The 115,343-nt window shown below is 41.3% G+C and carries 116 protein-coding genes, 3 rRNA genes and 6 pseudogenes (1 of these 125 only partly in view); 40 read left to right on the forward strand and 85 right to left on the reverse strand.

Annotated features, from left to right (window positions below):
- Window positions 1-24 precede the first annotated feature (24 nt).
- Window positions 25-1,149 (reverse strand): DUF5610 domain-containing protein, encoded by a 1,125-nt coding sequence (locus tag BG00_RS02890; RefSeq protein ID WP_036980425.1) that lies wholly within the window; start codon window positions 1,147-1,149, stop codon window positions 25-27.
- Between the two features lie 164 nt (window positions 1,150-1,313).
- On the opposite strand from BG00_RS02890, the gene trmA reads away from it, so the two are divergent.
- Window positions 1,314-2,411, forward strand: coding sequence for a tRNA (uridine(54)-C5)-methyltransferase TrmA (gene trmA, locus BG00_RS02895; RefSeq protein ID WP_036980426.1), 1,098 nt, complete (start codon window positions 1,314-1,316; stop codon window positions 2,409-2,411).
- Between the two features lie 72 nt (window positions 2,412-2,483).
- Here the strand turns inward: trmA and BG00_RS02900 are convergent, their stop codons facing one another.
- From BG00_RS02900 to ccoG, 4 genes are all read right to left on the reverse strand, one after another.
- Window positions 2,484-3,122 carry a thiol:disulfide interchange protein DsbA/DsbL gene (locus BG00_RS02900; RefSeq protein WP_008113400.1) on the reverse strand — a complete coding sequence of 213 codons (639 nt, stop codon included), beginning with the start codon at window positions 3,120-3,122 and terminating at the stop codon, window positions 2,484-2,486.
- Window positions 3,123-3,141: 19 nt separating this feature from the next.
- Window positions 3,142-3,765: a thiol:disulfide interchange protein DsbA/DsbL gene (locus BG00_RS02905; protein ID WP_036980428.1), complete on the reverse strand. Its 624-nt coding sequence runs from the start codon at window positions 3,763-3,765 to the stop codon at window positions 3,142-3,144.
- A 35-nt stretch (window positions 3,766-3,800) separates the two neighbouring features.
- The gene (locus BG00_RS02910) at window positions 3,801-4,775 is read right to left on the reverse strand and encodes a serine/threonine protein kinase (protein WP_013464263.1); all 975 of its coding nucleotides are present in this window, start codon (window positions 4,773-4,775) and stop codon (window positions 3,801-3,803) included.
- An 81-nt stretch (window positions 4,776-4,856) separates the two neighbouring features.
- Window positions 4,857-6,287, reverse strand: coding sequence for a cytochrome c oxidase accessory protein CcoG (gene ccoG, locus BG00_RS02915; RefSeq protein ID WP_036980430.1), 1,431 nt, complete (start codon window positions 6,285-6,287; stop codon window positions 4,857-4,859).
- Between the two features lie 282 nt (window positions 6,288-6,569).
- On the opposite strand from ccoG, the gene BG00_RS02920 reads away from it, so the two are divergent.
- On the forward strand, window positions 6,570-6,929 hold the full coding sequence (locus tag BG00_RS02920) for a hypothetical protein (RefSeq protein ID WP_036980432.1): 360 nt from the start codon (window positions 6,570-6,572) through the stop codon (window positions 6,927-6,929).
- Window positions 6,929-7,135: a hypothetical protein gene (locus tag BG00_RS02925; RefSeq protein ID WP_036980433.1), complete on the forward strand. Its 207-nt coding sequence runs from the start codon at window positions 6,929-6,931 to the stop codon at window positions 7,133-7,135. The genes BG00_RS02920 and BG00_RS02925 overlap by 1 nt, the downstream gene beginning before the upstream one ends.
- 12 nt (window positions 7,136-7,147) lie before the next feature.
- Here the strand turns inward: BG00_RS02925 and BG00_RS02930 are convergent, their stop codons facing one another.
- The 13 genes from BG00_RS02930 to gspC form a co-directional block, all read right to left on the reverse strand.
- Entirely contained in the window at window positions 7,148-7,735 is a 588-nt protein-coding gene (locus BG00_RS02930; RefSeq protein WP_024601509.1) for a UPF0149 family protein, read from the reverse strand.
- Between the two features lie 22 nt (window positions 7,736-7,757).
- Window positions 7,758-8,516, reverse strand: a complete 759-nt coding sequence (locus BG00_RS02935) for a type II secretion system protein N (protein ID WP_036980435.1) — start codon at window positions 8,514-8,516, stop codon at window positions 7,758-7,760.
- Window positions 8,517-8,519: 3 nt separating this feature from the next.
- The gene (gene gspM, locus BG00_RS02940) at window positions 8,520-8,993 is read right to left on the reverse strand and encodes a type II secretion system protein GspM (protein WP_013464257.1); all 474 of its coding nucleotides are present in this window, start codon (window positions 8,991-8,993) and stop codon (window positions 8,520-8,522) included.
- Window positions 8,990-10,198, reverse strand: coding sequence for a type II secretion system protein GspL (gene gspL, locus BG00_RS02945; protein ID WP_036980437.1), 1,209 nt, complete (start codon window positions 10,196-10,198; stop codon window positions 8,990-8,992). Before gspL ends, gspM begins: the two co-directional genes overlap by 4 nt.
- Entirely contained in the window at window positions 10,195-11,181 is a 987-nt protein-coding gene (gene gspK / locus BG00_RS02950) for a type II secretion system minor pseudopilin GspK (RefSeq protein WP_028834991.1), read from the reverse strand. The genes gspL and gspK overlap by 4 nt, the downstream gene beginning before the upstream one ends.
- Complete coding sequence (gene gspJ / locus BG00_RS02955) at window positions 11,181-11,846, reverse strand: type II secretion system minor pseudopilin GspJ (RefSeq protein WP_036980439.1); 666 nt, start codon at window positions 11,844-11,846, stop codon at window positions 11,181-11,183. The genes gspK and gspJ overlap by 1 nt, the downstream gene beginning before the upstream one ends.
- Window positions 11,847-12,221: a type II secretion system minor pseudopilin GspI gene (gspI, locus tag BG00_RS02960; protein WP_016900327.1), complete on the reverse strand. Its 375-nt coding sequence runs from the start codon at window positions 12,219-12,221 to the stop codon at window positions 11,847-11,849.
- On the reverse strand, window positions 12,221-12,808 hold the full coding sequence (locus BG00_RS02965) for a prepilin-type N-terminal cleavage/methylation domain-containing protein (RefSeq protein WP_013464252.1): 588 nt from the start codon (window positions 12,806-12,808) through the stop codon (window positions 12,221-12,223). Before BG00_RS02965 ends, gspI begins: the two co-directional genes overlap by 1 nt.
- Window positions 12,809-12,857: 49 nt before the next feature.
- Window positions 12,858-13,280, reverse strand: a complete 423-nt coding sequence (gspG, locus tag BG00_RS02970) for a type II secretion system major pseudopilin GspG (RefSeq protein WP_016900325.1) — start codon at window positions 13,278-13,280, stop codon at window positions 12,858-12,860.
- A 69-nt stretch (window positions 13,281-13,349) separates the two neighbouring features.
- Window positions 13,350-14,585 (reverse strand): type II secretion system inner membrane protein GspF, encoded by a 1,236-nt coding sequence (gspF, locus tag BG00_RS02975; RefSeq protein ID WP_036980442.1) that lies wholly within the window; start codon window positions 14,583-14,585, stop codon window positions 13,350-13,352.
- Window positions 14,586-14,587: 2 nt separating this feature from the next.
- Window positions 14,588-16,153: a type II secretion system ATPase GspE gene (gspE, locus tag BG00_RS02980; protein ID WP_036980444.1), complete on the reverse strand. Its 1,566-nt coding sequence runs from the start codon at window positions 16,151-16,153 to the stop codon at window positions 14,588-14,590.
- A complete protein-coding gene (gene gspD, locus BG00_RS02985) occupies window positions 16,146-18,209 on the reverse strand; it encodes a type II secretion system secretin GspD (protein WP_036980446.1) in 2,064 nt (687 codons plus the stop codon). The genes gspE and gspD overlap by 8 nt, the downstream gene beginning before the upstream one ends.
- A 23-nt stretch (window positions 18,210-18,232) precedes the next feature.
- Window positions 18,233-19,177, reverse strand: coding sequence for a type II secretion system protein GspC (gspC, locus tag BG00_RS02990; protein ID WP_036980448.1), 945 nt, complete (start codon window positions 19,175-19,177; stop codon window positions 18,233-18,235).
- 196 nt (window positions 19,178-19,373) lie between these two features.
- Here gspC and hslR point away from each other — a divergent pair, with 196 nt between their 5' ends.
- The 3 genes from hslR to BG00_RS03005 all read left to right on the forward strand — a co-directional run bounded on the left by hslR (window position 19,374) and on the right by BG00_RS03005 (window position 22,455).
- Window positions 19,374-19,796, forward strand: coding sequence for a ribosome-associated heat shock protein Hsp15 (hslR, locus tag BG00_RS02995; protein ID WP_036980450.1), 423 nt, complete (start codon window positions 19,374-19,376; stop codon window positions 19,794-19,796).
- A 12-nt stretch (window positions 19,797-19,808) separates the two neighbouring features.
- Window positions 19,809-20,654 (forward strand): Hsp33 family molecular chaperone HslO, encoded by an 846-nt coding sequence (gene hslO / locus BG00_RS03000; protein ID WP_013464245.1) that lies wholly within the window; start codon window positions 19,809-19,811, stop codon window positions 20,652-20,654.
- 262 nt (window positions 20,655-20,916) lie between these two features.
- Entirely contained in the window at window positions 20,917-22,455 is a 1,539-nt protein-coding gene (locus BG00_RS03005) for a phosphoenolpyruvate carboxykinase (protein WP_036980452.1), read from the forward strand.
- A 976-nt stretch (window positions 22,456-23,431) separates the two neighbouring features.
- Here BG00_RS03005 and rrf read toward each other — a convergent pair.
- The 21 genes from rrf to BG00_RS03105 all read right to left on the reverse strand — a co-directional run bounded on the left by rrf (window position 23,432) and on the right by BG00_RS03105 (window position 40,318).
- Window positions 23,432-23,546: ribosomal RNA gene (gene rrf, locus BG00_RS03010) — 5S ribosomal RNA — on the reverse strand.
- 131 nt (window positions 23,547-23,677) lie between these two features.
- Window positions 23,678-26,564, reverse strand: a 23S ribosomal RNA gene (locus BG00_RS03015).
- Between the two features lie 483 nt (window positions 26,565-27,047).
- A 16S ribosomal RNA gene (locus tag BG00_RS03020) occupies window positions 27,048-28,581 on the reverse strand.
- Together the 16S, 23S and 5S rRNA genes form the textbook arrangement of a ribosomal RNA operon.
- 1,012 nt (window positions 28,582-29,593) lie before the next feature.
- A complete protein-coding gene (gene rplQ / locus BG00_RS03025; RefSeq protein ID WP_013466072.1) occupies window positions 29,594-29,995 on the reverse strand; it encodes a 50S ribosomal protein L17 in 402 nt (133 codons plus the stop codon).
- 39 nt (window positions 29,996-30,034) lie between these two features.
- Window positions 30,035-31,021, reverse strand: a complete 987-nt coding sequence (locus tag BG00_RS03030) for a DNA-directed RNA polymerase subunit alpha (RefSeq protein WP_008115371.1) — start codon at window positions 31,019-31,021, stop codon at window positions 30,035-30,037.
- A 24-nt stretch (window positions 31,022-31,045) separates the two neighbouring features.
- A complete protein-coding gene (gene rpsD / locus BG00_RS03035) occupies window positions 31,046-31,666 on the reverse strand; it encodes a 30S ribosomal protein S4 (protein WP_002959461.1) in 621 nt (206 codons plus the stop codon).
- 21 nt (window positions 31,667-31,687) lie between these two features.
- Complete coding sequence (gene rpsK, locus BG00_RS03040) at window positions 31,688-32,074, reverse strand: 30S ribosomal protein S11 (protein ID WP_002959471.1); 387 nt, start codon at window positions 32,072-32,074, stop codon at window positions 31,688-31,690.
- 12 nt (window positions 32,075-32,086) lie between these two features.
- A complete protein-coding gene (rpsM, locus tag BG00_RS03045) occupies window positions 32,087-32,443 on the reverse strand; it encodes a 30S ribosomal protein S13 (protein ID WP_008115377.1) in 357 nt (118 codons plus the stop codon).
- Window positions 32,444-32,568: 125 nt separating this feature from the next.
- Complete coding sequence (rpmJ, locus tag BG00_RS17265; RefSeq protein WP_002959476.1) at window positions 32,569-32,682, reverse strand: 50S ribosomal protein L36; 114 nt, start codon at window positions 32,680-32,682, stop codon at window positions 32,569-32,571.
- A 22-nt stretch (window positions 32,683-32,704) separates the two neighbouring features.
- A complete protein-coding gene (gene secY / locus BG00_RS03050; RefSeq protein WP_008115380.1) occupies window positions 32,705-34,033 on the reverse strand; it encodes a preprotein translocase subunit SecY in 1,329 nt (442 codons plus the stop codon).
- Window positions 34,034-34,043: 10 nt separating this feature from the next.
- Window positions 34,044-34,478, reverse strand: coding sequence for a 50S ribosomal protein L15 (rplO, locus tag BG00_RS03055; protein ID WP_013466073.1), 435 nt, complete (start codon window positions 34,476-34,478; stop codon window positions 34,044-34,046).
- 4 nt (window positions 34,479-34,482) lie between these two features.
- Window positions 34,483-34,665: a 50S ribosomal protein L30 gene (rpmD, locus tag BG00_RS03060; protein ID WP_008115384.1), complete on the reverse strand. Its 183-nt coding sequence runs from the start codon at window positions 34,663-34,665 to the stop codon at window positions 34,483-34,485.
- A gap of 3 nt (window positions 34,666-34,668) precedes the next feature.
- Window positions 34,669-35,175: a 30S ribosomal protein S5 gene (rpsE, locus tag BG00_RS03065; RefSeq protein WP_008115387.1), complete on the reverse strand. Its 507-nt coding sequence runs from the start codon at window positions 35,173-35,175 to the stop codon at window positions 34,669-34,671.
- A 9-nt stretch (window positions 35,176-35,184) separates the two neighbouring features.
- Window positions 35,185-35,535 carry a 50S ribosomal protein L18 gene (gene rplR / locus BG00_RS03070; RefSeq protein ID WP_036980454.1) on the reverse strand — a complete coding sequence of 117 codons (351 nt, stop codon included), beginning with the start codon at window positions 35,533-35,535 and terminating at the stop codon, window positions 35,185-35,187.
- A gap of 9 nt (window positions 35,536-35,544) precedes the next feature.
- The gene (rplF, locus tag BG00_RS03075) at window positions 35,545-36,078 is read right to left on the reverse strand and encodes a 50S ribosomal protein L6 (RefSeq protein ID WP_006794247.1); all 534 of its coding nucleotides are present in this window, start codon (window positions 36,076-36,078) and stop codon (window positions 35,545-35,547) included.
- A gap of 13 nt (window positions 36,079-36,091) precedes the next feature.
- Window positions 36,092-36,484 carry a 30S ribosomal protein S8 gene (gene rpsH, locus BG00_RS03080; protein ID WP_016899320.1) on the reverse strand — a complete coding sequence of 131 codons (393 nt, stop codon included), beginning with the start codon at window positions 36,482-36,484 and terminating at the stop codon, window positions 36,092-36,094.
- A 21-nt stretch (window positions 36,485-36,505) separates the two neighbouring features.
- Entirely contained in the window at window positions 36,506-36,811 is a 306-nt protein-coding gene (gene rpsN, locus BG00_RS03085) for a 30S ribosomal protein S14 (protein WP_006794245.1), read from the reverse strand.
- 10 nt (window positions 36,812-36,821) lie between these two features.
- Entirely contained in the window at window positions 36,822-37,361 is a 540-nt protein-coding gene (gene rplE / locus BG00_RS03090) for a 50S ribosomal protein L5 (protein ID WP_010392500.1), read from the reverse strand.
- A gap of 16 nt (window positions 37,362-37,377) precedes the next feature.
- Entirely contained in the window at window positions 37,378-37,692 is a 315-nt protein-coding gene (rplX, locus tag BG00_RS03095) for a 50S ribosomal protein L24 (RefSeq protein ID WP_004589210.1), read from the reverse strand.
- 10 nt (window positions 37,693-37,702) lie between these two features.
- Entirely contained in the window at window positions 37,703-38,071 is a 369-nt protein-coding gene (rplN, locus tag BG00_RS03100) for a 50S ribosomal protein L14 (RefSeq protein ID WP_008115397.1), read from the reverse strand.
- 276 nt (window positions 38,072-38,347) lie between these two features.
- Entirely contained in the window at window positions 38,348-40,318 is a 1,971-nt protein-coding gene (locus tag BG00_RS03105) for an AsmA family protein (RefSeq protein WP_036980456.1), read from the reverse strand.
- A 182-nt stretch (window positions 40,319-40,500) separates the two neighbouring features.
- Here BG00_RS03105 and BG00_RS03110 point away from each other — a divergent pair, with 182 nt between their 5' ends.
- The 5 genes from BG00_RS03110 to BG00_RS03135 all read left to right on the forward strand — a co-directional run bounded on the left by BG00_RS03110 (window position 40,501) and on the right by BG00_RS03135 (window position 44,890).
- Window positions 40,501-40,920 (forward strand): hypothetical protein, encoded by a 420-nt coding sequence (locus BG00_RS03110; RefSeq protein WP_036980458.1) that lies wholly within the window; start codon window positions 40,501-40,503, stop codon window positions 40,918-40,920.
- Between the two features lie 8 nt (window positions 40,921-40,928).
- Window positions 40,929-41,129, forward strand: a complete 201-nt coding sequence (locus tag BG00_RS03115) for a helix-turn-helix transcriptional regulator (protein WP_036980460.1) — start codon at window positions 40,929-40,931, stop codon at window positions 41,127-41,129.
- Between the two features lie 145 nt (window positions 41,130-41,274).
- Window positions 41,275-42,438, forward strand: a complete 1,164-nt coding sequence (locus tag BG00_RS03120; RefSeq protein WP_036980462.1) for a hypothetical protein — start codon at window positions 41,275-41,277, stop codon at window positions 42,436-42,438.
- A 373-nt stretch (window positions 42,439-42,811) separates the two neighbouring features.
- Window positions 42,812-43,489, forward strand: a complete 678-nt coding sequence (locus tag BG00_RS03130; protein WP_036980467.1) for a TorF family putative porin — start codon at window positions 42,812-42,814, stop codon at window positions 43,487-43,489.
- A 333-nt stretch (window positions 43,490-43,822) separates the two neighbouring features.
- Entirely contained in the window at window positions 43,823-44,890 is a 1,068-nt protein-coding gene (locus BG00_RS03135; RefSeq protein ID WP_036980468.1) for a hypothetical protein, read from the forward strand.
- Window positions 44,891-44,942: 52 nt separating this feature from the next.
- Here BG00_RS03135 and BG00_RS03140 read toward each other — a convergent pair.
- A pseudogene (locus tag BG00_RS03140) lies at window positions 44,943-45,836 on the reverse strand (aldo/keto reductase).
- A 165-nt stretch (window positions 45,837-46,001) separates the two neighbouring features.
- On the opposite strand from BG00_RS03140, the gene BG00_RS03145 reads away from it, so the two are divergent.
- The 5 genes and pseudogenes from BG00_RS03145 to BG00_RS03165 all read left to right on the forward strand — a co-directional run bounded on the left by BG00_RS03145 (window position 46,002) and on the right by BG00_RS03165 (window position 50,755).
- A complete protein-coding gene (locus BG00_RS03145) occupies window positions 46,002-46,712 on the forward strand; it encodes a YIP1 family protein (RefSeq protein ID WP_036980470.1) in 711 nt (236 codons plus the stop codon).
- A 48-nt stretch (window positions 46,713-46,760) separates the two neighbouring features.
- A complete protein-coding gene (locus tag BG00_RS03150; RefSeq protein WP_036980473.1) occupies window positions 46,761-47,927 on the forward strand; it encodes an efflux RND transporter periplasmic adaptor subunit in 1,167 nt (388 codons plus the stop codon).
- Window positions 47,927-48,634: an ABC transporter ATP-binding protein gene (locus BG00_RS03155; protein ID WP_008467268.1), complete on the forward strand. Its 708-nt coding sequence runs from the start codon at window positions 47,927-47,929 to the stop codon at window positions 48,632-48,634. The genes BG00_RS03150 and BG00_RS03155 overlap by 1 nt, the downstream gene beginning before the upstream one ends.
- A complete protein-coding gene (locus BG00_RS03160) occupies window positions 48,627-49,865 on the forward strand; it encodes an ABC transporter permease (RefSeq protein ID WP_036980475.1) in 1,239 nt (412 codons plus the stop codon). The genes BG00_RS03155 and BG00_RS03160 overlap by 8 nt, the downstream gene beginning before the upstream one ends.
- Before the next feature lie 212 nt (window positions 49,866-50,077).
- Window positions 50,078-50,755 (forward strand): annotated as a pseudogene (locus BG00_RS03165) (nitroreductase family protein).
- Here the strand turns inward: BG00_RS03165 and BG00_RS03170 are convergent.
- From BG00_RS03170 to BG00_RS03180, 3 genes are read right to left on the reverse strand one after another with little or no spacing between them, the layout of a single operon-like run.
- Complete coding sequence (locus BG00_RS03170; protein WP_036980477.1) at window positions 50,752-51,822, reverse strand: efflux RND transporter periplasmic adaptor subunit; 1,071 nt, start codon at window positions 51,820-51,822, stop codon at window positions 50,752-50,754. The pseudogene BG00_RS03165 and the gene BG00_RS03170 overlap by 4 nt on opposite strands.
- A complete protein-coding gene (locus tag BG00_RS03175; RefSeq protein WP_036980479.1) occupies window positions 51,812-55,087 on the reverse strand; it encodes an efflux RND transporter permease subunit in 3,276 nt (1,091 codons plus the stop codon). Before BG00_RS03175 ends, BG00_RS03170 begins: the two co-directional genes overlap by 11 nt.
- A gap of 5 nt (window positions 55,088-55,092) precedes the next feature.
- Entirely contained in the window at window positions 55,093-55,395 is a 303-nt protein-coding gene (locus BG00_RS03180; protein WP_010392476.1) for an ArsR/SmtB family transcription factor, read from the reverse strand.
- Between the two features lie 129 nt (window positions 55,396-55,524).
- Between BG00_RS03180 and BG00_RS03185 the strand changes: the two genes are divergently transcribed.
- The 3 genes from BG00_RS03185 (at window position 55,525) to BG00_RS03195 (ending at window position 57,119) form a co-directional block, all read left to right on the forward strand.
- Window positions 55,525-55,713: a YgaP family membrane protein gene (locus tag BG00_RS03185; RefSeq protein ID WP_010392474.1), complete on the forward strand. Its 189-nt coding sequence runs from the start codon at window positions 55,525-55,527 to the stop codon at window positions 55,711-55,713.
- Window positions 55,714-55,718: 5 nt separating this feature from the next.
- Complete coding sequence (locus BG00_RS03190) at window positions 55,719-56,063, forward strand: rhodanese-like domain-containing protein (RefSeq protein ID WP_008115421.1); 345 nt, start codon at window positions 55,719-55,721, stop codon at window positions 56,061-56,063.
- Window positions 56,064-56,219: 156 nt separating this feature from the next.
- The gene (locus tag BG00_RS03195) at window positions 56,220-57,119 is read left to right on the forward strand and encodes a hypothetical protein (protein WP_036980481.1); all 900 of its coding nucleotides are present in this window, start codon (window positions 56,220-56,222) and stop codon (window positions 57,117-57,119) included.
- 100 nt (window positions 57,120-57,219) lie between these two features.
- On the opposite strand, the gene BG00_RS03200 is transcribed toward BG00_RS03195, so the two are convergent.
- From BG00_RS03200 to BG00_RS03215, 4 genes are all read right to left on the reverse strand, one after another.
- Window positions 57,220-57,762, reverse strand: coding sequence for a PH domain-containing protein (locus BG00_RS03200; protein WP_036980483.1), 543 nt, complete (start codon window positions 57,760-57,762; stop codon window positions 57,220-57,222).
- A 76-nt stretch (window positions 57,763-57,838) separates the two neighbouring features.
- Window positions 57,839-58,456, reverse strand: coding sequence for a LysE family translocator (locus BG00_RS03205; RefSeq protein WP_036980484.1), 618 nt, complete (start codon window positions 58,454-58,456; stop codon window positions 57,839-57,841).
- A 9-nt stretch (window positions 58,457-58,465) separates the two neighbouring features.
- A complete protein-coding gene (locus BG00_RS03210) occupies window positions 58,466-58,648 on the reverse strand; it encodes a hypothetical protein (protein WP_008109493.1) in 183 nt (60 codons plus the stop codon).
- Between the two features lie 17 nt (window positions 58,649-58,665).
- On the reverse strand, window positions 58,666-59,064 hold the full coding sequence (locus BG00_RS03215) for a DUF3224 domain-containing protein (protein WP_036980485.1): 399 nt from the start codon (window positions 59,062-59,064) through the stop codon (window positions 58,666-58,668).
- Window positions 59,065-59,152: 88 nt separating this feature from the next.
- Between BG00_RS03215 and BG00_RS03220 the strand changes: the two genes are divergently transcribed.
- On the forward strand, window positions 59,153-60,931 hold the full coding sequence (locus tag BG00_RS03220; RefSeq protein WP_036980486.1) for an ABC transporter transmembrane domain-containing protein: 1,779 nt from the start codon (window positions 59,153-59,155) through the stop codon (window positions 60,929-60,931).
- A gap of 14 nt (window positions 60,932-60,945) precedes the next feature.
- Here the strand turns inward: BG00_RS03220 and BG00_RS03225 are convergent, their stop codons facing one another.
- Window positions 60,946-61,611, reverse strand: a complete 666-nt coding sequence (locus BG00_RS03225) for a hypothetical protein (protein ID WP_036980488.1) — start codon at window positions 61,609-61,611, stop codon at window positions 60,946-60,948.
- 104 nt (window positions 61,612-61,715) lie between these two features.
- Window positions 61,716-62,348, reverse strand: a complete 633-nt coding sequence (locus BG00_RS03230; RefSeq protein ID WP_013466091.1) for a YiaD family glycine zipper/OmpA-like lipoprotein — start codon at window positions 62,346-62,348, stop codon at window positions 61,716-61,718.
- Window positions 62,349-62,532: 184 nt separating this feature from the next.
- Between BG00_RS03230 and chrA the strand changes: the two genes are divergently transcribed.
- The gene (chrA, locus tag BG00_RS03235; protein WP_036980490.1) at window positions 62,533-63,684 is read left to right on the forward strand and encodes a chromate efflux transporter; all 1,152 of its coding nucleotides are present in this window, start codon (window positions 62,533-62,535) and stop codon (window positions 63,682-63,684) included.
- Here chrA and BG00_RS03240 read toward each other — a convergent pair.
- The 4 genes from BG00_RS03240 to speA are packed head-to-tail and all read right to left on the reverse strand — an operon-like array spanning window position 63,644 to window position 68,652.
- The gene (locus BG00_RS03240) at window positions 63,644-64,903 is read right to left on the reverse strand and encodes a mechanosensitive ion channel family protein (protein ID WP_036980491.1); all 1,260 of its coding nucleotides are present in this window, start codon (window positions 64,901-64,903) and stop codon (window positions 63,644-63,646) included. The two genes, chrA and BG00_RS03240, sit on opposite strands and share 41 nt — an antisense overlap.
- Window positions 64,900-65,820: an acetyltransferase gene (locus BG00_RS03245; protein WP_036980492.1), complete on the reverse strand. Its 921-nt coding sequence runs from the start codon at window positions 65,818-65,820 to the stop codon at window positions 64,900-64,902. The genes BG00_RS03240 and BG00_RS03245 overlap by 4 nt, the downstream gene beginning before the upstream one ends.
- Before the next feature lie 18 nt (window positions 65,821-65,838).
- Window positions 65,839-66,711, reverse strand: a complete 873-nt coding sequence (locus BG00_RS03250; RefSeq protein WP_036980493.1) for an acyltransferase — start codon at window positions 66,709-66,711, stop codon at window positions 65,839-65,841.
- A 60-nt stretch (window positions 66,712-66,771) separates the two neighbouring features.
- Window positions 66,772-68,652, reverse strand: a complete 1,881-nt coding sequence (gene speA / locus BG00_RS03255; protein WP_036980494.1) for a biosynthetic arginine decarboxylase — start codon at window positions 68,650-68,652, stop codon at window positions 66,772-66,774.
- 199 nt (window positions 68,653-68,851) lie between these two features.
- Between speA and speE the strand changes: the two genes are divergently transcribed.
- Window positions 68,852-69,715 (forward strand): polyamine aminopropyltransferase, encoded by an 864-nt coding sequence (speE, locus tag BG00_RS03260; RefSeq protein WP_036980495.1) that lies wholly within the window; start codon window positions 68,852-68,854, stop codon window positions 69,713-69,715.
- Between the two features lie 75 nt (window positions 69,716-69,790).
- Here speE and BG00_RS18525 read toward each other — a convergent pair.
- Window positions 69,791-70,451, reverse strand: a pseudogene (locus BG00_RS18525) (IS982 family transposase); the annotation flags it as partial.
- A 219-nt stretch (window positions 70,452-70,670) separates the two neighbouring features.
- Here BG00_RS18525 and BG00_RS03270 point away from each other — a divergent pair.
- The gene (locus tag BG00_RS03270; protein WP_036980496.1) at window positions 70,671-72,713 is read left to right on the forward strand and encodes a glycoside hydrolase family 97 protein; all 2,043 of its coding nucleotides are present in this window, start codon (window positions 70,671-70,673) and stop codon (window positions 72,711-72,713) included.
- A gap of 41 nt (window positions 72,714-72,754) precedes the next feature.
- Here the strand turns inward: BG00_RS03270 and envZ are convergent, their stop codons facing one another.
- Window positions 72,755-74,068 carry a two-component system sensor histidine kinase EnvZ gene (envZ, locus tag BG00_RS03275; protein ID WP_036980497.1) on the reverse strand — a complete coding sequence of 438 codons (1,314 nt, stop codon included), beginning with the start codon at window positions 74,066-74,068 and terminating at the stop codon, window positions 72,755-72,757.
- A gap of 5 nt (window positions 74,069-74,073) precedes the next feature.
- Window positions 74,074-74,793 (reverse strand): osmolarity response regulator transcription factor OmpR, encoded by a 720-nt coding sequence (gene ompR, locus BG00_RS03280; protein WP_036980498.1) that lies wholly within the window; start codon window positions 74,791-74,793, stop codon window positions 74,074-74,076.
- A gap of 183 nt (window positions 74,794-74,976) precedes the next feature.
- Between ompR and greB the strand changes: the two genes are divergently transcribed.
- The 4 genes from greB (at window position 74,977) to BG00_RS03300 (ending at window position 78,998) form a co-directional block, all read left to right on the forward strand.
- Window positions 74,977-75,450 (forward strand): transcription elongation factor GreB, encoded by a 474-nt coding sequence (gene greB / locus BG00_RS03285; protein ID WP_036983331.1) that lies wholly within the window; start codon window positions 74,977-74,979, stop codon window positions 75,448-75,450.
- A 124-nt stretch (window positions 75,451-75,574) separates the two neighbouring features.
- On the forward strand, window positions 75,575-75,880 hold the full coding sequence (locus BG00_RS03290) for a hypothetical protein (protein ID WP_024602195.1): 306 nt from the start codon (window positions 75,575-75,577) through the stop codon (window positions 75,878-75,880).
- Window positions 75,881-75,935: 55 nt separating this feature from the next.
- A complete protein-coding gene (locus BG00_RS03295; protein WP_036980500.1) occupies window positions 75,936-76,514 on the forward strand; it encodes a CBS domain-containing protein in 579 nt (192 codons plus the stop codon).
- A 168-nt stretch (window positions 76,515-76,682) separates the two neighbouring features.
- Complete coding sequence (locus BG00_RS03300; RefSeq protein ID WP_036980503.1) at window positions 76,683-78,998, forward strand: Tex family protein; 2,316 nt, start codon at window positions 76,683-76,685, stop codon at window positions 78,996-78,998.
- A gap of 65 nt (window positions 78,999-79,063) precedes the next feature.
- Here BG00_RS03300 and BG00_RS03305 read toward each other — a convergent pair whose 3' ends face one another.
- The 3 genes from BG00_RS03305 to bioH all read right to left on the reverse strand — a co-directional run bounded on the left by BG00_RS03305 (window position 79,064) and on the right by bioH (window position 81,066).
- Window positions 79,064-79,921: a putative metalloprotease CJM1_0395 family protein gene (locus BG00_RS03305; protein ID WP_036980505.1), complete on the reverse strand. Its 858-nt coding sequence runs from the start codon at window positions 79,919-79,921 to the stop codon at window positions 79,064-79,066.
- 6 nt (window positions 79,922-79,927) lie between these two features.
- On the reverse strand, window positions 79,928-80,236 hold the full coding sequence (locus BG00_RS03310; RefSeq protein ID WP_036980507.1) for a hypothetical protein: 309 nt from the start codon (window positions 80,234-80,236) through the stop codon (window positions 79,928-79,930).
- Window positions 80,237-80,328: 92 nt separating this feature from the next.
- The gene (gene bioH, locus BG00_RS03315) at window positions 80,329-81,066 is read right to left on the reverse strand and encodes a pimeloyl-ACP methyl ester esterase BioH (protein ID WP_036980508.1); all 738 of its coding nucleotides are present in this window, start codon (window positions 81,064-81,066) and stop codon (window positions 80,329-80,331) included.
- A gap of 74 nt (window positions 81,067-81,140) precedes the next feature.
- Here bioH and BG00_RS03320 point away from each other — a divergent pair, with 74 nt between their 5' ends.
- On the forward strand, window positions 81,141-81,818 hold the full coding sequence (locus BG00_RS03320; protein WP_036980510.1) for a ComF family protein: 678 nt from the start codon (window positions 81,141-81,143) through the stop codon (window positions 81,816-81,818).
- 2 nt (window positions 81,819-81,820) lie between these two features.
- Here the strand turns inward: BG00_RS03320 and BG00_RS03325 are convergent, their stop codons facing one another.
- A complete protein-coding gene (locus BG00_RS03325; RefSeq protein ID WP_190276259.1) occupies window positions 81,821-84,370 on the reverse strand; it encodes a M14 metallopeptidase family protein in 2,550 nt (849 codons plus the stop codon).
- 146 nt (window positions 84,371-84,516) lie between these two features.
- Between BG00_RS03325 and nfuA the strand changes: the two genes are divergently transcribed.
- Both nfuA and BG00_RS03335 read left to right on the forward strand, forming a co-directional pair.
- A complete protein-coding gene (gene nfuA / locus BG00_RS03330; protein WP_036980513.1) occupies window positions 84,517-85,092 on the forward strand; it encodes a Fe-S biogenesis protein NfuA in 576 nt (191 codons plus the stop codon).
- Between the two features lie 13 nt (window positions 85,093-85,105).
- The gene (locus tag BG00_RS03335; RefSeq protein ID WP_036980514.1) at window positions 85,106-85,375 is read left to right on the forward strand and encodes a hypothetical protein; all 270 of its coding nucleotides are present in this window, start codon (window positions 85,106-85,108) and stop codon (window positions 85,373-85,375) included.
- A gap of 4 nt (window positions 85,376-85,379) precedes the next feature.
- Here BG00_RS03335 and BG00_RS03340 read toward each other — a convergent pair whose 3' ends face one another.
- A complete protein-coding gene (locus tag BG00_RS03340; RefSeq protein ID WP_036983333.1) occupies window positions 85,380-86,651 on the reverse strand; it encodes an MATE family efflux transporter in 1,272 nt (423 codons plus the stop codon).
- Between the two features lie 42 nt (window positions 86,652-86,693).
- Between BG00_RS03340 and BG00_RS03345 the strand changes: the two genes are divergently transcribed.
- On the forward strand, window positions 86,694-87,719 hold the full coding sequence (locus BG00_RS03345) for a polysaccharide deacetylase family protein (protein WP_036983334.1): 1,026 nt from the start codon (window positions 86,694-86,696) through the stop codon (window positions 87,717-87,719).
- Between the two features lie 3 nt (window positions 87,720-87,722).
- On the opposite strand, the pseudogene BG00_RS03350 reads toward BG00_RS03345, so the two are convergent.
- From BG00_RS03350 to BG00_RS03385, 9 genes and pseudogenes are all read right to left on the reverse strand, one after another.
- Window positions 87,723-88,238, reverse strand: a pseudogene (locus BG00_RS03350) (chemotaxis protein CheB).
- A gap of 8 nt (window positions 88,239-88,246) precedes the next feature.
- Window positions 88,247-88,863, reverse strand: a pseudogene (locus BG00_RS03355) (chemoreceptor glutamine deamidase CheD).
- Window positions 88,847-89,676 (reverse strand): annotated as a pseudogene (locus BG00_RS03360) (CheR family methyltransferase). The pseudogenes BG00_RS03355 and BG00_RS03360 overlap by 17 nt, the downstream one beginning before the upstream one ends.
- 69 nt (window positions 89,677-89,745) lie before the next feature.
- The gene (locus BG00_RS18405) at window positions 89,746-89,871 is read right to left on the reverse strand and encodes a hypothetical protein (RefSeq protein ID WP_284692562.1); all 126 of its coding nucleotides are present in this window, start codon (window positions 89,869-89,871) and stop codon (window positions 89,746-89,748) included.
- Between the two features lie 70 nt (window positions 89,872-89,941).
- Window positions 89,942-90,559, reverse strand: a complete 618-nt coding sequence (locus tag BG00_RS03365; protein WP_036980517.1) for an SCO family protein — start codon at window positions 90,557-90,559, stop codon at window positions 89,942-89,944.
- Entirely contained in the window at window positions 90,556-91,485 is a 930-nt protein-coding gene (gene cyoE / locus BG00_RS03370) for a heme o synthase (RefSeq protein WP_036980519.1), read from the reverse strand. The genes BG00_RS03365 and cyoE overlap by 4 nt, the downstream gene beginning before the upstream one ends.
- A 12-nt stretch (window positions 91,486-91,497) precedes the next feature.
- Complete coding sequence (locus BG00_RS03375; RefSeq protein WP_036980520.1) at window positions 91,498-92,487, reverse strand: COX15/CtaA family protein; 990 nt, start codon at window positions 92,485-92,487, stop codon at window positions 91,498-91,500.
- Between the two features lie 12 nt (window positions 92,488-92,499).
- Window positions 92,500-92,994, reverse strand: a complete 495-nt coding sequence (locus tag BG00_RS03380) for a hypothetical protein (protein WP_036980522.1) — start codon at window positions 92,992-92,994, stop codon at window positions 92,500-92,502.
- Complete coding sequence (locus BG00_RS03385) at window positions 92,984-93,724, reverse strand: SURF1 family protein (protein WP_036980523.1); 741 nt, start codon at window positions 93,722-93,724, stop codon at window positions 92,984-92,986. The genes BG00_RS03380 and BG00_RS03385 overlap by 11 nt, the downstream gene beginning before the upstream one ends.
- Before the next feature lie 14 nt (window positions 93,725-93,738).
- On the opposite strand from BG00_RS03385, the gene BG00_RS18465 reads away from it, so the two are divergent.
- Entirely contained in the window at window positions 93,739-94,047 is a 309-nt protein-coding gene (locus BG00_RS18465) for a DUF2909 family protein (protein WP_081485455.1), read from the forward strand.
- Here BG00_RS18465 and BG00_RS03390 read toward each other — a convergent pair.
- From BG00_RS03390 to lexA, 5 genes are all read right to left on the reverse strand, one after another.
- Window positions 93,950-94,825, reverse strand: a complete 876-nt coding sequence (locus tag BG00_RS03390; RefSeq protein ID WP_036980525.1) for a cytochrome c oxidase subunit 3 — start codon at window positions 94,823-94,825, stop codon at window positions 93,950-93,952. The two genes, BG00_RS18465 and BG00_RS03390, sit on opposite strands and share 98 nt — an antisense overlap.
- Window positions 94,826-94,860: 35 nt before the next feature.
- A complete protein-coding gene (locus tag BG00_RS03395) occupies window positions 94,861-95,391 on the reverse strand; it encodes a cytochrome c oxidase assembly protein (protein WP_013466139.1) in 531 nt (176 codons plus the stop codon).
- Entirely contained in the window at window positions 95,391-96,983 is a 1,593-nt protein-coding gene (gene ctaD, locus BG00_RS03400) for a cytochrome c oxidase subunit I (protein ID WP_028834828.1), read from the reverse strand. Before ctaD ends, BG00_RS03395 begins: the two co-directional genes overlap by 1 nt.
- Window positions 96,983-98,125 (reverse strand): cytochrome c oxidase subunit II, encoded by a 1,143-nt coding sequence (coxB, locus tag BG00_RS03405; protein WP_036980527.1) that lies wholly within the window; start codon window positions 98,123-98,125, stop codon window positions 96,983-96,985. The genes ctaD and coxB overlap by 1 nt, the downstream gene beginning before the upstream one ends.
- 493 nt (window positions 98,126-98,618) lie before the next feature.
- Window positions 98,619-99,236, reverse strand: a complete 618-nt coding sequence (gene lexA / locus BG00_RS03410) for a transcriptional repressor LexA (RefSeq protein WP_008114166.1) — start codon at window positions 99,234-99,236, stop codon at window positions 98,619-98,621.
- 198 nt (window positions 99,237-99,434) lie between these two features.
- Between lexA and BG00_RS03415 the strand changes: the two genes are divergently transcribed.
- Complete coding sequence (locus tag BG00_RS03415; RefSeq protein WP_013466144.1) at window positions 99,435-99,878, forward strand: PaaI family thioesterase; 444 nt, start codon at window positions 99,435-99,437, stop codon at window positions 99,876-99,878.
- Between the two features lie 29 nt (window positions 99,879-99,907).
- Here the strand turns inward: BG00_RS03415 and BG00_RS03420 are convergent, their stop codons facing one another.
- Complete coding sequence (locus BG00_RS03420) at window positions 99,908-100,288, reverse strand: hypothetical protein (RefSeq protein WP_036983336.1); 381 nt, start codon at window positions 100,286-100,288, stop codon at window positions 99,908-99,910.
- A 252-nt stretch (window positions 100,289-100,540) separates the two neighbouring features.
- On the opposite strand from BG00_RS03420, the gene BG00_RS03425 reads away from it, so the two are divergent.
- A complete protein-coding gene (locus tag BG00_RS03425; protein WP_028834827.1) occupies window positions 100,541-101,194 on the forward strand; it encodes an endonuclease in 654 nt (217 codons plus the stop codon).
- A 39-nt stretch (window positions 101,195-101,233) separates the two neighbouring features.
- Here BG00_RS03425 and hmpA read toward each other — a convergent pair whose 3' ends face one another.
- Complete coding sequence (gene hmpA, locus BG00_RS03430) at window positions 101,234-102,415, reverse strand: NO-inducible flavohemoprotein (protein WP_036980530.1); 1,182 nt, start codon at window positions 102,413-102,415, stop codon at window positions 101,234-101,236.
- Window positions 102,416-102,575: 160 nt separating this feature from the next.
- Between hmpA and norR the strand changes: the two genes are divergently transcribed.
- A complete protein-coding gene (gene norR / locus BG00_RS03435; RefSeq protein ID WP_445322851.1) occupies window positions 102,576-104,132 on the forward strand; it encodes a nitric oxide reductase transcriptional regulator NorR in 1,557 nt (518 codons plus the stop codon).
- Here the strand turns inward: norR and BG00_RS03440 are convergent.
- A complete protein-coding gene (locus BG00_RS03440) occupies window positions 104,129-105,025 on the reverse strand; it encodes a LysR family transcriptional regulator (protein ID WP_028834824.1) in 897 nt (298 codons plus the stop codon). The two genes, norR and BG00_RS03440, sit on opposite strands and share 4 nt — an antisense overlap.
- 116 nt (window positions 105,026-105,141) lie before the next feature.
- On the opposite strand from BG00_RS03440, the gene BG00_RS03445 reads away from it, so the two are divergent.
- Window positions 105,142-105,708 (forward strand): NADPH-dependent FMN reductase, encoded by a 567-nt coding sequence (locus BG00_RS03445; RefSeq protein ID WP_036980537.1) that lies wholly within the window; start codon window positions 105,142-105,144, stop codon window positions 105,706-105,708.
- Between the two features lie 7 nt (window positions 105,709-105,715).
- On the opposite strand, the gene BG00_RS03450 is transcribed toward BG00_RS03445, so the two are convergent.
- Window positions 105,716-106,159: a tellurite resistance TerB family protein gene (locus BG00_RS03450; protein WP_036980539.1), complete on the reverse strand. Its 444-nt coding sequence runs from the start codon at window positions 106,157-106,159 to the stop codon at window positions 105,716-105,718.
- 95 nt (window positions 106,160-106,254) lie between these two features.
- Between BG00_RS03450 and BG00_RS03455 the strand changes: the two genes are divergently transcribed.
- A complete protein-coding gene (locus BG00_RS03455) occupies window positions 106,255-106,635 on the forward strand; it encodes a hypothetical protein (protein WP_036980542.1) in 381 nt (126 codons plus the stop codon).
- Between the two features lie 75 nt (window positions 106,636-106,710).
- Here BG00_RS03455 and BG00_RS03460 read toward each other — a convergent pair whose 3' ends face one another.
- Window positions 106,711-107,307, reverse strand: a complete 597-nt coding sequence (locus tag BG00_RS03460; RefSeq protein WP_036980546.1) for a hypothetical protein — start codon at window positions 107,305-107,307, stop codon at window positions 106,711-106,713.
- A 221-nt stretch (window positions 107,308-107,528) separates the two neighbouring features.
- On the opposite strand from BG00_RS03460, the gene BG00_RS03465 reads away from it, so the two are divergent.
- Window positions 107,529-107,735, forward strand: a complete 207-nt coding sequence (locus BG00_RS03465; protein ID WP_253861350.1) for a hypothetical protein — start codon at window positions 107,529-107,531, stop codon at window positions 107,733-107,735.
- Window positions 107,736-107,872: 137 nt separating this feature from the next.
- On the opposite strand, the gene leuD is transcribed toward BG00_RS03465, so the two are convergent.
- From leuD to fabR, 5 genes are all read right to left on the reverse strand, one after another.
- On the reverse strand, window positions 107,873-108,472 hold the full coding sequence (leuD, locus tag BG00_RS03470) for a 3-isopropylmalate dehydratase small subunit (RefSeq protein WP_036980548.1): 600 nt from the start codon (window positions 108,470-108,472) through the stop codon (window positions 107,873-107,875).
- Window positions 108,472-109,872 carry a 3-isopropylmalate dehydratase large subunit gene (gene leuC, locus BG00_RS03475; RefSeq protein WP_036980551.1) on the reverse strand — a complete coding sequence of 467 codons (1,401 nt, stop codon included), beginning with the start codon at window positions 109,870-109,872 and terminating at the stop codon, window positions 108,472-108,474. The genes leuD and leuC overlap by 1 nt, the downstream gene beginning before the upstream one ends.
- A gap of 56 nt (window positions 109,873-109,928) precedes the next feature.
- Window positions 109,929-111,005 (reverse strand): 3-isopropylmalate dehydrogenase, encoded by a 1,077-nt coding sequence (leuB, locus tag BG00_RS03480; RefSeq protein ID WP_013466156.1) that lies wholly within the window; start codon window positions 111,003-111,005, stop codon window positions 109,929-109,931.
- Window positions 111,002-112,555 carry a 2-isopropylmalate synthase gene (gene leuA, locus BG00_RS03485; RefSeq protein WP_013466157.1) on the reverse strand — a complete coding sequence of 518 codons (1,554 nt, stop codon included), beginning with the start codon at window positions 112,553-112,555 and terminating at the stop codon, window positions 111,002-111,004. Before leuA ends, leuB begins: the two co-directional genes overlap by 4 nt.
- Window positions 112,556-112,950: 395 nt before the next feature.
- Entirely contained in the window at window positions 112,951-113,568 is a 618-nt protein-coding gene (fabR, locus tag BG00_RS03490; RefSeq protein ID WP_013466159.1) for an HTH-type transcriptional repressor FabR, read from the reverse strand.
- A gap of 129 nt (window positions 113,569-113,697) precedes the next feature.
- Between fabR and BG00_RS03495 the strand changes: the two genes are divergently transcribed.
- Complete coding sequence (locus tag BG00_RS03495; protein ID WP_024602170.1) at window positions 113,698-114,831, forward strand: acyl-CoA desaturase; 1,134 nt, start codon at window positions 113,698-113,700, stop codon at window positions 114,829-114,831.
- A 13-nt stretch (window positions 114,832-114,844) separates the two neighbouring features.
- Window positions 114,845-115,343, forward strand: the 5' end (the start) of a protein-coding gene (gene sthA / locus BG00_RS03500) for a Si-specific NAD(P)(+) transhydrogenase (protein ID WP_016900074.1). 932 nt of this gene lie beyond the right edge of the window; 499 of the gene's 1,431 nt are visible here — the first part of the coding sequence; it begins with the start codon at window positions 114,845-114,847; the stop codon falls past the right edge of the window.

A 115,343-nucleotide genomic window follows, 5' to 3' on the forward strand; every position in this document is an offset into this window, starting at 1 on the left:
TGGCTTTTGTAAAAGAAAGTAGTTTTACTCAGTGCCTAGCTTTGCAGTAGCGGCGCTTAATTTATCTAAGTTTTCAAACATGGTGTTAGTGTAATCAACCAGTTTATCTATTTCTTGTTGATCTTGATTTAGCCATTGAATGATACCTGATAGCTGGCTTTCTAATCCTAGGGTGTGCGCTTTAGAGTAAGCCGATTTTAGATCATCATTAAAAGGGGCAACACTTTCGGCAATGGCTTTTTCTGATGTTGGCTTAATTTGTTCATACTCTTTAATGGCAGCAACGGTTTTGCTTTGACGTAAGTCCATTGAGAATGCCACCAGCTGTTCATTCCCTAAACTGAGTTCTTGGGCTTGTTCAAATGCTTTGTCTAAATCGCCACTGAAAAAGGTTTTACTGACATCTTGTAACTCTGCCATTAAATCATTTATGGCTTGCTGCTCGTCTTCATTAAGCTCACCATTTACTGACATCGAGAAAGAGAGCTCACGGGATTCAGAAAATTGCGTACTAAATGATTGTGAATCATCTGTTTGTTGATAGCGACTAGATGATTGCGATTGATAAGCATCTGCAAAGCTAATACTCACCTCATCACCTTCTGCTGTGGTGAATGTGTAATCAGCACTATTGCTTAAACTTACATATTGCGCCTGACTTACAGTTACGCTTGCAGGTTGTGGGTTAAATAAGTTCTGCTCAAATTTATCGAGGCCACTAAAGATACCCTCTTTAGATTTATCAATACCCTCTTCAAGTTCTTGATTAAATACGCCCATGCCTTTTAGTTCATCCACAGCCTCATCAACACCCGTTTGCACTCCTTTACGTGCCTGATTTAGCATATCTTGCAGTTTGTCGTTATCGGCACCATTGGCTTTGGCTTTTTTTACCGAGCTTGTAACAAAGTCTAAAACATTTTTTACGACTTCATTAAAATCAAACAGTGGTTTGTCTTTTTTCGCTTCAGCAACCGGCAAACCTAATTCTTTTGCCATTTTGTCACCCAATACGGCAGCAGCCAGTTCTTTTCCTCGTTGCTGATAACTAGTTGGTGGCGAGTCTATTTTAGGCTGTGGCATTGCTTGTTTAGTATTGTATTTATTGGCATTGCTGTTTGGAACAAAACTAAAGTTACCTATTTTCATGAGAGGACTCCTATTTAGACTTACTCTTATATCGGCCAAGAAAGCCTATGCTGTAGTAAAATGCTCAAAAAAAGCTCACTATATTTGATCAAAACTAGACAAATACGCTTCGCCCCCTACAATAGCGCCGATAAACAGATCTCAACGATAAGGTTATACCGTTAATGGCAGTTATAAATATAGATACCACGCAATACGATGTACAATTAAATGAAAAAGAGCAGCGTATTACAGAGCAATTCCAACGTTTTGGTGTAAAACAGTTAGAAGTATTTAGCTCTGAGCCCATTAACTACCGCCAACGTGCAGAATTTAGAGTATGGCACGATGGTGACGATCTGTTTCATATTATGTTTGATCAACAAACAAAAGATAAAATACGTGTTGATACCTTTGACCCTGCAGCTCCTTTAGTAGGTGAAGTTATGCAGGTGATGATTGAAAATTTAAAAGGCTGCGAAGTACTGCGTCGTAAATTATTTCAAATAGATTATTTATCAACCCTCAGTGGTGAAATTTTAGTGAGCTTGCTATATCACAAGCCACTTGATGAACACTGGTTAACTGAGATCAATGCCTTAAAAGAAAAACTAAGTAGCCAGTACAAAATTGACTTTATTGGCCGTGCACGTAAGCAAAAAGAAAAATTGGGCGATGACTTTGTTACTGAGCGCTTAATGGTGAATGGCCAAGAGCTAATCTATCAGCAGGTAGAAAATAGCTTTACTCAGCCTAATGCGAAGGTGAATATTAAAATGTTAGAGTGGGCACAAGAGTTATGTAAACCACTAAACAATGATTTACTAGAGCTGTATTGTGGTAACGGAAACTTTTCAATTGCACTTGCAGGCTCATTTAATAAAGTGCTGGCAACAGAAATATCAAAATCGTCTGTGCATTCAGCGCAATATAATATTGCTCAAAACAAAGTAACTAACTTAGATATTATTCGCATGTCGAGCGAAGAGTTTACTCAGGCAATGAAAGGCGAGCGTACTTTCTCTCGCCTAGATGGCATTGACTTGAGTAGTTACAACTGCCAAACCATCTTAGTCGACCCGCCTAGAGCAGGCATGGACACGCTTACGTGTGACTTAGTTGCTAACTATGAGAATATTATTTATATATCATGTAACCCAGACACATTAGAGCGCGACCTTGATCACTTAACGCAAACCCACGAGGTTAAGCGCTTTGCAATATTTGATCAGTTCCCTTATACACACCACATTGAATCTGGTGTGTTTTTACAACGTAAATAAAAAAGCATTAAACAGCGCACGTTGTAAAAATAAAAAAGCTCCTTAAGGAGCTTTTTTATTTAACCAAACTACTTATTTATTTGCTAAGTAATTAATGAGTGCGCTTACATCTTCTGGCGATGAAATGCCTGACTCACCACCTAGGTTAAGCTTGTATTTACCATTAACGATAAACGTAGGAACGCCACGAAGCGCCCCTTTGCCTTTAAAGTAATCTTGGTCACGTTTCATTTTAGAGCTAAGTGTACGTACCGAGAAGCTTTCAAATAATTTATCAAACTTGTCGCCATCTACGCCTTGCGCTAAGAATACGTCTTTTACATCTGCCAACTCATTAAATCGTGCACGCTTTGCATGGATATGATCAAACATCGCTGAAATAATTTTATCTTTTTGAGGTAGTACTTCAGCTGTAGCTAATGCTTGGCTGATCATGGTTTGATGTTCTGGGTCACGTACACCCACAAAATCTACATGGCTTTTCTTAAACTTTACGTTTTTATCTAGCTTAGGTTTGATCTCGGCCAGCAGTGGTTCCATGTTATTACATGCAGGACAGTAAAAAGAGAAAAACTCTTTTACTTCTGGTTTTCTGGTTGCACGATCAGAGACGACATCGTAATGCACGCCCTCTTCGTAAGTGGCAGCAAAACTGGTTGCAGCTAAAGGGAGTAATACAGCAAGTAACCCTGCTTTAACTAATTTGATCATTATTATGGTGCTCCAAAAATTATAGTTTTAGTAAAAAGCTAATTAACTCATCAAGTTCTTGTTGGCTCTTGATTGTATTAATATTGATTTTATATTTGTCATTTACGATAAATGTAGGTACGCCAGTTAATGCGCCAAGCTCAGAATATTTATTCTGCTTATCTTGCATGGCACGTTCAGCTGCTATGATAGGCAAACTAGCAATATCATTATCAAATGTACTGTTATCAATTGCGTTAAGCTCTAATAACTTCTTAACGTCTTTAATTTCTGTTAATGGTGCACGCTGAATATGGATGCTTTTAAAAATTTGCGCTGTTACTGCTTCGGCTTGACCATGCTTTTTTGCGATTAAGTAAGCAAAGCTTAAATTACTTTGCGCTTGTGGTGAAACGCCTCCCAAAAAGTTGACATGATTTTTTACAAATTCAGCCCCTTCAGGTAAGTTTTCTGCAATCCCTTTGGCTACCGGCTCAAATTTAAAACAATGTGGGCAATAGAAAGAGAAAAACTCGGTTACATTCGGGGTTTTACTTTTTTCAACATCAATTACAGTGTATTGATTACCCGCTTCAAAGTTAGCAGCTAATGCTGCAAAAGGTAAACATAGGATCAGTAAACTTAGTTTTAATTTTTTAAGCATGAATATCTCGTTATACTTCTTTTAAAATAAAAATATTATGGCAATAATTTTAACGGAGCTTCTTGCAAAGCTGCAAACTGCTCTTTAAGCGCTAAAATTTGTTGCTCCCAGTATTTGTCATCTGCAAACCATGAAAAGTTCCGTACAAAAGCAGGATCACTCCAACGTTTTGCAACCCACCCCATGTAATGAATCATACGCATAGCGCGAAGCGGTTCGATCAGCTTAAGTTGTGAGTGATCAAAATCGCAAAACTCTTCATATGCATTCACTAAAGTGTCTAACTGTAACAGCTGTGTTTGTCGATCGCCACTGAGCATCATCCATAAATCTTGAATTGCAGGACCTTGACGGCTATCGTCTAAGTCAACAAACATTAATGCATCTCCTGCCCATAGGATATTACCAGCATGGCAGTCACCATGTAAGCGAATGCCTTCTACATTTTTATATTGCTGTTGAGTTTGAGCAATGACTAAATCTAAAATAGTGTAAAAGGAAGTCTCTAATCCCATAGGGACTAACTTACTTTTTTGTAAATGAACTTTAGCTGTATCTAAATATTCATCACAGGTAACGGTCGGTCTTTGGGTAAAGGGTTTCGTTTTGGCTACTTGATGCATACGACCGATTAAACGCCCGAGCACATCGAGTTGATCTAAATTGTCCACCTCAAATAAACGCCCGCCTACACTTGGGAACAAAGTAAATAAATACCCTTGATGTTCAAACAAGCTTTGCCCATTGTGTTTTATTGGCGCCACCACCGGTACTTCAGCGGCGGCTAGTTCAAAAGCAAAGTCATGCTCTTCTTGAATTTGCGCTTTGCTCCAGCGCTCAGGGCGATAAAACTTAACGACGTAACGCTTTGCACCCTCGGCCACAAATTGATACACCCGATTCTCGTAGCTATTTAGCGCTAACAACCCTGACTCAGCATAAATATCCACGCTTTCTATGGCATCCAAAATAAGATCTGGGGTTAAGTCAATAAAGCTAAATTTACTCATATACTTCTTATATAAAAAGAAAAGCGGGAATATCCCGCTTTTTCGTTAATAACAGTACTCGTTTGCCTTTAATAAAGCGACTTATCGTGCTTTAAAAAAGTTGCTTGGCTGCGATATTTTATTATCGGGCTCGTTTATTGGCGACAACACAAAGTTAAACTCGGTCATTGGCGCTTTTAAATCATAAGGGTCCATTACCAGTGATAGCGGTACATTATGCGATTCACCAGCGTTTACTGTAAAGGTAGTATCACCTAAGTATTTATAATTATCTAACCCGGTTACATCAATAGAGAATGTTTGCTCGTATTGTGCTTTGTTAATTACTTTTAAGGTGTAGGTGTTTTCAACTAAACCATTAAAATCGACACGATACAACTGATTGCGGTCGCGAATAATATCAAAGTCCATGGTTTTACGCATGGCGATATTAGCAACCAGCGCACCGGTAAGTAAGATTAAAATAACACTGTAACCAATCAGCTTTGGACGCAGCGGATGGGTTTTATTCTCTGGTGTTTCTAAATTACGCTCGGTGGTGTAAGAGATAAGGCCCCGAGGGTAATTCATTTTATCCATTACGCCGTCACAGGCATCAATACAAGCACCACAATTTATACACTCATATTGCAGACCATTACGAATATCGATCCCGGTTGGGCAAACCTGCACACACAAGTTACAGTCAATACAGTCACCTAAACCCAACTCTTTTGGGTCTTGTTTACGCGAACGTGGCCCGCGGTTTTCACCACGCGCTTCATCGTAGCTTACAGTAAAGGTGTCTTTATCAAACATTGCTGACTGAAAACGTGAGTATGGGCATATATGTAAACACATAATTTCGCGCATCCAACCCGCATTACCATAAGTACAAATAGTAAATACAATAATACTAACTAAGGCATAACCGCCCACATTAAAGGTAACAAATTCAGGCAGTAGTTCGCGAATAGGCGTGAAGTAACCAACAAACGTTAACGCAGTATATAAAGAAAATAATACCCAACTAGTGTGCTTAGCTGTTTTACGCCAGAACTTGTCAAAATCCATCGGCCGTTGATCTAACTTTTTACGTTGGTTAGCGCTGCCCTCAAACTTTTCTTCAAACCAAATAAAAATGAAGGTCCATACTGTTTGCGGACATGTATAGCCACACCACACTCGACCATAAAATGTGGTAACCAGAAATAAGGCAAACGCTGCTAGCATAAATATAAATGCAAGAATGGTGAAATCTTGTGGCCACAGGGTTAAGCCAAAAATATTAAATTTTTGCTCCATTAGCTCAAATAAAACAGCTTGTTGACCGTTAAAGTTGATCCATGGCAATAACATAAACGCCAGCATGCCTAAAAAGCCAATACGTTGTCTTAGTAATTGATGGAGCCCTGAAACAGCACGCACATAAATACGGTTGCGTGGGTTAAATCTATCTTCTTGTCGGCTCAGATCGGGTTTTTGGATCTTAACCTCTGTTGGTATGTTTTTTACTTTAATTTGCTTATCCATTGAAGTTCCTCAACGCCGCTAGGAAATAAAAATTCAGCAATCTTTTTGTACTTTTCGCCTAAGTGTAGCAACTTACATGCTAAACATAATACGCTTTAGGTCGCACTTGTATACTTTCAGATATTTCAGAAATATCTAATTACTCCCCTTATTATACGCATATTGGCTAAAATTACTGACTAGATTGCTAATAATTTATTCAACTTGTGACTTGCTTTTAAGGTGTATTTTATTACACTTGCCGGCTACTAACGTGTTGTTTGGATCAAGGTTTGTGTATTTATGAAGAAATTTTTTATACTAGTGGTTGTGATCCTAGCATTTTTTACCATTGATCACCCCTTGGTAAAAGAGCCTCGTGAGCGCTTACTCGGTGATGGTATAGACTTGTTAAGCAGCACAACTAAAGTTGATCGTTTTCCTGTCGCAACCATGACAAGAAACAAAATCAATAAACAGTTAGCACTTTCAAGATCCGAAGAAGACTATATTAATAAAACGTTTACCAATGATGAGTCAGTAAAGTTGTTTGAACTACGCTATTGTCGTCAAGGCGATCTAAACCTTTACTTTTATTCAGAACGTTTAACAACGGTATGTCGCATTATCAAAGAGTCATTAGCGCAATCGAGAGTGAAATAATGGATTTTTCTGGATTAAATAAAAAAGCAAGTAACTCATTTCACAAACATCGCACTATGCTTAAGCAGTTGGCACAAGGTAAAACAATTAAATGTGAGCATTGCCAGGGTGTATTAACGTTAAATTTAGCCACCAGCGAACCTGGTAAGGGAGTAATACAGTGCAAACAAGGTTGCACTGATATTGAATTAGAGATTGGCGCTTAAGGCTTTACCTACTTATTCATCCCACCCTTCATCGGTATACAAACCACTATTAAGCGCGACAATTTCTATAAGTTCAGCAAAACCTAACGCAAAGTCGCCCATTAATTCATACTGCTGCGCACACAAATGTAATTCATCGATATTATTTTGCTGTGCAATCTGTGCAATCGTTGGTTTATCTAATGCAAAAAAGCTAAGAGTCGCCTGTGCACTTTCAAGCGCTTGCTTGTATTGAATATCTAGTTGCTCACTCTGAAGTAACTTATGAGTATACGTTTGGCTTGCAGTTAAAAAACCTGCAGACCACTGCTGACAAAACTCAAGGTCAAACTCAGCGGGTAACTTATAACCAAGTTCAAATACTTGTTCACTTACTTGGTGATGTAATGCCATAAACAAAAACAACATGTCTTCATCAAGGTCATTCGCGGTATTAGGTAGAATTTGCTCTAACCATTGATGTACTTCTAATGGCTCAGGTGAACAAATAGTGCCAAATAAGTAACCTTGGCTTTGAATAAGGCTCATAGCGCCAGGCTGGGTAGTTAAAAACTCGCTGAGCAGCTTGGCGTGCTGCTCAGTAAACTGAGGTATTTGCATTAAAACTCTTTTTTGTAAAATATTAAAATTTAAGTGGATACCGACCTTGGTTATCTGGTCTACCTAAAAACTTCACCGCGTCATGGACTTCTTTCGGTAAAGTGAGATCAGGTTTAACATATCCCGCTACTTTAAAATCAAAATTGGCTTTTAGTGTAGCATCAGCCTCTAACCCTAATCTATTATTTGGCTCGATAAGTATGGCTACATCGCCCGACTTACAACTTAGTTTACCGCTTAAATCGCCTATATTAAACCAGCCAGCTAGTCCTTGCACATCAATATCAGGGCTGGCTATTTCACCTTGTAATGATTGGCAATAAGGAGCGCCTGAAACATACTCATCGAGCTCTAAAATAACGCGTCCTTTAGCAGTAACCGGTAACGGTAAATCAATGCGCTGCATAGCGCGCTCAACCGTTGAACGCACTACAGTATCAGTTATTCTAAGTTCATCATTTGTAAGAGAATAACTAATATCTGCATACCCAGAAATGTCATCACGTTCGCGAGGATTACCAAAACGTAAGTTAGTATTCACTTGAGCTTTAAAGATTGACCAGCCTGATATATCCCAACGTACATTATTCAACTGTTCACCTTGAAAGCGAAGCTGCATTATTTGACCTTGCCATAGCGTACCAAAAGTTTGCCCTACCTCTAACTGCGCAGGTAAGTAAGGTTTAGCAAAATTTAAAGCCACTGCAGCGGGCAATTTTATAACGCTAAAAACAAGAAAGCTAATTACAAAAACGATGGATAAAATTATTATTTTTTTCATTAACTACTTCTCTAATACTAAACGGCTAACGCGTACATAACCGGATTTGTCATCTTGGCTTAAATCTAAATTTTCTACGCTTAAACCATGCTGATTAACCAGCTCGTCAATCCATTGGATTAATTGATTAAACTCCACTGAGTCGAGTGTTAAACGAAGTGAATTATCATTTGGCTGCATTTTACTAATATTAATGCTGTAACGACCGCGCGTATTATTCACTATTTGGCTGAGGTTTTGATTGCTCACCGCTTGCGCTTTTCCTGCTGCTTTAAGTTTAACGATACTGTCGTCTACCCATGCTAGCAATTCTTGTTGTTTTATTTGTGATTGTTGCGCATTTTCTATTGCCGTATTTAAGGGTCTAAATATACCCATTACCAAAACAAAAATAATAAATACACCACCCGCAACCATTATTAACTGCTGCTCTTGTTCTTTTAATGAACCCCAATATTTCATGAACTGTTGCTTCATTGTGCACCTCGCAGTCTAATTTCGCCGACGATATAATCACCATCATTATTTAACGACCCCTGCTCAACAGTCACACCTTGCTGCTCAAGAATGGCTTTAACCTTACCAAAGGTTTGAAAGTCTTTTGCACGAGCACGAATACGTAATTCATTACGGCGCTTATCAAAACGTAAGGTTTGCGGTGTAAATTCGCTCACTTGTGAAAATACACTCACCAGCTTGCTGGTTAAATCTAAAAAGCCAGCATCGCTCGTACCTTGTACTTTATCCAGTGCTCCCTGTATTTGATTTTTAATTAAGTGAGGGCGCACCCGCGTGCCTGGAAAGGCTTTTTGAAATCGCTCTACTACTTGTGATTTAGCTACCTCAAGCTGCGAATTAAGCTGATGTAATTCAACCGCTTTAATAGCCACACTCGATAGCAAAGCAATAACACTAATTATGGTGGCACTTTTCCAGTAACCCCACCATAAAGCCGTTTTCTTTTTAATCGTGTATGGCCCTTGACGCAAATTAAATTTAAGCTGATCTAACTGCTTAGCAAATAATGCTAACGGCAGCTCATAGTCACTGGTTTGCGGATGCAAGGTAAGCGTTTCGGGAAATTGCTCTGCAGGGCTGTAATGTTTTATATCAGGGTTACCTAAAGCCGTTAGATACTCCTTTAACCAGCTGCTTTCAACCGCACCGATATGCCAGTCACCTTTTTTAAATAGCCATTGCTTGTTGAGCTCAATTGCCGCTACACAAGGCTCTTCTGCACTGGGCAATAACAAGCCATCCGGCACTATTTTATGAGCACTGAGCTGGTGTTGCTCAAACACCTCTAACCAGTGCTCAAACCAATCGCGATTCATTAGCGCAACCCTAATTGCATGCTGCTCCTCAACCATCGTTGGCTCCCCAAGCGCAATATAGATGTCGTCTATATCACAGGCAATATCCTCTTCGAGCATATAAGGGAGTGCTTGCTCTAGTTTACGGTTCCATTTAGTTGGCAGTATCACCGTTTTTAATTGCACTTGGTCGCATGGTAAAAGTACCACGAGCTCTCGGGTTGATGCTTTTTCAGTTAACTCACTTAACTGGCTGGCATTTTGTAACTCGCCACTGGCTATTATTTCTTGTTCTTGTGGTGAGTATATTAACCAGTTAAGTAAGTCTTGTTCGGTTTGACCCGTGCGGATCAACAGTATCTCTGTCACTGTACGCCTCCAAATTTTCGCGCCAGTATCGTTACCTCGCCATTGCTGGCATACAGTAATGTGGTCATCGAAAAACGCAAATCAACAAATTTTGCCTGCGTTTGTAATTTAAAATATTCACTTTTCACACTAAAAAGTTTTTCTACTGCTTTGATGTTTTTACCACCTTGTTGTAATACAGATTCAAAAAACTCTTCAATATTATCAAAACCATTTTCAGGACGCGCTGCAATTACCGCTTGAGCGCCTGAAACACTAAGTTCATCTATTAAGCCACTGAGTAATAATGCTTGCTCTTCAGTGATTGTATTAACATTGATTGAAAGTAATGTGCTACCTGGGATCACACAGACAAAAGGCAGCACTTTTTCCATAACCAAAGGATTAAACCCTTTAATTAAACGCAGTTCAGACACCGATGCAAATAAGCTATTAGCCGTCATATATGGAAACTGACGCGATAAATACTCGCCTTCTTCAGCTCCTGAGCGATAGGTTATACTGTTCTCATCAAGCCAATCAAACACACTGTCGGCCATCCCTTCTTCTGATTCATCACTGGGTAAATCATCTATATTTTCTAAAATAGCAAACAACGCTTTATGTGCAGGGTTCGTTTTATTACCGCTATTTGGGTCTGGCTCAACCCCAAGCGCGTTTAAATTTAAACACGCTTGTAAATCAGTCAACTGGCCGCTTAACGTGCCGTTCTCAACAGGGTACTTTACATCACCTTGCTTTGCCCACGGCTGCGCTAAGGTGGTTTTTTCTGGATCGTCTTTTTTACTTTGAATTAAGCCTTTAATAGCTAATTCTTCAGCACCATAGGCATACCATTTCGCTTGTTGCTGACTTTGTAAGTTAGTACTTCTTTGTACTTGCACCATTAAATTAGCACTCATTTCAACGGCTAAAATAGCTGCAAGCGCTACAATAAATAATACAATAACCAAAGCCGCGCCGCGCGAAGATTGTTGGTTCATCAAGGCGTACCTCGGCCATTAGGTTGCGACGGGTTAGTCCCCTCTGTTACTGGTTTAGGTAGCTCTTTACCGAGTCCTGGCACTAAAAACACACGCCTAATTGGTTCTGCGTTCATTTGCTTTAACGTTACAGCTACCGCTTTAGGTAACGCCTTGATTTGCCAGTTTTCTTGCCACTCTGCGTTACCATCTAAAAACTCAAATTTAAGCTCTTCTACGTCAGCTAAAACAACTTGGCTACGAGGCTCCATATTATCGAGTTGATCAACATAAATGCGATATACGCGTTCTAACTTGTCATCAATGACGCGATAACCAACAGCTTGTAACTCTGAGCGAGGAAGTAAGTTAATGGGATTCATCCAACCATCACGTACAAAGGCAATACCATCAAGCTGGCTTTCTATAATGTAGCGTCCAGCAAGTAAGTATCCCTCTTGAAAATCTCCAGCTTCATTACGTACTTGGCGTTTAGTCATTTGGCTAAAGTCTTGATCCATCAATCTAAATGCAGTTTGTAAGCTATTTAGTTCAGCAATTTTTTCATCTGATGCTTGTTTAGCTCGCGTTGTGGTATCAAGTATTTGGTGGGTGGCCATAATCACAAACGCCAACACACCCAGTGCCACCATCACTTCTAATAATGTAAAACCGCGCTGCTTCACTTAAGGCTTACCTTTATTTAAGTAAGTGCTTAACTCATAAATTGAATTTTCATACTTATCATCCGTAAACACATTAATAGTGACTTTTACAAAGCTCTTGTCGGCAGTGGGCACAACATCTTGGCGCCAAAACCATTCAATACCCGCCATCATCTCACTGCCGCGGGTACCATTTTTACCTTGCCATTTTTCGCCTTTCGTTCGTTGTTCTACCAATACATTCTCAGCGACCCATGAGCCATACGTTTGTTCTTCAATACTTGATAAGTGATGAATATGCTCACCGGTTGCTTGCATTGCCGCAATACCAGCCATGGCACAAATACTCAGTGCAACTAAGACTTCTAATAATGTAAACCCGTGGTATTTTTTCATTATTGGGGCTCTCGACGAAAATCGACTGGGGCTGCAAATTTACCTTCAATAAAGTACACCGGCTCTGGCTGATCTTTTAATTCAAGCATGAGCTGAAACGCACTTACATCGGCAGAGGATAAAATAAGTACTTGCGGTACTTTTAACTTTTTAAGCTCTAATAAACTATCTTCATTGTTACCACTCATTAGCTCACGCCAATTTGACTGCTCTAGTAAGTTATCTTGTGCCCAAGGTAGGTCTTCAAGATTAAGTGTTAATTTAAATTGGGGTTCGATCTCAATTGGCTTAAATAAAGCTTCACGATCAAAGCTAATCCATTTTTCGCCATCAAAAACTAAAAATTCAAGCGTATTTTGCTCAACTAAAAGGCCTAATTCTATTTGATTAAGCACCGCAAATTCCGATGCGGCATTAATGGTGGTATGCAGCCTATTTGCTTGCTTGTCTAACGCTTCTTCAGCGCCGCCATCTAAGCTGTATACCACCATTTTGGTGGCAAAGGCGATGATCACCAATACCACTAAAATTTCTATTAAACTAAAACCATAATGCTTTGCACTCAGGTGCTTAGGGCTTACCTGCATGGCAAGCCCCAATGTATTATGTTTAAGTGCATGGTAAAGTTATTGGTCATTACTGCTTATCTTCATCCCAATTACCAATGTCATCTTCGGTGGCTGGTTCGCCATCTGGACCCATCGAAAAGATATCAAATTTACCTATTTCTCCAGGACTGATTAATTGGTAATTATTACCCCATGGATCTTCTGGTAACTTGCTAATAAAGCCACCATCAGGAAAACGCTTAGGAATGGGCTCAATACTGGTTTTAGTAACTAATGCCTCTAAACCTTGCTCTGTACTTGGGTAGCTTTTATTTTTAAGCTTGTACAAACTCATAGCATCTTCTAACTGCTGAATATCTAAATGCGCTTTATCAATAGCCGCTTCTTCTTGCTGGCCCATAATATTAGGTGCCACAATCGACATGATCATCCCGATGATAACCAGTACCACCATGACTTCTAATAAAGAAAAACCTGATTGTTTATTCACGTTATTACCTCGTTATTCTAAAAACACTAAGCAAAAATGATTTGTTTAAATCATTAATATAAAAAATACTTAAAGACCTACGGCCTTGTTCATTGCCATAATTGGCTGCAAAATTGCCATTACTATGAACAGCACAATCACTGCCATAGACGCAATCATTGCCGGTTCCAATAATTTTAATGACACATTAACCATACTTTCAAACTCGCGATCTTGATTGTTAGCAGCACGCTCTAACATTTGCTCAAGTTCACCGGACTTTTCACCACTGGCTATCATATGTAGCATCATTGGTGGAAACAACTTAGTTTGCTGTAGTGAAGCACGAAGACTCGCCCCTTCACTAACTCTTTCTGCGGCATCAGCCACTGCTTGCTTTATTTTTTCGTTAACCAACACCCCGCCTGAAATACGCATTCCTTCAAGTAGCGGCACTGAGCTTGACGATAAAATACTTAATGTACGGGCAAAGCGCGCCGTGTTAATCCCTCTGGCAACCTTACCTATGCCTGGCATATGTAATACTTTTGCATCCCACCAAAACCGTACTTTAGGCTTTTTAAGTGCATATTTAATTCCAATAGCAATCGCTGTGATCGCTAATAAACTAACAAACCAATAGTTTTGTACAAAATGACTACCCGCCATGACCCATTCGGTTGTCCAAGGTAATACTTGTTTGGTTTTTTCAAACGTTTTTAGTATTTTAGGCACCACAGTACCTAATAATACTGAAACAATACCAATAGCGAACACGACCAAAATAATGGGATACACCATCGCTTGCGTAATTTGGCTACGCATGTGTTGGCGTTGCTCGGTGTAATCAGCCAATCTGTTAAGTACTTGATCTAAGTGACCTGACTTTTCACCTGCGGCCACCATTGCACGGTATAAATCGTCAAATACATGCGGAAATTCACTCATCCCATCAGCAAGCGTATACCCTTCCACCACTTTAGAGCGCACAGACATTAACATACGTTTTAGCCGTGGTTTTTCACACTGCTCAGCAACCGCCATCACGGCACCCTCAACGGGTAAGGCTGACTGAATTAGGGTTGCAAGTTGACGTGTAATCAAAGCAAGATCTGACGTTGATATTGTCGGCTTAAATAAAGAGCCTAATAATGGCGCTTTTTGACCTCGAACTTGTTTATCATCTTGCGCAGCTGGCAGCACCTCGAGGGGGGTTAGCTTTTGATCGCGTAAAAGTTGGCGAACTTGCTTTGCTGTATCCGCTTCTAAAATTCCTTTTTTTTCTTTTCCCCGGCCATCTAATGCACGGTATTCAAACGCCGCCATTGTTAGCCTTCCTCACGGGTTACGCGTAATACTTCTTCAAGCGTTGTTTTACCCGCAAGTACGCGGCTGCAGCCATCTTGACGAATACTTGGGCTGCGTTTACGAATATATTTCTCTACGCTTTGCTCACCTTTACCGCTGTGGATCATTTCACGAATGGTTTCGTCGACAACTAATAATTCGTGAATACCTGTACGACCACGATAACCGTTAAAGTTACACTTTTCACACCCTACCGCGCGGTAAATCGTCGGAGCATTGTCAAACGGTACGCCGAGTAATTCACATTCACGCTCATCTGCAATATGCCCTTCTTTACAGCTATTGCATAAGGTACGTACTAAGCGCTGTGACAATACGCCGAGTAATGATGACGACAATAAGAATGGCTCAACACCCATATCTTCCATACGGGTAATTGCACCTGAGGCGGTATTAGTATGCAATGTAGACATAACTAAGTGACCAGTCAGCGATGCTTGTACACCAATTTGAGCGGTTTCTAAGTCACGTATTTCACCAACCATAACCACATCAGGATCTTGACGTAAAATAGCGCGTAGGCCACGGGCAAAAGTCATATCAACCTTGGTATTAACCTGTGTTTGGCCAATACCTGGAATTTCATACTCAATGGGATCTTCAACCGTTAAAATATTGCGATCCCGCGAGTTAATTTGGCTCATACCCGCATATAAAGTAGTACTTTTACCAGAGCCTGTAGGGCCTGTAACTAAGATTATACCGTGAGGCTTACTAATTAAATCAGCAAATAGCTCTCGGTTTTTCGCGGTCATGCCTAAATCTTCAAGGTTTAAACGCGCATTGTTTTTATCAAGCAAACGCAATACGACTCGCTCACCAAAGCTCGATGGCATGGTCGACACACGCACATCTACAGCGCGCCCTGCAATACGTAAACTAATACGGCCATCTTGCGGTATGCGTTTTTCTGCAATATCGAGTTTGGCCATTACTTTAATACGCGATACCAGCAAAGAGGCTAATTTACGATTAGGTTTTAAAACTTCTTTGAGTACGCCATCCACTCGAAAACGAATAACCAGTTCTTGTTCAAACGTTTCAATGTGGATATCAGAGGCACCTTCTTTAATGGCCTCACTCAACATGGCATTAATGAGTTTGATAATAGGCGCATCGTCATCACCAGCAAGTAAGTCTTCAGTTTGAGGAAGCTCATCAGCTAGTGAGAATAAATCAACCTCATTACCAATGTCTTCCATCATTTGCTGAGTTTCTGAGCTATCACGTTGATACGATGCTTCTAATAATAGCTCAAACTTATCATCTTCTAGTTGCTCAAGTGTAAAGCCATGTCCTGCAATACGGCGCACTTCTAATAATACATCAATATCCAACTCGCCACGGTAGTAAACAACTCGGTTATCCTTATGTTTACTAAGTAACGCACCTACTCGTCTGGCATATGAAAACGGCAAACGCTTTGCTGGCAGCTCAATTAAGTCATCTTGAGCAAGCTGTTCATCATCACTGTGAGTAATTGGATGAACAACATCTTGATTAATATCTTCTATCGCATTAGTCATCATTACGCTCTTGTGCATTTTGTTTGCGTAAATGCTCTTCGTACGTAGGAGGTAGCACTAGTTCGTCATTCCACTCAGGTAAAATAGGCGTGTCTGACTTTGGCATCAAATTAATACCATCTTCACGTTTTTTAAATTGCTCGCCGCGAATAAAGTTATATTTATTAAAGCTAAGTTTATTCATGTTAACGCCATCGCGAATAATGGTCGGTCTTATAAATACAATAAGATTACGCTTACGCTTTGTTGTATTAGTTGACTTAAATAAGTGCCCTAAAATAGGGATGTCGCCGAGTAATGGTACTTTTGACACGCTTTCTTGTACATCTTCATCTATCAAGCCGCCTAATACCACCATGCCGCCATCATCTGCCATTACGGTTGTTTTAATTGCGCGCTTATTAACTGAAATATCAACTGCCGTTGCACCACTTACACTAGAAACTTCTTGCTCAATGGTTAATTGCACTGCAGAACCATCATTAATTTGCGGTGTCACTTTAAGCTTTATACCCACTTCTTGGCGCTCAACCGTCTGGAATGGGTTCGTATTATTACTACCTGTTTGCGAGCCAGTAATAATTGGCACTTCTTGGCCAACTAAAATAGACGCTTCTTCGTTATCCATAGTGGTAATAGAGGGAGTCGCTAGAATATTAGAATTAGTATCAGTTGAAACCGCTTGTACGATTGCGCCCCAATCGTTTTTAATCACTCCCATGGCTAAACCATTAATACCACCAAGTAATGATGCAAGCGGGCCGTAGTCGCCTTCAGTTGTTTCATCATATTCGGTAACAGTACCTGACTCAGTACCAATAATGCTTTTAGTTATTGTTTTATCACGAGCTTGCTCAGCAGCTACAGCTAAGGCACCGACAGGCACAGTGGTACCATTATTAAATTGCAGCATGCCGCCTTCTTCTGAAATCCATTGCAGGCCAAAGTTAACGCCATCGCCTTCCATTACTTCAATAATAATGGCTTCCACTAGTACTTGCGCGCGGCGAATATCTAAGCGCTCTATCACCGATTCTAGTGAACGCATCGTATCTGGCTGAGCGGTAATGACTAATGAATTAGAATCTGGGTGAGCTTCAATGCTAGTGTCGTTTTTATTACTACTACGTGATTTAGCAGCTCCACCTTGCGTGTCCTCTGCTAGCGATTTGCTCACACCTTGGAGTACTTTTACTAAATCTTCGGCCTTTGCGTAATTGAGGTAAAACACTTTGGTATTACCTTGGCTTTCCAGTTCACCATCTAAACGTTTAATGAGCTCAATGGCCCGTGTGCGTGCTTGGCCTTCACCACTGACAATCACGCTATTAGTACGACCATCAGCCACTACTTTAGGAATTAAAAACTCAGGTACGCTACCCTTACCACTGTCTTTGTATATATTCTCTACTACAGAGACAACATCATCAGCCGTTGCAAACTTGAGCTTAACGATATCGACTCGCTTATCACCCGCTTGGTCAACAGAGCGAATAATTTCTACTAAGCGGTTCACCGAGGCTGCATGACCAGTTAGCATCATTACGTTGGCCGCATTAAAGTTAGCAACGTGACCACCGTCTTTTTGGTCGCTAAATTGGCGAACTAAAGGACCTAATTCTTGTACGCTGACATTTTTAACTCGTACAACCCGTGTAATCATCATATCGCCAAGCGCTTGGCTATCAGCAGTAATTAATGGCACATTTGACTTTTTGGCATCTGAGCTTTTTTCTATTTTTATTATGTTGTTATCCATTTCGACGGCTGAATAACCGTAAACTTCTAAAACATTTAAAAAGAACTGATAATAAAGTCCCTCATCCATTAATTCATAACTGCGTACATTTACTTTGCCACGCACGTTAGGATCAATAATGATGGTTTTATTAAGGTTTTTGCCAACAATATTAATAAACTCATTAATATCTGTGCCCTTAAAGTTAGCAGCGTATTCAACAGCAGCAACCGACATAGAAATACTTGCCGCTAAAAAAAGTGCTGCATACTTAGCTAACCCTTTTTTAATTTTTTTGAGGTGTAGCACCTGAACCATTATGTTAAAACTCCAAAGCTAAGTTATTGCAGACTAAATAGTACATCTATTTGCTCACCATCACGCTCTATTGTGATAGTTGCATCTGTACTGTTTCGCAGCTCATTCATTGCTGCCATTGCCTGTTTTAAATCTGTTAATTGATAACCGTTAATTGCCACGGCTAAATCGTTATTTTGTAATCCCATTTGTTTAAATAGTTCGGGCTCTTTACCAGGACTCAAACGATAACCTATAAGCTCCCCATCATTCATCGCTTGAGAAACACGTATATAATCAAATAGCTTGCCAGGTTCTTCTAAAAGCTCTTCGCGAGTTTCTATTAATGCTTCTTTCACCTCAAGGTTGGCAGTGGCATCAATTTGTTCATCGCTTTGTGCTGAAGGCGCTAAAGGCCCCATTTCAGACTCATCTCGCGCAGCGAGTACCGGCATAGACACTGTTTTGGTAAAGTCGAGCCCATCAAGCATTAAGGTTTCAAAGCGACCACTTACATCTAGAATCACACGATCTGGGAGTATTTGCGATACTTTTGCACGTGTACCTTGCACCACATCCTCTACTAAATAACTCGTCTGGCGACCTTGCGATTCAATAATAGCCATTCCCGCCTTATCATCATTACTAACAGCAACAATACCGGTTAAGTTAATACTAAGACGCGTTTCAGGGGCATTATTAATGACTTTAGTTTGCGAAGCAGTATTGGTGTTTTTTGTTACATTTACTTTACCAAATACAAATTGCTCAATGATCGAATCTATAGACTGGTTATTGCCACCCACAGCTTGGTTAGAATAGCTGATAGGGGCAAGAGGAGACATTACTGGCTGCGGCCATAATAGCCACATCAGTTTTGATAATAAAAATGCAATATAAACAACAACTAAAACCATAACCATTGCGCTTAATTTCGCATGCGGTAAACGGTTTAATAACTGCTTAAATTGTTGAACGTGCTGTTCCATAGGTAGTGTTCTTATTTTAATTTATAACGAAATCACTCAGCCATAGTACCTTTTCATTTTTCATTCAACAAGCACGCTAATATTAAACTTTGTAAACAGATTGATTTATTTATCGTATCAGCTATCAAGCAATAGCTACATGCGGTAACGGTTTCGTGATAATTTACCTAGGCAGTTAATTTACTAGGGATGTTTTATGACAAAGAAAACTAAACTCAATGACAGCTCAGAAAACGCTGACGCACTTAAAGTGAGGTTGGACAAATGGTTATGGGCGGCTCGATTTTATAAAACGCGTGCAATAGCTCGAGAAATGGTACAAGGCGGCAAAGTACATTATAATGGGCAACGCAGTAAGGCTAGTAAAATTGTAGAAATTGGCGCAGTTATAAAGCTAGCCCAGGGCGTTGATGAAAAAACTGTCACAGTATTAAATATACTTGAAAAGCGCCAAAGCGCCCCCATTGCACAGACCTTGTATCAAGAATCTGATGCAAGTATTGCTAAGCGTGAAGAAAATACTATCGCACGCAAAAATAACAGCTTCTTTGCACCTCATCCGGTTAAAAAGCCTGATAAAAAGCAAAGACGCGAACTTTTAAAAATGAAATCAAGTTAGGTATAGCCGCTCATGCAACAAGATTTACTTCATCGCTATTTATTCGACAATCTCGATGTTCGTGGCGAACTCGTACAAATAGACAACGCTTACAATGAAATGATTGCTAAACACAATTACCCAGAGCCCGTTAAAGCATTACTAGGTGAGCTGCTTGTTGCAACCTGTTTATTAACAGCAACATTAAAGTTTGAAGGCGAAATTGCCGTTCAACTACAAGGTGATGGGCCGGTAAAATATGCCGTTATTAACGGTGACGACCAACAAAATATGCGTGGCATAGCACGACTTCAAAGTGAAGTGACAGGGTCAACAGTTAGAGAGCTTATAGGCCAAGGTTACATGGTTATCACTATTACTCCAACGCAAGGGGAGCGTTACCAAGGTATAGTGCCTTTAGAGCATGATACCTTAAGTGAATGTATAGAAAGCTACTTTGAGCAATCTGAGCAATTAAAAACGCGCCTTTGGTTTGCAACCGACACCACAGAGGGAAGCGCCAAAGCATGTGGGCTATTTTTACAAGTGCTACCTGTTGATAAACAAAAGTCGATTGAAGATTTTGCTCACTTAGAAGCACTCAGCAATACCATTAAAGATGAAGAGCTATTAGAGCTCGATGCCAATACTATTTTAACGCGTCTTTATCATGAAGATAATCCACGTGTATTTGATCCTCAACCAATTCAATTTAAATGTGGCTGTAACCGCGAAAAAACGATGACGGCTTTAGTTAATGTTGGTCAACAAGCGCTTTTGGACGATGTTGAAAAAAATGGTGAGATTAAAATTAGCTGCCATTACTGTTTAAAAGATTATGTGTTTAACGAGCAAGATATAAAAAGTATATTTAACTAATCTACTTTTATAAAACACAGCACAAAATAGCCATAATTTTTTATGGCTTTTTTGTGCCTAAAAAATGACACCGGTATCACAAGCTGAGTATTTTTCATGACACCGGTATCATTGAAATTATTCATGTTTTTTCTTAATTTATATGTTTTTACGGCGTTTATAAGCTCGAATATCCTTAATCCATCTGTTACTATATTTGCAGCTTAAAGGTTACTAAGACCCAGAGCTATCCCGTTCAATCTCACACAATTTAGGTATAAACATGACTTCAAGCGCTACCCGTTTTGTCGATCTAACTGCAGCTGAACTTGTCGAGCACGCTATCAGCCGTGGCGAAGGGACTTTAGCCGCCAATGGTGCTTTTGTAGCTAACACTGGTCGTCGTACCGGTCGTTCTCCAAAAGATCGTTTTATTGTTCAAGAATCAAGTACTGAAAATGAAATCCAATGGGGTAATGTAAATCGCCCATTCGATGCAGATAAGTTTGACGCGTTATGGGCACGTGTAGAAGCACATGTGCAAAGCAATGACCACTTTATCTCTCACCTTGAAGTTGGCGCTGATCCAGAGCACTATCTTCCAGTGGTTGTAACAACAGAAACTGCTTGGCACCATATCTTCGCTAAAAACATGTTCATCCAACCACAATCATACAACAAAGCAGACTTCCCTCAGTGGCAAGTAATGAATGTGCCTTCGTTTGTATGTGATCCAGAACGCGATGGTACCAATAGCGATGGCACAGTTATTATTAACTTTGCACAACGTAAGGTGTTACTTGCTGGCATGCGCTACGCGGGTGAAATGAAAAAATCGATGTTCTCTGTGCAAAACTTCCTACTACCAGCGAAAGGTGTATTACCAATGCACTGTTCTGCTAATGTAGGCGAAGCAGGCGATACTGCGTTATTCTTTGGTTTATCTGGTACAGGTAAAACAACATTATCAGCAGATCCAACTCGCTTCTTAATCGGTGATGACGAGCACGGCTGGGCACCAGGTAGTGTATTTAATATCGAAGGTGGTTGTTACGCTAAATGTATCGACCTTTCTCAAAAGAACGAACCAGTTATCTGGGACGCTATTCGATTCGGTACAATTTTAGAGAATGTGGTACTTGATGAAAACCGTGTTCCTGATTTCAACGATACCAGCCTAACTCAAAATAGCCGTGCAGCTTACCCACTAGAGCACGTTGAAAAACGTAAAGTTGAAAACCGCGCAGGTGAGCCTAAGGCTGTTGTTTTCCTAACATGTGATGTGAGTGGTGTACTACCGCCGGTATCTGTACTAACCGAAGAAGCTGCAGCATTTCACTTCCTAAGTGGCTACACAGCAAAAGTAGGCTCTACAGAAATTGGTTCTACTAGCGATATTGAATCAACATTCTCAACCTGTTTTGGTGCTCCTTTCTTCCCACGTCCTGCAGGTGTATACGCAGAGCTTCTAATGAAGCGTGTACGTGAATTCGGCGCTAAAGTTTACCTAGTTAACACTGGATGGACAGGTGGCCCTTACGGTATTGGTAAGCGTTTTGATATTCCAACAACACGAGCTGTTGTGGATGCAATCGTATCTGGAAAATTAGCCGATGTAGAAACCCAACACATTGACGTGCTAAACCTAGACGTACCAGTTGCAGTACCGGGCGTAGATAGCAAGCTTCTTAACCCAATCAATACCTGGGAAGACAAAGCTAAATACGCAGAGTATGCGGCTAAGCTAGCATCTGATTTCACAGAAAACTTTGCTAAATACGACGTATCTGACGAAATTAAAAACGCAGGCCCTAAAGTTTAATAATCACCTTTAGCCTGATAATTAAAACGCCAACCTTGAGTTGGCGTTTTTGATCCTATCTATTTTACTTCAGCAACGTAGTTACTTTAATAATTGCTTATAAGTCACCTATTAGCTAAAAACATTTTCCCTATGTTTTTGCGAATTTCTTAATAAAGGCTCACCAAGAGCCTATTAAGCTTTAAAATAGCAGTTAGTAGTTTGTATATCTCAAATTAAACGCTATTAAACTATGTCACATTAGTACAGTTACGGGTTGTCATCAGCAATGAAACAATACTGTAGGGTAAATCTGTCCAACACCTCACTCTTTAGCCTGTTAGAGCACACCAAACAACACTAGCTATTACTGGTAAACTCCTACGAACACAAGAAGGCTCAAGTCATTCGAGTCTTGCTTGCTTTTGGAGTGAATGTGCTACTTCTTGCGACAGCATAGCAGAATATCGTTGCAAAATAGCGGGGAGAGTCATTATGAAGGCATGGAGATGATAATTTAAGGATAGTTTAAAGTACAAGGTGAATAACTGAGATCAGTAAAGAGTAGCAGGACTGATAATAGTACTTCAAAGCTTATAGCGCATGGCTTAAACACTGACTTGTATTTGGAGTGGGTATACTACTTCGTAGCGACAGCGCAGTAGCATGTCGTGGGGTCGGTTCTGGTCAATTTTCTTCCTTTAACCTAATGCCTTTCACCTTTATTTTTCACTTTCCTGCAGACGTAAAAAAGCCCGACTATTGCTAGTCGGGCTTTCTCTTATTTGGAGTCGGTGCGCTACTTCGTAGCGACAACGCAGTAGAGTGTCGTGGTGCCCACAGTGGTAGAGAGCCACATAGCAAATGTATAGAGTCGGCATTAGGCGCTTATTATTTTCCTTTTACCTGATGCCCTTTACCTTTCACCTACGTTTTTACTTTCCTGCAGACATAAAAAAACCCGCTACATCACTGTAACGGGTTTCTCTTATTTGGAGCCTGGTAATGTCCTACTTTCACATAGCAAATGCTACACTATCATCGGCGCTGTTTCGTTTCACTACTGAGTTCGGCATGGGGTCAGGTGGGTCCAAAACGCTATTGTCACCAAGCAAATATGCTGTAAGTTCGATTTAATCGAGCTTACTAAAATTTGGAATTCTGATAATAAAAGTCTTCAAGTATCTACTTTAGTCTATTAACTTCTTGCTTAAACTATCACATAAAACGCGTTTGGCGTTGTATGGTTAAGCCTCACGGGTAATTAGTACAAGTTAGCTTAATGGCTCACACCACTTCCACATCTTGCCTATCAACGTTGTCGTCTTCAACGGCCCTTCAGAGACTTTAAAAGTCTAGTGAGAACTCATCTCGAGGCCTGCTTCGCGCTTAGATGCTTTCAGCGCTTATCAGTTCCGAACGTAGCTACCGGGCAATGCCATTGGCATGACAACCCGAACACCAGCGGTTCGTTCACTCCGGTCCTCTCGTACTAGGAGCAACCCCTCTCAATTCTCAAACGCCCACGGCAGATAGGGACCGAACTGTCTCACGACGTTCTAAACCCAGCTCGCGTACCACTTTAAATGGCGAACAGCCATACCCTTGGGACCGACTTCAGCCCCAGGATGTGATGAGCCGACATCGAGGTGCCAAACACCGCCGTCGATATGAACTCTTGGGCGGTATCAGCCTGTTATCCCCGGAGTACCTTTTATCCGTTGAGCGATGGCCCTTCCATTCAGAACCACCGGATCACTATGACCTACTTTCGTACCTGCTCGACGTGTCTGTCTCGCAGTTAAGCTGGCTTCTACCATTACACTAACCGTACGATGTCCGACCGTACTTAGCCAACCTTCGTGCTCCTCCGTTACTCTTTGGGAGGAGACCGCCCCAGTCAAACTACCCACCAGGCACTGTCCGTAACCCCGATTCAGGGGCCAACGTTAGAACATCAAAACTACAAGGGTGGTATTTCAAGGACGACTCCACAAAAACTAGCGTCTCTGCTTCTAAGTCTCCCACCTATCCTACACATGTAGGTTCAATGTTCAGTGCCAAGCTGTAGTAAAGGTTCACGGGGTCTTTCCGTCTAGCCGCGGGTACACAGCATCTTCACTGCGATTTCAATTTCACTGAGTCTCGGGTGGAGACAGCGTGGCCATGGTTACACCATTCGTGCAGGTCGGAACTTACCCGACAAGGAATTTCGCTACCTTAGGACCGTTATAGTTACGGCCGCCGTTTACCGGGGCTTCGATCAAGAGCTTCTCCGAAGATAACCCCATCAATTAACCTTCCGGCACCGGGCAGGTGTCACACCGTATACGTCATCTTGCGATTTTGCACAGTGCTGTGTTTTTAATAAACAGTCCCAGCCACCTGGTCACTGCGGCTCCCGTCCGCTTAGAGAGCAAGTCTCATCACAGATAGGAGCGTACCTTCTCCCGAAGTTACGGTACGATTTTGCCTAGTTCCTTCACCCGAGTTCTCTCAAGCGCCTTAGTATTCTCTACCTGACCACCTGTGTCGGTTTGGGGTACGATTCGGTATAATCTGAAGCTTAGAGGCTTTTCCTGGAAGTATGGCATCAGCAACTTCATCACCTTGGTGACTCGTCTCGTGTCTCAGCCTAACAGCAACCCGGATTTACCTAAGTCACTAGCCTACACACTTTCACATGGACTACCATCGCCATGCTTGCTTAGCCTGCTCCGTCCCCCCATCGCAATTATACCAAGTACGGAAATATTAATCCGTTTCCCATCGACTACGCCTTTCGGCCTCGCCTTAGGGGTCGACTTACCCTACCCTGATTAACATGGGATAGGAACCCTTGGTCTTCCGGCGTGCGGGTTTTTCACCCGCATTATCGTTACTCATGTCAGCATTCGCACTTCTGATACCTCCAGCATGCCTCCCGGCACACCTTCAACGGCTTACAGAACGCTCCCCTACCACTCAAAATAAATTTTGAATCCGCAGCTTCGGTGCATAGTTTAGCCCCGTTACATCTTCCGCGCAGACCGACTCGACCAGTGAGCTATTACGCTTTCTTTAAAGGATGGCTGCTTCTAAGCCAACCTCCTGGCTGTCTGGGCCTTTCCACATCGTTTCCCACTTAACTATGACTTTGGGACCTTAGCTGGCGGTCTGGGTTGTTTCCCTCTTCACGACGGACGTTAGCACCCGCCGTGTGTCTCCCGGATAGTACTTTACGGTATTCGGAGTTTGCAAAGGGTTGGTAAGTCGGGATGACCCCCTAGCCTTAACAGTGCTCTACCCCCGTAAGTATTCGTCCGAGGCTCTACCTAAATAGATTTCGGGGAGAACCAGCTATCTCCCGGTTTGATTAGCCTTTCACTCCTAACCACAGGTCATCCCCTAACTTTTCAACGTTAGTGGGTTCGGTCCTCCAGTTGATGTTACTCAACCTTCAACCTGCCCATGGCTAGATCACCGGGTTTCGGGTCTATACCTTGCAACTATTCGCCCAGTTAAGACTCGGTTTCCCTACGGCTACCCTAATCGGTTAACCTCGCTACAAAATATAAGTCGCTGACCCATTATACAAAAGGTACGCAGTCACCTAACAAGTAGGCTCCTACTGCTTGTACGTACACGGTTTCAGGTTCTATTTCACTCCCCTCACAGGGGTTCTTTTCGCCTTTCCCTCACGGTACTGGTTCACTATCGGTCAGTTGGGAGTATTTAGCCTTAGATGATGGTCCACCTATATTCAGTCAAAGTTTCACGTGCTCCGACCTACTCGATTTCACTTAGAATGCATTTTCATGTACGGGACTATCACCCTGTATCGTGGCACTTTCCAGAGCCTTCCATTAACACATAATAAGCTTAAGGGCTGTTCCGATTTCGCTCGCCGCTACTCTCGGAATCTCGGTTGATTTCTTTTCCTACGGGTACTTAGATGTTTCAGTTCTCCGCGTTCGCCTCGTTAACCTATGTATTCAGTTAACGATACCTGCAAGCAGGTGGGTTTCCCCATTCGGAAATCCTAGTCTCAAGTGCTTTTTACTAGCTTGACTAGGCTTATCGCAAGTTAATACGTCCTTCATCGCCTCCAACTGCCAAGGCATCCACCGTGTACGCTTAGTCACTTAACCATACAACCCAAACGGGTCTTGCTTGGTCTTTGTTACTTATGCTGCCTTGCTGTCAATTTTTGCTTGGTTACATAACACGTTATGCGCCCAGCGACAAAAATATCAGCGGCGTTGCCTAAGTATCAAATCCACGTCGCAATACTAAACAATAAAGTCTAGTCATACGTTAGTGACAGTTTAACTTCGCCAGAAGTTAATATTGAATACTAAAGTAGATACCAATTAATCCGAGGATTAAATTGGCACTGAATGATACTGCTATCATTCTTTTTTACTTTTGAAAACTCTGTACAAATAACAATGTTATTCATACGAATTTTATTATCAGCTTTTCCAAATTTTTAAAGAGCATATTAATTAACTAAGCCAGTGGCTTAACTAACTAACAATCATCTGTGTGAGCACTACGACCTACATGGATGTAGGAAGTGCATTAACATTGTCAGGAACAATGTATGCCGAACAAATCAGTTCTAAATCGTATAAGGAGGTGATCCAGCCCCAGGTTCCCCTAGGGCTACCTTGTTACGACTTCACCCCAGTCATGAATCACTCCGTGGTAAACGTCCTCCCGAGGGTTAGACTATCTACTTCTGGAGCAACCCACTCCCATGGTGTGACGGGCGGTGTGTACAAGGCCCGGGAACGTATTCACCGCGTCATTCTGATACGCGATTACTAGCGATTCCGACTTCATGGAGTCGAGTTGCAGACTCCAATCCGGACTACGACGCACTTTAAGTGATTCGCTTACCCTCGCGAGTTCGCAGCACTCTGTATGCGCCATTGTAGCACGTGTGTAGCCCTACACGTAAGGGCCATGATGACTTGACGTCGTCCCCACCTTCCTCCGGTTTATCACCGGCAGTCTCCTTAGAGTTCTCAGCATTACCTGCTAGCAACTAAGGATAGGGGTTGCGCTCGTTGCGGGACTTAACCCAACATCTCACAACACGAGCTGACGACAGCCATGCAGCACCTGTATCAGAGTTCCCGAAGGCACCAAACCATCTCTGGTAAGTTCTCTGTATGTCAAGTGTAGGTAAGGTTCTTCGCGTTGCATCGAATTAAACCACATGCTCCACCGCTTGTGCGGGCCCCCGTCAATTCATTTGAGTTTTAACCTTGCGGCCGTACTCCCCAGGCGGTCTACTTAATGCGTTAGCTTTGAAAAACAGAACCGAGGTTCCGAGCTTCTAGTAGACATCGTTTACGGCGTGGACTACCAGGGTATCTAATCCTGTTTGCTCCCCACGCTTTCGTACATGAGCGTCAGTGTTGACCCAGGTGGCTGCCTTCGCCATCGGTATTCCTTCAGATCTCTACGCATTTCACCGCTACACCTGAAATTCTACCACCCTCTATCACACTCTAGTTTGCCAGTTCGAAATGCAGTTCCCAGGTTGAGCCCGGGGCTTTCACATCTCGCTTAACAAACCGCCTGCGTACGCTTTACGCCCAGTAATTCCGATTAACGCTCGCACCCTCCGTATTACCGCGGCTGCTGGCACGGAGTTAGCCGGTGCTTCTTCTGTCAGTAACGTCACAGCTAGCAGGTATTAACTACTAACCTTTCCTCCTGACTGAAAGTGCTTTACAACCCGAAGGCCTTCTTCACACACGCGGCATGGCTGCATCAGGCTTGCGCCCATTGTGCAATATTCCCCACTGCTGCCTCCCGTAGGAGTCTGGGCCGTGTCTCAGTCCCAGTGTGGCTGATCATCCTCTCAAACCAGCTAGGGATCGTCGCCTTGGTGAGCCATTACCTCACCAACTAGCTAATCCCACTTGGGCCAATCTAAAGGCGAGAGCCGAAGCCCCCTTTGGTCCGTAGACATTATGCGGTATTAGCAGTCGTTTCCAACTGTTGTCCCCCACCTCAAGGCATGTTCCCAAGCATTACTCACCCGTCCGCCGCTCGTCATCTTCTAGCAAGCTAGAAATGTTACCGCTCGACTTGCATGTGTTAGGCCTGCCGCCAGCGTTCAATCTGAGCCATGATCAAACTCTTCAATTAAAAAGTTTTATGTCTTTCGACAGCTCAATGAATTCTGAATTTATTTAATATCTTTCGATATTGAATTGACTGTGCTGAATAATTACCAAAGTAACTATTCTGTTGGTCACTCAGTTTCTCTTTCGAGAAATCACATTGAGACTCTAAATTTGTTTGCCTCGTTACTTGCTCAATAAAGAACGAAGTAGCTTGGCTGTTAGAACTCAATCTGTACGAGTGCCCACACAGATGATTGCTTTATATTGTTAAAGAACGTTGCGATTAAAGCGTTTAACTTTATCTCGCTAGGGCTGCGCATATTACGCTTTCCTATTTTTTTGTCAACACTTAATTTTGTTAAACTTGAAAGTTTTTGAAACTAAGTTTTACTCGACTGACTGAGTAGCTCGTGCCTCGCTATGCGTTGGCGTTCCCCGTCTCAGTGGGGTCGCATTATAGGGAGATCCGAAAACAGATCAACCCTTTTTTGAAGAAAACTTGAAATAAATGACTGTTCGAACAAAATTACAACTAAACGCTTAAAAAGACAACTAAACTCAAGCATATTTAGCTTCAAATGAGGTTATAAGATATTTTTTAATGATAACGTGTTGATGCTGATGTTGAAATCGCTTGTAAATAGCATCCGATTTCTTGCTATAACTATTTTAGCTAGTAGAACACTAAGGGCATTTGGCAAAAAAACATAGATATATAGTTAAGGCTTTCTTTACTTATGTATTTACTGTTTCAACCTATGACGTTAATCACAACCTTAAGTTATATAATTAGCTTATTTTTACCAATTATAGATAAATAGCATATATAGGTTAGGGGTAACATGAAGAAAGTATTTAAATAAGCGAACTATATTTCTATTAGTAGCAAATAGACTGCCTTTATTGATATGAGGCTGTTGTTTATTATTGATAAAAAATTGGGGAGGACTTGTCGCGACCCTATTACCGTGTGATAAATTTTAGGTATTAAAAAGCCGAGCATAAGCTCGGCTTTTTGGTGTCTCTTTAAAGACTTACTCTGCAGACTGTGCGTCTTCTTGAACTTCTTCGCTCGCCGCTGGGCGACCAACTAGTTCAATATAAGCCATTGGTGCATTATCACCAGCACGGAAGCCACACTTAAGAATACGAGTGTAACCACCTGGACGGTCTGTATTACGAGGACCGATTTCGCTGAACAATTTACCAACTACTTCATTATCACGCGTGCGGGCAAATGCTAAACGGCGATTTGCTACGCTGTCAGTCTTAGCCAGTGTGATTAAAGGTTCAATTACACGGCGTAACTCTTTCGCTTTAGGCAAAGTAGTTTTGATGATTTCATGTTTCACCAAAGAACCTGCCATATTGCTGAACATCGCTTTACGATGGCTACTGTTACGGTTTAATTGACGACCACTCTTACGATGGCGCATGACCCTATCCTTCTAACTAAACTAATATAGTGATTTAGATTATTCAGCTAGGCTTGCAGGCGGCCAATTTTCTAGGCGCATACCTAGAGAAAGACCACGTGAAGCTAGCACGTCTTTTATTTCAGTTAGAGACTTCTTACCTAAATTAGGCGTTTTAAGAAGCTCAACTTCAGTGCGCTGAACTAAATCACCGATATATTGAATTTGCTCGGCTTTCAAACAGTTTGCTGAACGTACTGTTAGTTCAAGATCATCAACTGGACGAAGTAGAATAGGATCGAATTCTGGCTTCTCTTCTTTCTCTTCTGGCTCAGTTACATCGCGTAAATCTACGAATGCATCTAGTTGCTCAGCTAAGATAGTAGACGCACGGCGGATCGCTTCTTCAGGATCTAAAGTACCGTTTGTTTCCATATCAATGATTAACTTGTCTAAGTCTGTACGTTGCTCAACACGGGCTGATTCAACCGAGTACGCAATACGTTCAACTGGGCTGAATGATGCATCAAGCAGCAATCGACCAATTGGACGCTCATCGTCATCAGAGGATAAACGACTAGATGCCGGCACATAACCACGACCACGCTCAACACGAATACGCATGCTGATCTCGCTGTTATTTGTAGTTAAATTACAAATAACATGATCTGGGTTAGCAATTGTTACATCGCCATCGTGCTGAATATCTGCCGCAGTCACAGGGCCTACACCAGATTTAGTCAGGGTCAGAAAAACTTCATCTTTGCCTTCTAACGTTACCGCTAGACCTTTAAGGTTTAGTAGTATTTCAATGATGTCTTCTTGTACGCCTTCTTTCGCGCTGTACTCATGCAATACACCGTCGATTTCAACTTCAGTAACTGCACATCCAGGCATAGATGATAACAGTATACGGCGTAAGGCATTACCCAAAGTGTGACCAAAGCCACGCTCGAGTGGTTCTAAAACTACTTTAGAACGCGTTGGGTTTATAGCGTCGATATCGACTAACCTTGGTTTTAGAAATTCTGTAACAGAACCCTGCATTTTATCCTCTCTTAACTCTTAACTTTACTTAGAGTAAAGTTCGACGATTAGTTGTTCATTAATGTCCGCAGACAGATCTGAACGCTCAGGTAGGCGCTTGAAGCTACCTTCCAATTTCTTACCGTCAACTTCAACCCAAGTCGGCTTTTCACGTTGCTCAGCCAACTCTAGAGCAGCGATGATACGTGCTTGTGTCTTAGACTTTTCACGGATTACAACAGTATCTTCTGGAGTAATTACGTATGAAGGAATGTTCACAACACGACCATTAACTAGAATCGCTTTGTGGCTTACTAACTGACGTGCTTCAGCGCGTGTGCTAGCAAAACCCATGCGATATACAACATTGTCTAAACGTTGCTCTAAAAGCTGTAACAAGTTTTCACCTGTATTACCTTTAAGGCGAGCAGCTTCTTTGTAGTAGTTACGGAATTGCTTTTCTAATACACCGTAGATACGACGTACTTTCTGCTTTTCACGTAATTGTAAACCGTAATCAGATAAGCGTCCTTTACGAGCGCCGTGCTGACCAGGTGCAGTCTCAAGTTTACACTTAGAGTCGATAGCTCTTACGCCGCTCTTAAGGAACAGGTCAGTACCTTCACGACGACTCAGCTTGAGCTTAGGGCCCAAATATCTTGCCATGTTATTTCTCCTAACCTATTGTTAAACGCGACGTTTCTTCGGTGGACGACAACCATTGTGTGGTATTGGCGTCACGTCAGTAATGTTGGTGATACGGTAACCAGCAGCATTCAAAGCACGTACAGCAGATTCACGACCTGGACCTGGACCTTTGATGAAAACTTCTAGATTTTTTAAACCGTATTCTTGAGCAGCAGTACCTGCACGCTCTGCAGCAACCTGAGCAGCAAATGGAGTAGATTTACGTGAACCACGGAAACCTGAACCACCGGCAGTAGCCCATGATAGTGCATTACCTTGACGGTCGGTAATCGTTACAATAGTGTTGTTGAAAGACGCATGAACATGAGCCATACCATCAGCAACTTGCTTTTTAACCTTTTTACGACGAATTGGTGTCTTAGCCATTTTACTATCCCCTTATCGCTTAATAGGCTTACGAGGACCCTTACGGGTACGCGCGTTAGTCTTTGTTCTTTGACCACGAAGTGGTAAAGAGCGACGGTGACGTAGGCCACGGAAACAACCAAGGTCCATAAGGCGCTTGATATTCAAAGTAACTTCACGACGAAGGTCACCTTCTACAGTGTACTTGCCAACTGCTTCACGCAATACGTCAAGTGTTTCGTCTGAAAGTTCACCGATTTTTGTGGTCTCGGCGATACCAGTCGCTTCTAAGATAGCCTTAGAGCGAGTCTTACCTATGCCATAAATAGCTGTTAAACCAATAACTGCATGTTTATGATCAGGGACGTTAATGCCAGCGATACGGGCCACTAACACATCTCCTATATTTGAATTTGGTAATCATCTGTTTGAAAAGCCCGTAAGGATACTCAAACGAAGACCAAATCACAACTAAAAACACAGGCCGAGAAACCTCAGCCTGCACGACTGTTTACTTAGCCTTGCCTTTGCTTATGCTTAGGCTCACTGCAAATTACGCGTACTACACCAGCACGTTTAATAACTTTACAGTTACGGCATATTTTCTTAACGGAAGCACGTACTTTCATTGCTCAACTCCGTAAACTGACCTTATCGACCGTAGCCTTTAAGGTTCGCTTTTTTCAGCACAGAATCATACTGATGTGACATCAGATGCGTCTGTACTTGTGCCATAAAGTCCATGATTACTACAACGATAATCAAAATTGATGTACCGCCGAAATAGAATGGCGTTTGCCATGCCATAGTCATGAATTCGGGCACCAGACAGATAAAGGTTATATACAAAGCACCTGCCAATGTCAGGCGTGTCATCACTTTATCAATGTATTTAGATGTCTGCTCACCTGGACGAATACCTGGGATAAATGCGCCAGATTTTTTCAGGTTGTCTGCTGTTTCACGCGGGTTAAAAACCAACGCTGTGTAGAAAAAGCAGAAGAAGATGATAGCCGCAGCTAAAACCATTGCATACAAAGGCTGACCTGGAGTCAACGTTGTAGCAATTGCTTGTAGCACATCAGCAACCGGACCTTCACCCTGGCCGAACCAGCTTGCAATTGTACCAGGGAACAGAATTATACTGCTAGCGAAGATTGGTGGAATAACACCCGCCATATTTACTTTCAGAGGTAAATGCGTGCTTTGAGCAGCAAATACTTGACGACCTTGTTGACGTTTGGCGTAGTTAACAACGATACGTCGTTGACCACGTTCAAAGAATACAACAAGATAAGTAACAGCGAATACTATAACCGCAACCATCAACAGTACAAAAACATTCAAATCACCTTGGCGCGCCATTTCGGCTGTCGAACCAATAGCAGACGGCAGGTTAGCTACAATACCAACAAATATTAGAACTGAGATACCGTTACCGATACCACGTTCTGTTATCTGTTCGCCCAACCACATAAGGAACATAGTGCCGGTTACTAAACTCACCACAGCGGTGAAGTAGAATCCCATACCTGGGTTAACAACTAACCCGTTCATCATGCCCGGTAAGCTTGTAGCAATACCGATTGATTGGATAGTAGCAAGCACAAGCGTGCCGTAGCGTGTGTACTGGCTTATCTTTTTACGCCCTTGCTCACCTTCTTTCTTAAGCTCTATAAACGGCGGATACATATGCGTTAATAGTTGCGTAATAATCGAAGCCGAGATATACGGCATGATACCCAGTGCTAACACTGAAGCTCGCTCAAGCGCACCACCGCTAAACATGTTGAACATCTCAACAATGGTGCCCTTTTGTTGCTCGAAGAAATCGGCAAGTACAGCGGCGTCAATCCCAGGGATCGGCACAAATGAACCTAGACGGTAAATTATGATAGCACCCAATACGAAGAGTAATCGGCGCTTCAATTCCGAAAGTCCACCTTGTGCACTTTGTGTATCTTGACCTGGTTTAGCCATTAGTACTTCCTTAGTCTTCTACCTTGCCTCCGGCAGCTTCGATAGCTTCGCGTGCACCTTTAGTAGCCTTAAGGCCTTTAACGGTAACAGCGCGTGAAACTTCGCCAGATTTAACAACTTTAACGAACTGAACGTTCTTTTTAACTAGACCAGCTGCTTGTAACGCGCTTAGGTCTACCACATCGCCTTCAACTTTAGCGATTTCGTATAGGTTAATTTCTGCAGATACTAATGATTTGCGAGAAGTGAAACCGAACTTAGGTAGACGACGTTGCATAGGCATTTGACCGCCTTCGAAACCAACGCGTACTTTACCGCCAGAACGTGATTTTTGACCTTTGTGACCACGGCCACCAGTCTTACCAAGACCAGAACCTATACCACGACCAACACGTTTTGGAGCAGTTTTTGAACCTGCAGCAGGTGAAAGTGTATTCAAATGCATCGAATTACCCCTCTACCTTAACCATGTAATAAACCTGGTTAATCATACCACGCACACATGCTGTGTCTTCTAACTCAACAGTGTGATTGATACGACGTAAACCAAGACCGCGTAATGTAGCTTTATGCTTCGGTAAACGACCGATAGAGCTTTTTACTTGTGTTACTTTTACAGTTTTATTAGCCATGGTTTACCCCAAAATCTCATCTACTCGAAGACCACGTTTTGCAGCGATCGACTGAGGAGAATTCATGTTCTCAAGAGCTGAGATCGTTGCACGTACAACGTTGATCGGGTTAGTAGAACCGTAACATTTAGAAAGTACGTTCTGCACACCAGTCACTTCAAGTACTGCACGCATAGCACCACCTGCAATGATACCAGTACCTTCTGATGCTGGTTTCATAAACACTTGTGAGCCAGCATGACGTCCTTTAACAGGATGCTGTAATGTGTTGCCATTTAGGTCTACGTTGATCATGTTACGACGTGCTTTTTCCATTGCTTTTTGAATAGCAGCTGGAACTTCACGTGCTTTACCATAACCGAAACCTACTTTACCTGCGCCATCACCAACTACAGTTAGTGCAGTAAAGCTAAAGATACGACCACCTTTAACTACTTTAGACACACGGTTCACCGCGATTAGCTTTTCAGCTAAATCAGGCTGTTGTTGCTTTGCTTCTACGTTAGCCATTGTCTACTCCTAGAATTGCAAACCGGCTTCACGCGCAGCATCAGCTAGCGCCTTCACACGGCCGTGATATTTAAAGCCACTGCGATCAAAAGCAAGCTTTTCGATGCCTTTGTCAGCCGCACGTTCAGCAACCGCTTTACCAACTGCTTGTGCAGCTGCAATGTTGCCTGTGCCTTTAACTGTTTCGCTAATAGCCTTTTCAACAGTAGAAGCAGCAGCCAGTACATTACCCTCAGCGTTTACAACTTGAGCGTAAATGTGACGTGGCGTGCGGTGGATAACAAGACGCGTTGTGCCTTGTTCAATATAATTTCTACGAGTGCGTTTAGCACGACGTAGACGAGCTGTTTTTTTATCCATCGTCTTACCTTACTTCTTCTTAGCCTCTTTACGGCGTACATTCTCATCTGAATAACGAACACCTTTACCTTTATAAGGCTCAGGTTTACGGTATGCACGAATGTTAGCAGCTGTTTGACCAACTAACTGCTTATCTACGCCCTTAACTAGAACTTCTGTTTGGCTTGGAGTTTCAATCGTAATTCCTTCAGGAACTGCGAAATTAACTGGGTGCGAGAAACCAAGAGTTAAGTCTAAAACTTTGCCCTTAGCTGCAGCACGGTAACCAACACCTACTAACTGAAGTTTCTTCTCGTAACCTTCATGCGTACCAACAACCATGTTGTTGATTAGAGCGCGAGCAGTACCTGCTTGTGCCCATGCATTGGCTACGCCTTCACGAGGTAAAGTTGTAATAACGTTGTCGTTAACTTGTACTTCAACTGCATCGTTGATAGTACGAGTAAGTTCACCGTTTTTGCCTTTAACTGTGATTTCCTGGCCTTTTAATGTAACTTCTACACCGGCAGGAACGTTTATTGGTGCCTTTGCTATGCGAGACATAGTTCCCCTCCGATTAAGCTACAAAACCAATGATTTCACCACCAACGCCTGCACTACGTGCTGCGCGGTCTGTCATTAGGCCTTTAGAAGTTGATACGATAGCGATACCTAAACCACCCATTACCTTTGGTAATTCGTCACGTCTCTTATAGATACGTAGACCAGGGCGACTTACACGCTGGATATTTTCAATAACAGCTTTGCCTTCGAAGTACTTTAACTCGATAGAAAGCTCAGGTTTTACATCACCACTTACTGAGAAGTCTGCGATGTAACCTTCATTTTTTAATACATTAGCTACTGCTACTTTCAGTTTCGAATTAGGCATCGTTACAGATACTTTCTTCGCTGACTGACCGTTACGGATTCGTGTAAATAAATCCGCGATAGGATCTTGCAAGCTCATAGTCTTACTCCCATGATTCTATTACCAGCTAGCCTTTTTAAGGCCAGGAATTTCACCGCGCATAGCTGCTTCGCGAACTTTAATACGGCTCATGCCGAATTTGCGAAGGAAACCATGTGGGCGGCCCGTAATGTTACAACGATTACGTTGACGTGCAGGGCTAGAATCACGAGGTAAAGCTTGTAGCTTAAGTACCGCGTCCCAACGATCATCTTCAGATGTATTAACATCACTGATGATAGCTTTTAGTGCTGCACGCTTTTCAGCGTACTGAGCAACTAGTTTAGTGCGCTTTGCTTCGCGCGCTTTCATAGAATTCTTTGCCATAACCCTACCCTTATTTCTTGAATGGGAAGTTAAACGCTTCTAACAACGCACGGCCTTCCTCATCTGATTTCGCAGATGTAGTGATTGTGATATCCATACCGCGTACACGGTCTACTTTATCATAATCAATTTCTGGGAAGATGATTTGTTCACGTACGCCCATGCTGTAGTTACCGCGTCCATCAAAAGACTTAGCACTCACACCACGGAAGTCACGGATACGTGGGATAGCGATTGAAACCAAACGCTCAAAAAAGTCCCACATACGCTCGCCGCGTAAGGTTACTTTACAACCAATTGGGTAACCTTCACGCACTTTGAAGCCAGCAACAGATTTGCGTGCTTTAGTGATTAAAGGTTTCTGACCAGAGATAGCTTCTAGATCCGCAACAGCGTTATCTAAAATCTTCTTGTCAGCTAAGGCTTCGCCCACACCCATGTTTAATGTGATCTTTTCGATCTGAGGGACTTGCATGACAGAGCTGAAACCAAACTTCTCTTGAAGTTCAGCAACTACTTTGTCTTTATATACTTCATGCAGTTTCGCCATCATTCTACTCCAACTATTAGATAGTTTTACCAGTAGATTTAAAGATACGTAATTTCTTACCATCTTCAATCTTGAAACCTACACGATCTGCTTTGCTCGTTTCCGAGTTGTAGATCGCAACGTTTGATACGTCGATAGACGCTTCTTTCTCAACAATACCGCCAGCTTGGTTCAACTGTGGAACCGGCTTTTGGTGTTTCTTGATTAAGTTAATGCCTTCGACAAATACTCGACCAGACTCGGTTACAACTGAAAGCACTTTGCCGCGCTTACCTTTGTCTTTACCTGCTAGTACGATTACTTCGTCATCACGACGGATTTTTGCTGCCATGATAGACTCCTTACAGTACTTCTGGGGCTAGTGAAACGATTTTCATGAACTTTTCATTACGAAGTTCGCGAGTCACAGGGCCGAAAATACGAGTACCAATAGGCTGCAAGTTATCATTTAAGATAACAGCCGCATTGCTGTCGAAACGGATCAATGAACCGTCTGGACGACGAACGCCTTTTTTGGTACGCACAACTACCGCGTTTTTAACATCACCTTTCTTCACTTTACCGCGAGGAATCGCTTCTTTTACAGAAACTTTAATGATATCGCCAATCGCTGCATAGCGACGGTGTGAACCACCAAGGACTTTTATACACTGCACTTTGCGAGCGCCGCTGTTATCAGCAACTTCCAGCTGAGTTTGCATTTGGATCATGTTAATGACCTCCGGTGTAGTAATTACAACTTGTCTTAAATTTGTTTAAAATCAAGACATTTCGATTGAATTCCACTCAAAAAACATACTAGATGTCTCTTAAGGGCGGGCAATTGTATCAGCATTAAGGGGGGAGTGGTAGGTTATTTTTTAATTAATTTAATAGAGGGGCAGATTAAAACTGAGTAAAAACCGCTATGTAGCTATTTTACAAGTGGTTATAAAACAAACAAGGCGCAATTAGCGCCCTGTTTCTTTTTTCTGGAGTAAATGGTTTTAGCCAAATAGTCCTTTTAATTTATCTTTTACTTTGTCTTTGGCTTTCTCTTTTGCCTTTTCTTTGACGTCATCGAGTTTTTGTTTTGCTTTATCTTTAAGTGCATTGCTTACATCTAGCTTAAAGCCAACGTCATGGAATGGGCCTTTTATTCGCAGTGGGATTTTAAAGCCCGTGCTATCATCTGTTGTACCTTGCCCTTCAATTGAATCAACAATACCTGTTACTAACCGATAATCAACACTGGTTTTGGGTAAATCTACATCGCCCTCACCTGTAATACGAATAAGTGGGCTCACCAGAGATAGATCATTATTATGTCCCACGCCATTCGTAAAATTAAAGCTACCAGTGAGCGCAGAAAAGTCAGTTTGCTCTGATTCTTCAAAGCCCGTATCTAAGCCCTCGCTTACAGCGCCAAGATTACCGGAAATAAGCTCTTTGCCTTTACGAACCATTTCAGCGATGTTTGCGCCCTTGACTGCCCCATCAGCAAATTCAAAGCCAATCTTGCCGTTTAAAGCATCAATAAAGGTTTTTTGACTTTGGCCGGTCGTGGTTAAGTTCCAATTCAATGACCCTTTACCCATAAGTTTATCAAAGCCAGCCGCATCAGTGAGTAACGGTTGTGCGTCTATGTCGGCTAAATCAAAATTTGTGCTTATTTTATACGGCGTTTGCTGCGCATTTATATTAATGACCCCTTTACCGGTGCCCTCATAGGCTTTAAAGCTATCTAAGCTTAATTTAGCAACGCTGTTGTTTAAGTCGACTGTAAATTGATTCGCACCGAGCTTAATATCATTCGCTTTTAAACCGCTTGAACGAATAACTACGTTAGCATTAAGTGCATTTAAAGCGCTTAAATCAATTTTAGTATCGTCCCAAACAATCGGCTGTGCGGCTTTAGGTTCTTCGCTTTGCGGCGCTTGCTGCTTTGCTACTGACTCCGGTAAGTAGGGATTCAAATCAAGCATACCTAGGTCTATATCAGCATTAACCGCTAGTTTATTGCCTAAGTTTACTTCACTTTTTCCTTTAATCTCTAATTCATCTAGGGTAGCAATCAGCTCTTCTAAGTTAAACGTATCATCTATAAGGTGCATTTTACCGTTTACGCTAAACGCATTAAATGCATTTTCTTTGGCGTTTAAGTCTACTCCCTGCCAAGTTGCTAGCTCTTTAACAGAATCACCACTGAGCGCTAACTCACCTTTTATATCTTTTCCTTGTTGCGCAATACTGCCGTTAAAAGTAAGGTCGACCAAGCGAGAGTCTACGCTTTGAGTAACCTCAAACATCGCCCCTTCAATAGCCTTTGCTGGCGTATCAAGTTTTACATCTAGCTCAAAGCGCTCTTGCATATATGTAATGCCGCCTTTGATCTCTAGTGTTTTACGTAGTGAAGGAAGTAAAATAGCCAATTCCAAGTCACTAATTTGTTGTTTAGCGCCTGTTTGCCCATCTAGGTAAGTAAACGTACCACCGTAAATAGCCACTTCACCTAACTCTATATCAAAGTTTTCTGGTAGTTTGACAGCCTCACCTGATTGAGTTTGCACTTGCGGCTGTTCGGCTACAGCATCAAACAGCTGCCAGTTAGCTTTACCGTTCTTATCAGTTTCTAATAAAATATTGGGCTCGTTAATAACAAACTTATCTAGTTTGAATTCGCCGCCAAATAACGATAGCCAGGGTATATGCACAGCTAATTGCTCCATACTTGCCATGTCGTCGCGCGAGCCTGTCTGCATGTTTGCAAAGTGCACATCGTTAAGCTCTAACTTTAATGCAGGAAATACACTAAGCGTTTTATCACCTTTAATAGTAAGTGTGCGCCCTGTTGTTTTTTCAACCTGCTCAGACACTTTATTAAAAATGGTATCGGTAGGAATTAAAAATGGTGCAGCAACAATTAACGCAATACAAAGTAAGAGTATTACACCAACAATTTTAAATAAGGTCTTCATGATCATCCTTTCAAACGTGCAAATAATGTTCTTATCATAGCGGGAGTTAACACTAAAAGCATTGCCCAATAACTAAAAAGCTACTTTTCTACATTCTAACGTGGGTATATGAATTGTAACTGAAACATTTTGATACCCTTAGGTTACAAAATATAAATTAACACTTTCACAGGATGGACTTTATGAAACAACAAGATATTAAAACTGAAGAAAAATTTATGAGTCACAACGCATGGTTTTCGATATTTATGGGTATTACGTTACTAATAATCAGTGGCTACCCCATTATCGGAAACACGTCAGCGCCGTTGCTGATTTTAGGAAGCACCGCATTTCTTGGCTCTTTCCTTATGTTTGTAATTAGAGGTGGCTTTACATGGAGAATGAAATACCACCTTACTTATAAAGATGAATACTTAAAGACTATAGATACAATTGCTTATAAACATGTTGTATTAGCATTGTTATTTAGTATGGGCACGGTTTATTTATTCTCTGAAGGCCTAACTTTACATATATCTCATAGCATGATGGCTACTTTTTACCTTGCTATTATGTGTTTAGTGTACGGAATTTCTACTTTTTGGCAAAGTCGTGACTAGGAGTCAAAGTGCAAAATAACATAGCAAAATTTCGTAAAGAGGCAGGGCTTTCACAGCAAGAGCTCGCTGACGCTATTAATGTATCACGCAAAACAATAAGCACTGTAGAAACAAACCGATTTACGCCATCGGTAATAATTGCGCTTAAAATAGCGAGGCACTTTAATACTTCTGTTGAAAGCTTGTTTACGCTGCAAGAGCATGATTAAACCTCGGCAATCATGGTACTTATATTAAGCATCATGATTGCATCCCTTGAATTGTTAGGTATTATGCACGGCCCTGTTGCTATTGGCGTATTTGCGCTAAAATAAAGCAGCTAAAAAATGTATCTACTCGGAGACTCTACAAGGCATGAAAAAACTGCTAATTTCACCGTCAAAAATGGCGCTAGGCGAACAAGAAAGTCAAATTTACCAAAACATCTTGAAGCAAGCTTCAGAACTAAGCCTAAACCTAATGGCCGTGAAAGTAGAAAACCACCCAGAGGATTTTTTAGGCTGGTGTTATGAGCTACTAAGTGCAAGTAAAGACCGCATAAATTACGACTTACTAGAGCCACAACAACTGCCAGTTTTAAAAAAGCTGCACGACCAGCTAACCTCAGCAATTAGCTTTTTACAGCTAAAAACATTACGGGTAGCACCTTGGCCGGTAGTGAGTATGTTTGTAGAACAACATAAAGAACTGGTGGCACTTGATGAGCAATTACGTTTAACTGCTTATATCTCAGGCCTACGTGAACAACCATTAAAAGACATGATCCCTGAAGACTTACTCGCTTTTAGCGGTAAGCACATGGCGTCACTCGACCCGAGTACTTATAATTTTGATGTAGAATGGTTTGCCTCTACAAAAAGTGCTAAAGGCTTTCACCAGATGTTGGCTGACTTGCCAGGTGCATTTGACGATGCCCTGAGCAATATCCCACTTGAGGGTGATGTAGCGCAAAGTAATTACCAACAATTTGTAATTGCTTACTTGAGTGCATTTAATGGCAGTGATGAGAAACCAACACTAGCGCCTGCAACCCGTTTATTAGCAATGCGTCGCCCTGATGTGTTTACTCCAATTAGTAACAGTCGCTTAGATGCACTTTGCTCCGCACTTGGTATCACCAAATTAAATAACCGTGACTTTGAGCGTTACTGGCAAGATGTAGTACAAAGCATTCACGCTATGTCATGGTTTAAAATGGCCAATGCTGGTAATGAACTAGAAACACAGTTGGTGGACATTAAAGCGCTTATACCTTGCTTTTTTTATTATGCAGATACTAATACTGCAGATAACTCTAACTACATTAAGCTACTTAATAAACCTACACGTAGCACTTCTAGCAGCAGTAAAGCGCCACGCCGCGGCAAAGAATCGGCTGAAATATTAGTGGACCGCGCACTTGCTGCTGATGACATCCCAGAGCATATTCGTGCTAAGCGTGATTCTATTATTAGCGAAGTACAAAAAGGCCGTGGTGTAAACGAAACAATTACACTTATGCGTACCATTTTTGGATAAAACGTATATCAAACGCAATTAGCTTTAATAAACTAGCTTAACGTTAGGGTCTGTAGACCTTTCAAGGTTAAATTTTCAAAGGCCAATAGATCCTAATATAGATAGCCTGGTAGCGCTCTAATGGTGCAGCCAGGCTTTTTTTTGCACCAGCAGTGTGTTCTTTCCTTACATACTTTTCACAAAGCGTCTTTGCGCATAATTTCAACACCTTGTTTTATAATATAAAATTTATTTTTTATTGAATAAATGGAAGCTGGCACATACAGTGCAATTCCCCCCTGCAGTAACGTAATAATACGCCGCCGTTCAAAAGGTTGTAGTCGTTTATAATAAAAAACCTTGGCGTGCAAAATCATACAATGGGAAATGAAACATGCTAAAACTACAAAAAACAATACTCATCAGTGCATTGGCATTAACAGGAATGACATCAACTACTGCATTTGCCGAAGTAACAGCCAATGCAGCCGCTACTTCTAACTACCTATGGCGCGGACAAGAGCAAACTGGGGGCGATGCAGCTGTATCTGGCGGTATTGATTACGCTAATGAATCTGGATTTTATGCGGGTACGTGGGCGTCAAATGCGTCTTGGGCCGATGAAATGACCTACGAACTAGATTTATACGCCGGTTTTGGCGGCGCTATTAATGAAAACGTAAGTTATGACGTAGGTTATATTTATTACGCTTACCCAGATTCGGCATCAGGTGCCGATGCTGACTTCTCAGAAGTTTACGGTAGCATTAGTGTGCAAGGTTTTACATTTGGTGCGGCCGTACTTGCAACATCTGCTGCCAGTGGTGATGGTACTGATTTTGGTGATTCACTGTATTTAAACGCCGATTACAGCTTCGCTGTTGGTAGCAATGGCACTGAAATGGCGCTACACATAGGGCATTACTCAGGCGATTTCATCGGTGATGACAATATCATTGATTATGGCGTATCAGTTTCTAAGGATGGTTTTACCTTTGGCCTATCTGATAACGACATGGACGGCTCAGATGTTAAAGCTTATGTAGCCTACGCTGTCGACTTTAGCTTATAAAAAGAATGTGTTACTTGCTGCAACACTAAGGGCCGAAAGGCCCTTTTCTCGATCCTACAGCCATCAATCGACTAAGCTCAGATTTTATGTCAAAACTTACCTTACACTTAGACGACTTAATTTGAACTGCTTAGCGACAACCGCTGACTCAATTCTTTGATATGGCCTGTGCCCAATAAGCTTAGATGTGTTAACAACCAAGTAGAAACAATTTGCTCATTCGCAACTCTTCCCATAAAGCACGAATAATCACTCAGCAACAATTAAACAATATATTTACATTTGTCCCCCCCCTGATATATTGTTTAAGAATCAATAAAAAAGGAATTATATATGATGAAAAAAATGATAGTCGTAATTTTATTGCTACCCACTTTACTAATAGCAAAATATGTTTCAGCACAAGGTGATAGCCTTATTTGTAGCAATTACTGGAAGGCACAATTTTCAAGCTGTCCTGCCGAGCAAATTACTTTTATAAAACAGCAAACCTACATACCTACTTTACAAGACAGCTGTAGTAATGGTGATGCTATTTGTATTGGAGATGTGAATCCGCAGCCATCCTATCAACCTTACGCTATTTATAATATTGATGATAACGAAGTCAATAGATTCCAGGTCACAATATACCCCAAAGTGATTAACGCAAATGGCCTTATAACTCAACAAGGCCGCATCGACGTTCAACGCGTAAACCCTACACAACACGAACGTGACTTTGTAAAACACTTAAATGAAGCACAGCATTACCATATGCAAGTACAGGACGCATTGACGTTTACTCAAAAAGGCGGAGTCATGTATTCGGGGAGTGAGCAGTCAACGGTAAAATCGTCTCTCAATGCCTGTAAAACCGCGATGAACTATGTTAATGGTGATGATGATTGCCGGGGTATATTAAACGACGAGATTCGCCTTGAAGTACAAAATAATGCTAACGCAATTTCAGTCGTTGCTGCACTCGATAAAGCAAGCGCCTTTATTAAACTAGTTTTAGGTAATGTTGAAACTAACAATTTAAATAAAGTACTCAATTACGATGTGGTTATGAGCTTTGATGATGGCAGTCTTTTAGTTGTCAACGTAGATGTAACTAAAGGGGTTGCAAAAATCATTGCTGATTTAGACGCTTCAAGTGCTGCTAATGGGGATACTCTGACACAATTCTTAGAATCTCAAAATGTTATTAAGGGATCTCACTCTCCTGATGAGTTAGAGTCTTTAATTAACAATCCACAAAGAGGCAATCTGCAAACTCAATGTCGCCCTCGTGGCGTAATGACTGGCGTAAATGTAAAGCATGTACGCACTGTTATAATTGTAGACAAACACGGTAACGAGCGCGTTGTAAATATTTATCAAAAAGAAACTACCTTTATCGCCATTAGTAACTGCTAACTTTAATATTTATCGCGCGATGTCGAATCGCGCTATAAAATAACCTTTCACTTTACGGCACACTATGCCCTGTAGAGCCCTGCCAAATACGATACCATTGCTCACGGTTTAATTTTAACCGCTTAGCTGCAACCGCAGACTCAATACGTTTGATATTGCCCGTACCAAGTACTACCGATGGTGTACTTGGGTGCATTAACAGCCAGGCATATACGACTTGATCTATTGAACTTGCACCAATCTCGCTGCCAACTTGTTCAAGCACGTGGCGTAGACGAATGGCTTTTTCATCGTTTTCTGCGAACAAGCGCCCGCCTGCCAGCGGTGACCAACACATAGGTTTAATATCGAGTAACTGACATTGATCCAACGTGCCATCATCAAGGGCTTTCATTTCATAAGGTGAAAACTCTATTTGATTTGTGACCAATTCGAAGTCCAAGCGTGACTGCAATAAACTCAACTGTGAAGGAGTAAAATTAGATACACCAAACTCCAGTACATCGCCGTTTTGCTTTAAGGTATTAAATGCCTGCGCGACTTCATCGGCAGCCATTAAGTAATCAGGGCGATGAATAAGTAATACATCTAGACGGTCGGTATTAAAGTGCTTAAGGGATTGCTGAGCTGAAGTGATGATATGCAGTGCAGTTGAGTCATAATGATTAGCCTTACCCACAAAGCCTAAGCTTGCAAAGGCTGGTTTAATACCGCATTTAGTAATAATTTTAATTTCATCACGAATACTTGGCTTTAGTGCCAATGCTTTACCAAACTCACGCTCACAGCCATATTCGCCGTAGATATCAGCATGATCAGTATGCTTAATGCCAGCTTCAATTGCCTACTCAAGGAACGTTAAACATTGCTGCGGAGAAACTTGCCAATCAAGTAGTCGCCAAAAACCAAGTACTAACTCATCTATTTTTCGTTCTAAGTTGTCCATCTCTACCTTCATTTTATTAATTAATATCTCAACAATTAAGCGAACGTTAATAAACCGTTACATTTTAACCGCATTTATGCAAGGGTTATGCTTTATTCTACCGACTTAATAAGGTATTAATAGTGATATTATTTGTACTAATACAACGGCTAAAAAGGAATAATCATGAAGTCATCTAACGCGCTATCTGCTTGTATCGACATTTTTATCAGCCCAAGCAAGGCTTTTAATGGGCTAAAAGAAGCTAAAGGCTGGTCTTGGCTTGCTTTTGTACTTCTCGCTCTAACCCTTGCAGCCTCTGCTTATACATTTTATACCACTGCAGACTCACAATTTATTTTAGACCAGCAGGTTGCTGCAGCGAGTGTGGATGCCACAATCGGCGAGAAAAAAATGATCCGTCAAAGTATGGAGCAAAGCCTCGATAACCAAGTGTGGTTTGCAATTGGCGGGGGTATTTTCGGCCTTCTTTTTATAAATGCACTCCTATCTGGGTATTACATGTTGATATCTAAGCAAGACCCTGATGCTAATTATAGCTATGGTGCGTGGTATGGTTTTGGTGTTTGGAGCATGATGCCCATGGTTATTTCAAGTTTAGGTGTTGTTGCGCTAGTTCTTACAGCCAGTAACAATGAATTACCTATTAGTTTATTCAATTACGCGTCTATAAATCAGTTATTTCTGGGATTAGAGCTTGGAGATAGCTTCTATAATATGATGGAGAGTTTAAGTATTTTTAGTCTTTGGAGCATAGCTTTGGTTGCTATTGGGTTAAAATGTTGGACTAATTTCAGCTTTAATAAAGCACTTCTTTTTGCTGCGCTACCGACCATTATCATTTACAGCATCTGGACAATTATTATTGTTGCTTAAAGGAATGTAGGCAAACTTTTCTGCCTACTCATAAATACGGAAATAAAAATGAAAAAAGCGATTATCATTACCCTTGCAATTGCAGCTTTTATTGCTCTTGTTGTATCAAAGCAAATTACTGGCGATGAAAAAGCACCAGAGGTAAATGTTGCACAGGTTGAGCAAGGTAGTATTGCAGACTCCATTATGGCCTCTGGCAATTTAGTCTTTAATACTCAAGTGCAGTTACGTTCAGAGGTAACCGGACGAGTCGACAAGGTGTTTGTTGAAGAAGGGCAAAGTGTAAAACAAGGCGACATTTTAATGCGCTTAGATACCACTGCTTTTGAGTCAGAAGTAACACGTAATAAAGCGGTATTGCGAGCTAGCGAAATAGAAATAAAACATAGTAAAACACGCCTTTTGAATATTGAACGTCAGCTTAAACGTCAAAAAGAGCTTTATGACGTAGGCCTAGCAGGGCAAGAAGTATACGAGAACTTACAAAATGCACGCGACCTTGCCAAAATAGATATTGAAGCCAGAGTAGAGTCTTATAATCAAGCCAAAGCCTCTCTTTCAATCGCTGAAGATAGACTTAGCAAAAGTGTATTTCGTGCTCCAATGAGTGGTTTGCTCGCCTCAGTAAATATTAAAGAAGGCGAAACCGTTATTGCCGGCACCACTAATATTATTGGCTCAGATTTAATGCTGGTTGCCGACCCAAGCGCTATTTTAGCTGAGCTCAGAGTTGATGAAACTGATATTGCTGGCATTAAATTGGACCAGCATGCAGATATTTATGCTGCTGCGTACCCCAATCAACCCTTCACTGGCAAGGTCATTAACATTGGAACCTCAGCAAAAAACCAAGCAGGTTCACAAGGTTTATCATTTCGAGTGAAAGTGTTACTTGATAATACCGATAGGCAACTATATGCAGGTATGAGCTGCCGTGCAGAAATCGCAACAAGCCTTGCTGTGAATGGCTTAAAGCTCCCTATCGAAGCCGTACAAAAAGAAGATGACAAAACGTTTGTATGGCGTTTAAACGACGATAACACTGTAAGCAAAGCCTATGTAAAAGTGGGTATTTCTTCAGATATAGAGCAAGCAATTACCCAAGGTTTAAATAAAGGGGAGCGAATTGTTATTGGCCCTGCACGTCCTATCAGTAAACTAAAAGAAAATGATACGGTAAAAGTTAAGCAAACAACTGCCAAGGATGCGCAATAATGTCGGCGGTAATCAAGCTTGAGCATATTAACAAGCAATACAAAATGGGTGAGCAAATATTTAAGGCCCTAGATGATGTAAACGTGGTCATTAATGAAAACGAGTATGTCGCTATAATCGGTCCTTCAGGTTCAGGTAAGTCAACTTTAATGAACTTATTGGGTTGCTTAGATACTCCAACTACTGGGGATTACTTTTTAAAAGATAAACTTGTAAAAAGTATGACAGAAACCGAGCTCGCTCATCAGCGTAACGAAAGTGTTGGCTTTATTTTTCAGAGCTTTAACTTACTTCCGCGTGCGTCGGCACTTGAAAATGTGATGCAGCCTTTGGTTTATAGGTTTATACCCGCAAAACAACGTAAACAAAAAGCCCTCGATGCACTCAAACGTGTAGGACTCGGTGATAAAGTGGATCATCTATCAAGCCAGTTGTCTGGTGGGCAACGCCAGCGTGTTGCCATTGCACGAGCGCTAGTGACTAAACCGCATATTTTACTCGGTGACGAACCAACCGGGAATCTAGACAGCAAAACTACCACTGAAATTATGGCGCTATTTGATGAGCTACATAATGAAGGCCACACCATTATTTTGGTAACTCACGAACAAGAAATTGCAGATCATTGCCAGCGAGTTATTCGCTTAGTTGATGGCAAGGTAGTGAGCGATGTGCGTAAAGGTGAAGGAGACAAACAGCATGTTTAAATCTGCTATTGCAATTATGGAAGGTACAAAAGCAGCACTAATGGCCATTAAAGCCAATGCCATGCGAAGCGCACTCACTTGTTTAGGGATTATAATTGGGGTTGCCGCGGTTATTACAGTGGTAGCCGTTATGCAAGGCTTTACTAAGCAAATTAACGATCAACTCGCAGATATGGCACCTGATGTAACCACAATTAAACCCTTTACCAGCATTGAACAAGAAATGGTGGGCAAAAATGCTAAACTCACTTACAACGATTTTTTAGTCTTAAAAGCCCGAGTAAAAGAGGCTGAAACACTCACTGCACTGATGTTTACTTGGCGTTTTTCTGGTGACGCTGAATATGGAAATAAAAGCCACTCATCACGAGTAATGGGTACAGAGCAAGATTACCAAAAAGCGTATAGAACCTTCCCAGAACTTGGGCGCTTTATTCGCGCAGAGGATGATGAAAAGCGCCGTCGAGTCGCTTTTATTGGTCCATCCATTATTGAAAAGCTAAACCTGCCAAAAAACCCTGTAGGCGAATATATTAAACTTGGCGGCGAGTGGTTTAGAATTATTGGCGTGGCTGAAAAACAAGGTAGTTTATTGGGGTTCGATCAAGACGATTATATTAACATTCCAATCAGCACCATGAGCGCATTAGAGGGTGCGAGCAGCACAAGTAATGTACAAATTATGTTTAGACTCAAGGAAGGCAGTGAGGAAGAACTAGTACTTGCCAAAATCACCCGCATTTTACGGCAATTGCATAAGTTAAAAGATGAGCAAGAAAACGACTTTGAGTTTGAAACCGCCGAAAAAGCACGTGCTAATGTTGACAAATTTACGGGCAGCGCTACCGCAATAACCGCAGGGATTGTTGGTATCAGTCTTGTTGTTGGCGGTATTGGCGTAATGAATATTATGTTGGTATCAGTAACTGAGCGTACCCGTGTTATCGGCACACTAAAAGCACTCGGTGCAACACCAGGGTTTATTATGTTGCAGTTTTTAGTTGAAGCTGTGGTGCTGTCATTATTTGGAGGCTTAATTGGCTTGGTCATTGGCTATGGTGCTGCCGAGCTCATTTCGCTCTCTGTACCAAGCATGCCCGACGCTTATATACCAGGCTGGGCTATTATGCTGTCGTTTGGTTTTACCTCTTTAATCGGTATTGTATTTGGTTTAGCTCCCGCAATAAAAGCAGCTAGGCTTAATCCCATTGATGCCTTACGTTATGAATAACCACTCAAAATAGCGACCTGTTTGCTTAAAATAGTATCCTAAAATAGCTGACTTTTACTGTTTTAGGATACCTAATAGGCTCTTATCTATTGGCTAAGCTTTGTAATATGATATAAATATTTTATGCGTAGCGCGGGTTTTATAAACCTTAGCAGATAAAGCCTTTGCTGCTCTTTTAAACCAAACACTCTAAAAATAAGAAGCGAACAGCCATGCAAAATCATAAAAGCCAACCATTAGCCGATTTTATAGAACACCCTCAAGAGGAAATGCTGACGCGTGCGAATGAGTTTTTACAAACGAGTCAATGCCTCATAGTATTCGCAGCTTTAGTAACCGCTCAGTGCCAAAAGAAATCATCGAAACCTGTATAAAAGCGGCAGGTACAGCGCCTAGTGGCGCAAACCACCAGCCTTGGCATTTTGTAGCAATTAATAGTAGTGATGTTAAAAAGAAAATTCGTGAAGCAGCCGAGAAATTAGAACGCTCTTTTTATGAAGGCAGAGCGGGTGAAGAATGATTAGATGCACTAAAACCCTTAGGCACCGATGCTAACAAACCCTATTTAGAGCACGCGCCATGGTTGATTGCGGTGTTTAGTCAAAAAAAGGGCGGCGTTGAGTGGCGATGATAAAAACACGAATTACTATGTGCATGAATCGGTAGGCCTTGCCACTGGCTTTTTAATTCAAGCCTTGCACCGCGCAGGCCTTGCAACACTTACCCACACACCAGAACCGATGAGTTTTCTAACCGATATTTGTGGACGTGATAAAAACAACGAACGCCCTTATATGTTACTTATTACTGATTACCCAGATGAGCATGCAACAGTGCCGCTGCACGCCCCAGATAAAAAGTCGATTGATGAAATTGCGAGTTTTATTTAATCGCTTTGACTTGGTATGTAATCAACAGCAAGTACGTCACCCTCTTTTAGGCCTGCTATTACGTGTTGCTGGTTATTTATAATACTGCCTAAACGCACGAAACGTTTAACCAGCGTTTCGTTTTCAAGTACATACACCATATTGAGCTGGCCAAATTCATGCACCCAACGTGGATCAATTAATACACCTTGGGTACTTTTTATTGGTAACTGTAGTTGAGCATAAAGGCCTGGCATTAGACCAAGTTGCGCATCGGCTTCTAAACGAATAAGCAAGCTGCGCGCCGCGTTATCTGCCACTGGTACAATTTCGCTCACCGTTGCGGGTGTTGTTATATCAAGCGAAGGTAATACCACATTTAAATTGTCCCCTACTTTTAATTTTACTGCTTGTTGTTCACGTACATTAAATTCAAGCTGTAACTGTAATGGGTTATACAAAGTAATCAGCGGTTTACCGGGTGTTGCAGTATCGCCAGGTTCAGTTAGGCGCTCAACGACCACGCCCGAAATAGGGGCAGTAATGCGCGTATAATTAAGCGATACCTGAGCTTGCGTTTGCTGTTGCTTAGCAACCGCTAAATTAGCGGTTAAGTTTTCAAACTTTGCTTTGGCGTCATCTAATTCACTAACAGATACTAATCCTTGCGCATTTAAATCAATCATTCTGGCTAATTGCTTTTTAGCTTGCGTTAACGACGCTTGCACCGCATTAATATTTGCGCTGCTTTGCGCTAACGCCGCTTTAAAATCATCTTGCTTGAGCATAATAAGTAAATCGCCCTTAGCGACTTTATCGCCAGCACGTACTTTTAACTGCTCAACCTGCGCCATAACATGCGATGAAATTTGCGTATTTTGTTTTGCTATTACACTACCTGGTACCTGCTCAGTGCCTGCAATACTTTGCAGCGTTACCGTTACTCGCTCACCTTGATAGTTCGTTATTTGTGATTCTTTTAAGCCAGCAGCTTGCTTGTCAGAAAAGCTGCCTGCCATATAAAACACAGCTATAATAATGACAAATAACGCGGCAAATGTGCCTATAAGTTTTGATTTACCCTGCATGCGCTTCATCCTCTGTGCTTGCAAACACTAAATAATAAACAAGCGGTACTACAAATAATGAAAATAATGTAGACGCCACAATGCCAAAAATAATCGCAATCGCGAGCCCGCTAAATACCGGATCGAGTGTGATCACTAAGTTACCTAATAAAGTGGTACCTGCGGTTAGGATCACAGGGCGCATTCGCACCGTACCCGCTGCAACAAGCGCCTCTTTAATTGCCATGCCTTGGCCGCGAGCTTGATTAATAAACTCAACCAAAATAAGTGAGTTACGCACCACTATACCTGCAAGGGCAATCATGCCTATCATCGCTGTGGCAGTAAATAATACCGGCTCTGGGGCACCTGCTATTGAGCGCTCACCAAACTGATTTAACAGCCAAAAACCTGGCATTATGCCTATCACTGTTAACGGAATAGCTGACATGATAATCAGCGATAAACTCGCCGACTGTGTTTGCACCCGTAAAATTATAAATATAGCACTGAGCGCAAACGCAAAGGCAATGCCCATATCTCTAAATACATCAATGGTTATGCGCCATTCCCCCTCGCCACTAAAGCTGACATGGGTTCCTTGTGGTAGTTGCCATGGGGCAGTTCCGCCATTATTAAAAAAGTGACGACCTACCCACGATGTTTTAACAAACTCATCGTTTGATACATTTAAATCAGCATTCACATCAGCAATCACTTCCGCTGGTGTGCGCCCATTAAGCTCAGCCATAACATAAATCACGTCGCGCTGATCTTTACGAACAATCGTTTTAGCAACATGATGTTGTGTAAATTCACCGAGTTCTGAAAGCGATACTAACGGCCTTGGCGCACTGCTTAAACCAAACTCGTTACTGGTTTTAGCTAAATCTCTGTCGCCCCTTACCTGAAGTGCAAGTAATTGCGAAAGCTGATTTCGCTCGCTGTACGGTAGCTGTAATTTAATATCAACGGGCTCTGTTTCATTGCTCACATAAAGTACACCCACGTTTTCACCTTGAGAGGCAATACTGAGTGTTTGTGCAATATTTTGAGTTGAAATCGCACTGAGTGCGGCCTTGGTTTTATTGGTAACAAAACGTTGTAATGGCGAGGGTGCCACCATTGAGGTATCGACTTCAACTACATGAGGCTCTTGTTGTAAACGCGCAGCTAACTGCAAGGCAGCTTGAGAATGTGTTTGCTCATCAACAAAAGCATCTCGGTAAACCTCAGCAACTAAGGTACTCAGTACCGGCGGCCCTGGTGGTACTTCAACCACTTTTATTACAATGCCATCGGTTGCTAGCATCGCGAGCTGTTCGCGAAGGCGCATAACTACTCCATGCGATTGATGATCGCGCCCAGACTTTTCCACTAACAATACCCTCAGTTCGGCGAGATTCGCTGCATCACGGCGATAATAACCGCGCACCATACCGTTAAAGTCCATACTTGAAGGTTGACCAACATAGGCCGCTATTTCACTTACTTCGTTCAATTGCCATGTGAGTGTTTGGATTTGTTTAGTAAATGCAGCTGTGCGCTCCAGATTAGTCCCCTCTGGCATATCTATCAGCACTTGCAGCTCATTTTTATTATCAAAAGGGAGTAGCTTTAGAGGCACCAAACGCATCACGGGTAACATGGCACTAATGATAAATAATGCTAGGGTTAGCCACAAAACAAGTTTTGCTCGCCCCTTAGAAACCAATAATGGGCTTAATATTCTTTGATATGCACCAACTTTAGGAGCAAGCTCAGAGGGTTGTTCGTTATCAGGCTTGAGTAACTTCATCGCAAGCCAAGGGGTTACAAAAAATGCAACAATGGTAGAAACCATCACGCTAACCGGCACATTAAATGCCATAGGTGCCATGTACGGCCCCATCATTCCGGTGATAAACGCCAGTGGAATAAACGCCACCATAATAGTGAGCGTAGACATAAGTAAGGCGCTTCTAATTTCGCTCATTGCGCCAACAATCTGCTGTTTTTTATCGCCTTTTTTATTCAAAAAGCGGCTAATATTATCAATACCTGTGATTGGGTCATCTACCAGTAAGCCTAATGATAAAATAAGCGCAAATAATGTCACCCGATTAATGGTGTAACCAAATGCAAAATCTAATGAGAGAGTAATGCCATAACAAATAGGCACAGCCAGCCCAACCACCACGGCAGGACGCCAACCTAAAAACACGCCAACAAAAATTACCACAGTAAACACTGCAAACACTAAACTTGATGTGAGGTTATTTACTTTTTCATCGGCAGTTTGGCCATAATCTCTGAGCACTGTATGGCTAACTTCTGGTGGCAGTAAAGTATTTGCAAGTTCATTCATCATGGTATGAACATCATTTGCAACAGCAACCGCATTAGTCCCTGCTTGCTTAGCTACGCTTAAAGTAACCATAGGCAACTGCTGCTGGTTTGCCGATTGAGCAAGCCATTGGTAATGCTTAGCTTCACTTGGGCCATCAATAACGTTTGCAACATCAAGCAAGTAAACACTTTTGCCATTAACAACATTCACTACCAGCTGTTCTACAGCAGATTGACTTCGTAGAACATCACCTGCCTGAATTGCAATTTGCTGCTGATTATCAACCACACTCCCTACTTGAGTGAGTTGGTTTGATACATTTAATGCGTAAAAAACATCGTTTACCGTGGTTTGATGGGCAGCCAGTGCGCTGGCATTTAAATTAATGGTAAGAGTGCGTGTACGCCCTGAAATTACTTTAACTTCACTGGTATGCTCAATGCGTTGTAAATTATTAGCAATTTCGTTAGCAAAACGGGTTAGTTCGTAATCACCATAGAGTTGCGGGTCTTTACTGTAGAGGCCTAACATCACAATAGGCACGTCATCTACTTCTATTGGACGAATTTGCCAACTTTCGATCACCGATGCCATGGTATGCTGATAACTATTTAATTTTGCATAGGTATCTAAAATAGCTTGTTCGCGATTGTGCCCTACTTCAAAACGCAGCGTAACCACTGTACTGTTAGTTTGTGTGGTTGAGTAAATATGCTCAACTCCCACCAGCTGAGCCAGTAACTTCTCGAGTGGTTGTGTTACTAACCTAGCGACTTCAGGCGCCTCAACGTTAGGTACTGATACATAAATATCGAGCATGGGCACAGTAATTTGTGGCTCTTCTTCTCGAGGTGTTTGATTTAGTGCAAATACCCCAAGTAACAAAGACATCACAAAAATAACAATCGGAATGCGACCACTTAAACTACTTTTTACCGCATTGTCTATTAAGCTCATCGCACTTAGCCCTTACAAAATAACCCATACAAGGTACCAAGCAAAACGACTGCATTTTCATCAATGACACGATAATAAATTGTTTGGCTCTCGCGGCGCGTAGCCACAATGTTTGCTTTACGCAACGCTGCTAAGTGCTGAGATAACGCAGACTGCGCTAATGGCACAGCTTCATTGAGCTGAGATACGCTCATTTCTGAATCTTGCAAAGAACATAAAATCATCAAGCGATTTTTATTGGCTAAAATTTTTAATAGCTGCTCGGCTTGTTCTACATTGCCGGCCATGGCAGTAAAGTCAATATTCATACTATGCTCTTATTCTAAAATAGAGTCTGAGTATAAAACGTTAGATTAGAAAAGTCTAATATTAGATTTTACTAATATAGATAAATCTAATATAGTAACTGTGCTGAACTAAATAACTGGCCTACTATAATGAAGCTAAATAACGCACTCAGACTAATCGCTGGCATAATGATTATTGTGTCGCTTTTATTGCAAACTTATCACGATCCTAAGTGGATTTACTTTACCGCTTTTATCGCAGTAAATTTAATTCAATCAGCTTTTACTAGCTGGTGCCCAATGATCACTCTATTACGCAAACTTGGCTTTAAGGAATAAACACCATGCTTACCCCTATTCCAGATTTACTAAAAATAATTACTCCTAATCAGCGTCGTATTGATGCCGAACAAGCAAAGAAAGAGCTTGAGCAAAATAAAGGATTGTTGATTGATGTACGAGAACCCGCTGAACATGCCACCAAAGCAGCTATAGGCGCTATAAACATTCCTCGCGGGCTACTTGAAATGAAGCTCATGGAAATAGAAAAAGACGCAGCACGCCCTATTTACTTACATTGCGCTAGTGGTGCGCGCGCAACATTAAGTGCTGAAGCGCTGACACGCGTAGGCTACGAAAACGTGACAGTTATTACCTGTAAAGCAGAAGATGTTTGTCAGGCATTTTAAATGCTAAGAATTAAATTACTCGGCGATCAACCGATCGCTGAGCTTTGTAACATAATCCAAATTAGAGAATTACAATCCTCAATTAAAATCAAAGATTGAAATTAATAAACTTCAACGCTAGTGTATAAAAAAGGAACACCCTCTAAGGAAGACTTTATGAAAAAAGTTGCCGCTTTATTACTATTTTTACTCGGTATTGCTCACTCTGTAAATGCTGATGACAGCATTACCTTAATGGTATGTGAAGATTGTAATTATGACAGAGCCTCTGAACTAGCAAAAAGCAATGCACCATTAGCTCAATGCCACACTAGGCCCTCTGATCAAAAAGCTGCTATTGCTGATCAAACATGTGATTCAAATCCGCATAAAGTTATTATGATGGATGTCTCTGGTAACAACCACTTTGCATTTTTTGTGGGAAATCATAGTAAAAATGAGTCAGATAAATATATAGAAGCTACGATATTAAATAAAAATGATCTTATTGCTATATCTAAACAAAAAGCAATTGATGGGCATTTCTCAACATTTAAATACACACTTCAAACTGAACTAAGCCTAATGCCACTTTATCAAATAAGTCAGTCTTCTCATCTAGATAGACAAAACAACTGCCCCTCCCATGTAAATAATGCAGTAAAGGCTGTATTTGAAGAATATACACCATCTCGAATTCAAAACTGGGTAAATCATAAAATTGAAAATAATATTAAAAATCCTGATAGCTTTTTTACATCAAAACCGATCATAGTTGGTGAGACCTTGTATCAGAGTCCGTGGAGTGAGGTGAGTAAGAATTTAAATTTAGAAGTTAATCTTAACAATGGAAGCGACGGGCAATACCGTGTTATTTTTTTAGCGAAGTGGATAAAAGAATTAGGTGCGTTTAGTTTATCGGTAAACCCTTATTTAACTTATTTAGACGGTATTGCATTAAATCACTATAAAATATCAGCACCATCAGTCTCCCAATGCTTAAAAAATGCTTTAGATAGAAATCTGTCATCATCAATGTCCTCGTATATTTCGAACACTAATAATGGAGATACTTAGGGTTAGCAGTTGTAGGCGTCATCGGATGGCGCCTACAAATAAACAAGCCAAAAGCAATCCTTACTTAACCATATTCCCTTTAGCTCCCTATATGACCTAATCATTTTTTCTCTTCCAGAAGTGTAACTAGCATTTGCTCGATGTTTTTTACGCTGTAGGTGAGAGCTCGGAGTAATTCGACTTGGTTTTGTGGTTCATCAGCTTTAGCCTTGCTTGGCTTTGTTTCGGCTAGATTGTCTTTTTGCGTTAAGATGGCCTCGCGAAACTCACTGGCATCAACTACCCCTAGTAACGATACTAATGCACCGTGACCAGACTGCCCTGCAGTTTCAAAGCTTAAGCGGTATAAACCAAATAGTCGCATTAATGGCCCCTGACTCAACCCAACATCAGTGATTTTTTCAAGCGGAATCGATTTTTCTTCTTTAAACAAAATACCGCGCTTAACTACTAACTTGCGCTCTAGTAAATCGGCCGACATAGCTGCTAATACTCGCCCTGCGACTAGCCACACCAAAAGCAATACAACGGGTAAAAGCACAATAGTTACAACTGGAAAAAGGCTAAATATTGCAGCTAAACACATCCAGTACTGTTTGACTTTGTTATCAAAAGTGGCACTTTTTAAAGTTATATTAGACATCGTTTTATCACTTTTAAATTATAGTTTTTTAAGTTACATTAATCACCAACTGTACGCAATTCAATCACTTTGATAGTTAAATTCCAATAACCACTTTAATTGCCAGCGCAATAAATACCGCACCCAACAGCCTATCTAACCAGATATTCTGCTTAGTAAAACCAAAGCGCTTTTTAGACACATCAGTAAGTAAAGCCACTAATAAATACCAGCCAGTATCTATTACAAAAACGGTTAAGCACATAATAATACCGATGTTTAATGTAAGGTTTTCTGGATCGATAAACTGCGAAAATAGCGCCAAAAAGAAAATTGCCAACTTAGGGTTTAAAAATGCAATCGCAAAGCCATCTTGTAACGCCTTAGAGCTGCTCACTGCACTTTTTTGAACTTGCAGCTCGCTGTCGTTAGATTTTGAAAATAGTATTTTCAAACCTAAATACGCTAAATAGGCTGCCCCTAAGTACACTAAAAGTTGATACACAGTAGGAAACTGCAACATCAATGCGCCTAATCCCAATAATGAGGCCGCTGCATATAAGCCAACACCAAAACCATGGCTTAACGCTGCCAGCATGCCATTTTTCATCCCGCCATTTAAGCTATGCTTTAATACCACAGCTAAACTAGGCCCTGGCGACATTGCTCCCATCATGCATACCAGTGCTAAGCTAAACCATAATGATAATGCCATTAGTAACCCTTATATTTCTTCATTTTCAATAAGTAATGCGTAACCATGCACTTGCCCATAAAAGCCTGTCAATGGCACTGCGTTTATTACTTTCCAGCCATCTTGGTTTAATTCCTGTATGCGATCATTTAGTGCGACTATATCTACCCCACCCAAAAAACGGGCCTTTCTGAATTCGATTACTTTTTGCATTTTAATCCTTGTTGAACTTATAACATGTATTCAAAATCGTAATGGTGAATCCCTTGCTCAATCCGTATTTTCATACTGCCTGTTAATCCTGCGAGCTCATCAGTGCCTGAGTCGGGTACCACTTTTAAAATCAAGCTATCTTGGCCTTTATCCATAGTGCCAAAATGCTGCAATACAAAGCTGCCTTGTTTACCTGCAAGAGTACCAACTACTTGTTCAATAGCCACATAACCGGCACTGCCTTGGGTGGGGGTCATGGCGTTGAGCATTTCACCTTGGCTAGTTGCGGTTAGGCCACCAGTAAATTGTTTATCAATCGACATACGACCTAAATTAACGCCTTGCTGCCCGTGTGCATACCCTTCTATAGGCGCTAATGTAACGGTAAACTCGCCTGTTACCTGTTTAGTTGTCATAATCTTTCCTTATTGATGATTTTTAATACTATTGATTTTTAATCTATTGATGCCATATCTATACCTTAATCATCAATAAGAATCTACTATGCCTACAGACAAGCCTGCTTCAGATAAAGCCGCCTTTAGCGCTTTATTCCCTATATTCAATTTTATTAAGCCTTATAAATGGGTGGTTTTAGGGGCTCTAGTTGCATTACTTGCCACCGCAGGAGTTAACTTATCGCTAGGGCAAGGCGTTAAATTTGTGATTGATCATGGCTTTATTGCCGGCTCGCAAGCGCAGTTACAACAAGCTGTTTTGGTATTAATTGGTTTGATCAGTTTATTGGCAGTGGGTACATTCAGCCGATTTTATTTAATGTCGTGGATTGGCGAGCGAGTCAGTAACGACATTCGAAAAGCTGTATTCAATCGTATTGTTACCTTGCATCCGAGTTACTTTGAAGAAAATCGCAGCGGCGAGCTGATGTCGCGTTTAACCACCGACACCACATTACTACAATCTATTATTGGCTCGTCATTTTCTATGGCACTGCGAAGCGCGCTAATGTTAGTCGGTGGCTTAATTATGCTGCTTGTTACTAATTTAAAGCTTACCTTGGTCGTTGTGGCCTGCGTCCCTTTAGTACTGGTGCCTATGTTGGTTTTTGGAAAAAAAGTACGCAAACTAGCAAGCTCCAGCCAAGATGCTATTGCCGATATAAGCACCTACGCGGGTGAGATCATTCAAAACATAAAAGTGGTACAAAGTTATAGCCACGAACAACAAGAACAATCTGCTTTTGCGCTTGAAACCGAAAAGGCCTTTAATGTGGCTAAAAGCCGAATTAAACAACGTTCGTTTTTAATTGCAGCTGTTATTTTTCTTACCTTTAGTGCTATTAGTGCCATGCTCTGGGTAGGCGGTAGTGATGTGTTAGCAGGCACTATGACGGGCGGTGAACTCGGCGCGTTTGTGTTCTATGCCATTATGGTGGCCATGTCGGTAGCGACCGTTGCAGAGGTTTATGGTGAACTACAGCGCGCCGCAGGAGCCGCAGCAAGATTGCTTGAACTGCTCGCCGTTGAAAGTAAAATACAAAACCCCGAAATTCCACAAGATGATGAGTTACATGCAACAACCAGCAACAGTGCAATTTCACTTGAAGGTATTAGTTTTAATTACCCTTCTCGCCCAGATGTAAGCGCATTAAATAATATCAGCTTAAATATTGAAACAGGTAAAACTGTGGCTATTGTTGGCCCTTCCGGTGCGGGTAAAACTACCTTATTTGAACTATTGCAGCGCTTTTACGATCCAGCCAGTGGAGCGATTAAGTTTCATAATATAGATATTAAACAGTTGTCGTTAAACACCTTACGCAACAAAATGGGCATGGTGGCACAAAACCCGATTTTATTTAGCTCTGATGTCATGCATAACATTCGCTATGGCAACCCAAGCGCCAGTGACGAGCAAGTTTATGCGGCCGCTAAACATGCCCATGCCGATGAATTTATAAAACAGTTACCACAAGGCTATAACAGCTTCTTAGGTGAGCAAGGTGTTAGGCTTTCGGGTGGACAAAAGCAGCGTATTGTACTTGCCCGCGCCATTTTAAAAGACCCAGAAATACTGCTACTCGATGAAGCTACCAGCGCACTTGATGCACAAAGTGAGCATCATGTTCAGGCCGCACTTGAGCACTTAATGCAAAATAGAACAACGCTGATTATTGCCCATAGACTAGCCACGGTAAAACACGCCGACATGATTGTGGTGATGGAAAATGGCGAAATAAAAGCCACAGGCACTCATCAGCAATTAATGGCAAGTAACCCTTTGTATCAAAAGTTATGTGAATTACAGTTTAATCTAGATTGATTGCAATTTAGTCGCTACTTTTTATCAAGCCATTTATTCATTGCGGTATCGTAAGCCTCAGTTAGCTTGGTTTTATCGCACTTTGCACCTGCAATATAACTATCTGGCAAGTCATTTTTTGGCATAACTCCAGCACCAACGGATACCTTTTTAAAACAGCTATCACCTCGTCGATAAGTGGTAAATTGCATATTTTTCTGCTCTATTTTTAAAAGCGGCTTCACCTTCCCTGCATGCTCTTTTGGGACGGTAATGCGCTTTTTCTGAGGGTTATTCTTTGCAGTATCCGAATAGCCAGTTTGTTGCTGTAAAATACTATTGAGCCCTTTTTTCAGGTCGATCTTTTTATAAGACGTTGCGGTTACAGGGTGAGTATTTATGGAGGTGGTACTTACCGGCTCAGTCGTCTTCTGTGTTTTTTTATTAGTCGCATTCAGTGGTTTTGATTGGGTTGCATTAACAGGCTCAGTTGGGGTTATTTCTGTATTAACATTTTTATTAGCGCTTTGCTGAGTGGCTTGTTGTGTTACTTTATTTTTGGCAGGCACATTCACCATATACGCTTTAATTGGCGTTAATTGCGGCTGTTTAATTTTAGGGGCTTTTAAGGTAGTTAAAAAAAACAAAACTAACCCATGTAAACATACCGATAAAATAATTGCTGTACGCCACTTTGTCATAAACATGTCCCTATGAAGAACTTCTTATGACAACTAACTTATTTAAAAGTGCCCTTTAAATAAGTACACAAACCGCGCGCAAACGCGGTTTGTAACTACAAAAGCTAACCTTGAGTGTTTGGTACAATTTGAATTTCTACTCGGCGATTTTGCGCACGACCATTCGCTGTGTCGTTAGTCGCTATTGGGCGTGATTCGCCATAGCCACTCGTGCTTACTCGTGCAGCCATAATTTGTTGGTTTACCAAGTAATTTTTTACGCTTTGTGCACGCTGCTCTGAAAGAGTCATGTTGTAACTGTCTTTGCCCGTGCTGTCGGTGTGGCCTTCAACACTTAAGTAGGTTTTTTCGTATTTATTCATTACACTTGCTATCGCATTTAGAGTGTCATGAAAGCCCGATGAAATATAAGATTGATCAGTCGCAAACGTAATATTAGAGGGCATCACCAAGCGTAAGTTATCGCCTTCACGAACCACTTCAACTCCCGAACCCGCTAACTCATCACGAAAAGCAGCTTCTTGTTTATCCATGTAATCACCTACAGCAGCACCCGCTAGCGCACCAATAGCTGCACCAATAAAAATACGTTTATCTTTGTGGTTACCTGTAGCTTTACCTAAAATACCACCCGCGGCTGCACCTATAGCAGCACCTTTACCTGTGTTATTCATTTCACAGCCAGAAAGTAATACAGCAACGACAGTGACACTTAAAAGTGATTTAGTTAACGTCATGGTGATTTCCTATTCATTTAGAATTTATTCTTGCGATTATGCAAATATATGTATGAACCAACAATGAAGAATAACGTATAAGCGTTGATATTGCCTATCAAATAAGGAAGTAGTGATAGCGTTTCATAATAATGTCATACTTGTTTGTGACAATTTTACGATTTATCAAAAGGCGATTGCCACTATGTTAATTGCGATTTTTAGACAGTTCTTTTTGCTTGGCTGCATGAGCTTTGGCGGCCCTGCCGCGCATTTAGGTTACTTTAAGCACCACTTTGTTGATTCGCTTCGCTGGTTAAGTACAGCGCGTTACGCGCAGCTAATTAGCTTAAGTCAAGCTCTGCCAGGCCCTGGGTCAAGTCAGGTTAGCTTTGCTATTGGCATAGAACGTGCGGGTGTACTCGGTGGTATCGCTGCGTTTATAGGCTTTACCCTGCCTTCTTTTTTGATTATGACTCTGCTTGCTATTAGTGCTCACCAATTTAACGCCGTTTATTTCGCAGTTATTACTGGGTTAAAACTCTTTGCCGTAGTAATTGTTGCTGATGCGACCCTTAGTATGGCCAAAAGCTTTTGCAGTAACCTGCTCCTTAAGCTCATTGCAATCATGAGTACTCTAGCCCTTATGCTAATGCCGATGCTAGGTACACAAATTATTATTTTACTTATTGCGGCCGCAATCGGCGCTATCTGGCCACTCTTGCAATTAAGTGATTTATCACAACAAATTAACAGTAATCAGGGGAGAGTTAACTGGGTTGCACTTGGCTTGTTTGCGCTGCTGCTTGGGGTTAGCTTTATTCCAATAGGGCAAGAATTTGCATTATTTGCGCCTTTTTACCAAGCAGGCGCCATGGTATTTGGTGGCGGGCATGTTGTGTTGCCAGTACTTCAAGCGGGTGTGCCTACGTTAAGTGATGATCAATTTTTAACGGCTTACGCCAGTGCTCAGGCTATACCTGGACCGATGTTTACTATAGCGACCTACTTGGGGGCACAATTGAACTCTGCACAACCATTAGTGGGTGCGCTAATCGCAACATTATTGATATTTTTACCCGGTTTTTTACTGATGTTGGCATTTCAAAAAAGCTGGATAAACTTGGCCAGTAACCCTCGCTTTGCCAGCTCAATTGCAGCGCTTAATGCTGCTGTAGTTGGTTTTTTGGCTGCTGCATTATATTCACCCATTTGGACTTCAGCCGTAAGCAATGTTTGGCATATTGCATTAGTGATTGCTGCATTTGCATGGCTACGTATGAAAAAGCCACCTATTTGGTGGCTATTATTATTGTTTATTGGTGTTGGCCTTGGACAGCATTATTGGGCACTTTAATGCTGGGCTTACCCGCCATATTCGCCCCGTCAGCTGGGCTTAATTGCCCACTGACACTTTGATAAGCGCGCAGCCCAAACACAGGTAATACGGCCAGTAAATGGTCCATAATTTCAGCTTGTAAGTGCTCGTACGATATCCAACGTTTGTCTTCACTGAAGCAGTAAAATTCAATCGGTAAGCCATGATTAAGCGGTTGTAGTTCACGCACCATAAGTGTGAGCGAGGTATTGATTTTACTGTGTTGTTTTAAGTAACCCTCTGCATAGCGACGAAATAGCCCTAAGTTCGACACCGGATCGGGAAGTGTGCCTAGTCGAATATATTCTTGCAGTGGTATAGCCGCTTCTATTTGCGCTTTAAAATCGTCATCAACTAAAAAGATGCTGTTCATATCAATGTTTAAAGAACGTTTAATACGTCGCCCACCAGATTCTTGCATACCGCGCCAATTTTTAAACGAACCGGCCACCAGCATATAAGTGGGTATAGTCGTTATGGTATTGTCCCAATTACGCACTTTTACGGTATTAAGTCCTAAATCAATTACTTCGCCATCGGCGCCGTAGTTATCTACTTGGATCCAGTCCCCATAGGTCACTAAACGATTAGCGGCAATTTGAATGCTGGCGACAAAACCTAATATGGTGTCTTTAAATACCAATAACGTTACTGCCGCTATGGCACCAAAACCAGAGAGAATATAAGTCGGCGATTTTTCAAGCACAATACTAACAATTAATATTGAACACACAATAAAGGTGATTAGCTTCACTACTTGAATTAGCCCTTGAATAGGCACTTCGCGGGCAAAGTCTAGTTGGTTATAAATAGCGCCAGCAATGCTCACTATGCTGCTAATAATAAAACCTATATAAATAATTAATAATGCTTGGCCAATGGTTTTAAGGATCTCTTGAGCAATTGCATTAACCGGATAAACACTATCAAATGTGGCTAAAAAAAGTACACAACATAACAAGCAAGCAATTCGTTTATTCAGCTTAGTTAACATAGGTGTCAATGAACCAATACGCTCAGGAGAGAGTTTAGTCACCACCTTTTGAATACCCGGTAACATTAAGCGACGAGTAAATAAGTAAACAAATAATAATGAAAGAATGCCAATTGATGAGGCGGTGATGGCACTGAGAAAAAAAGCATCGGGGACTTTTTCAAACCAAGGAGTAATTAGCTCCTGTAGGTGTGTTTTGCTCATGGTATTTCAATTTCCTTACTGGGTGTTAATTCAGTACTAGCTTGCTGAATATGAATAGCGCTTAATTGCTTATCTTTTACTGTCCATAAGTTATTTAAGTATTGCTGAAATTGGGCCCTGAATGCCTTATCGGTTTGGTAACTGCCAATCATCTGTGTATTTATTGGCATAACCTCAATAGTAATATGAATAGACTCCAACTCGCCTTTTAAAATATTACGACACACATGATCTGACTGACCGCTATACACTAAACTGGTGTTAAGCATAGCGTCAAACTGCTCGTTTAAAACCTCTAAGGCAAAAGCAGTTCCACCAGCCTTAGGCTTTAATAAATGCTGAAAAGGGCTTTGTTGATGCAGGTGCTTTTGCGCAGTAAAACGCGTACCTTCTACAAAGTTAACTATGGTTGTAGGATGATGACGAAAGTTACGGCAACTGCGCTTAGTACGCTCGACATCTAAGCCTTTTAAATTCGGATTTTTAGCCAATTGCGCTTTGGTCACTCGTTTCATAAAGGGCATACCCATCGCCCACGCACCAGTGCCAATAAATGGCACGTATTTAAGCTCATCTTTTAAAAAAAACTTAGGGGCTGGTAATGCATTTAACGAGCTTAATACCGCAATATCAAGCCAGCTAATATGATTACTGATTAGCAAATACCAACTGTTGGCATTCACCTCCCCACTAATATTAACTTTAATATCATTACAGCCTAGCCACAGCCCTAAGCGGTTACCTTTGCACCACCCTTTATACGCACTGTGTAATAATTTACTCACTACAGGTATGGGCAGCACTAATTTAACTAACCCTAGGGTAAGCACTAATGCGCCAAATATTATTAAATTAGCAAATAAAACACAGCCAACAATTAAGCCATTTAACCAATTAGGTAACCATTTTTTTAGCATAACTGTCAGCTCATTTTGTTATTTTTGTTTGAGATTAACCAACGTCTGGTTTTTTTCTTCCCACACGCGATTTAATTCACTTTGAAAGCGTACTCTAAAGTCAGGATCATTAGTGTAATCACCAATTAAGTCGTCACTAACGCCTTTTACTTCAACATGTACATCAATGTGTTTTACTTTACCGGCTGCAAAATCCATAAAGGTAGGAATGCCCTCAGGGTAATGAATAGTGACATTTACCACTTTAGAAATTTGCTCACCCATGGCTTGCATTACAAACGCCACACCACCCGCTTTCGGTTTAAGTAAGTGAGTAAACGGGCTATTTTGACGCGCATGCTTTTGCGCTGTAAACCGCGTCCCTTCAACAAAGTTAACCACACTGACTGGCATTTCTTTAAATTTTTCACAGGCTTTACGAGTGGTTTCTAAATCTTTACCACGCAACTTGGGGTTCTTTTTTAATTGGCTTTTACTAGTGCGGGTCATAAAAGGAAAGTCGAGTGCCCACCAACACAAACCTAAAACAGGCACGTAAATTAACTCTTTTTTCAAAAAGAAGTTTAAAAAAGGTATTTTTCGGTTAAACACCCGCTGTAACACTAAAATATCCACCCAGCTTTGGTGGTTAGCAATGACTAAGTACCAATCTTTTAATTTAAGCTCTTCAAGGCCAATAACATTAAGTTTTGTTGGCGTTAATAACGTTTGATTTAACGTGTTGAAGGTCACCCAAATAGAGGCACATTGCTTGGCCGTCCAGCTCATTAATTTTTGAAGTGGTTTGATTGGGATTAACTTAACGATGCCACAAATAAAAATAGGCACAAACCAAAAAAGAGTGTTTATTGTATAAAAGAAAATACTAAATACACTGCGAATAACTGACATTACTTCTATTCCTTTAAATATCGCGCAGCCACTAGGACCGCGCTTAACTATGCAACTAAATTAATCTTCAAAATAGGTGTAGCCCTCAAGCCCTGCATTGAGCTCGGCTAGATACCCTTCTTTACAGTGTTCTGATACATCAAGTTTATTAATTTGAGTGGCAAAGTTATCAGCTAATAACTCGCTATCATAATCAACAAATTTTAATACATCCTTAACGCTGTCACCTTTAATGGCATTGGTTAATACATATCCTTGCTCATTAAGCTCAACATGGACTGAGTCGGTATCACCAAATAGGTTATGTAAGTCACCTAAAATCTCTTGGTATGCCCCCACCATAAACATGGCAATATGATACTGCTGACCTTGTGTATATTCAGGGATAGGTAAACTTGTTTCAATACCTGCACCTTCAACGTACTCACGTATTTGCCCGTCAGAATCACAAGTAATGTCTTGGATAATCGCGCGCTGAGTAAGCGGCTGCGTTAGGTTTTCGATGGGCATAACCGGAAATAACTGCTGAATACCCCATACATCAGGTAATGACTGAAACAATGAAAAATTCACAAACAGTTTATCGGCTAGTTTTTCGTTTAAATCATCCAGCACTTCGCGGTGAGCTCTTGCATTAGAGCTTAATGAAGCACGAACACGATGTAAAATAGTAAAGTAAAGCTGCTCTATTTTCGCCCACTCTAGCATGCTCACTAAACCATGCACGTATTGATCGTGTGCTTCGCTAAATAAGTGCATAGCGTCATGATATATTTCAAGTGCCATACGTGGGTTCAAACGTTGTAAGCATTGCCACATTTCATCTAGCACTAATGCGCTGTTTTCCAATGGCGGTTTTGGGTTTAAATGATTCGGTGCTTTTTCTACATCAATGACATCGGTGATCAACACTGCATGATGAGCCGTTAATGCACGGCCAGATTCTGTAATAATCGCAGGATGCGTTAAGTTATGCTGATCGCACACATCGGCAAATGCATTCACTACATTACGTGCGTATTCTTCGACTGTGTAGTTCATTGAGCAGGCACTACGTGAGCCTGAGCCTTCGTAGTCAACGCCAAGCCCGCCACCCACATCAACCGTATTTAGCGGTACACCGTATTGAGTTAATTCAGCAAAATGGCGAGCACATTCGCGCAAGGCACGATGAATATCACGAATATTGGCGATTTGAGAACCAATATGAAAATGCACCATTTGCATTAAATGCAACTTGTTATGTTGCTTAAGTACTTCCACTGCACTAAGTACTTGCCCTGCGGTTAAACCAAACTTACCTTTTTCACCACCGGTATTTTGCCATTTACCTTTACCAACCGAATTTAAGCGAATGCGAATACCAATAGCAGGCTCAATACCTAAATTATCAATTTCTTCAAGCAATGTGGTTAGCTCAGAGAGTTTTTCGACCACAATTTTAACGTTGTGCCCCATTGCTTGACCAATACAGGCTAAACGTAAAAACTCACTGTCTTTGTAGCCGTTGCATACAATTGTAATAGGCTCTTTCGCCACCCCTAAAATGGCCATTAGTTCAGGCTTAGAACCGGCTTCAAGCCCCACTAAGCCACTTGGGTGAGCTAATAACTTACTCACAACAGAGCGCTGCTGGTTTACTTTAATAGGATAAACACAGGTGTATTTGCCGTTATATTCTCGGTTAGTGCGCGCTTGAGTAAAGGCATTGGTGAGCGTATCGACACGATTTTTTAAAATATCAGTAAAGCGCACCAGTACGGGCAATGTTAACCCTTGTTGCTTAAATTGCTCAGTAAGCTGACTTAAAGAAATGGCAGGTTTTGTTTGGTCGCCATCAGGATAGGCTATCAACTCACCTTGTGCGTTAATATCAAAATAACCATCGCTCCAATGAGCAACATTGTATGTAGCACGTGCTGTTTCTAAACCCCAAGTCATGGCAACTCTTCTTTATTAAATTAGGTGTAAAGGGGCATTTTAATACGTCACTATCTGCTAAGCTAACAAAAATTGAACTTTCCCCTCTTTATAGCTAACTTTATTCGCTAAAGAGAGTAAAATTTGATTGAGCAATAGGCCAAGCACTGGCAGAATTGCCTCCTTTTTTTCATACTCAACCAAAAGTGTAACAACAACTATGGCAAATTTAGATCAAAGTAAGTGGTTTACTGAAATTAGCGACCGCGATGGCAGCGCATTTTCATTACGTATTAACAAAAAGTTAGATGAAAAACAGTCTCCTTTTCAAAAAGTAGAAATGTTTGAAACCACAGACTTTGGTAATTTAATGATCATTGATGGTTGTACTATGGTAAGCAGCCGTGAAAACTTTTTTTACCACGAAATGATCAGCCACCCAGCATTACTGGCGCATCCAAACCCAAAAAACGTCGTTATTATTGGTGGCGGCGATTGCGGTACATTACGTGAAGTGCTCAAGCACCCAAGTGTAGAAACTGTTTCACAAATCGATATTGACGAAGTGGTTACCCAAATGTCGTTAAAGTACTTTCCTGAGTTATGTGAATCAAATAACGACCCACGTGCTACTGTGATGTTTGACGATGGCATTAAATACATGCGCGAAGCAGCTGGTGAGTCTATTGATGTAGTGATTGTTGATGGTACTGATCCGGTAGGCCCAGGTGAAGGTTTATTTAACCATGCGTTTTATACTAGCTGTTTAAACGCACTTCGCCCTGGTGGAATACTGGTACAACAAAGTGAATCGCCATTAATGCATATGCCACTGTTGGTTGAAATGCGCGAAGCTATGCTAAATGTTGGTTTTAACGATTTACAAACACTCCCATTCCCACAACCTATTTACCCAAGTGGGTTATGGTCAGTGACGCTAGCTCGTAAATCTGAGGTATTTAATGGCTTTAGAGAAGACGGCGCAGCAATAATTGCACAGCATAGTGAATACTACAATGGCGGCATTCATCACGGTGCACTCGCAACACCTAATTACATGAAACGCGCTTTTGATAAAAAATAATAAGTTATAAATACAAAACAGGGCTCGCTAGAGCCCTTTTTTATGTGTTTAGTTAACCTCAGATCTGCATAAGAATTAAAGCCGAGTCACTTTTATACTCGGCTTTTTAGCCTGAAAAGTATAGGCAATTAATCCAGCCATTAAATTAACCATAAATGAGATGCCGCTGCGGTGCCTTGTGTGGTCTATTTGAGCCATATTTTTCAGCTGGTCGAACACTGTTTCAATGATGAAACGCGTTGATAACATCGCTCTATCCCAAGATGATATTGGCTGACGTTTCATATTACGTCGTTGACCTGTAATAAAATCAATGCCTTGCTCAGCAAGTTCCGCTTTTAGGTTTGCAGATATATAACCTTTATCAGCGTATAGACTACCTGTGACCTTATCGACCATATCTAACCAGCTGTCTATCATCAACATTCCCAGCTGTCACTTTTACAGCTAATAAACCCCCTTCATCATTCATGATGAGATGAAGTTTAAAGCCATAAAACCAGCCCATTGTTCCTTTGCCTCGTTTGGCTTCTCCCGCGAAAACGTGGTGGCGAGGAATACGCATGTTGCGACACACCTTGAGAGAAGTAGAATCGATAAATGCAATGCCTGTTGGTTTATCAAAGCGCTGCTTCAGATAGCTACACAGAGCAGGTAACGTGGCCTGAAGTAACTTCAACATACGTGTGTAACTGACTAAATCAAGAAAATAATGTCGCCAATACTGACAAACAAAAATCATCGACATCTACGTAAATTGCATCTAAGTTATTCATGCCCTTGCCTCGGTAATCTTATGTTTCTTAGTCGAAAGATCTGATCACCGCAAGGGCATTTAGTTCTATTTCTTATGTGCAGCTCAGGTTAATTACATTGAATACGTTTGCAGTCATCTCGTAATAACCCCACCTTCACTTTATGCTCATAGTCTACAATTTGACATAAAGGACACACAATGAGATTACCTTTACTGCTAGTTGCTTTACTTTCAAGCAGCGCTTTTGCAAAAGAAGTCATGCTGGAATCGCCTGATCAAAAAATTAAAATCATCATATCTGATCAATCTTCATCTCCTTACTATTCTATTAGCTTTAATGGTAAACCTGTTATTGCGCAGTCACATTTAGGTTTTAGATTTAAAAGCCAAGCGCCATTTGATGAAGGTTTTGTTATTAGTGAAGTAACCCACTCACAGACAGATAGCCAATGGCAACAGCCTTGGGGTGAGCGCCAAACCGTTGTCGACAAGCACAATGAAATTGCCGTTACCTTTAATAAACCCGCCCCCCACGGTGGCACATACACAGTGCGATTTAAAGCCTTTGATAGCGGTGTGGGATTTCGCTATGAAGTCCCTAAACAAGCCGATTTTGAAAAAACAGAAATTACTAAAGAGCTGACCGAGTTTGCCATCGCCGGTGCCGATAAAGCCACCGCATGGTGGATACCTGCTCGCGGTTGGAATCGTTACGAATATGTCTACAACACCACAGCCTTACAAGATGCTGCACTCGCTCACACCCCTTTTACCTTTAAAAATGGTAACGGTGTACATGTCAGCATTCATGAAGCAGCCCTAGTCGATTATGCGGGTATGGTACTTAATCAACGTCGCCCAGGCACTTTTAGCGCCGATTTAACGCCATGGTCAGATGGTATAGCAGTCAAAAAGCACGGTGCATTTAATACGCCTTGGCGCACCATTCAAATTGGCGAACATGCGGTAGACTTAGTTAATTCAGATATTATTTTAAATCTAAATGAGCCAAATAAGCTCGGTGATGTGTCCTGGGTTAAACCAGGCAAATACGTAGGTATTTGGTGGGGCATGCACATCAATGAGAATACTTGGGGTAGTGGCGAAAAACACGGTGCTACCACAAAAAATACTAAATACTACATGGACTTTGCCGCAAAATACGGCTTTGATGGTGTATTAGTGGAAGGTTGGAACACCGGTTGGGATGGCGACTGGTTTTTTAATGGCGATGTATTTAGTTTTACCCAACCATATGATGACTTTGATATTGAGGAGCTTACCCGCTACGGTAAGCAAAAAGGGGTGCAGTTAATTGGCCACCATGAAACCTCAGGTAACGTAACAAATTATCGTAATCAAATGGAAGACGCTTTTGCGCTTTACGAGCAATCAAATGTAAGCCAAATTAAAACCGGTTATGTGGCCGATGGTGGCAATATTAAACGCATTGATGAAAATGGCATTGCCCGTTTTGAGTGGCATGACGGCCAATTTATGGTTAATGAGTACTTATACAACGTTAAGCTAGCTGCAAAACATAAAATAAGTATTAATACTCATGAGCCAATAAAAGACACCGGCCTTCGCCGTACTTACCCTAATTGGATTGCTCGTGAAGGTGCTCGCGGCCAAGAATTTAACGCATGGGGCACGCCACCCAATCCACCTGAGCACATTCCAATGCTTGCTTTTACGCGTATGCTTGCAGGCCCAATGGACTTTACGCCAGGTATTTTTGACATGAGTTTTAATGGCTTAGGTGGCGATACAAATCGCCCGCAAACAACGCTGGCAAAGCAATTAGCACTTTATGTCGTAATGTACAGCCCAATTCAAATGGCGGCTGATTTACCTAAAAATTATTTAGCTAAGCCCGATGCTTTTCAATTTATTCAAGACGTACCGACCGATTGGCAACAAAGTATTGCGCTTGATGGGGAAGTAGGCGACTTTATTGTATTTGCACGTAAAGAACGTAAACGCGATCAGTACACCGGTAATGACTGGTACTTAGGCGCTGTAACTGATGAAAACGCCCGCACCATTGAGGTTAAACTCGACTTCTTAGATAAAGATAAACAGTTTGAAGCGCAAATCTACAAAGATGGTGTTAAGGCAGAGTGGAAGAACAACCCTTACGATTTAAAAATAGAAAAACGCACTGTTACCGCAAATGATAAACTCACACTAAAATTAGCCACCAGTGGTGGTACAGCCATTCGTTTTAAAGCACTATAAAATGGTTAAAGCTATCCGCATATAACGGCGGATAGCTTTATTTAGTTTTGATTAACCACTTTAACCGGTAAATATATTTGCGCACTTAAACCACCTTCAGGGCGATTAGAGAGCACAACCTTGCCATTATGCATGTCTATAATGCGTTTAATAATAGCTAAGCCTAAACCACTGCCTTCACTGCCTCGTGCAGCGTCACCTTGCTTGAATGGTTCGAACACTGATTCTAATTCACTCTCAGGAATACCTAGGCCATTATCGTTAACCGCAATAATGACGTACTTTTTATTGCTATTAAAATAACTTTGCACCTCAATATCCCCTTGCGAGTAACGCAGTGCATTTTCAATCATATTCGTCACTACTCGCTTAATAGCCACTGAGCTTATGGGAATATTACCTAGGTTAGGATTGCTTTCAAACGTAATAACACGTTGATGCTTTAATTCACTTTGTACGACTTCGGCTACTAACGCATTGATATCTTCATAGCTCTGTTCTTCACAATTATGATGGCGTAAATATTCAATAAACTGATCAATAATGCCATTCATATCTTCAATGTCGTAAATAATACCTTCGCGTAAATAATCATCTTCATCAACCATCATTTCTGTGGCTAACCTAATACGGGTAAGCGGTGTGCGTAAGTCGTGAGAGACACCGGCCATGAGTAATCGACGATCATTTTCAAGGGCTGCAATACCTCGCGACATTTGGTTAAAAGCCCGCGTTACCTCAATAACTTCACTTGAGCCTTGTTCTTGTAACTTAGTACTAAAATCACCAACACCTACTTTTATTGCCGCTTGTTGCAGTGCTTTTAATGGTCGGTTCAAATGCCTTGCAAATAACCACCCGCCTAAGACACTTAAGAAGCCTATACTGGATAAGTAAAAAGTTAGAAATTCAAGATTACTTTCTTTAAATCCGGTTAAGGGAACTTTAACCCAATAGCCCGGTGCTTGCGGGGCTTCCACCCAATAAATAAGTGGTTCGGTTTGACTAATGCGTACCCGAGAAAACCCATTCAACTGCTCTGACATACTTCGCGATAGCCCTGAATACTCACGACTTTGTCCTAAGCCATTGCGCATCGCTTCACGCTGAGTCATCACCTCAATACCGGTTATTTCAAAAAACTTTTCTGAAACTTCATCGGTTACTTCAACACCATCTTCCCAGTCAATAAATACAGTTTTAATTTGCTTAGCGAGCATCAAATTAACTTGCTCAATGGTGGGTTTAACAACATATAAACTTACTGTGACGTAGGATACAATTTGGTTAATCAGCAACAAAGCTGCCACTAAAAAAACAGTTTGCCCAAACGCACTACGTGGAAACATCCCCATAATTATTACTTTTCACCATCAGGAACAAACACATAACCTAATCCCCATACAGTTTGAATATAACGCGGGTTAGCCGCATCCACTTCTATCATATGGCGAAGGCGTGACACTTGCACATCAATACTACGCTCTAGCGCACTGTAATCACGACCTCTTGCCAAGTTCATTAATTTATCACGACTTAACGGCTCTCGAGGGTGAGATACCAACGCTTTTAATACGGCAAATTCACCACTTGTGAGCGATACGGTATTATCCCCTTCGCTCATTTCTCGTGTGGCTAAATTTAAGGTAAATTTACCAAACTTGATTAAATTCTCTTCTACTGAGGGCGCCCCTGGCACTTCTTTTGATTGGCGACGTAAAATTGCTTTTATGCGGGCAAGTAACTCACGTGGATTAAACGGTTTAGGAATATAATCGTCAGCACCGAGCTCCAAACCAATAATGCGGTCTACTTCATCACCTTTAGCGGTCAACATCACAATTGGGATTTGGTTTTCTTTTTGACGTAACCGTCTGCAAATAGAGAGCCCGTCTTCTCCGGGCAGCATTAAATCAAGCACCATTAAGTGAAAGTTTTCACGCTCAATAAGCCTATCCATTTGCTGTGAATCGGCGGCTGTTCTAACAATAAATCCTTGCTCTACTAAATAGCGCTCAAGCAAACTGCGCAAACGTTTATCGTCATCAACCACTAATACTTTTACTGTCTCTTGTCCCATAATCTGTTGCTTATTTTTATAATTTATTAATAGTTAATATAAATGAAAAACTTAATAATAAAAAACTAATTAAGTGCTTAGATTGTTACTGAACATTTCAAACCCATTGGTGGCTATTTTATCTCGACAAGCTGCCTTTATTTTAATACCGTGCCACACATGAAACTTAAACAAGAATACGGCGTGAAAACAAACTTAATTACTCGCGAAGGTTATTTACAACTTCAGCAAGAACATGACCATCTTTGGAATGTAAAACGCCCAGAAGTCACTAAAATTGTGAGTTGGGCTGCAAGCCTTGGTGATCGCTCTGAAAATGCAGACTATCAGTATAACAAGCGTCTATTACGCCAAATAGACCGCCGAGTGCGCTATCTACGTAAGCGCATCCCCGATTTAAAAATTGTTGATTACTCACCCGTGCAAGACGGCAAAGTTTTTTTTGGTGCTTGGGTTGAAATAGAAAACGAGGCTGGGGAGTGTAAGAAGTTTAGAATTGTCGGTCCCGATGAAATTTATGATCGCAACGATTACATTTCTATTGACTCACCGATGGCGCGAGCACTATTAAAAAAACAAGTAGACGATGATTTTGAGGTCATGACCCCTCAAGGTGCTAAGCAATGGTATGTAAATAGTATTTCCTACCAAAAATAAAACGGCTTAGTCTTGATTCAGATCATATTAACTTTTTATTGTTTATATTATCTGAGTACGCTATAACTAAAGCAACTCAAGTTATGATGTATTAATTTGAGAGTAGTTAATTAAGGTCGTCACTATGTCAAACATTACAGCGCGCATATTACAAAATGCCCTATTGTTTACACTCTTTATGAGTGTAAGTTTGACATTGCATGCAACACCCAAAAATACGCAAATTGATGCTGGTTTTACACCTGCAGAATTTATTGTTTGCGATTCTCCTGACCAAGCAAACCTCGACACCGATATAGACTCTCATGTCGGTGTTATTGCGCTTAGAGAAATTCAACCACTTCCTTTAGCGTTTTACTTTCATTATGAAAGCAGCCTTTTAGTCACACCTTACAGCCATGCACACCCGCGAGCGCCACCCGTTATTTAGTTTAATAACTTGCTTTTAAACATTATTAAATTTTATAACTAATTAGGTGGATATTATGTCTAACTTTAAAGAACTCCGTACCCAAGATATTTCTCATGGCACTATTGCGAATACATTTACTAATGAAGCTGTCATTGATTTAACTTCACCTGCTACACAAGTGGTGACTAGTTTTACTGATACAAGCCCGATGCGTGCATCGTTTGATACAACAATTGAACAAGCGTCAAAACAGTTAACGACTCAACGCTCTGATTTTATTTTGGTAACTGGTGAGCAGCAAAAGCTAATAGGTATAGTGGCGAGTGCTGATTTACAAAGCTCAAAAATCATGATTTTAGCACAGCGTTTAGGCTTGCCTCGTAGTGAAATTAGCTTGCGCTATTTAATGACACCGCTAAGTAATTTAATGGGTGTAAGTATGAAAAGCTTAAGCTACTCATGCATTGGTGATGCACTGCAAACTATGGAACATCATGGCGCTATGTTTTTATTAGTCACTGCGGCTAATAATGAAATAAGTGGTTTAATTTCAGCACGCGATATAGCACGTAAGCTGCAAATTCCTGTTCATATTAGTCCAATAGCGCACACATTTAGTGAAGTACTCGAAAGTATAGAGCACCCTCACTAAATCAGCTTTTTATTAGTATAGTTCCAACCCCAGTAATGGCATCTTAAAGCAAGTAAAATAGCTTGCTTTAAGAGCTTTTTATTACCTTCCCCTGTGATATTATTCAAGACATTGACGCATCAGTTAACTTCTTAGCTGGTCTTATTTTTTGTATTAAAAGGTTTTTGCATGAGCGATATCTCTGCACGTTTAGCAACTGAGCTAAATGCACAGCAGCAACAAGTGGTTGCAGCAACAAAGTTACTTGATGAAGGCGCAACCGTCCCCTTTATTGCCCGTTACAGAAAAGAAGTGACCGGTGGATTAGATGACACCCAACTACGCCTTCTAGAACAACGTTTGTCTTATTTACGTGAACTTGAAGAGCGTCGTGGCTTTATTCTATCGACGATAGAATCTCAAAATAAGCTTACCGGGGAATTAGCAGCTGATATAAAAGCAGCGCAAAGTAAAACCGAGCTTGAAGATTTATACTTGCCTTATAAGGCAAAGCGTCGCACTAAAGGTCAAATCGCTATTGAGGCCGGTTTAGAACCTCTTGCTAATGCGTTATTTAACGACCCAATGCTCGACCCAGAAGCTGAAGCCGCTCACTATATTAATGCCGATAAAGCCATTATTGATACAAAAGCAGCCCTTGATGGTGCCAAATTTATTCTAATGGAGCGTTTTGCTGAAGACGCTAAATTACTCGCTAAGTTTAGAAGCCATATTAGTCAAAATGGGGCGATTGAGAGTAAGTTAATTGATGGGCAAGAACAAGCAGGTGCTAAATACAGAGACTACTTTGAACATCAAGAGCCGTTAAAAAAAGTGCCCTCGCACCGTGCATTAGCCATGCTAAGAGCACGTAATGAAGGCATTTTACAGTTAACGATTAACCCTGAGCCAAGTGCTGAAAATCCAGCCCAGTTATGTGCCCAAATGATCAGTGATCATTACCGCCTAGATATTAAAAACAAACCTGCTAGTGCATGGTTATTAACTGTGGTGCAGTGGGCATGGAAAATTAAGCTTGGGCTACACTTAGAAAATGAGTTTTTAGCCGCAATGCGTGAAAAAGCCGAAACCGGTGCTATAGACGTATTTGCTAAAAATTTAAAAGATTTATTAATGGCAGCGCCTGCAGGCCCTCGCACGACACTTGGTTTAGATCCCGGCTTGCGTACCGGCTGTAAAATTGCGGTAGTCGATAGCACAGGAAAACTGCTCGCTACACAAACAATCTTCCCACATGCACCACAAAATCATTGGGATAAATCACTGCGCACGCTCGAGCAATTATGTCGCCAACATAAAGTTGAGCTTATTGCGATTGGTAACGGCACTGCTTCTCGCGAATCAGATAAACTAGTTGGTGAGCTTATCAAGGCAAATACGGAGCTTAAACTGAATAAAATCATGGTCAGTGAAGCCGGCGCTTCGGTGTATTCTGCGTCTGAATTTGCCGCTAATGAGTTCCCAGATTTAGATGTATCTTTACGCGGTGCAGTATCTATTGCACGTCGCCTACAAGATCCATTAGCTGAACTAGTTAAAATAGAGCCTAAGTCTATCGGTGTAGGCCAATATCAACACGATGTATCACAAAGCCAACTTGGGCAAAGCCTAATTTCTGTAGTAGAAGACTGTGTAAACAGTGTGGGTGTTGATTTAAATATGGCCTCAGTGCCTTTGCTTGCACGTGTTTCTGGCTTAAACAAAACGTTGGCTCAAAACATTGTAAACTACCGTGACACGAATGGGTCATTTACAAAACGTAGTCAGTTGAAAAAAGTAGAACGCTTAGGGCCAAAAGCATTCGAACAAGCGGCTGGGTTTTTACGCATTAATAATGGCAGCGATCCGCTAGATAACTCATCAGTTCACCCTGAAGCATACCCTATCGTTAAGCGTATTTGTGAACATAACCAGGTAGACGTAAATAACTTAATTGGTAACAGTGAATTTTTAAGTAAACTCGCTGCAAACGACTATATTGACGATAAATTTGGCTTACCAACCGTGACTGACATTATTAGCGAGCTTGATAAACCAGGTCGCGATCCACGTCCTGAATTCAAAACCGCGGAGTTTAAAGCCGGTGTTGAAAAAATTAGTGACCTCAAGCCTGGTATGATTTTAGAAGGTGTGGTTTCTAACGTTGCTAATTTTGGTGCATTTGTTGATGTGGGTGTTCATCAAGATGGACTCGTGCATATTTCAGCTATTACTAACAAGTTTATTTCAGACCCACGCGAAGTGGTTAAAGCAGGTGACATTGTTAAAGTAAAAGTGGTTGAAGTCGATGCTGCTCGTAAACGCATTAGTTTTACTATGCGCCTGGATGACGACATAGACACCAGCAATAAAGCGACACCGCAAAAGCCTCGCAGCAATAATACCAACCAAGCACGAGCGCCTAAGCCTAAACGCGATACAGGCAATGCGATGATGGGGAATGCCTTTGCTGACGCCTTTGCTAACGCAAAAGTGAAAAAGTAATTTAAACGATATATTTAAAAATAAAAAAACCGCCTAGACGGTTTTTTTTATGCATTTTAAATAAGCTAAATTTGCGCTGAAAATTCGCTCTGGATCGCGGGGGATGTCGCCAGTTGATAAAAGCTAGCAATGCGTCCTGCACGCGCTTCAACTTCAATATCACGTGATTGTTCTTCGCTTTTAGCGGTTTTTACTTCTGAACTTTCACTATTAGAAAACGACGCACTGACTCTGCTTTTATCTTCGCTGCTGTCTTCGTCATCAGCTGAAGCTAACTCAGCTTGTGCGGCAGCCATTTTCTGTGTGGCGTCTGCCGCAATCGCTCTGTCGGCACCTGAGGGTTCTGCTGGTGCTAGTGCAGCAGCACGTACCGTTTGCATTTTATCGATGGTTGCTTGCGGATCGCCATTGATAACCCCAACATCAATCGGTACTTCACCACCTACGGCATAATTAGTGCCATCGGGGCCTCTTTGGTATTCGTAACTGGGTGAACCGGCATATTGTCCACCAACAGCGGCATGCGCTTGCTCGTGGGTTCGCACTTCGGTATCACGAGCTTTGAGCTCTTTAATTTGTTGCTGTTCTTGCTCAAGTTTAAGCTCTTCTTGCTCACTAACTTCTTCGGCAGCTTGCTGTTTTTCTTGCTCGGCATCATCTTGATCACTATCAGCATTGCCTTCGCGTTGTTCAATAGTTTTGTTGTCTGCAATTTTGCCGCTTGCAGTATAAGTTGAACTATCGCTGTTACCAGGTAGTTTGGCTTTTTCTGCATCACTTTGAGCTTTGTTTTCAGTACTACCGGCGGTGTTTGCAGCGGCTGGGGGGATGACTTCACGTAACTGATTGTCACGCCGAGCAGTCTCCGTATAAACATTTGCAGTGTTTATATTGATAGACGGAAACGGCGTGACGATATTCATAAGGAATTACACTTTAATATCAACTAAAGTGCCTAGTACATCATCTGCAGTTTGAATTGATTGCGTGTTAGCCTTGGCATTAAACTCTTCAACTTTTAAGCTTACTAATGCATCATCAATTCGTGCAGGTTGAGCTACCGGCGCGGTTACGGCTTCTTCAGGGCGAGCAGCCGTTAATTGACGTTGCTGCGCTAATTGAGAATCATCTTGCTGCTCTATGCTGGCACGGTTAATCTCAGCGCTGACCTTTTCAATACCTTGGCTGGCTCTATTAAACCCTTCAACACCGCTATTAAATACAGATCCAATCGGCATAATAATAAACCTCAACCAAATAAATATTGTTTAATTATCGCTCAAAAATCGCGCAAAATAAAGCTTTAAACCACTGTATTCATGGCTTTGCTTCAAAGCATTGATTTAACGGCAGATAAAAATTCGTTTTTATGAGAAATAAATGGCGCATGGGATGCTTTGTCTATCACTTCGTACTCAAAGCCAGAATTAAGTGCGACCATTTTTTCAATTGCTCGATAAGGAACGAGAGAGTCTAAACGCCCAAAAATTCCACTAATCGCGACGGGACAGTGAGAAAATAATTCACGTAAGTCTTCACTTTGCAATATATCCAACCCCGCACTTAATGCTTGATTACTCGGCGGCGGTGACTGACTCAATAGTTGTTTTAGCTGTTTTACATCATCTCGCGCCGACTCACTGCCCATCGCTTGAATCGCCAAAAAGCGCTCTATCGTTTTTGAACGCTCTTGCAATAGCTGTTCTTTAAACTGTGTGAGCACTTTAGGTTTAATACCTTCCCAGGGCAATTGCTCTACAAAAAAAGGAGTGGAGGCAACTAAAATAACTTTTGACACTTTTTCTGGCCAATGTTTGGCAATATAAATGGCAAACAAACCGCCTAAAGACCATCCCATCAAAACAGATTGTGGTTTTAATTGCTGACTCACCAGCTGAGCTGCATCATGTAAAGTATACGGATCCAAAGAGACATCATGATCACCGTAACCAGGTAAGTCTAAACAATGTACCTTACCAGAATATAAAAATTCTAATTCTGGTTTTATTAACTGCCACACGCCTTGGTTCATTCCCCAACCATGCAACAACACACATTCATTTTGCATATTTGCCTAACCTTAACCAAACTTAAATCTATGATAGCGTTTTAGGGGGAGTTTGTAATGAGGAGAATCAGCGAATGAAACTTAGCCTAACTGATTGGCTTTTTCCCTCGTATTGCGTGTTGTGCCAGAATCAGATACACAGCTCACTGGGACTATGTCAGTTTTGTTTAGATGACCTGCCTTTGCTAGATTTGGCTGAGTATGACAATTTATTTTACCGCCCAGATATTGTAGAAATGTTTCCTAACTGCAGCTTTGAGAAACTATTTGCCTGCGCTTTTTATCAACCCCCTTTTGATTTATGGCTAAAACAACTCAAATTTAATAATCAAATTCATTACAAAAAAGCACTACAGCAAGTCATCAAAAAACAACTTACTATTTTTACTAATAAACAGCATTTAGCTACTGCTGTATTTATTATTTTACCTTTGCACAAGTCGCGTTTTTTTAGTCGAGGATTTAATCAGGTTACCCAAGTATGGCAGCCTTGTTTGTCATCCTTTAATGCCTTGAATAATGTTTTAATACGCAATAAAAACACCTCGGCACAGTCACAACTGAGCAAAACAAAGCGGATAAAAAATTTACAGCAGGCTTTTTCATGTACTGCCAATTTAGAGGGTAAAACGGTGGTCATTATTGATGATATTATGACCACAGGTGCAACACTCAATGCAGCTACCTTGTCGCTAAAAGAAGCGGGCGCTAAACAAGTCTGGGCATTTACGACCTGTTTAACGCCACTTTAGATTTAGTTACCACTGACACGAAAGGTATGACCGAAAAATAAAGCGTTACTTAATAATCGGCTGGTGCCATACCAGTAACCTCTAAATACAGGGTTGTCTGTCATCGCAATCACACTACCTCGACCATAAGAGTGAGCCATTAGCGCAGCACCACCGGCCACTTGCTCTACATTAACTGCATCAGTAAAACCAGCAAGTAACGGCTGTTGTGTATAGGTGAGTATATTTACAAACGGCGCTTGCGAGGCTTCAAGTAACCAGGTACTGTTTTTAAATACTGGCAGAGTGTCACGCTTAAATGAAAACGTCAGTGGGTGCGTAGTATCTACATCAGTATTAAATATAGCGCCTGCAATACGCTGGCGACCCGCTAGATGGTCTTTGTCTGCATATTTTAAACCTTGAGTATCAAATGCGCTGGCAACATCTTTACGTGATAAGTAGTTTGCTTTTAATAACTGCTGATCAGCTAAGAACTTTGCCCCACCTTTATGACCCCAAATAACGCCGCCTTTTCTCACCCAGCTTTTAATTGCCACTTTGTCGGTATCAGATAACGTCGAATAATCGCCATGCGCCAAAACAATATGGCTGTAATTACTGAGCTCTAAAGACGCTAAACGATTCATTTCAACAATGGTTGGCGCTACGCCTACAAAGCGATCTAGGTAATACCACACTTCACCTGCTTCATATTGGCTAACCCCTTTACCGCCAACTAATAACACCTTAGGCGCAGAAACAACCGCCATAGAGCGCGAGCCTAAGTCGGCACCTTTACTGGTTAAGCCTGTGGTAATTGGCTTAATTTCAATATCAAATTGGCTTTGTGCTTGGTTTAGCTTTGCCACCCAGTCAGTCTCTGTTTGCAGTCCTGCAGGGATAATAATACTGCCAGCATCAAAATTTATCTCATTACTCGTTGATGTTGCGGTTAATGCCTTTAATGCAACACGCGCTTTAATGCCTTGCTGTAATAAACTATTGAGCATTTTTGGGGCAAGCATGTCGTCCCAAGCAAATCCATAGGCGTAGTTTTTAGTTAGCGGCGTTAAAACAGGCTGTTTTGCTTTTTGCCAAGCCGTAGTATCAACCACTAATCCCCAGCGGCTGTTTACTTTAGCAAATGGTAAATTAAACGCATGCGCTAATGTCCAACCTGATACATCGTAAAAAGTGTTATCGGCAAAGTTTTGCTGTTCACTAAAAATAGCTTTAACTAATCGGTATTGTGGTTGCGCAAGCGGCACAAAATAGCTATTAGCGGTAAAGTTTTTACCTTCAGCTTTTAGTCCCTCTTTAACTGGATAAGCATTAATTTGGTGCTGTTTAAGTATGCTTAAAAAATCGTTAATACGTGTTTTGTCTTCCCCACCTTGAACAATATAACCTTGATAGTCTTCATCTTTGGCAAGCTCAACCGCTTTGTTATAAAAGTTAGCCTGATACTCAAGTAAAGCTTGGCGGTTATCAATCGCCGCTTTAAACGTTGATAAGCTCGTTAAAAGTTGGTTTTTAATCGTAAACGCAAAAGTTAGCGGGCCATTGATCGTTTCTTGAATATGGCCACGAGAACTTGCTTGTTCAAATAAAATACCGACACCACCATTTACATCAGGGTAAGTTGAACCTTTGCCATAATAAAAGTCATCAAAGCTTTCTTCTGTAAAATACAGTGCATTGTTTTCATCTAAAGTTTTTGCATGATAATTTGCAATTGCTTTTGTTAAGCTCACATTTTCTTCAGGGGTAATGGGGTGTTTACGACTTGGGATCCCTGGTTGAAAAAAGTAGCTACTGTTTGGTCCCATTTCATGAAAGTCAGTTAAAATATTAGGTTTCCAATAATGAAACTTGGCTATACGCGCTCGCGACTCAGGGTGCTGCAGTAAAAGCCAATCACGATTTAAATCAAACCAGTAATGATTGGTACGGCTACTTGGCCAGCTCTCTACATGCTCACGCGTTTGCGGATCTGACGATAAGTTCATTCCACGATTACTATTAGCCCAATTAGCAAAACGTGCTAAGCCGTCTGGGTTAAGCGACGGGTCGAGTATAATCACCGTGTTGTTAAGTAGCTCATTTATTTCATCACCTTGCGCGGCTGCTAAATAATAAGCCACTAGCAAGGCAGCATTACTCCCTGACGATTCGTTACCATGAACACTGTAACCCATCCACACAACACTTGGCTGCTCCGCTGTTTTATTGTTTGAATTATTTAGGCGAGCTAAGTGTGCTTGGCGAGTTTGCTCTATATTTTTTAGTTTGTTCGCTGCGGTAATAGTGAGCATAACTAGTGGGCGCTGCTCGTGGGTACGACCTATTACTTCAAAATTAATTCGATCACTTTTTTGAGCTAAAATTTCCATGTAGCGAACAAGTTGGTCATGCCTTACATGCCATTCACCCACTTGATAACCAAGTACTTTTTCAGGTGTTGGAATGCTGGGATCAAATTCAACCTGTTGCTCAAAAAAATACGACAAGGGCTTTGCCACACTTGAAAAACTGGCTAGTATCACCATTACTGTTAATATAAACTGCATATAAATCACTCTAAAAATGCTTGTTAATTGCACGCTACCATTGCTTAAAATAGATGCCAACTTTTTTCGCTCAACACTAGCCGCAACACGATGAGCGGAGTATGATATGCAGTATCCGAGTAATTTAGTCAAGTATAGACGGTTTTATGATTTCAATTTCCGAAACAGCGCAAGCGCATTTTGCTAAGCTATTAGCAGATCAATCTCAACAAACGAATATTCGTGTGTTTGTTGTTAATCCTGGTACATCACAAGCTGAATGTGGTGTTTCTTATTGTCCAGAAGACGCGGTAGAAGAGAGCGATATTCGCCTAAACTTTAACGGTTTTGACGCTGTTGTTGATGCCGAAAGCGCGCCTTTTTTAGCCGAAGCTGAAATTGATTTTGTTACTGACAAAATGGGCACTCAGCTAACTCTAAAAGCGCCTAATGCTAAAGCACGTAAGCTAGGTGAAGACGCAAGCCTAAATGAACGCGTTCAACACATGCTAGAAACAGAAGTTAACCCACAACTTGCAAATCATGGCGGCCAAGTAAGCTTAGTAGAGATCACCGCTGCTGGTGTTGCTGTGCTTCAATTTGGTGGTGGTTGTAATGGTTGTTCTATGATTGATGTCACACTAAAAGAAGGCATTGAAAAAGAAATGATTGCTAAGTTTGATGAGATCACCGGTGTGGCTGACATAACCGATCACGAAGCTGGCGAGCACTCTTATTACTAAGTATTAACCCACTATGCTAAAGCCACTTATTTACCGCTTAGGGAGTGACCCTAAGTTGAGTTTAAAGCGCTTTTTTCGCGGCCTAGCACTGTTTGTGCTGGCCGTGATATTTATCACTTTGGGTTATTACAGCCATTATAGTTTACAAGTCATTGGCTTAGTAATTTTAGCACCGGCATTATTTTTAGCATTCTGGGGCTACGCGGGTATTTTTGCCAATCGTTTTTCGCAAGTATTGAAAAACATCCCCGCCAAAAATAACGACCCCGATCTGTGGAAATAACGGTTTAATCAAGTAATTGATTATTGGCTTTTAGCTGCTGATATTTAATGATAAGTGTTACACCACGCATTAGCATAAAACAGCTCATTGCTAACCATAAGCCATTATTTTGCCACGACTGAAACAACCAAAACACCCCAAAAAACCCTATCGTTGCCGATAACAGCATGCTATTTCGCATTGCTTTTGCACGAGTTAAACCAACGAATATGCCATCAAACAAAAAACAACTCATTGCTAAAATTGGCAGCACAATTACCCACGGTAAGTAATATGTAGCCTTTTCAATAACCTCAGGTACATTAGTCAACAGCTTTATAATAGAGCTGCCAAATAATATAAAAAATACACTATACAAAATGCCAAACAACATGCCCCAAAATACGCTTATTTTTACCCATAGCCTTATCTTTTCAACACTTTGTTGACCTTTCGCTTGGCCTACTTTTGCCTCGCTAGCATAAGCAATCCCATCAAGCGCAAAGCTGACCAACATTAAAAAGTTGAGTAGTACCGCATTGGCGGCCAATGTAGTTTCACCTATACGTGCAGCATAAAAGGTCATAAAGCTAAAACATAACTGCAACACTAAAGAGCGAATAAAAATATCGCGATTTAAACTTAATAACCCTGCCATTTTTTCTATGCTAAACCAATTTGCAACCGCTAAACTTATGCTCTGTTTTTTAGCCAGTTGAATCACTAACAGCAAAGCAAAAATTAAAGCCGTGTAATCCGCTATTAATGATGCCCAAGCCGCCCCTGCAACCGCCCAATCAAGATAAACTACAAAATAAATGTCGAGTACAATATTGGTAATATTAGTGACTAACAATAAATAAAGTGGCCCTCGCCCATAATGAACGCCGAGCATCCAGCCTAATAAAACTAAGTTACATAGCGCTGCTGGGGCGCTAAAAATACGAATACTAAAATACCGATAGGCCTCATTGAGCACATCACTATTGGCAGCAGATAAATACGCAATGGCGTGTTTTATAAGGGGGGATAATAAAATCAGAATTAGAGCTACGCTGCTGGCCAATAACAAACTGCGTTTGAGTAAAGCTGCCAGTTGGGTCAAATTATTTTTACCATAAGCCTGTGCCACCAGCCCAGTGGTGCTCATTCTTAAAAAACCAGCAAGCCAAAATAAAATGGAGATCACGGTAGAACCTAAGGCAATTCCCGCTAAATAATGCGCACTCCCCAGGTGACCAATCACTGCCGTATCAACAATTCCTAACAACGGCACAGTAATATTTGATAATATCATTGGACCGGCTAACAACAACAAGCTTTTATGATGTGCTTTATTATGTATAAGAAATTGTTTCATTTAGTATTATTGTTCCTGATTTGTGTTTCTTTACGTGCGCAAGCAGCTGTTATTCTACAGTATCATCACGTCAGTGAAACCCTTCCCGCGGTGACCAGTGTAAGCGCCAACACTTTTACTAAACACTTAAATTATTTAAAAGAGCATAACTTTAACGTTATTCCGCTAAATGAGCTGATTAGCGCATTAAAACAAGGTAAGACTTTAGACGATAAAACGCTCGCGATTACTTTTGATGATGGATACAACAATAACTACGAACAAGCTGCGCCTATTCTTGAGAAATTTGGCTATCCGTACACTATTTTTGTAAACCCTAAACTCATTGATGAAAAAGCGAGCTACGTTATGGGGTGGGATAAGCTCAGAGAACTGGCAAAAAAAGGCGCCCTTATTGCCAATCATAGTGCCGAGCATAACTATCTGCATAAAAAGCGCGAAAATGAAACGCAAAGCCAATGGCGTGAACGCACTAAAAACGACATTCTTAGTTCACAGCAGCGTATAAAAGAAGAAATAGGCCACGATTATAAATACCTTGCCTATCCCTACGGAGAGTTTAACAATCAGCTACAAGCTATCGTTACTGAACTAGGCTTTATTGGCATTGGTCAGCACTCTGGTGCAGTTAATCAACATTCTAATTTTAGCCGTTTACCACGTTTTCCCGCATCTGGTTTTTATAGCAAATTAGATACGTTAATTACCAAACTCAATTCAACTGCTTTTACTATTAATAAACTAACCTATAAAGATAGTGTAACCACACAAAATCCACCGTCGTTAACTATAAATCTAGAGACTGATGACTTTCATAAAAGCCAATTTGCCTGTTATGTATCAAGCGTTGGGCAAGCTAATTTAAATTGGTTAAACGATAATACGGTTGAGGTGACCTCGCCAAAGCAGCTTAATAAAGGCCGCTCTCGCTTTAACTGCACCGCCCCATCAATAAAAAAAGCAGGCAGTTATTATTGGTTTTCACAGCCTTGGGTGATCAATTAAATTCTATTTTTTAATCACTTGATTTAATAACCGCTGGGTCATTTTATCCAGCGGTACGACCTCATTTGCAGCCCCGATATCAATAGCAACCTTGGGCATTCCCCATACTACAGACGAAAACTCATCTTGTGCCAATGTATAAGCCCCTTGTTGTTTTAACGCGAGTAAACCTTTCGCGCCATCACTTCCCATACCGGTTAATAGTGTGGCAACAATATACTTAGCACCAATCTCAAGCGCTTCAAGCGTAATGGGTGAACCTTTTTGTGTGAGTGTAGAAATCATCACAACCGGCATAGGACGTAAACGCATCAGGTTTTTTAAAAAACTAATACCGTCCATTTTTGGCATTTCAACATCCAACGTTAGTACATCCGGATTATATTTTTTTATCATCTATCGGGCTTCGTATGGGTCTTGTGCACCCCTTACTACCACAATATCTTTTGCCTGTTGCAGTATCTCTGTCAGCAATTGTCTGATCGGTGCCGAGTCATCAATTATTAATACTTTAATCATAGCCATCCTTAAAACAGCTCTATATCAGTGGCTTTTGTTTGTTGTTCAAGATTATGTAAGTAACGCACTTCACGTTTTTCAATCGTATTATTGTGTAAGTTACGTAGCTTTTTAACTTGTACTTTTCAATTATGAGGATTAAAAAATATTTTTCGTGGCCAAGGCCCGCCCATATCATGCGCCACTAAATTTAGCGCTCCTTCTACTATATATGCATTGGCAAAACTGGTATTGCCAATACCAATATCTGTCATGGCGCTAATTATTTTGCCTCCCCCAAACAGTTTTACCTTTAAGTTTGCCCGGGATGCACCATTTTTAAGCACTTCATAATTAAATATTCCATAGCCCAATTACCGTAACGACAACTTAAACTATGCGCTTGCTCAATTCGCTCACCTTTTTGAATTGGTAGCCTAAAGTGATTAATCCCGCCTATGCCTAGCTTATCGTCGTAAACACAGGCAGCAATACACGATCCTAGTACGGTGGTGATTAGCTCATCATTTTTAGAAACATAAAACTCACCTGGTAATACCTTAGCGACCACACGATCTCGCGAGGCGTCCCAATAGCGTTTAATATGCTCAAAACCCGCTAATACTGACTTAAATTGCGTGTGCATGGGCTACTTTTTGATACATGGTTTTCCCTAAGTTTTTAAATAAAACATGCTCTTTACCCATGGTTTCTGAATGCCCTAAAAATAAATAACCTTGGTCATTAAGAATATCGGCATAACGGTTAAAAAGCTGTTCCTTTGTCTCTTTATCAAAGTAAATCACTACATTTCGGCACAAAATCAAGTCAAACGGGCCTTTCATTGGCCAGTCTTGTAATAAGTTTAAACGCTTAAATGAAATACATTGCTGTAGCTTAGGTTTAGCCTTATAACTTTGCCCATCTTTACTGGTTAAAAACCAGCGTTTTAGTAAAGCATCATCAAGACCATTTACGTTCGCTGCGGTATAAATACCACTTTGCGCCTTCGCCAATACATTAGAGTCAAGATCAGTGGCTAACATCTTCACACCCCAATCACTTGGAAAAGCTCTTTGCAGCGTCATTGCTAAACTATAGGGCTCTTCACCGGTAGAGCAGCCTGCAGACCAAATTCGAACGCGCTTAGTCTGTTTATTTTCTTAAACAGGGTTGGTATTAACTGATCTTTTATAAACTCAAAATGATGCATTTCACGAAAAAAAGAGGTTAGATTAGTGGTAATGGCATTGATAAATGTATCAAACTCCTGATCTTTATGATTTTTTAAGTAATCGAGGTAGCTTAAAAAGTTTGTTAATTTTCGCTCACGAATTCGTCTTGCCAAGCGTGAGTAGACCATCTCTCGCTTATGCTCTCCTAGTACAATACCGCAGGCGTTATAAACTAAATGAGCCACTTCCTTAAAATCACTACCCGTTAATAAAAACTCTTTCATTATTTGCTCTCATTTAAAAATAAAGCGAGATTCACGCATACATTGCAGGTGAACCTAACTAAAGTGAGTTTAAAACTCCTCCCACTCTTCAGCCGAGTCTACAAAATTTTCACCTTTGCTTTTATTACTAACGAAGCTATTTTGTTGCTGATGAGATATTTCAGGTGTGCGAATAACAGGCGATACCACTGCCATATCTTACTGGCCTAATGAGAAAAAGTGCAGTAAACATAAAACCCCTTTAAAATCGTAAAACCTTTAAAAGCTAGTTTTTGTAGTATTCGGCTATTTCAATAAATTCTGCGGTTAATTTTGTAGTATTAACCAAAGGCACATCACCTTGTTTAAATTCAGGCTTAAAAATAGCTCTTAGTGCGCCACTGCCATCAACAAGGGCAACAGATGCACTATGATCCACCGCATAATCAGATTCATTACTATCACTAATTGCGTAAATTAATCCAAGCTCGCGGACAAATGGAAATAAGTCTTTATGCTCACCTGACACAGCTAAAAAATCTGGATTAAAGTAATCTATGTACTCTTTACGTTTTTGGGCAATATCACGTTTAGGATCAACAGATATAAACCATACTTGTAGTGGGTACTCAGCCTGCAAATTTTTATAGATATTGTTGAGCTTAGCTAGCGTCATTGGGCAAATATCAGGGCAACTTATGTAACCTAAAAACACTAAATTCCATTGACCTAAAAACTGCTGTTTGGTTACTAACTTCCCTTGTTGATCATTCAACGAGAAATCAGATAACGGCTTTGCGGTTTCATAAACTAACGCATCAAGATCTTGTAAATTTTTTTTATCACTACAGGCCGATAAAAAGAGTACTGAAAAAACAACTAAACCACACCATAACTGCTTCATATAACTAGCCATTTATCTATAAATAAGATGATAAATAGTACCATCAAATGAATAATCGAAAAACGAAATAAATCCATCGCAGTGTCTTCTTTGGCAGCAAACTTTAAGTTAATTGCTTTGTATATAAATACAATATTGAGAAGACATGCCCCGCTTAGATAAATAAGCCCTGACATGCCAATCAAATAAGGAAACACACATACAATGGCGAGTAATACCGAATATGCAAGCACGCATGTTTTACAAAAATCGATACCATGGGTGACCGGTAACATGGGGATTTTAGCCCGCTCATAATCACTTTTACGCGCGATGGCGAGCGCCCAAAAATGAGGTGGGGTCCAGGTAAATATAATCATCACCAGCAACCAAGGGGCTGCCGCCATTTGATTTGTTTCAGACACCCAACCGAGTAATGGAGGCATTGCACCGGCTAATCCCCCTATAACTATATTTTGTGGTGTGGCACGTTTTAAAAATGACGTATAAATAAACGCATAACCAACAAGTGCAAATAAGGTCAGTATGGCTGTGAGCGTATTTGCCCACAACATCAGCATAATAAACCCAGCAACCCCAATCACAGTGGCAAAGCTCAGTGCATGTAATTTACTTAAACGCCCTTTAGCAACAGGGCGATGGCGGGTGCGAGCCATTTTGCTATCAATTTCACTATCAACAACATGATTAATGACTGCGGCGGCCGCAGAGAGTAATCCAATCCCTAATAAACTGATGAACTGAACCCCAACACCTCTGCCAACATCAGGGGCTAGCGCTAAGCCAACCCATGCTGTTAACACTAGCATAGCCACTACTTTAAATTTACTTATTGCCAAATAATCTTGGATTAAGTGGTAACTTTTAGTCAATAACGATGCGCTGTAAACGGGCTGCATTGCTTTTTTATTAATTGTAAGTGCCATAATCATTCCCCTCTAAGTACTTACTTTTAGGTAATAACATAACCTAACCATAGTTAGTAACAGTATGGCAGCCATTAAGTTATGCGCCAGTGCCACGCCTAACGGAAAATGAAAATGCACCACGGCTAACCCTAAAGCTATCTGGCAAAATAACGCCACTAACACACTCACCGTACAGCTTTTAATTTTTTGCGAATAGGCATGACTGTATATACGCCACATCACCAAGGCTAAGACAATGCAAGTCACTAAGGCCCATATTCGATGCAGTAAATGAATAGACATACGCGCCTGTTGCGACAACACACCAAATTCATAATTACTGTGCTCAAGGGGGAGCTGAAAGACACTACTGAATGAAAAAGGCTGAGCGTAACTACATAGCGGTAAGCCATTACAATGTGGAGCCGCATAATTAGCCGCTAACCAACCTCCGAGGGCGATTTGTAAAATCAGTACCGTTAATGCCACGAGGCTTAATTTAAAGTGAGGTTTTGCGCCCGCATCACCACCTGTAATAGGTTGGCTGGTCAGACGCAAATACAATAGCGTTAATAAGGCTAAAATACTAAATCCTCCGAGCAAATGCCCCATAACTATAAGCGGCTGTAGGTTCATAGTAACCGTCCACATACCTAATGCGGCCTGAAAAATAACAAGCAGCAGCAATATCATAGGCAACCTTACAGGCGTGGTTGGGTACTGACGCTTTAGAAAAGCTAAAATAAACAACACTAAAATTAATACCCCAAGCGTGCCTGCAAAGTAGCGATGGATCATTTCTTTCCATGCTTTTGCTTTTTCAAATATCATATCGGGATAACTTTGAATCGCTTGTGCAATCTCTGCTTCGTGTTTAGGCACGGTTAAAAAGCCATAACAACCAGGCCAATCGGGACAACCAAGCCCAGCGTCACTTAAACGCGTGTATGCGCCCAGAGCCACCACAATTAATGCGAATAAACTCGTTGCTAATACCAAATTTTTATAGTTTTTATACATAGCATCCTCTACTTAGCTCGAACGAGAGTAATTGAGTAATTTTTTTAGATCTTTTAATAACCCTTTTTGGATCAAACGGTTTTCTTGTGGTTGAGAACTAAATGGATACTCCAGTACAATTAGCCCCATATGATCGATTAAATACAAACTGGCAGGCTTTAACTGCTGTTGCTCATCAATAACATGCCAACGCGTTGTAACTAGCTCAGACTGTCCCATAATAGCCATATCAACTTTGTGTTGGTTTTTGCCAAGGGCAATATATAAATTGTCTAAAGCGGCTAATTGCTCCGTGCAAGACGCTTTGCATTGTGCTGAATAATTTAAAGCGATGGTCCATTGCTTAGGGTTATGCTGCGCCCAATTGTCTAGCTTAATTTCACGCTCTAAAAATTCACCATGGTTAGTAATTGCTGTAGGTAGCCAATCAAGTTTTAACGCACTGTAAGCCAGCACTAAGGGAATAGCGCAGCACACAGCAAAGAGTAACAGGGGTTTATTTTTCATTATCTATCCTCTTCCTGCTTGCAAAAATAGCGACCACCACACAGGCAACCGCAATTAAAAACCACTGTACTGAGTAGGCATAATGTTTTTCTGGACTCATAACAACGGCTTCATAATGAGGGGCAGCAATTTCATCAGCTTGACCTTGGCGGTAAGCCATAAAATTCACTAAAGGGCGATTAGATTGGCTACTCAATGCTTGTAAATCAATGATTTGAATTCGTTTGGCTAAATCCGACTGAGTATTGTTATTGGCTAAGGTAAAGCCACTTAAATTATCTTCTTTAATTTGTGCCGTTAACGTAAATTTACCATTGGGTATTGTTACGTTTGGTAGGATTTCTCTTGAACGTTCTGCTTTTACCCAGCCTAAGTTCACTAACAAAAAGCGTGATTCATCAGACAGTTTTAATAATGCCAGTAAGTCGTAACCAACCTGACCATTATAGATTTGGTTATCAAGCAACCAATAATTATTAGTGTCAAAATAACCATTTAACGAAACCAATACACCGGTTTTGTTCCACTCTTTTGGCAGCTGTTGTAACTCTGCCCAGCTCATTACGCCATGTTGTTGTATATTTTCAATGGCACTAAGCTGCTGTTGCTTTTGTTCTGCTCGCTGTAATTGCCAAAACCCTAGTCGCACACAAACCAATACCACAATAACAACCAAACAAATTGTTATTATTGAGCTAAGCTTTTGTTTGTTAAATACAACTAACTGCATAAGGGTAAAATCCAGTGATTATTAAAATTATTATTGTTCTACTGTTATTATTTATATTATTTAATTTATTTCGTGCTTTATTAATTATGGTGTCGGGGAAAACCAATGGACGCCCTATGTCTCACTTTTTAGGGCGTCGGGTGTTATTTTCTGTTGTGGTATTAGTGATGGTGATTGCCGCACTAAAACTTGGTTTTATTACGGCAAATCAGTCCCCCTTAATCACTAAAGCACATACACAAATACAAACAAACACAGCCAAACAACATCAACAAAATGCCAGTACCAAGCTGCAGCTTGAAAGGCAAAGTGCTTATCTTTAGTGAAATGTCCTTTCATAATGCGCAAAAACACCACCAATAAAATAATTGTTCCTAAGGTGACGTGCATACCGTGAAAGCCGGTTAACAAAAAGAAGGTATTGCCATAAATGCCCGCACCAAGGGTTAAGTTAAGATCGTTATAAGCATATATATACTCTTCTACCTGCAGCCCTAAAAAGCACATTCCGAGTAAAATGGTCACTCCCAAGCATACTTTGAGTGGCGTACGTTTATTATTTTCCATCGCCACATGGGCAAAATGTAAAGTTACCGACGAGGCCAGCAAAATAAGGGTGTTGATAAGCGGCAACCCTTGCCAGCCCATAGCTTGGGTCGTGGTGCCTCCTGGGGTATTTAGCAATGGCCACATGGCTTCAAACGTCGGCCACAATACTTCATTTGTCATGGCGTTGTTATCCGCACCTCCAAGCCAAGGCACAGAAAACATGCGGGCATAAAAAAGCGCCCCAAAAAATGCCATGAAGAACATCACTTCTGAAAAAATAAACCAGCTCATACCTTGCCTAAAAGAACGGTCCATTTGTGCAGAATAAAGCCCTTGATCAGACTCGTGTATGACATTTTTAAACCAGCTAAACAGCATGTAAAGTAGTACAGCTATACCTACGTATAACAAGTAAACGCCATTACCACCCTCTTTGCCCATATCCATTACGGTTAAGGCTGCGCCTACCGCAATAAAAAATAACGCAACTGCCCCAACTATTGGCCATGGACTTTGCTCTGGTACATAATAATGTTCATATTTTTGATTCATTTTATTTGCTCCTAGTTTTTCACCAGTTTTATAAGCTAGTTATTACTGGCTACTAGCCTCTCGCTAATATCAAATACGGTATAAGACAGGGTTAACTCTTCTACATCACTGGGTAATTCAGTATCTACATAAAACAATAATGTAAACTCCAGCTCTTCACCTGCCTTTAACGGTTGCTGATCAAAGCAAAAACACGCTATTTTGTGTAAATACTTGGCCGCTTTTCCTGGTGCTACCGACGGTATAGCCTGCATTACTTTATCTTCATTGCTGTTATTTTTAGCGCTAAACTTAACTTCACGCATGGCCCCAGGCTTTACATCTACACTGTACTCTTTAGATTTAACTTCAAAAGGCGCACCACTTTGCGCATGCGTAGTGAAACTAACGCTGACTTCTCTATTTTCAGTGACCAAGGTACTTTGCTGTGCCTGCTCTAACGAGGGCTTACCATTAAGCCCCGTTATATCGCAAAACACGTCATACAAAGGGACCATGGCAAATGCAAATGCAAACATTGCAATGCAAATCACCACCAGCTTTTTTAATAACGGCAAGTGAGTCATTATTTAATATCCGGCGGCGTTGAGAAGGTATGATAAGGCGCAGGTGAATCAACTTCCCATTCAAGCCCCTCAGCTCCATCCCAAACTTTTGCAGGCACTTTGTCGCCCCCTTTTGCACATTTATACACAACCACCACAAATAATAATTGCGATAAACCAAAGGCAAACCCACCTATACTAATAATGGCGTTAAAATCAGCAAACTGTAGCGCATAATCTGGAATACGGCGTGGCATACCGGCTAACCCCACAAAATGCATTGGGAAAAACAGCACATTTACACTTATTAACGACAACCAAAAATGCCATTTTGCTAAGGTAATATTGAACATGTTTCCGGTCCATTTTGGCAGCCAATAATAAGCCCCCGCCATAATAGAAAACACCGCGCCCGTTACGAGTACATAATGAAAGTGTGCAACCACAAAATAGGTATCATGATATTGGAAATCGGCAGGTGTAATCGCTAGCATCAATCCCGAAAAACCACCTAAAGTAAACAACACAATAAATGCGATACTAAACAGCATTGGCACTTCAAAGCTAATAGACCCGCGCCACATAGTCGCTACCCAGTTAAATACTTTTACGCCGGTAGGTACCGATATCAGCATAGTCGCGTACATAAAAAACAACTCACCCGCCACGGGCATACCAGTGGTAAACATATGATGCGCCCACACAATAAAGCTCAACAAGGCAATGGAGGAGGTGGCATACACCATAGAGGCATAACCAAATAGTTTTTTACGTGAAAAGGTGGGAACAATCGTAGAAATAATGCCAAAGGCAGGCAAAATCATAATATAAACTTCAGGGTGACCAAAAAACCAAAAAATATGTTGGAACATCACCGGATCGCCACCACCAGCGGCATCAAAGAAACTGGTCGCGAAGTATTTATCGGTGAGCACCATAGTAACTGCACCAGCAAGTACCGGCATAACTGCAATAAGTAAAAACGCCGTGATCAACCATGTCCACACAAATAACGGCAGCTTCATCCACGTCATACCCGGAGCACGCATATTTACTATGGTGACCACCACATTAATGGCCCCCATAATCGAACTAATACCCATAATATGCACAGCAAATACAAACATTGCTGTGTTGTCGTTACTATAAGTGGTGGAAAGCGGCGCGTAAAAGGTCCAACCAAATGCAGGGCCACCACCAGGCATAAATAATGAAGCTAATAGGATTAAAAACGCAAACGGTAAAATCCAAAAGCTCCAGTTATTCATTCTCGGTAAGGCCATATCTGGCGCACCAATCATTAGCGGGATCATCCAGTTTGCCAAGCCGGTAAAGGCTGGCATAACCGCACCAAACACCATTATTAAACCATGCACTGTGGTCATTTGATTAAAAAAGTGAGGATCAACCAGTTGTAGGCCCGGCTGAAATAACTCAGCTCGAATAACCATCGCCATTGCCCCACCAATTAAAAACATGGTGAGTGAAAAAATTAAATATAAGCTACCTATATCTTTATGGTTGGTTGTAAATAACCAGCGTTTAAAGCCTGTGGCAGGTTGATGGGCATGATGAGCCTCATTGGTATTAGGTTGTTCTGCAATGCTACTCATTATTTAGCCTCCCCATCAGCATCCAGTGCCGCTTGTATCTCGCTCGGTTGAATTACATCACCAGTGTCATTACCCCACGCGTTGCGTTTATAGGTAATAACAGCTGCTATTTGCTTGATTGATAATTGCTTTGCGAAAGACTGCATAGCCGTACCTGGTTTACCATGGAGCAAAATATCTATATGCCCTTTGATATCACCTATGACTATTGGGCTGCCTTTAAGAGCCGGAAAAACACCCGGCAAGCCTAATCCTGTTGGCTGATGGCACGCCGCGCAGCTCGCCATATAAACCTGCTCACCAAGCGCCATCAGCTCTTCTTTTGGTACAACTTGGTCTAATAACGCAGCGTCTGCTTCAGCTGCTTTTTGCTTGGCTTGTTTAGCCTCTGCTAACCACGTTTTGAAGTCTTCTTCTGTTTTAGCTTCTACCACAACAGGCATAAAACCATGATCTTTACCGCAAAGCTCTGCACACTGCCCACGGTAAGTACCAACCTCATTAATATTGGTCCATGTTTCGTTAATAAACCCAGGGTTTGCATCTTTTTTAACGGCAAAGTCAGGCACCCACCATGAGTGAATAACATCATCTGAAGTCATTAAAAAACGTACTTTTTGATTAATTGGTAGTACCAGCGGTTTATCGACCTCGAGTAAATAATTCGGGTTTTTATCAGCAAGGTTGGTTATTTCATTTTGAGGGGTAGCTAGCATGGAATAAAACTCAACGTCCTCCCCCATATACTCGTAATGCCACTTCCACTGTGAGCCTGTAATTTTAATGGTGAGATCAGCTTTGCTGGCATCCTCCATGGCAATTAAGGTTTTAGTCGCAGGAATGGCCATAACAATTAATATGACAAAAGGGATCGCAGTCCACAGTATTTCTACTTTGGTGCTTTCATGGAATTGGGCAGGGACAGCCCCTTTAGATTTGCGATGATGAATGAGTGCCCAAAACATAATGGCAAACACGATCACCCCAATCACACAACATATTAAAAAAATAGTCATGTGCAGTTGGTATACATTATTACTTATATCGGTTACGCCTTTACGCATATTATATTGGCTATTAGCAAGCACATTCTGCGAAAAAACAAACAATATAAGCCACAAGGAAGAACTCAGCTTACCCATGTGACGGCTCCTTTGATGCTATTGCTGACGCAAAGCGAAGAGGCATACGGCTTAAACGCCTATTCGTTATTTTTATTTTTTATAAGGGTGCTGGATTTAGTAAATGTGTGTTCTCAAAACGACTAAGCTGTGAGTTATTTTTATTCCAGCTCTTTAATAACTAGTTAAAAAATAAACAATAAGCAAGGTGAGTATGAAAAATAAACAAGGTGTATTTTTTAAAATGCGCAGCTAAAAAAATAGCAACTAGTCAGGCAATTAATCTAAGAGTCAGGTTTAGTAAGGGGTGTATTGAAATTACAGGATAGAAATATAAAAAATTGTTAACTTAAAAAAGCAGAGTAAATTTGTTTATTTATAAAGTATTTAGTGATTTTATTTATGATAGGGGGAGCACTTAACAACATATAGTCATACATTTGATAAGTTAGACATTGTGCTGCTAACAAACCCAGCGCCTAATCACTATTAAGCGCTAAATTATGCTTTAATACTACATCCAGTCAGCGTTACGAATAACACCTACCGCTAAGCCTTCAATATTGAACGACTCATTTTCTAAATCGACCTCAATAGCTGAAAACTCATCATTTTCAGCATGTAAGAGTACTTTTCTGCCCGCTTTTTCTAAACGCTTCACGGTTACATCGTCGTCAACACGGGCAACAATAACTTGTCCATTTTCGGCAACTTGGGTTTTATGCACAGCAAGTAAATCACCATCCATAATACCAATGTCTTTCATACTCATACCGTTAACACGCAATAAAAAATCGGCCGCAGGTTTAAACATTAAAGGGTCAATTTTACAGTGGCTTTCTACATGCTGTTGCGCCAATATTGGCTCACCGGCAGCCACCCTGCCAATTAAAGGTAAGCCTAACTGCTCTGGCTCCTCTTCTTCAACAAGCTGAATTCCGCGACTCGCGCCTGGCTTCATTTTAATAACACCTTTTTTGGCCAATGCTTTTAAGTGTTCTTCTGCAGCATTTGCACTTTTAAAACCCAGTGTTTGTGCAATTTCGGCACGTGTAGGAGGCATACCAGTGTCTTTAATAAACACTTTAATGAGTTCGAGTATTTGCGCTTGGCGTTTCGTTAATGGTCGCATACAACTGGTTTTCCATACAGTACAATTAACTGTGAGTATATACAGTTATTTAAAAATCGCAAATATAAATTAATGCCTTATATGCCGTTATCATCAAACAATAACCTACTTTAAAAGCAGGGTAATAAATGTAATTATTAGCAACGCATTATCATATTAATAAATTTTAATTCTCGATTACTTATCCAAGGAGCTAGCATGAGTATTTGGCATCAACCGATTACATTAGAGTTTTGTAAGCAATTAGATCAAGGTATTACAGGCCAAGGGACACTCATGAAAACCATGGGAATAGAGATCAGTGAAATTGGTGATGACTACTTAGTGGCAACTATGCCGGCAATTCCAGAGCATCATAACCCTATGGGTATCGTTCATGGTGGCGCAAATGTGGTACTTGCTGAAACAGTAGCAAGTTATGCCGCTAATTTTGTGGTTGATTTCAATCGGTTTTATTGTGTTGGCCAAGAGATCAGTGCAAGTCATTTAAAGGCATCACGCAATGGCACATTAACGGCCACAGCGAGAGCTTATCATATCGGCAAACGCAGCTCGGTTTGGGATATTAAAATAACCAATAGCCGCAATGAGCTTTGCTGCGTATCACGTATGACCGCAGCCGTAGTAGAGCGAAAAGGCTAGTAAATCTGTTAACCAAGGTTGAGGTTAAATTACTTTTCGAGAGGGTAAATAGTAATTTCCACACCTGCACCAATTGCAGATATACGTAACAAGGTATCTGCATGTAAAGCTTGGTTAAAGCATTTTGGCGAAGTGCCAGACTCAAAACCCATATCGAATGTTCTGCGTGAACAACTCAACCATTGCTTTAATGCATTGCGTGAACACGACTCGATTAACTCGCACAAGTGATTAATCGCTTTATCTGGCGTGGTTATTTCACCTGCAACCTCAATGCGAGCAAGTTGACGGTATTCGTCTTTATCATAATGTAAAATAGTTGCGACCTTTTTTAAATCAGCAACTAATACGCTAATATCTTGCTTTGACTCAAGCTCTAGATCTACATTTAAAAATTGAATTTCCGACATTATCTCGTTTTTACCCTCTATTAATTTCATTGCAAACTTTAACGCAGTTTTACCGTTATACCAAATCAACAACGCAAGAATCACTGCATTAACGCGTTTTTAGCGTTAGCCTCTGAATATTGCCCACTATTTACTCCTAAAAAACGCCCTCTACAAAATACGCAAATTAAAATTAAAGCATGCCGGCGGCGGTTTACTTTTTTATTCTAGGCCTTAAACTAGCCGCTCCTGTAGTTCACGTATGTGATGGATATGATTCGGTTTATTTTAGCTTTGTTGGCTTGCTGTGCTTGTTTTTCAGCAATGGGCGAACAATTTACGCGGTTTTCGAGTGCCAAAAAGCACTTAATTAATACCCTTCCCGAAAACGCTAAAAGTATTTATTGTGGTTGCGATATAAAAAAACAAGGCAAAAAGTTAGTACCCGACCCTACCCATTGTGGCTACGTGCCTCGCAACACACTAACCCGCTCAGGCAAAGTAAATCAACGTGCATTGCGAATTGAATGGGAACATATTGTCCCTGCATGGGAATTTGGTCACCAGTTACAATGCTGGCAAGATGGTGGGCGTAAAAACTGCCGCAAAGTTAGCGCTAAGTTTCGCTTGATGGAAGCCGATATAAACAATTTAGCCCCTGCAATTGGTGAAATTAACGCCGATCGCTCAAACTACCGCTTTGGCATGTTAGCCCAAAACGCGACGCAATATGGTCGTTGTGAGGTTAAAGTTAATTTTAAACAACGTGTTGTTGAACCGCCTGTTCATGCACGTAAACGCATTGCCGATGCGTACGCTTACATGCAAAAAACGTATGGTTTAAAAATTTCAGCTAAACAACAAAAGCTATTTAATGCTTGGCAACAACAAGCTTATGCTGCCAACACAAATAGTAAAAAGCTGTAAGTTTAAATTAAAAGTGTGTAACACACGCTTTTAATTAATCTAAAACGCTTGGTGTGGTCCAAATATTTCGTAGTGAATATTTGAGCTTTGCACACCTAAATCAAGTAGCTGGCCTTTTACGTAAGCCATAAATGATGCTGGTCCACACAAATAAAATGCCCCTTCGCTAATAGGTAATGATGCCTCAAGCACCGTTAAATCCATTAGCCCAGTGAAATCACACTCCTCGCCACCTTGATTAAACCAAGTAAATGTTTTTAGCTGTGGATGCATTGCCGTTTGCTGCGCTAAATACCCTTTAAATGAAAATTCGCGGCTATTTTCACACGCGTGCAAATAACTAATCGCTTGATTTTTATCACCACTAAGTAGCGTTTGCAGCATTGCCATCATCGGGGTTTGGCCAACACCTGCTGAAATAAGTACAACTGGAGTTGCCTCATTTTTTAAAATAAAATCTCCCGCTGGCGGGTATAACTCTACTCGTGCGCCTTGCTCTAGTGAGTGTAAATAATTAGACACCACGCCAGGCTTTGGTTGGCACTCTTTTTTAACGCTAATACGATAGTTTTTAGCATTGCTCTTTTGCGAAATAGAATACTGGCGGATCTCTTCATATTCTGCGCCCTCAGGCTTAACTTTAATGCCAATGTACTGTCCTGGCTTGTAGGTAATAACTGCTTTACCATCCACAGGTGTCAGCGTAAAACTAGTTACGAATTCAGATTCAACATGTTTATCAGTAATTTCAAACTGGCGCGTGCTTGCCCAGCCACCATGGTTGTTTTTACTGTGCGCATACAATGCCGCTTCTTCGGTAATACAAATATCAGCAAGTACACCGTAGGCTTCGCGCCACGCATATTCAACATCGGCAGTAAACTGCTCAGGAATAAGCTCTTTAAGTGTGCCGATCAAATGCGCCCCTACAATAGGGTAGTGTTCGGGTAAAATATTCAAGCTGGTATGCTTATGGTTAATTCTAGCTAATGCCTCTTTTAACACGGCTAAATTATCAATATTTTGCGCGTACGCAGCCAACGCATTAAATAATGCAAATTGCTGACGACCCGTTTCTTGATTAGTCATATTAAAAATATGTTTAAGTTCCGGGTTATGGCTAAACATGCGCTTATAAAAATGATCGGTGACGGCTGTACCCGCTTCTGCAAGTAATGGAGCTGTACTTTTTACAATCTCAATAGTTTTTTCAGATAACATGTTTATTTCCTATGTAATAACTAACTGCTTGCACTTAGCATTACACAGAGCGTGCCAACTAATTAAACCCATAATATTCAACAGGTTAAATTAACTCACTTTACAAGATGAGTCTTTATGACCTACTATAAAACATGTAAAAATACACTAACAGGTCATTTTGACTCAAGTTGCCTTGGAGCTTGCACAAAGCACCTTACATGCCCACAGTTTTGAGCAGCTCTTAGCCACGGTTGAACGTGTTATTCCAAGTGATGCTAGCGCCTTGTTAATTCGCCAAGGCGAGCAATTAAAGCCCTTAGCCATTAAAGGGCTTATGCCCGATAGCCTAGGACGACGTTTTGATATTGCGAAGCACCCTCGCCTTAAAGCCATCTGCAGTAGTCGTTTGGCTCTGCAATTTGCACATGACTGTCCACTACCTGATCCATACGACGGGCTACTACTGGCTAAAACCGGTGATATTCCAGTGCATGCCTGCTTAGGGTTACCCCTTTATGATAAAAACGCACTACTTGGCATTCTGACCTTTGATAGCCTAAACGCTGATGCGTTTGACGGCATTACGGCTGATACACTCAACACCTTACAAACCTTGTGTAGCGCACACTTTAAAACAGCTCTAGAGCTTGCCCATTATAAACAGCATGCTCAGCATTCAAATGAATTAGTACAAGCGTTAAACCGTGAGGCACTCAAACGCGATGGTGGTGAAATTATTGGCCAAAGCCCAGTAATACAAACCCTTAAAAACGAAATAAAGCTGGTTGCAGCCTCTAATTTTAGTGTATTAATTTTAGGTGATACTGGGGTCGGCAAAGAGTTGGTGGCGCGTAATATTCACTTGCATTCAGCACGCAAAGATCAGCCATTGATCCATTTAAATTGTGCATCACTGCCTGAAAACCTCGCAGAAAGTGAATTTTTTGGCCATGCAAAAGGCGCTTTTACCGGCGCCCAAAATGCCCGCCAAGGTAAATTTCAGTTAGCCGATGGCGGTACCTTATTTTTGGATGAAATAGGCGAGCTACCACTGGCAATGCAAAGTAAATTATTACGGGTACTGCAAAGTGGTGAAGTACAAACCGTTGGCGAAGATGAACTTAAATATGTTGATGTTAGAGTGATTGCAGCAACTAATCGCGACCTAAAACACGAAGTAGAACAGGGGCGATTTCGCGCCGACTTATATCATCGCCTAAGTGTGTACCCGTTAAGCGTAGCGCCTTTAAAAGCCCGTGATGAAGATGTTATTTTATTAGCCGGCTATTTTGCAGAAAAAACAGCCCGCAAGCTCGCTATTAAACAGCTAAAACTCAGCATTGAAGCGCAACTGCTGCTTAAAAAATATGACTGGCCAGGCAATGTGAGGGAGCTTGAGCATGTGATTAATCGGGCTGCATTAAAGGCTAAACAACATCAGTGGCAGCAACCAATTATTACTATTGAACCTGAGCATTGTGAGCTAAATTTAAGCGCTGTTAACACCTTAGCTCTTGAACACTCAAACCAGCTTGTAATCCCACCTTTAGCAAACAACATTTCGTTAAAGCAAGCCACAGATACCTATACGCAGCAACTTATAATACAGCAACTTAAACAACATAATTATAACTGGGCCAGTACCGCGCGCAGTTTACAGGTCGACCGTGCTAATTTAACACGGCTAGCCAAGCGCTTAGGTATTTCAATAAAAAAATCGTTGTCGCCTAGTTAACTTAACTTTCGCTGCTTAAAATAATTTTTTAATAGCTGACTAAACGCTTGAACCTTTGCTGTTCGGTGCACTAAATGATGCGTAACCAGCCACAAATCGGTTGGCCAACTCAGTTCATTAGGCAGTACAGGGACTAAATCAGAGTATTGCGCTGCAACATCATGCTGTAATCCGCCAATACCGAGCCCTTTAACTATGGCGCGGGTCGCTTCTGAGGTTTCTGACACTCTTAGCTTAACTTGCGACGGGGGAATATTTTCATCAACCCATGCAAAGTAAGGCACTTTGGCGTTATACCCTGCTACACCTGACACAAAGCTATGCAGCGATAGTTGCGCTAATGTTTGTGGCAACCCATAACGGCTAATGTAATGCTTTGATGCATAAAATCCTGACGAGAGCGCCGCTAAATGCTGAGCAATATAATCACCCTCATCCGGTCTGGGTCCAGCTCTTACTGCGATATGTGCTTGGCCATGATCTAAACGTAAGCGTTTTTGATCCATAATCACTTGTAATTGCACTTGCGGATGCAAGGTTTGAAACTGCTCGCACACCTCACTTAATACATCAATAAAGCCACTAACTGTGGTGAGTAACAAGCTACCTTGCAAGGTGCTATCTGCAGCAATAATGTCATTATGTAGGCGCTCTAGTTCACCATTAATCGCTTGTGCTGTGGTAAATAACTTAGCGCCAATTTCTGTGACTTTATAGCCGCGAGCATGGCGATGAAATAGTCGCGCATTTAAGCTTTTTTCTAAGTTATTTATTCGCCTGAGCACCGTACTATGGTGAACATCTAACACTTCGGCCGCGGCAGTTAAAGTACCTAAGCGCGCTACCTCGTAAGCAACCTTCAGGTCTTGCCAATCATTAAATTGAATTGCCATGATAACTACTCTTTAATCTGTGCATATGCGCACACAAGTTTTGCGTTTATTTGGCTTTTCTGCAAGTGATTATTTGTTAAAGTCACATTATACAAACTCATTATCAGGAGCAGCTCATGACAACACCAAAAATTATTGCCCTAGCAGGTAGCTTACGTAAAGATAGCTTTCATCAAAAACTCATTAACGAAGCGGCACGCTTTGCTTTAGAAAGTGGCGCTGAAGTAGAAGTGATTAAACTCGCAGACTTAGCCATTCCTATGTTTGATGAAGATCTCGAGGCACAAGGCACACCAGCCGGTGTACAACAACTTAAAGACAAACTTCGCGCAGCCGATGGCATTTTGCTGGCCAGCCCAGAATATAATGGCTCTATTACCGCGGTGTTAAAAAATGCTATTGATTGGGCATCGCGCACCGAACAAGGCGCAGAGCCTGCATTTGCAAATAAAGTAACCGCGTTATATGCAGCCTCGCCAGGTGGGTTGGGCGGCTTACGTGGCTTAAATCACGTGCGTGATATTTTATCTGGCATTGGCAGTTTAGTATTAGCCAATCAATTAGCTGTACCGGCTATTCATACTTTGTTAGACGAAAACGGCCGTATTAATGACCCTGCTACCGCTGAAAAAGTGGCTGGTCTTGCACAGCAGTTAGTTAGCGTAGCAAGTAAGCTTAAATAAGCAGCAACTATAACTTTGTTGCTGCAAGCTTTGCAGCAATAAAGTCTTCATGGGTAACATACAATAAATTAGCAACACGACGAATAACGTATTCTTCTTGTGGATCAAGTTCACCATCTGAGTATGCTAATCGCCAGAGTAGTTCAACTATTTCAATGCGTTGCTTTGCACTGCATTGATTATTAATTTGCTTTGAAAATTGAAAATAATCAATGGCGTCATCTAAGCTCGAACTTGCTTGTTCGGTTAACTCATCTACTGCTTCATCAGTTAAATCAAAATACTTTTTTAATGTCAGACTTAACGTATGCTGTTCATCTGCCTGTAAATCGTTATCCGCTCGCATTACCTCAATTAATAACGCGGCAACGGCTGTTTTTAAATCATGTTGTTCAATATCATAATCTTGCTGATCAATACTCGAAAAAAGCTGTTTAATTTGCTTGAACATCACATTTCCCCTTTTTGGGTGTTAGACTTATATCATAACGGGTGTAATTGATATGCTGATCACACTACCCAATATCAAGATGGAGTTAAAGGTTTATGAGTATAAAAGCCAATCATTACATACATGGAATTATTACCTGGGGTTTATTAACAGGGTGTTTGAGTGTGTCGGCAGAGCAAAGTGAAATGCAACGGCTCTACGATTTTGATGAAAAGGTGCATTATAAGCAAACTCAAATAGACACCAACAACTACCACCTAGAAATACAGTCTGATGACTACCCGCATTTTAGAAACCAAAGTGTCTTTTTATTACGCCACGCAAATCGTTTATGCCGCGATAATCCTTTTATGTTAAAAGTGACTGAGGGCGTACAAGAGTACCAACGCTTTCCAACTAAACCGCGTGCTTATCAGCCACCGCTCAGTGTATTTGTGCAGTGTGAAATGCCTGCAGAAAAAACCTCAAAAAAATAACACCTCGTTATTTTTCAGTAAAACCACTGAGTATTAAAATAGCCTGTGGTTTTACTGTAGTTAACCCGAACTAAGTTAGTTAACGCCATATCCCCACGGCGCAGCCGGTGGTGTAATAGGTTTAGTTAAATCAAAATCAACACGGAATTCGCGACCTTGGCGAATAAGTCGATAAGTGAACTGTTCAGGGTAAATATACATTTGCCATGTATTGCCTACCGATTGCGGTATGTCTTGGCTAACAAATAACTCTTTTGAATACTGATCTGCAGGGAATGACTGCATATTAGCAAAACCCGCATCTAAAGTATGACCGCCATACATAGTAGACACATCATCGCTGCCATCTTTATGACGATGATCGTGCTTTAAGCTCAAACCACTACCTGTTTTAGTAATGATCCACGTACGAGAGGCGTCATCACCGACATGAAACGGCACCTGTAACTCACGGTCATTACACTTACGCACATGCATAATTAACTTTTTATCGGCAAATGAACTCGGCCCTGTTGCATTATCAACCGTTACTTTACCCTCAAAAGCTTTACCGCAGTGAGCAGCAATACTATCGAAAAAGCCATCATGACTTGGAATTGATACCAAAGGCGCTGGACGTGCTATTGCTGCAGTGGATGCCAGCATAAACGCTACAGCTGTTAATAATTTCATAATGTGTCCCTAAACATGTAAAAAATCAGCTTAGCGTTTAAGCAAACACAAAGAAAATAATCACGATGAACAGCAATAAGAAATTAACAGAGCAATAGGATTTTACTGTAATTAATTAGTAAAAAATATCGCTTGAAAGAAAATGAGAAATTAAATATCGTTGATTGATAAAGGTAGGTAATTAAACACAAAGTCAGTTTTAGCACGGAGCACATATATAGATGGAGAACTATATCGGCCTAGTAATCATCGTATTACTATTAATTATTCAAAATCGCTACACTTTGCACATATATCAACACCTTGCTGAGCAGCACCCAGAACAATGGAAAAAATTATCACAAAATTCATTAGATGGGACACCCTATGCCAATCTTGCTGAGTCATTTAAAGATGGTTTTTTTCGACTATCAACGACCCAAAGGTAGTCCGCTACCAGAAATTTAAAACTCTCAATTTATTACTAATGGCAATGATTACATTAGCAAGCTTATTGCGTGGTTTTTTAATATAAGCGATTAAAAAAGCGCAACCTAAGCTGCGCTCCAGTTTCATATGTAAAAGGTTACTGCCACGGTCTCTCTGCGGCTAACTGCTTTTCAAACGCATCAATTTGCGGATTGAGGGTTTCGGTTACACCGATAAAGTCTAAGCCACTTAATAAACGTTCTTTTACGTCTTTGCGAATATCAAAGCGAATTGGCGCAAACTTATTACTGGTAAGCACTTGGTTTTCAAGATCCACATCAATGTGAATATCGTCGTGCTGCTCACTTAACACAAATAACTCTTCCAGCGTTTGCGCTGGCAATGCAATGGCAAGCATTTGGTTGTTGCCACAGTTATTAAAGAAAATATCAGCAAAGCTTTCAGCTAAAATCACTTCAAACCCATATTGCTTTAATGCCCATGGTGCGTGCTCGCGTGATGAGCCACAGCCAAAATTATCGCGGGTTAATAATATTTGCGCGCCTTGGTAACAAGGACGGTTTAAAATAAATTCAGGGTTTGGCTCGCCATTATCTAAATAACGCCAATCGTAAAACAGTGTTGCATCAAAACCATCACGGCTTGTTGAGGTTAAAAACTGCTTAGGAATAATTTGGTCGGTATCGACGTTGTTTTTATCAAGTGGGGCCATTAAGCCGCTAAAATAGATGCTCATTAAGCTTCTCCTCTAATATCAACAAAGTGACCATGTATTGCAGCTGCTGCCGCCATTGCAGGGCTCACTAAGTGTGTACGCCCGCCGCGCCCTTGGCGACCTTCAAAATTACGATTCGAGGTGGAAGCACAGCGTTTACCAGCTCCTAAACGGTCATCGTTCATAGCTAAACACATCGAACAACCCGGCTCGCGCCACTCAAACCCTGCAGCTTTAAAAATATCGGCTAAGCCTTCATCTTCAGCTTGCTGCTTAACTAAGCCTGAGCCTGGAACAATCAGCGCTTCAATACCAGCTAAAACCTGTTTGCCTTCAACAATTTTTGCTGCAGCGCGTAAATCTTCAATGCGGCTGTTGGTGCATGAGCCAATAAATACCGTGTCTACTTTGGCGCTTGATAGTTTATCGCCCGCTTTTAAGCCCATGTATTTAAGCGCACTGCGAATTGCATCGGCTTTAATTAAATCGGTTTCTTTATCTGGATCTGGAATACATTCATCAACGCCAATCACTTGCTCTGGATTAGTCCCCCAAGTAACTTGTGGTTGAATACTGCCTGCATCTAGCTCTACTTCTAAATCAAAATGAGCACCATCATCCGTTTTTAAAGTTTCCCAGTAGGCAACAGCGGCATCAAAATCGGCACCTTTGGGTGCAAACGGGCGGCCTTTTAAGTACTCATAAGTGATTTTATCTGGGGCAATTAAACCCGCCTTGGCACCCATTTCAATGCTCATGTTACACAATGTCATACGGGCTTCCATTGATAGAGCTTCTATGCCTTCACCACAAAATTCAGCCACATAGCCAGTGCCACCAGCAGTGCCTAGCTTGCCAATAACCGCCATAATTAAATCTTTAGCTGTTACTGTAGGGCGTAATACACCGTTAATTTGAATTTTTAACGACTTCGCCTTTTTTTGCTGTAGCGTTTGCGTAGCTAATACATGCTCAACCTCTGAGGTACCAATACCATGTGCCAAGGCACCAAACGCACCATGCGTTGAAGTATGACTATCGCCGCAGACTATAGTGGTACCTGGTAAAGTAATCCCCTGCTCAGGGCCAATAACATGCACTATGCCTTGGTTTACTGAATTTAAGTCGTATAGCAAAATGCCAAATTCTTTACAGTTTTCATCCAGTGCCATTAATTGATTTTTAGAGACTTCGCTAGCTGCATCCAGTGAACGACTTTTAGTTGAAACATTATGATCCATGGTGGCAATGGTTTTTTCTGGACAACGCACTTTACGATTTTTTTCACGTAAGCCGGCAAATGCTTGTGGTGACGTCACTTCGTGTACTAAATGACGGTCAATATAAAGTAAATCGGTTTGCTCATTAATGCTGGCAACGGTATGTGCTTGCCAAATTTTATTGTATAAGGTTTGGGCCACTTGCTAACTCCCTGATCTGATTGAGCCACAGCCTGACGGTGCTGTGGCTTTAATAATTAAATGCGTGAAACGATGGCCGCTGCTACATCGGTGGTGGTATAGCCGCCCTGCGGATAAATATCCGGCGTTCCCACACCGGCTTCAACCGCCTCTGCGACTGCTTTTTCAATCGTACGAGCCGCTTCGTCTTGGCCTAATGAGTAACGTAGCATTAAGGCGGCACTTAAAATTTGTGCGATTGGGTTTGCCACCCCTTTTCCGGCGATATCAGGCGCTGAACCACCCGCGGGTTCATACAAGCCAAAGCCTGATTGATTTAAGCTAGCGGAGGGTAATAACCCCATTGAACCGGTGATCATCGCGCACTCGTCCGATAAAATGTCGCCAAATAAGTTATCGCACAGTAATACATCAAACTGGCTAGGCTGTTTAACTAGCTGCATCGCTGCATTATCTACATAAATATAATCTAAGCTCACTTCTGGAAAGTCTTTACTCACTTCGGTTACCACTTCGCGCCATAAAACGCTTGATGCTAAAACATTGGCTTTATCGACCGAGGTTACATGATTGCTGCGCAATTTAGCGGCCTCAAAAGCAAAACGTGCAATACGCTCTATCTCTTTACGTGAATAAGTTTGCGTATCAAATGCAGTTTCTTCTGCCCCTTCGCCACTGCGACCTTTCTCACCAAAATAAATACCACCCGTTAGCTCGCGCACACATAAAATATCAAAGCCTTTTTCGCTAATATCAGCACGTAGTGGTGATGCAGCGCTTAATGCGGGTAACAACTGAGCAGGGCGTAAGTTACAAAACAAACCAAAGTGCTTGCGCAGTGGTAACAGTGACGCGCGCTCCGGTTGGTCATTAGGTGGTAAATGTTCCCACTTAGGACCACCTACTGAACCAAATAAAATAGCATCGGCGTTTTCACAAGCTTTTAAAGTGGTATCAGGAAGGGCTTTGCCAAACTCATCAATCGCAGCGCCGCCAATCGCATGATGTTCACGGTTCAGAGTAAAACCAAACTTATCACTTACTGCATCAAGCACTTGCTCTGCAGCTGCCATAACTTCTGGGCCAATACCGTCGCCCGCTAATACGGCAACGCTGTAATGTGTTTTACTCATCCTGCTTTCCTTTGTTGTTTTAAATCAGACACTTTTTGTGCTCGATAAATTAAGTTATAAACCCGAACCATAGCGCGTACTGAGGCTTCGACCACATCGGCCGCAATACCGGCACCGTGATAAGGACGGCCATCATATTTAGCAATAATATTCACTTGTCCTAATGAGCTTGCACCTTGGCCGGTGGCCTCTAAATTGTATTCAATCATTTCAACGCTCATACCAGTTAAGCGCTCAATGGCTGCAAATGAGGCTTCTACCGGGCCGTTACCTGTGGCCGCTTCTTGTTTTGCTTCGCCATCAATCAACAAACCTATCGTTGAGCTGGCTACCGATTGAGAGTTCGACGTAGAGTGAACAAACTCTAATTGATATTTTTCATCTTTGTCGCTGATTTGATTAAAGTAAATCATTGCTTCTAGGTCGTAGTCATATACTGTGCCTTTTTGGTCAGCTAACGCAACGAAACTTTGGTATAAGCTATCCATGTCGTAATCAGATTTTTGATAACCTAACTCTTCTAAGCGATGCTCTATAACATGACGCCCTGAACGCGAGGTCATATTTAATTGATTACTTGGCACACCCACACTTTCAGGTGACATAATTTCATAGGTATTTTGCGCTTTTAAGACACCATCTTGGTGAATACCTGAACTGTGGGCAAACGCATTTTCGCCAACAATCGCTTTATTTGGCTGTACCGGCATATTACAAATTTTGGCTACTTGGCGAGAGGCGCGGTAAATTTCTTCGCTTTTTATATCGGTATATACGTTTAAATGGTCTTTGCGCATTTTCATGATCATCGCCACCTCTTCAAGTGAACAATTACCCGCGCGCTCCCCTATACCATTAATCGTACATTCGATTTGGCGAGCACCTGCTTGAACGGCAGCAACAGAGTTAGCAACGGCTAAGCCTAAGTCGTTATGGCAATGCACACTTAAACGGGCTTTATCAATATTTGGCACGTTATTCATTAAATGACGGATCATTGCTGCGTATTCATCTGGCGTTACAAAACCGACGGTATCTGGCAAGTTAATCGTGGATGCACCGGCATTAATAGCTTGCTCAACTATTTTGCATAAATCCCAATGTGGTGTGCGTCCTGCGTCTTCACATGAAAATTCCACATCATCAGTGTAATTACGAGCAAGCTTGATTGATTTAACCGCCATTGCAGTGGCATCATCAAGGCTCATTCGCAACTTGTGTTCAAGATGAAGCGGGCTGGTTGCAATAAAAGTATGAATACGGCTTTGCTGTGCACTGCGAAGCGCCTCGCCACAGGCCTCAATATCTTTGGCAACCGAGCGTGCTAAGCCACAAATAATAGGGCCTTTTACTTCAGTGGCAATTCGCTGCACTGAGCGAAAGTCAGCGGGGCTCGAAACCGGAAAGCCCACTTCCATGACATCCACATTTAAGCGGCTAATGGTATGCGCTAGTTGAATTTTATCATCTTCAGTCAGGCTTGCTTTAAGTGCCTGTTCGCCATCACGTAAGGTGGTATCAAAAATCCATACTTTATCTTGCTCTTGCATAACTGCCCCTCATTCCTGTGTTACCCAAATTTCGATTTATCCCTGCAGCGAGATAAAAAAAACCCCGCAATTGCGGGGTTTTGTTGTTTAGCTCAATGCAAACACACTAATCCCCGCTCACTTGCCACAGCAGTAAGAGGTTTAGTTTTAGTGTAATTAAACGATTAGTTTGCATTTGTTTTCTTGTGTGTGTGTCCAATGAGGCTTATTTTTATCATTGCAGCGCAGTAGGCGCAAGCATAAAAATGCCATAAAAATAATTACACAAGACTTTTAAGGAATTTAAAATTCAACAAATAGATAAAAAAGAGATAAAAAATTCAACCTCAGAGGGCGTGGCGTTTAAATTAACAAGCACCGTAAAGTACAGTGCTTATTTTAACTTTTTTTAATATTTACTCTTTCTTTTCTGCGCGTACGTAATTTGACGCACCACGAGTAATATAGCGTAACTGCCAAATAACTCGCTCAATTAATTCATCGCGTTGCTGACCTTCAATATCTAGCGCTTCGGCGCCAGCATTAAATACCAACGTAACCATAGCCTCTGCCTGAATATACGCATGAATCGCATCACAGGGCGTTTCACTTTCTAAATAATGAGCAAGCTCTAAAATAAAGTGTTTCACTTCACGTGCTACTGCCGCTCTAAATGCTTTTGAGGTACCCGAGCGCTCACGCAGCAATAACCTAAATTGATTACTAGAGTTATCAATAAACTCCATAAAAGTAACCACAGACGTATTTATTACACTGCCGCCACTGGCTATTCGCCTACGAGCTTGACGCATCAGCTGACGCAGCGTTAAACCCGCTTCATCAACCATGGTTAAACCTAGCTCGTTCATATCTTTAAAGTGACGATAAAAAGAGGTGGGCGCAATACCGGCTTCGCGCGCTACTTCACGCAAGCTCAAATTTGAAAAGCTATGATCAGCACTAAGCTGATTAAAAGCAGCTTCAATTAATGCTTGTCGTGTTTTTTGTTTCTGTTGTGCTCTAACGCCCGACATCAACAGCTCCCTGAATGAATTTGTAATAAATTTTTAATTAAAAAATAGCTAATAGTACAGTCTAATACTTGACGGCAGCAGATTGAAATATTATTTTAGCGTACAGTTGTACGCTGAGAAATGAGAAAGATGAAAAAACCACCACTTATATGGACCAACGTCCTTTTCTTTAGCCTGACGTTTTTGGCTGCTGTTACACTTGTACCTTGGTATGGGTTTAACTATGGCTTTACAGGCACACAATGGGCTGCTTTTGTAGCTTGCATGTTTTTCGCGGGATTATCGATCACTGCGGGTTACCATCGTTTATGGGCGCACAAAACTTACAACGCACACCCGGTCGTTGAATTTATTTTTGCCTTAGGCGGCGCGTTTGCTTTGCAAAACAGTGCACTGCATTGGAGCAGCGATCATCGTATTCACCACGGTCAAGTTGATGACCCTGTAAAAGACCCTTATGCAGCTACCAACGGCTTTTGGTATAGTCACATAGGCTGGATGCTGCGCGACTACCAAGGCGATAGCTACGGTGATTACAGCAATTGCCGCGACCTACAACGCAATAAAATAGTGATGTGGCAACATAAACATTACTTAAAGCTGGTAGTTGCCATGAATGTTGGTTTACCACTGGTATTAGGTTTAATGTTAGGTGATGTGTGGGGCATGTTATTACTAGCGGGACTACTTCGTTTAGTACTGAGCCAGCATTTTACCTTTTTTATTAACTCTGTTGCGCACATTTGGGGTTCTCGCCCTTACACAGAAAAAAATACCGCACGCGATAACGGCTTTTTAGCCTTATTTACTTATGGCGAGGGTTATCATAACTTTCATCATATTTTTGCTAGCGATTACCGCAACGGCATTAAGTGGTTTCATTACGACCCAACTAAATGGATGATCCGCTCGTTAGCAGCTCTTGGTCTAGCAAGTAAATTAAAGCGCACACCGGTTGAGCGCATCGAAAAAGCTAAAGCAGAAACCTTGATGAGCAAAACACAAGGTCGCCTCGCAAAATTGCCTTTAGCGCAAGATAAGCTTACATTATTACAACAAGAGTACGATTTGTTGCTTAAAAAACTGCAAAATTATTGCTCATTACAAAAACAAGTGTTGGAAGCTAAAAAAAATAATATGGCAAAGCAGTGTGAAAAGTCGGCATTAATGGCACAATATCACGAGCTTGAGGCCGCCTGGGAAACACAAAAACAGGCATGGCTAGCACTTAATGCGAGGTTATTAAAAGCCTCTTTTAGTTAAAATAGGAGTGGCTGTGGCCAAACAACCAGAAAAGAAAAAAGTACCCGTGACATACCAATATGATGCAATCATTATTGGCACGGGTCCTGGCGGTGAAGGGACCGCTATGAACCTCTCTAAAAGTAACAAAAAAGTAGCGGTTATTGAACGCCAAACAGCCGTGGGTGGTGGCTGTGTACATTGGGGTACCATTCCTTCAAAGGCACTTCGTCATTCTGTTAGTCGCTATATTGAATACAAAGCAAATCCTTTATTTAACGTAGGCGAGCGTCCGGTAAGACTTACCTTTCCTGATATTTTACGCCATGCCAGTTCGGTAATTTCAAAGCAATCAAACTTACGCAGCAGTTTTTACGATCGTAACCGCATTCATATGTTTCAAGGCGACGCTAGCTTTGTTGATAAGCACACTATTGAAATTAGGCGTAATGACGGTTCTACTGAGCGCCTTACTGCACAAACGATTGTTATTGCTACCGGCTCACGACCTTATCGCCCACCAGGGGTTGATT

It is taken from the genome of Pseudoalteromonas sp. SCSIO_11900, assembly GCF_000576475.1.
In the GTDB taxonomy this organism is placed as follows: domain Bacteria; phylum Pseudomonadota; class Gammaproteobacteria; order Enterobacterales; family Alteromonadaceae; genus Pseudoalteromonas; species Pseudoalteromonas tetraodonis.

Excerpts from the sequence above, each read along its gene's own strand:
- BG00_RS02890 (WP_036980425.1), bottom strand. The coding sequence starts at position 1,149 with ATGAAAATAGGTAACTTTAGTTTTGTTCCAAACAGCAATGCCAATAAA.
- trmA (WP_036980426.1), top strand. The coding sequence starts at position 1,314 with ATGGCAGTTATAAATATAGATACCACGCAATACGATGTACAATTAAAT.
- BG00_RS02900 (WP_008113400.1), bottom strand. The coding sequence starts at position 3,122 with ATGATCAAATTAGTTAAAGCAGGGTTACTTGCTGTATTACTCCCTTTA.
- BG00_RS02905 (WP_036980428.1), bottom strand. The coding sequence starts at position 3,765 with ATGCTTAAAAAATTAAAACTAAGTTTACTGATCCTATGTTTACCTTTT.
- BG00_RS02910 (WP_013464263.1), bottom strand. The coding sequence starts at position 4,775 with ATGAGTAAATTTAGCTTTATTGACTTAACCCCAGATCTTATTTTGGAT.
- ccoG (WP_036980430.1), bottom strand. The coding sequence starts at position 6,287 with ATGGATAAGCAAATTAAAGTAAAAAACATACCAACAGAGGTTAAGATC.
- BG00_RS02920 (WP_036980432.1), top strand. The coding sequence starts at position 6,570 with ATGAAGAAATTTTTTATACTAGTGGTTGTGATCCTAGCATTTTTTACC.
- BG00_RS02925 (WP_036980433.1), top strand. The coding sequence starts at position 6,929 with ATGGATTTTTCTGGATTAAATAAAAAAGCAAGTAACTCATTTCACAAA.
- BG00_RS02930 (WP_024601509.1), bottom strand. The coding sequence starts at position 7,735 with ATGCAAATACCTCAGTTTACTGAGCAGCACGCCAAGCTGCTCAGCGAG.
- BG00_RS02935 (WP_036980435.1), bottom strand. The coding sequence starts at position 8,516 with ATGAAAAAAATAATAATTTTATCCATCGTTTTTGTAATTAGCTTTCTT.
- gspM (WP_013464257.1), bottom strand. The coding sequence starts at position 8,993 with ATGAAGCAACAGTTCATGAAATATTGGGGTTCATTAAAAGAACAAGAG.
- gspK (WP_028834991.1), bottom strand. The coding sequence starts at position 11,181 with ATGAACCAACAATCTTCGCGCGGCGCGGCTTTGGTTATTGTATTATTT.
- gspI (WP_016900327.1), bottom strand. The coding sequence starts at position 12,221 with ATGAAAAAATACCACGGGTTTACATTATTAGAAGTCTTAGTTGCACTG.
- BG00_RS02965 (WP_013464252.1), bottom strand. The coding sequence starts at position 12,808 with ATGCAGGTAAGCCCTAAGCACCTGAGTGCAAAGCATTATGGTTTTAGT.
- gspF (WP_036980442.1), bottom strand. The coding sequence starts at position 14,585 with ATGGCGGCGTTTGAATACCGTGCATTAGATGGCCGGGGAAAAGAAAAA.
- gspE (WP_036980444.1), bottom strand. The coding sequence starts at position 16,153 with ATGACTAATGCGATAGAAGATATTAATCAAGATGTTGTTCATCCAATT.
- gspD (WP_036980446.1), bottom strand. The coding sequence starts at position 18,209 with ATGGTTCAGGTGCTACACCTCAAAAAAATTAAAAAAGGGTTAGCTAAG.
- gspC (WP_036980448.1), bottom strand. The coding sequence starts at position 19,177 with ATGGAACAGCACGTTCAACAATTTAAGCAGTTATTAAACCGTTTACCG.
- hslR (WP_036980450.1), top strand. The coding sequence starts at position 19,374 with ATGACAAAGAAAACTAAACTCAATGACAGCTCAGAAAACGCTGACGCA.
- hslO (WP_013464245.1), top strand. The coding sequence starts at position 19,809 with ATGCAACAAGATTTACTTCATCGCTATTTATTCGACAATCTCGATGTT.
- BG00_RS03005 (WP_036980452.1), top strand. The coding sequence starts at position 20,917 with ATGACTTCAAGCGCTACCCGTTTTGTCGATCTAACTGCAGCTGAACTT.
- rplQ (WP_013466072.1), bottom strand. The coding sequence starts at position 29,995 with ATGCGCCATCGTAAGAGTGGTCGTCAATTAAACCGTAACAGTAGCCAT.
- BG00_RS03030 (WP_008115371.1), bottom strand. The coding sequence starts at position 31,021 with ATGCAGGGTTCTGTTACAGAATTTCTAAAACCAAGGTTAGTCGATATC.
- rpsD (WP_002959461.1), bottom strand. The coding sequence starts at position 31,666 with ATGGCAAGATATTTGGGCCCTAAGCTCAAGCTGAGTCGTCGTGAAGGT.
- rpsK (WP_002959471.1), bottom strand. The coding sequence starts at position 32,074 with ATGGCTAAGACACCAATTCGTCGTAAAAAGGTTAAAAAGCAAGTTGCT.
- rpmJ (WP_002959476.1), bottom strand. The coding sequence starts at position 32,682 with ATGAAAGTACGTGCTTCCGTTAAGAAAATATGCCGTAACTGTAAAGTT.
- secY (WP_008115380.1), bottom strand. The coding sequence starts at position 34,033 with ATGGCTAAACCAGGTCAAGATACACAAAGTGCACAAGGTGGACTTTCG.
- rplO (WP_013466073.1), bottom strand. The coding sequence starts at position 34,478 with ATGCATTTGAATACACTTTCACCTGCTGCAGGTTCAAAAACTGCTCCA.
- rpmD (WP_008115384.1), bottom strand. The coding sequence starts at position 34,665 with ATGGCTAATAAAACTGTAAAAGTAACACAAGTAAAAAGCTCTATCGGT.
- rpsE (WP_008115387.1), bottom strand. The coding sequence starts at position 35,175 with ATGGCTAACGTAGAAGCAAAGCAACAACAGCCTGATTTAGCTGAAAAG.
- rplR (WP_036980454.1), bottom strand. The coding sequence starts at position 35,535 with ATGGATAAAAAAACAGCTCGTCTACGTCGTGCTAAACGCACTCGTAGA.
- rplF (WP_006794247.1), bottom strand. The coding sequence starts at position 36,078 with ATGTCTCGCATAGCAAAGGCACCAATAAACGTTCCTGCCGGTGTAGAA.
- rpsH (WP_016899320.1), bottom strand. The coding sequence starts at position 36,484 with ATGAGCTTGCAAGATCCTATCGCGGATTTATTTACACGAATCCGTAAC.
- rpsN (WP_006794245.1), bottom strand. The coding sequence starts at position 36,811 with ATGGCAAAGAATTCTATGAAAGCGCGCGAAGCAAAGCGCACTAAACTA.
- rplE (WP_010392500.1), bottom strand. The coding sequence starts at position 37,361 with ATGGCGAAACTGCATGAAGTATATAAAGACAAAGTAGTTGCTGAACTT.
- rplX (WP_004589210.1), bottom strand. The coding sequence starts at position 37,692 with ATGGCAGCAAAAATCCGTCGTGATGACGAAGTAATCGTACTAGCAGGT.
- rplN (WP_008115397.1), bottom strand. The coding sequence starts at position 38,071 with ATGATCCAAATGCAAACTCAGCTGGAAGTTGCTGATAACAGCGGCGCT.
- BG00_RS03105 (WP_036980456.1), bottom strand. The coding sequence starts at position 40,318 with ATGAAGACCTTATTTAAAATTGTTGGTGTAATACTCTTACTTTGTATT.
- BG00_RS03110 (WP_036980458.1), top strand. The coding sequence starts at position 40,501 with ATGAAACAACAAGATATTAAAACTGAAGAAAAATTTATGAGTCACAAC.
- BG00_RS03120 (WP_036980462.1), top strand. The coding sequence starts at position 41,275 with ATGAAAAAACTGCTAATTTCACCGTCAAAAATGGCGCTAGGCGAACAA.
- BG00_RS03130 (WP_036980467.1), top strand. The coding sequence starts at position 42,812 with ATGCTAAAACTACAAAAAACAATACTCATCAGTGCATTGGCATTAACA.
- BG00_RS03135 (WP_036980468.1), top strand. The coding sequence starts at position 43,823 with ATGATGAAAAAAATGATAGTCGTAATTTTATTGCTACCCACTTTACTA.
- BG00_RS03145 (WP_036980470.1), top strand. The coding sequence starts at position 46,002 with ATGAAGTCATCTAACGCGCTATCTGCTTGTATCGACATTTTTATCAGC.
- BG00_RS03150 (WP_036980473.1), top strand. The coding sequence starts at position 46,761 with ATGAAAAAAGCGATTATCATTACCCTTGCAATTGCAGCTTTTATTGCT.
- BG00_RS03155 (WP_008467268.1), top strand. The coding sequence starts at position 47,927 with ATGTCGGCGGTAATCAAGCTTGAGCATATTAACAAGCAATACAAAATG.
- BG00_RS03160 (WP_036980475.1), top strand. The coding sequence starts at position 48,627 with ATGTTTAAATCTGCTATTGCAATTATGGAAGGTACAAAAGCAGCACTA.
- BG00_RS03170 (WP_036980477.1), bottom strand. The coding sequence starts at position 51,822 with ATGCAGGGTAAATCAAAACTTATAGGCACATTTGCCGCGTTATTTGTC.
- BG00_RS03175 (WP_036980479.1), bottom strand. The coding sequence starts at position 55,087 with ATGAGCTTAATAGACAATGCGGTAAAAAGTAGTTTAAGTGGTCGCATT.
- BG00_RS03180 (WP_010392476.1), bottom strand. The coding sequence starts at position 55,395 with ATGAATATTGACTTTACTGCCATGGCCGGCAATGTAGAACAAGCCGAG.
- BG00_RS03185 (WP_010392474.1), top strand. The coding sequence starts at position 55,525 with ATGAAGCTAAATAACGCACTCAGACTAATCGCTGGCATAATGATTATT.
- BG00_RS03190 (WP_008115421.1), top strand. The coding sequence starts at position 55,719 with ATGCTTACCCCTATTCCAGATTTACTAAAAATAATTACTCCTAATCAG.
- BG00_RS03195 (WP_036980481.1), top strand. The coding sequence starts at position 56,220 with ATGAAAAAAGTTGCCGCTTTATTACTATTTTTACTCGGTATTGCTCAC.
- BG00_RS03200 (WP_036980483.1), bottom strand. The coding sequence starts at position 57,762 with ATGTCTAATATAACTTTAAAAAGTGCCACTTTTGATAACAAAGTCAAA.
- BG00_RS03205 (WP_036980484.1), bottom strand. The coding sequence starts at position 58,456 with ATGGCATTATCATTATGGTTTAGCTTAGCACTGGTATGCATGATGGGA.
- BG00_RS03210 (WP_008109493.1), bottom strand. The coding sequence starts at position 58,648 with ATGCAAAAAGTAATCGAATTCAGAAAGGCCCGTTTTTTGGGTGGGGTA.
- BG00_RS03215 (WP_036980485.1), bottom strand. The coding sequence starts at position 59,064 with ATGACAACTAAACAGGTAACAGGCGAGTTTACCGTTACATTAGCGCCT.
- BG00_RS03220 (WP_036980486.1), top strand. The coding sequence starts at position 59,153 with ATGCCTACAGACAAGCCTGCTTCAGATAAAGCCGCCTTTAGCGCTTTA.
- BG00_RS03225 (WP_036980488.1), bottom strand. The coding sequence starts at position 61,611 with ATGACAAAGTGGCGTACAGCAATTATTTTATCGGTATGTTTACATGGG.
- BG00_RS03230 (WP_013466091.1), bottom strand. The coding sequence starts at position 62,348 with ATGACGTTAACTAAATCACTTTTAAGTGTCACTGTCGTTGCTGTATTA.
- chrA (WP_036980490.1), top strand. The coding sequence starts at position 62,533 with ATGTTAATTGCGATTTTTAGACAGTTCTTTTTGCTTGGCTGCATGAGC.
- BG00_RS03240 (WP_036980491.1), bottom strand. The coding sequence starts at position 64,903 with ATGAGCAAAACACACCTACAGGAGCTAATTACTCCTTGGTTTGAAAAA.
- BG00_RS03245 (WP_036980492.1), bottom strand. The coding sequence starts at position 65,820 with ATGCTAAAAAAATGGTTACCTAATTGGTTAAATGGCTTAATTGTTGGC.
- BG00_RS03250 (WP_036980493.1), bottom strand. The coding sequence starts at position 66,711 with ATGTCAGTTATTCGCAGTGTATTTAGTATTTTCTTTTATACAATAAAC.
- speA (WP_036980494.1), bottom strand. The coding sequence starts at position 68,652 with ATGACTTGGGGTTTAGAAACAGCACGTGCTACATACAATGTTGCTCAT.
- speE (WP_036980495.1), top strand. The coding sequence starts at position 68,852 with ATGGCAAATTTAGATCAAAGTAAGTGGTTTACTGAAATTAGCGACCGC.
- BG00_RS03270 (WP_036980496.1), top strand. The coding sequence starts at position 70,671 with ATGAGATTACCTTTACTGCTAGTTGCTTTACTTTCAAGCAGCGCTTTT.
- envZ (WP_036980497.1), bottom strand. The coding sequence starts at position 74,068 with ATGGGGATGTTTCCACGTAGTGCGTTTGGGCAAACTGTTTTTTTAGTG.
- ompR (WP_036980498.1), bottom strand. The coding sequence starts at position 74,793 with ATGGGACAAGAGACAGTAAAAGTATTAGTGGTTGATGACGATAAACGT.
- BG00_RS03290 (WP_024602195.1), top strand. The coding sequence starts at position 75,575 with ATGTCAAACATTACAGCGCGCATATTACAAAATGCCCTATTGTTTACA.
- BG00_RS03295 (WP_036980500.1), top strand. The coding sequence starts at position 75,936 with ATGTCTAACTTTAAAGAACTCCGTACCCAAGATATTTCTCATGGCACT.
- BG00_RS03300 (WP_036980503.1), top strand. The coding sequence starts at position 76,683 with ATGAGCGATATCTCTGCACGTTTAGCAACTGAGCTAAATGCACAGCAG.
- BG00_RS03305 (WP_036980505.1), bottom strand. The coding sequence starts at position 79,921 with ATGAATATCGTCACGCCGTTTCCGTCTATCAATATAAACACTGCAAAT.
- BG00_RS03310 (WP_036980507.1), bottom strand. The coding sequence starts at position 80,236 with ATGCCGATTGGATCTGTATTTAATAGCGGTGTTGAAGGGTTTAATAGA.
- bioH (WP_036980508.1), bottom strand. The coding sequence starts at position 81,066 with ATGCAAAATGAATGTGTGTTGTTGCATGGTTGGGGAATGAACCAAGGC.
- BG00_RS03320 (WP_036980510.1), top strand. The coding sequence starts at position 81,141 with ATGAAACTTAGCCTAACTGATTGGCTTTTTCCCTCGTATTGCGTGTTG.
- BG00_RS03325 (WP_190276259.1), bottom strand. The coding sequence starts at position 84,370 with ATGCAGTTTATATTAACAGTAATGGTGATACTAGCCAGTTTTTCAAGT.
- nfuA (WP_036980513.1), top strand. The coding sequence starts at position 84,517 with ATGATTTCAATTTCCGAAACAGCGCAAGCGCATTTTGCTAAGCTATTA.
- BG00_RS03335 (WP_036980514.1), top strand. The coding sequence starts at position 85,106 with ATGCTAAAGCCACTTATTTACCGCTTAGGGAGTGACCCTAAGTTGAGT.
- BG00_RS03340 (WP_036983333.1), bottom strand. The coding sequence starts at position 86,651 with ATGATATTATCAAATATTACTGTGCCGTTGTTAGGAATTGTTGATACG.
- BG00_RS03345 (WP_036983334.1), top strand. The coding sequence starts at position 86,694 with ATGTATAAGAAATTGTTTCATTTAGTATTATTGTTCCTGATTTGTGTT.
- BG00_RS18405 (WP_284692562.1), bottom strand. The coding sequence starts at position 89,871 with ATGGCAGTGGTATCGCCTGTTATTCGCACACCTGAAATATCTCATCAG.
- BG00_RS03365 (WP_036980517.1), bottom strand. The coding sequence starts at position 90,559 with ATGAAGCAGTTATGGTGTGGTTTAGTTGTTTTTTCAGTACTCTTTTTA.
- cyoE (WP_036980519.1), bottom strand. The coding sequence starts at position 91,485 with ATGGCACTTACAATTAATAAAAAAGCAATGCAGCCCGTTTACAGCGCA.
- BG00_RS03375 (WP_036980520.1), bottom strand. The coding sequence starts at position 92,487 with ATGTATAAAAACTATAAAAATTTGGTATTAGCAACGAGTTTATTCGCA.
- BG00_RS03380 (WP_036980522.1), bottom strand. The coding sequence starts at position 92,994 with ATGAAAAATAAACCCCTGTTACTCTTTGCTGTGTGCTGCGCTATTCCC.
- BG00_RS03385 (WP_036980523.1), bottom strand. The coding sequence starts at position 93,724 with ATGCAGTTAGTTGTATTTAACAAACAAAAGCTTAGCTCAATAATAACA.
- BG00_RS03390 (WP_036980525.1), bottom strand. The coding sequence starts at position 94,825 with ATGAATCAAAAATATGAACATTATTATGTACCAGAGCAAAGTCCATGG.
- BG00_RS03395 (WP_013466139.1), bottom strand. The coding sequence starts at position 95,391 with ATGACTCACTTGCCGTTATTAAAAAAGCTGGTGGTGATTTGCATTGCA.
- ctaD (WP_028834828.1), bottom strand. The coding sequence starts at position 96,983 with ATGAGTAGCATTGCAGAACAACCTAATACCAATGAGGCTCATCATGCC.
- coxB (WP_036980527.1), bottom strand. The coding sequence starts at position 98,125 with ATGGGTAAGCTGAGTTCTTCCTTGTGGCTTATATTGTTTGTTTTTTCG.
- lexA (WP_008114166.1), bottom strand. The coding sequence starts at position 99,236 with ATGCGACCATTAACGAAACGCCAAGCGCAAATACTCGAACTCATTAAA.
- BG00_RS03415 (WP_013466144.1), top strand. The coding sequence starts at position 99,435 with ATGAGTATTTGGCATCAACCGATTACATTAGAGTTTTGTAAGCAATTA.
- BG00_RS03420 (WP_036983336.1), bottom strand. The coding sequence starts at position 100,288 with ATGTCGGAAATTCAATTTTTAAATGTAGATCTAGAGCTTGAGTCAAAG.
- BG00_RS03425 (WP_028834827.1), top strand. The coding sequence starts at position 100,541 with ATGATTCGGTTTATTTTAGCTTTGTTGGCTTGCTGTGCTTGTTTTTCA.
- hmpA (WP_036980530.1), bottom strand. The coding sequence starts at position 102,415 with ATGTTATCTGAAAAAACTATTGAGATTGTAAAAAGTACAGCTCCATTA.
- BG00_RS03440 (WP_028834824.1), bottom strand. The coding sequence starts at position 105,025 with ATGGCAATTCAATTTAATGATTGGCAAGACCTGAAGGTTGCTTACGAG.
- BG00_RS03445 (WP_036980537.1), top strand. The coding sequence starts at position 105,142 with ATGACAACACCAAAAATTATTGCCCTAGCAGGTAGCTTACGTAAAGAT.
- BG00_RS03450 (WP_036980539.1), bottom strand. The coding sequence starts at position 106,159 with ATGTTCAAGCAAATTAAACAGCTTTTTTCGAGTATTGATCAGCAAGAT.
- BG00_RS03455 (WP_036980542.1), top strand. The coding sequence starts at position 106,255 with ATGAGTATAAAAGCCAATCATTACATACATGGAATTATTACCTGGGGT.
- BG00_RS03460 (WP_036980546.1), bottom strand. The coding sequence starts at position 107,307 with ATGAAATTATTAACAGCTGTAGCGTTTATGCTGGCATCCACTGCAGCA.
- BG00_RS03465 (WP_253861350.1), top strand. The coding sequence starts at position 107,529 with ATGGAGAACTATATCGGCCTAGTAATCATCGTATTACTATTAATTATT.
- leuD (WP_036980548.1), bottom strand. The coding sequence starts at position 108,472 with ATGAGCATCTATTTTAGCGGCTTAATGGCCCCACTTGATAAAAACAAC.
- leuB (WP_013466156.1), bottom strand. The coding sequence starts at position 111,005 with ATGAGTAAAACACATTACAGCGTTGCCGTATTAGCGGGCGACGGTATT.
- leuA (WP_013466157.1), bottom strand. The coding sequence starts at position 112,555 with ATGCAAGAGCAAGATAAAGTATGGATTTTTGATACCACCTTACGTGAT.
- fabR (WP_013466159.1), bottom strand. The coding sequence starts at position 113,568 with ATGTCGGGCGTTAGAGCACAACAGAAACAAAAAACACGACAAGCATTA.
- BG00_RS03495 (WP_024602170.1), top strand. The coding sequence starts at position 113,698 with ATGAAAAAACCACCACTTATATGGACCAACGTCCTTTTCTTTAGCCTG.